At 72.2% G+C, this 95,099-nt stretch carries 89 protein-coding genes, 4 tRNA genes and 1 other RNA gene (1 of these 94 only partly in view); 54 read left to right on the forward strand and 40 right to left on the reverse strand.

What is annotated here, in order from left to right; all coding sequences use genetic code 11:
* The 10 genes from rplU to GJQ66_RS05975 all read left to right on the forward strand — a co-directional run.
* Window positions 1–34: the final stretch of a 50S ribosomal protein L21 gene (rplU, locus tag GJQ66_RS05930; protein ID WP_166317856.1), read on the forward strand. It extends 275 nt beyond the left edge of the window; only the last 34 of its 309 coding nucleotides appear in the window; its start codon lies beyond the left edge, outside the window; the stop codon is at window positions 32–34.
* Between the two features lie 18 nt (window positions 35–52).
* The gene (rpmA, locus tag GJQ66_RS05935) at window positions 53–310 is read left to right on the forward strand and encodes a 50S ribosomal protein L27 (RefSeq protein ID WP_029149810.1); all 258 of its coding nucleotides are present in this window, start codon (window positions 53–55) and stop codon (window positions 308–310) included.
* Between the two features lie 129 nt (window positions 311–439).
* Complete coding sequence (gene obgE / locus GJQ66_RS05940; protein WP_155048432.1) at window positions 440–1,963, forward strand: GTPase ObgE; 1,524 nt, start codon at window positions 440–442, stop codon at window positions 1,961–1,963.
* On the forward strand, window positions 1,960–2,808 hold the full coding sequence (gene proB / locus GJQ66_RS05945; RefSeq protein WP_166317863.1) for a glutamate 5-kinase: 849 nt from the start codon (window positions 1,960–1,962) through the stop codon (window positions 2,806–2,808). The genes obgE and proB overlap by 4 nt, the downstream gene beginning before the upstream one ends.
* On the forward strand, window positions 2,808–4,061 hold the full coding sequence (locus tag GJQ66_RS05950) for a glutamate-5-semialdehyde dehydrogenase (protein WP_155048433.1): 1,254 nt from the start codon (window positions 2,808–2,810) through the stop codon (window positions 4,059–4,061). Before proB ends, GJQ66_RS05950 begins: the two co-directional genes overlap by 1 nt.
* Before the next feature lie 66 nt (window positions 4,062–4,127).
* Entirely contained in the window at window positions 4,128–4,319 is a 192-nt protein-coding gene (locus tag GJQ66_RS05955; protein WP_155048434.1) for a hypothetical protein, read from the forward strand.
* An 8-nt stretch (window positions 4,320–4,327) separates the two neighbouring features.
* Window positions 4,328–4,927, forward strand: coding sequence for a nicotinate-nucleotide adenylyltransferase (gene nadD, locus GJQ66_RS05960; RefSeq protein ID WP_368732720.1), 600 nt, complete (start codon window positions 4,328–4,330; stop codon window positions 4,925–4,927).
* Window positions 4,924–5,913, forward strand: coding sequence for a hypothetical protein (locus GJQ66_RS05965; protein WP_155048435.1), 990 nt, complete (start codon window positions 4,924–4,926; stop codon window positions 5,911–5,913). The genes nadD and GJQ66_RS05965 overlap by 4 nt, the downstream gene beginning before the upstream one ends.
* Window positions 5,914–5,933: 20 nt before the next feature.
* Window positions 5,934–6,296, forward strand: a complete 363-nt coding sequence (gene rsfS / locus GJQ66_RS05970; protein ID WP_155048521.1) for a ribosome silencing factor — start codon at window positions 5,934–5,936, stop codon at window positions 6,294–6,296.
* Window positions 6,297–6,355: 59 nt separating this feature from the next.
* Window positions 6,356–6,431, forward strand: a tRNA-Ala gene (locus tag GJQ66_RS05975).
* An 80-nt stretch (window positions 6,432–6,511) separates the two neighbouring features.
* Here the strand turns inward: GJQ66_RS05975 and GJQ66_RS05980 are convergent.
* Together GJQ66_RS05980 and GJQ66_RS05985 are read right to left on the reverse strand one after the other, a co-directional pair.
* Window positions 6,512–7,003 (reverse strand): hypothetical protein, encoded by a 492-nt coding sequence (locus GJQ66_RS05980; protein ID WP_155048436.1) that lies wholly within the window; start codon window positions 7,001–7,003, stop codon window positions 6,512–6,514.
* 98 nt (window positions 7,004–7,101) lie between these two features.
* Window positions 7,102–8,142 carry an aromatic acid exporter family protein gene (locus GJQ66_RS05985; RefSeq protein WP_155048437.1) on the reverse strand — a complete coding sequence of 347 codons (1,041 nt, stop codon included), beginning with the start codon at window positions 8,140–8,142 and terminating at the stop codon, window positions 7,102–7,104.
* A gap of 68 nt (window positions 8,143–8,210) precedes the next feature.
* On the opposite strand from GJQ66_RS05985, the gene GJQ66_RS05990 reads away from it, so the two are divergent.
* From GJQ66_RS05990 to GJQ66_RS06000, 3 genes are all read left to right on the forward strand, one after another.
* Complete coding sequence (locus GJQ66_RS05990; RefSeq protein WP_230379324.1) at window positions 8,211–9,233, forward strand: nitronate monooxygenase; 1,023 nt, start codon at window positions 8,211–8,213, stop codon at window positions 9,231–9,233.
* A gap of 211 nt (window positions 9,234–9,444) precedes the next feature.
* A complete protein-coding gene (locus GJQ66_RS05995) occupies window positions 9,445–10,809 on the forward strand; it encodes a hemolysin family protein (RefSeq protein ID WP_368732721.1) in 1,365 nt (454 codons plus the stop codon).
* Entirely contained in the window at window positions 10,806–11,816 is a 1,011-nt protein-coding gene (locus tag GJQ66_RS06000; protein WP_155048439.1) for a CNNM domain-containing protein, read from the forward strand. Before GJQ66_RS05995 ends, GJQ66_RS06000 begins: the two co-directional genes overlap by 4 nt.
* A gap of 9 nt (window positions 11,817–11,825) precedes the next feature.
* Here GJQ66_RS06000 and GJQ66_RS15190 read toward each other — a convergent pair whose 3' ends face one another.
* Both GJQ66_RS15190 and GJQ66_RS06005 read right to left on the reverse strand, forming a co-directional pair.
* Complete coding sequence (locus GJQ66_RS15190) at window positions 11,826–11,951, reverse strand: hypothetical protein (RefSeq protein WP_268866069.1); 126 nt, start codon at window positions 11,949–11,951, stop codon at window positions 11,826–11,828.
* Window positions 11,944–12,603 carry a DsbA family protein gene (locus tag GJQ66_RS06005; RefSeq protein ID WP_155048440.1) on the reverse strand — a complete coding sequence of 220 codons (660 nt, stop codon included), beginning with the start codon at window positions 12,601–12,603 and terminating at the stop codon, window positions 11,944–11,946. Before GJQ66_RS06005 ends, GJQ66_RS15190 begins: the two co-directional genes overlap by 8 nt.
* An 80-nt stretch (window positions 12,604–12,683) precedes the next feature.
* On the opposite strand from GJQ66_RS06005, the gene GJQ66_RS06010 reads away from it, so the two are divergent.
* Genes GJQ66_RS06010 through GJQ66_RS06025 form a run of 4 tightly spaced genes read left to right on the forward strand, consistent with a single transcriptional unit; the run spans window position 12,684 to window position 16,499 of the window.
* Window positions 12,684–12,965 (forward strand): SelT/SelW/SelH family protein, encoded by a 282-nt coding sequence (locus GJQ66_RS06010; protein WP_155048441.1) that lies wholly within the window; start codon window positions 12,684–12,686, stop codon window positions 12,963–12,965.
* A gap of 14 nt (window positions 12,966–12,979) precedes the next feature.
* Window positions 12,980–15,289 carry an FdhF/YdeP family oxidoreductase gene (locus GJQ66_RS06015; protein WP_155048442.1) on the forward strand — a complete coding sequence of 770 codons (2,310 nt, stop codon included), beginning with the start codon at window positions 12,980–12,982 and terminating at the stop codon, window positions 15,287–15,289.
* Window position 15,290: 1 nt separating this feature from the next.
* Entirely contained in the window at window positions 15,291–16,148 is an 858-nt protein-coding gene (gene fdhD, locus GJQ66_RS06020; RefSeq protein ID WP_368732722.1) for a formate dehydrogenase accessory sulfurtransferase FdhD, read from the forward strand.
* Between the two features lie 18 nt (window positions 16,149–16,166).
* Window positions 16,167–16,499, forward strand: a complete 333-nt coding sequence (locus tag GJQ66_RS06025; protein WP_368732723.1) for a DUF3817 domain-containing protein — start codon at window positions 16,167–16,169, stop codon at window positions 16,497–16,499.
* A 3-nt stretch (window positions 16,500–16,502) separates the two neighbouring features.
* Here the strand turns inward: GJQ66_RS06025 and GJQ66_RS06030 are convergent, their stop codons facing one another.
* Window positions 16,503–17,726, reverse strand: a complete 1,224-nt coding sequence (locus GJQ66_RS06030; RefSeq protein ID WP_155048443.1) for a multidrug effflux MFS transporter — start codon at window positions 17,724–17,726, stop codon at window positions 16,503–16,505.
* A 58-nt stretch (window positions 17,727–17,784) separates the two neighbouring features.
* Between GJQ66_RS06030 and GJQ66_RS06035 the strand changes: the two genes are divergently transcribed.
* The 5 genes from GJQ66_RS06035 (at window position 17,785) to GJQ66_RS06055 (ending at window position 22,557) form a co-directional block, all read left to right on the forward strand.
* Window positions 17,785–18,261: a MarR family winged helix-turn-helix transcriptional regulator gene (locus tag GJQ66_RS06035; protein WP_368732724.1), complete on the forward strand. Its 477-nt coding sequence runs from the start codon at window positions 17,785–17,787 to the stop codon at window positions 18,259–18,261.
* A gap of 87 nt (window positions 18,262–18,348) precedes the next feature.
* Window positions 18,349–19,269 carry a hypothetical protein gene (locus GJQ66_RS06040; protein WP_155048444.1) on the forward strand — a complete coding sequence of 307 codons (921 nt, stop codon included), beginning with the start codon at window positions 18,349–18,351 and terminating at the stop codon, window positions 19,267–19,269.
* Window positions 19,266–20,447: an acylneuraminate cytidylyltransferase gene (locus GJQ66_RS06045; protein WP_155048445.1), complete on the forward strand. Its 1,182-nt coding sequence runs from the start codon at window positions 19,266–19,268 to the stop codon at window positions 20,445–20,447. Before GJQ66_RS06040 ends, GJQ66_RS06045 begins: the two co-directional genes overlap by 4 nt.
* Window positions 20,444–21,316, forward strand: coding sequence for an N-acetylneuraminate synthase family protein (locus GJQ66_RS06050; RefSeq protein ID WP_155048446.1), 873 nt, complete (start codon window positions 20,444–20,446; stop codon window positions 21,314–21,316). Before GJQ66_RS06045 ends, GJQ66_RS06050 begins: the two co-directional genes overlap by 4 nt.
* Window positions 21,313–22,557, forward strand: coding sequence for a DUF6716 putative glycosyltransferase (locus GJQ66_RS06055; protein WP_155048447.1), 1,245 nt, complete (start codon window positions 21,313–21,315; stop codon window positions 22,555–22,557). The genes GJQ66_RS06050 and GJQ66_RS06055 overlap by 4 nt, the downstream gene beginning before the upstream one ends.
* On the opposite strand, the gene GJQ66_RS06060 is transcribed toward GJQ66_RS06055, so the two are convergent.
* The 10 genes from GJQ66_RS06060 to GJQ66_RS06105 all read right to left on the reverse strand — a co-directional run bounded on the left by GJQ66_RS06060 (window position 22,547) and on the right by GJQ66_RS06105 (window position 34,568).
* Window positions 22,547–23,398 carry a hypothetical protein gene (locus tag GJQ66_RS06060; protein ID WP_155048448.1) on the reverse strand — a complete coding sequence of 284 codons (852 nt, stop codon included), beginning with the start codon at window positions 23,396–23,398 and terminating at the stop codon, window positions 22,547–22,549. The two genes, GJQ66_RS06055 and GJQ66_RS06060, sit on opposite strands and share 11 nt — an antisense overlap.
* 22 nt (window positions 23,399–23,420) lie before the next feature.
* Complete coding sequence (locus GJQ66_RS06065; protein WP_230379369.1) at window positions 23,421–24,053, reverse strand: CoA pyrophosphatase; 633 nt, start codon at window positions 24,051–24,053, stop codon at window positions 23,421–23,423.
* A gap of 53 nt (window positions 24,054–24,106) precedes the next feature.
* Entirely contained in the window at window positions 24,107–26,035 is a 1,929-nt protein-coding gene (gene nagE, locus GJQ66_RS06070; RefSeq protein WP_368732725.1) for an N-acetylglucosamine-specific PTS transporter subunit IIBC, read from the reverse strand.
* A gap of 91 nt (window positions 26,036–26,126) precedes the next feature.
* The gene (locus GJQ66_RS06075) at window positions 26,127–27,767 is read right to left on the reverse strand and encodes an ABC transporter ATP-binding protein (protein ID WP_155048450.1); all 1,641 of its coding nucleotides are present in this window, start codon (window positions 27,765–27,767) and stop codon (window positions 26,127–26,129) included.
* The gene (locus GJQ66_RS06080; protein ID WP_368732726.1) at window positions 27,764–28,708 is read right to left on the reverse strand and encodes an ABC transporter permease; all 945 of its coding nucleotides are present in this window, start codon (window positions 28,706–28,708) and stop codon (window positions 27,764–27,766) included. The genes GJQ66_RS06075 and GJQ66_RS06080 overlap by 4 nt, the downstream gene beginning before the upstream one ends.
* Before the next feature lies 1 nt (window position 28,709).
* Window positions 28,710–29,720, reverse strand: a complete 1,011-nt coding sequence (locus GJQ66_RS06085; protein ID WP_230379371.1) for an ABC transporter permease — start codon at window positions 29,718–29,720, stop codon at window positions 28,710–28,712.
* Between the two features lie 173 nt (window positions 29,721–29,893).
* Complete coding sequence (locus GJQ66_RS06090; protein ID WP_155048451.1) at window positions 29,894–31,513, reverse strand: ABC transporter substrate-binding protein; 1,620 nt, start codon at window positions 31,511–31,513, stop codon at window positions 29,894–29,896.
* 106 nt (window positions 31,514–31,619) lie between these two features.
* Window positions 31,620–32,531 (reverse strand): 3-methyladenine DNA glycosylase, encoded by a 912-nt coding sequence (locus GJQ66_RS06095; protein WP_230379326.1) that lies wholly within the window; start codon window positions 32,529–32,531, stop codon window positions 31,620–31,622.
* Window positions 32,532–32,535: 4 nt separating this feature from the next.
* Complete coding sequence (locus tag GJQ66_RS06100; RefSeq protein WP_368732727.1) at window positions 32,536–33,822, reverse strand: M18 family aminopeptidase; 1,287 nt, start codon at window positions 33,820–33,822, stop codon at window positions 32,536–32,538.
* Window positions 33,823–33,857: 35 nt separating this feature from the next.
* Window positions 33,858–34,568 (reverse strand): SOS response-associated peptidase, encoded by a 711-nt coding sequence (locus GJQ66_RS06105; protein ID WP_155048452.1) that lies wholly within the window; start codon window positions 34,566–34,568, stop codon window positions 33,858–33,860.
* Between the two features lie 133 nt (window positions 34,569–34,701).
* Here GJQ66_RS06105 and GJQ66_RS06110 point away from each other — a divergent pair, with 133 nt between their 5' ends.
* Window positions 34,702–35,193 carry a signal peptidase I gene (locus tag GJQ66_RS06110; protein ID WP_155048453.1) on the forward strand — a complete coding sequence of 164 codons (492 nt, stop codon included), beginning with the start codon at window positions 34,702–34,704 and terminating at the stop codon, window positions 35,191–35,193.
* Window positions 35,194–35,217: 24 nt separating this feature from the next.
* Here the strand turns inward: GJQ66_RS06110 and GJQ66_RS06115 are convergent, their stop codons facing one another.
* From GJQ66_RS06115 to GJQ66_RS06135, 5 genes are all read right to left on the reverse strand, one after another.
* Window positions 35,218–38,637: an error-prone DNA polymerase gene (locus GJQ66_RS06115; RefSeq protein ID WP_155048454.1), complete on the reverse strand. Its 3,420-nt coding sequence runs from the start codon at window positions 38,635–38,637 to the stop codon at window positions 35,218–35,220.
* A 13-nt stretch (window positions 38,638–38,650) separates the two neighbouring features.
* Window positions 38,651–40,201: a DNA polymerase Y family protein gene (locus tag GJQ66_RS06120; RefSeq protein ID WP_368732728.1), complete on the reverse strand. Its 1,551-nt coding sequence runs from the start codon at window positions 40,199–40,201 to the stop codon at window positions 38,651–38,653.
* Window positions 40,198–40,899, reverse strand: coding sequence for a hypothetical protein (locus GJQ66_RS06125; RefSeq protein WP_155048455.1), 702 nt, complete (start codon window positions 40,897–40,899; stop codon window positions 40,198–40,200). Before GJQ66_RS06125 ends, GJQ66_RS06120 begins: the two co-directional genes overlap by 4 nt.
* Before the next feature lie 135 nt (window positions 40,900–41,034).
* The gene (locus GJQ66_RS06130; protein WP_155048456.1) at window positions 41,035–42,069 is read right to left on the reverse strand and encodes an App1 family protein; all 1,035 of its coding nucleotides are present in this window, start codon (window positions 42,067–42,069) and stop codon (window positions 41,035–41,037) included.
* Window positions 42,070–42,075: 6 nt separating this feature from the next.
* The gene (locus GJQ66_RS06135; protein ID WP_155048530.1) at window positions 42,076–42,654 is read right to left on the reverse strand and encodes a DedA family protein; all 579 of its coding nucleotides are present in this window, start codon (window positions 42,652–42,654) and stop codon (window positions 42,076–42,078) included.
* 190 nt (window positions 42,655–42,844) lie between these two features.
* On the opposite strand from GJQ66_RS06135, the gene leuS reads away from it, so the two are divergent.
* From leuS to GJQ66_RS06150, 3 genes are all read left to right on the forward strand, one after another.
* Complete coding sequence (gene leuS / locus GJQ66_RS06140; protein WP_368732729.1) at window positions 42,845–45,412, forward strand: leucine--tRNA ligase; 2,568 nt, start codon at window positions 42,845–42,847, stop codon at window positions 45,410–45,412.
* A gap of 109 nt (window positions 45,413–45,521) precedes the next feature.
* Window positions 45,522–46,130 carry a ComEA family DNA-binding protein gene (locus GJQ66_RS06145; RefSeq protein ID WP_155048457.1) on the forward strand — a complete coding sequence of 203 codons (609 nt, stop codon included), beginning with the start codon at window positions 45,522–45,524 and terminating at the stop codon, window positions 46,128–46,130.
* An 81-nt stretch (window positions 46,131–46,211) separates the two neighbouring features.
* Window positions 46,212–46,760: a ribonuclease H gene (locus GJQ66_RS06150; RefSeq protein WP_155048458.1), complete on the forward strand. Its 549-nt coding sequence runs from the start codon at window positions 46,212–46,214 to the stop codon at window positions 46,758–46,760.
* Between the two features lie 41 nt (window positions 46,761–46,801).
* Here the strand turns inward: GJQ66_RS06150 and GJQ66_RS06155 are convergent, their stop codons facing one another.
* Complete coding sequence (locus GJQ66_RS06155; protein ID WP_155048459.1) at window positions 46,802–47,185, reverse strand: PPOX class F420-dependent oxidoreductase; 384 nt, start codon at window positions 47,183–47,185, stop codon at window positions 46,802–46,804.
* 122 nt (window positions 47,186–47,307) lie between these two features.
* Between GJQ66_RS06155 and GJQ66_RS06160 the strand changes: the two genes are divergently transcribed.
* Both GJQ66_RS06160 and holA read left to right on the forward strand, forming a co-directional pair.
* A complete protein-coding gene (locus GJQ66_RS06160; protein ID WP_196215821.1) occupies window positions 47,308–49,581 on the forward strand; it encodes a ComEC/Rec2 family competence protein in 2,274 nt (757 codons plus the stop codon).
* Between the two features lie 36 nt (window positions 49,582–49,617).
* Complete coding sequence (gene holA, locus GJQ66_RS06165) at window positions 49,618–50,661, forward strand: DNA polymerase III subunit delta (protein WP_155048460.1); 1,044 nt, start codon at window positions 49,618–49,620, stop codon at window positions 50,659–50,661.
* A gap of 70 nt (window positions 50,662–50,731) precedes the next feature.
* On the opposite strand, the gene rpsT is transcribed toward holA, so the two are convergent.
* The 6 genes from rpsT to GJQ66_RS06195 all read right to left on the reverse strand — a co-directional run bounded on the left by rpsT (window position 50,732) and on the right by GJQ66_RS06195 (window position 57,647).
* Window positions 50,732–50,992 carry a 30S ribosomal protein S20 gene (gene rpsT, locus GJQ66_RS06170; protein WP_368732730.1) on the reverse strand — a complete coding sequence of 87 codons (261 nt, stop codon included), beginning with the start codon at window positions 50,990–50,992 and terminating at the stop codon, window positions 50,732–50,734.
* A gap of 113 nt (window positions 50,993–51,105) precedes the next feature.
* Window positions 51,106–51,858, reverse strand: coding sequence for an alpha/beta fold hydrolase (locus GJQ66_RS06175; RefSeq protein ID WP_155048461.1), 753 nt, complete (start codon window positions 51,856–51,858; stop codon window positions 51,106–51,108).
* A 72-nt stretch (window positions 51,859–51,930) separates the two neighbouring features.
* Window positions 51,931–53,637 carry an ABC transporter family substrate-binding protein gene (locus GJQ66_RS06180; protein ID WP_155048462.1) on the reverse strand — a complete coding sequence of 569 codons (1,707 nt, stop codon included), beginning with the start codon at window positions 53,635–53,637 and terminating at the stop codon, window positions 51,931–51,933.
* A gap of 50 nt (window positions 53,638–53,687) precedes the next feature.
* Window positions 53,688–55,739 (reverse strand): ABC transporter ATP-binding protein, encoded by a 2,052-nt coding sequence (locus tag GJQ66_RS06185; RefSeq protein WP_155048463.1) that lies wholly within the window; start codon window positions 55,737–55,739, stop codon window positions 53,688–53,690.
* On the reverse strand, window positions 55,736–56,674 hold the full coding sequence (locus GJQ66_RS06190) for an ABC transporter permease (RefSeq protein WP_230379328.1): 939 nt from the start codon (window positions 56,672–56,674) through the stop codon (window positions 55,736–55,738). The genes GJQ66_RS06185 and GJQ66_RS06190 overlap by 4 nt, the downstream gene beginning before the upstream one ends.
* Window position 56,675: 1 nt before the next feature.
* Window positions 56,676–57,647, reverse strand: a complete 972-nt coding sequence (locus GJQ66_RS06195) for an ABC transporter permease (RefSeq protein WP_230379332.1) — start codon at window positions 57,645–57,647, stop codon at window positions 56,676–56,678.
* Window positions 57,648–58,058: 411 nt separating this feature from the next.
* On the opposite strand from GJQ66_RS06195, the gene lepA reads away from it, so the two are divergent.
* The 12 genes from lepA to leuA all read left to right on the forward strand — a co-directional run bounded on the left by lepA (window position 58,059) and on the right by leuA (window position 70,962).
* Window positions 58,059–59,909 carry a translation elongation factor 4 gene (gene lepA, locus GJQ66_RS06200; RefSeq protein WP_155048465.1) on the forward strand — a complete coding sequence of 617 codons (1,851 nt, stop codon included), beginning with the start codon at window positions 58,059–58,061 and terminating at the stop codon, window positions 59,907–59,909.
* A gap of 38 nt (window positions 59,910–59,947) precedes the next feature.
* Window positions 59,948–60,589, forward strand: a complete 642-nt coding sequence (locus GJQ66_RS06205) for a DUF1990 family protein (RefSeq protein WP_155048466.1) — start codon at window positions 59,948–59,950, stop codon at window positions 60,587–60,589.
* Window positions 60,589–61,812, forward strand: coding sequence for a radical SAM family heme chaperone HemW (gene hemW, locus GJQ66_RS06210; RefSeq protein WP_155048467.1), 1,224 nt, complete (start codon window positions 60,589–60,591; stop codon window positions 61,810–61,812). Before GJQ66_RS06205 ends, hemW begins: the two co-directional genes overlap by 1 nt.
* 46 nt (window positions 61,813–61,858) lie before the next feature.
* Window positions 61,859–62,890: a heat-inducible transcriptional repressor HrcA gene (hrcA, locus tag GJQ66_RS06215; protein ID WP_155048468.1), complete on the forward strand. Its 1,032-nt coding sequence runs from the start codon at window positions 61,859–61,861 to the stop codon at window positions 62,888–62,890.
* Window positions 62,891–62,966: 76 nt separating this feature from the next.
* The gene (dnaJ, locus tag GJQ66_RS06220; protein WP_368732731.1) at window positions 62,967–64,079 is read left to right on the forward strand and encodes a molecular chaperone DnaJ; all 1,113 of its coding nucleotides are present in this window, start codon (window positions 62,967–62,969) and stop codon (window positions 64,077–64,079) included.
* A gap of 5 nt (window positions 64,080–64,084) precedes the next feature.
* Window positions 64,085–64,816 carry a 16S rRNA (uracil(1498)-N(3))-methyltransferase gene (locus GJQ66_RS06225; RefSeq protein ID WP_368732732.1) on the forward strand — a complete coding sequence of 244 codons (732 nt, stop codon included), beginning with the start codon at window positions 64,085–64,087 and terminating at the stop codon, window positions 64,814–64,816.
* Window positions 64,817–64,844: 28 nt separating this feature from the next.
* Window positions 64,845–65,192: an HIT domain-containing protein gene (locus GJQ66_RS06230; protein ID WP_155048470.1), complete on the forward strand. Its 348-nt coding sequence runs from the start codon at window positions 64,845–64,847 to the stop codon at window positions 65,190–65,192.
* A 46-nt stretch (window positions 65,193–65,238) separates the two neighbouring features.
* Window positions 65,239–66,255: a PhoH family protein gene (locus GJQ66_RS14635; protein ID WP_155048535.1), complete on the forward strand. Its 1,017-nt coding sequence runs from the start codon at window positions 65,239–65,241 to the stop codon at window positions 66,253–66,255.
* Complete coding sequence (gene ybeY, locus GJQ66_RS14640) at window positions 66,252–66,719, forward strand: rRNA maturation RNase YbeY (protein WP_368732733.1); 468 nt, start codon at window positions 66,252–66,254, stop codon at window positions 66,717–66,719. Before GJQ66_RS14635 ends, ybeY begins: the two co-directional genes overlap by 4 nt.
* Window positions 66,716–68,131, forward strand: a complete 1,416-nt coding sequence (locus tag GJQ66_RS06245) for a hemolysin family protein (RefSeq protein WP_155048471.1) — start codon at window positions 66,716–66,718, stop codon at window positions 68,129–68,131. Before ybeY ends, GJQ66_RS06245 begins: the two co-directional genes overlap by 4 nt.
* Entirely contained in the window at window positions 68,128–69,027 is a 900-nt protein-coding gene (gene era / locus GJQ66_RS06250; protein ID WP_155048472.1) for a GTPase Era, read from the forward strand. The genes GJQ66_RS06245 and era overlap by 4 nt, the downstream gene beginning before the upstream one ends.
* A gap of 180 nt (window positions 69,028–69,207) precedes the next feature.
* Window positions 69,208–70,962, forward strand: a complete 1,755-nt coding sequence (gene leuA, locus GJQ66_RS06255; protein ID WP_155048473.1) for a 2-isopropylmalate synthase — start codon at window positions 69,208–69,210, stop codon at window positions 70,960–70,962.
* Window positions 70,963–70,992: 30 nt separating this feature from the next.
* Here leuA and GJQ66_RS06260 read toward each other — a convergent pair whose 3' ends face one another.
* Window positions 70,993–71,763, reverse strand: coding sequence for a trimeric intracellular cation channel family protein (locus GJQ66_RS06260; protein ID WP_155048474.1), 771 nt, complete (start codon window positions 71,761–71,763; stop codon window positions 70,993–70,995).
* Window positions 71,764–71,829: 66 nt separating this feature from the next.
* Here GJQ66_RS06260 and recO point away from each other — a divergent pair, with 66 nt between their 5' ends.
* Together recO and GJQ66_RS06270 are read left to right on the forward strand one after the other, a co-directional pair.
* Entirely contained in the window at window positions 71,830–72,561 is a 732-nt protein-coding gene (gene recO, locus GJQ66_RS06265) for a DNA repair protein RecO (protein ID WP_368732734.1), read from the forward strand.
* Complete coding sequence (locus GJQ66_RS06270) at window positions 72,558–73,358, forward strand: isoprenyl transferase (RefSeq protein ID WP_155048475.1); 801 nt, start codon at window positions 72,558–72,560, stop codon at window positions 73,356–73,358. The genes recO and GJQ66_RS06270 overlap by 4 nt, the downstream gene beginning before the upstream one ends.
* Before the next feature lie 7 nt (window positions 73,359–73,365).
* Here GJQ66_RS06270 and GJQ66_RS06275 read toward each other — a convergent pair whose 3' ends face one another.
* Window positions 73,366–73,863 (reverse strand): glutathione peroxidase, encoded by a 498-nt coding sequence (locus GJQ66_RS06275; protein WP_155048476.1) that lies wholly within the window; start codon window positions 73,861–73,863, stop codon window positions 73,366–73,368.
* A 107-nt stretch (window positions 73,864–73,970) separates the two neighbouring features.
* Between GJQ66_RS06275 and dusB the strand changes: the two genes are divergently transcribed.
* The 5 genes from dusB (at window position 73,971) to GJQ66_RS06300 (ending at window position 79,292) form a co-directional block, all read left to right on the forward strand.
* A complete protein-coding gene (gene dusB / locus GJQ66_RS06280; RefSeq protein WP_230379386.1) occupies window positions 73,971–75,104 on the forward strand; it encodes a tRNA dihydrouridine synthase DusB in 1,134 nt (377 codons plus the stop codon).
* Window positions 75,094–76,443 carry a deoxyguanosinetriphosphate triphosphohydrolase gene (locus GJQ66_RS06285; RefSeq protein WP_368732735.1) on the forward strand — a complete coding sequence of 450 codons (1,350 nt, stop codon included), beginning with the start codon at window positions 75,094–75,096 and terminating at the stop codon, window positions 76,441–76,443. Before dusB ends, GJQ66_RS06285 begins: the two co-directional genes overlap by 11 nt.
* Window positions 76,443–78,293 carry a DNA primase gene (gene dnaG / locus GJQ66_RS06290; protein ID WP_155048477.1) on the forward strand — a complete coding sequence of 617 codons (1,851 nt, stop codon included), beginning with the start codon at window positions 76,443–76,445 and terminating at the stop codon, window positions 78,291–78,293. Before GJQ66_RS06285 ends, dnaG begins: the two co-directional genes overlap by 1 nt.
* Before the next feature lie 46 nt (window positions 78,294–78,339).
* Window positions 78,340–79,143, forward strand: a complete 804-nt coding sequence (locus GJQ66_RS06295) for an ATP-binding cassette domain-containing protein (protein WP_155048478.1) — start codon at window positions 78,340–78,342, stop codon at window positions 79,141–79,143.
* 74 nt (window positions 79,144–79,217) lie between these two features.
* A tRNA-Asn gene (locus GJQ66_RS06300) sits at window positions 79,218–79,292 on the forward strand.
* An 85-nt stretch (window positions 79,293–79,377) separates the two neighbouring features.
* Here the strand turns inward: GJQ66_RS06300 and GJQ66_RS06305 are convergent.
* Both GJQ66_RS06305 and def read right to left on the reverse strand, forming a co-directional pair.
* The gene (locus GJQ66_RS06305; protein WP_155048479.1) at window positions 79,378–79,917 is read right to left on the reverse strand and encodes a septum formation family protein; all 540 of its coding nucleotides are present in this window, start codon (window positions 79,915–79,917) and stop codon (window positions 79,378–79,380) included.
* A gap of 109 nt (window positions 79,918–80,026) precedes the next feature.
* Window positions 80,027–80,593, reverse strand: coding sequence for a peptide deformylase (gene def / locus GJQ66_RS06310; RefSeq protein WP_155048480.1), 567 nt, complete (start codon window positions 80,591–80,593; stop codon window positions 80,027–80,029).
* An 86-nt stretch (window positions 80,594–80,679) separates the two neighbouring features.
* Here def and GJQ66_RS06315 point away from each other — a divergent pair, with 86 nt between their 5' ends.
* The 3 genes from GJQ66_RS06315 to GJQ66_RS06325 all read left to right on the forward strand — a co-directional run bounded on the left by GJQ66_RS06315 (window position 80,680) and on the right by GJQ66_RS06325 (window position 82,457).
* Window positions 80,680–81,678, forward strand: coding sequence for a DMT family transporter (locus GJQ66_RS06315; RefSeq protein ID WP_155048538.1), 999 nt, complete (start codon window positions 80,680–80,682; stop codon window positions 81,676–81,678).
* A gap of 15 nt (window positions 81,679–81,693) precedes the next feature.
* A tRNA-Ile gene (locus GJQ66_RS06320) sits at window positions 81,694–81,768 on the forward strand.
* A gap of 191 nt (window positions 81,769–81,959) precedes the next feature.
* Window positions 81,960–82,457 carry a DUF3145 family protein gene (locus GJQ66_RS06325; protein ID WP_155048481.1) on the forward strand — a complete coding sequence of 166 codons (498 nt, stop codon included), beginning with the start codon at window positions 81,960–81,962 and terminating at the stop codon, window positions 82,455–82,457.
* A 73-nt stretch (window positions 82,458–82,530) separates the two neighbouring features.
* Here GJQ66_RS06325 and GJQ66_RS06330 read toward each other — a convergent pair whose 3' ends face one another.
* From GJQ66_RS06330 to aceE, 6 genes are all read right to left on the reverse strand, one after another.
* Complete coding sequence (locus tag GJQ66_RS06330; RefSeq protein ID WP_155048482.1) at window positions 82,531–83,772, reverse strand: beta-ketoacyl synthase; 1,242 nt, start codon at window positions 83,770–83,772, stop codon at window positions 82,531–82,533.
* Window positions 83,773–83,849: 77 nt separating this feature from the next.
* Window positions 83,850–84,098 (reverse strand): acyl carrier protein, encoded by a 249-nt coding sequence (locus GJQ66_RS06335; RefSeq protein WP_155048483.1) that lies wholly within the window; start codon window positions 84,096–84,098, stop codon window positions 83,850–83,852.
* An 81-nt stretch (window positions 84,099–84,179) separates the two neighbouring features.
* Window positions 84,180–85,181, reverse strand: a complete 1,002-nt coding sequence (locus GJQ66_RS06340; RefSeq protein WP_155048484.1) for a beta-ketoacyl-ACP synthase III — start codon at window positions 85,179–85,181, stop codon at window positions 84,180–84,182.
* A gap of 21 nt (window positions 85,182–85,202) precedes the next feature.
* Window positions 85,203–86,126, reverse strand: coding sequence for an ACP S-malonyltransferase (locus tag GJQ66_RS06345; RefSeq protein WP_368732736.1), 924 nt, complete (start codon window positions 86,124–86,126; stop codon window positions 85,203–85,205).
* Window positions 86,127–86,216: 90 nt separating this feature from the next.
* Window positions 86,217–87,446, reverse strand: coding sequence for a CdaR family transcriptional regulator (locus tag GJQ66_RS06350; RefSeq protein ID WP_230379335.1), 1,230 nt, complete (start codon window positions 87,444–87,446; stop codon window positions 86,217–86,219).
* A 64-nt stretch (window positions 87,447–87,510) separates the two neighbouring features.
* Entirely contained in the window at window positions 87,511–90,240 is a 2,730-nt protein-coding gene (gene aceE, locus GJQ66_RS06355) for a pyruvate dehydrogenase (acetyl-transferring), homodimeric type (protein ID WP_368732737.1), read from the reverse strand.
* Between the two features lie 182 nt (window positions 90,241–90,422).
* Here aceE and GJQ66_RS06360 point away from each other — a divergent pair.
* The 4 genes from GJQ66_RS06360 to rnpB all read left to right on the forward strand — a co-directional run bounded on the left by GJQ66_RS06360 (window position 90,423) and on the right by rnpB (window position 93,340).
* Window positions 90,423–90,495 (forward strand) — tRNA-Val (locus GJQ66_RS06360).
* A 1-nt stretch (window position 90,496) separates the two neighbouring features.
* The gene (locus GJQ66_RS15370) at window positions 90,497–91,228 is read left to right on the forward strand and encodes a C4-type zinc ribbon domain-containing protein (RefSeq protein ID WP_155048487.1); all 732 of its coding nucleotides are present in this window, start codon (window positions 90,497–90,499) and stop codon (window positions 91,226–91,228) included.
* Window positions 91,225–92,931 carry a bifunctional 3'-5' exonuclease/DNA polymerase gene (locus tag GJQ66_RS06370; protein ID WP_368732738.1) on the forward strand — a complete coding sequence of 569 codons (1,707 nt, stop codon included), beginning with the start codon at window positions 91,225–91,227 and terminating at the stop codon, window positions 92,929–92,931. The genes GJQ66_RS15370 and GJQ66_RS06370 overlap by 4 nt, the downstream gene beginning before the upstream one ends.
* 41 nt (window positions 92,932–92,972) lie before the next feature.
* Window positions 92,973–93,340, forward strand: an RNA gene (rnpB, locus tag GJQ66_RS06375) — RNase P RNA component class A.
* Between the two features lie 27 nt (window positions 93,341–93,367).
* Here rnpB and ppgK read toward each other — a convergent pair.
* From ppgK to GJQ66_RS06390, 3 genes are all read right to left on the reverse strand, one after another.
* Window positions 93,368–94,123: a polyphosphate--glucose phosphotransferase gene (gene ppgK, locus GJQ66_RS06380; protein WP_155048488.1), complete on the reverse strand. Its 756-nt coding sequence runs from the start codon at window positions 94,121–94,123 to the stop codon at window positions 93,368–93,370.
* Between the two features lie 91 nt (window positions 94,124–94,214).
* Window positions 94,215–94,607, reverse strand: coding sequence for an RNA polymerase-binding protein RbpA (locus GJQ66_RS06385; RefSeq protein ID WP_155048489.1), 393 nt, complete (start codon window positions 94,605–94,607; stop codon window positions 94,215–94,217).
* A gap of 169 nt (window positions 94,608–94,776) precedes the next feature.
* Window positions 94,777–95,099, reverse strand: a 323-nt coding sequence (locus tag GJQ66_RS06390) for a glycerophosphodiester phosphodiesterase family protein (protein ID WP_268866070.1), incomplete at its 5' end; no start/stop codon positions are given.

Here is a 95,099-nt window from a genome sequence, read left to right on the forward strand (position 1 = left end):
GCTCACGCGCGTCAAGGTCACCGGCATCAAGTAATCCGGAGAGGCTTGAGGAATGGCACATAAAAAGGGCGCAAGCTCCACCCGCAACGGTCGTGACTCGAACGCGCAGCGCCTCGGCGTGAAGCGCTTCGGCGGCCAGGACGTCAACGCGGGCGAGATTCTCGTTCGCCAGCGCGGAACGCACTTCCACCCCGGCGCCAACGTCGGTCGCGGTGGCGACGACACGCTGTTCGCCCTCGCGGCGGGCGCGGTCGAGTTCGGCAACAAGGGCGGCCGCAAGGTCGTCAACGTGGTGGCCGCCGCCGAGTAATCGCGCGCATCACACGCAATCTGCATCCGGGAAGGGGGCGGGCTTCTGCTCGCCCCCTTTTCGCGTAGCGGGCGCACGCCCGCACGCGGCATCATGGGGCCACCCGGCCCCGTTTCGAGAAGAGGCACCATGGTCACGTTCGTCGACGAGGTCACCCTGCACCTGCACGCGGGGAGTGGCGGCAACGGCTGCGTCTCCGTGCGTCGCGAGAAGTTCAAGCCCCTCGCGGGCCCCGACGGCGGCAACGGCGGCGACGGCGGCGACATCGTGCTCGTCGCGGACACGCAGACGACGACGCTGCTGAGCTACCACCACTCTCCGCACCGGAAGTCCGCCAACGGCGGCTTCGGGATGGGCGACATGCGCTCCGGCGCGCAGGGCGAGCCGCTCGAGCTGCCCGTCCCCGTGGGGACCGTGGTGAAGGATCCGTCGGGGGAGGTGCTCGCCGACCTCATCGAGCCGGGCATGCGCTTCGTCGCCGCGCCGGGCGGTCAGGGCGGTCTCGGCAACGCCGCGCTGTCCTCGCCCAAGCGCAAGGCTCCGGGCTTCGCGCTCCTCGGCACGCCCGGCTGGGAGGGCGACGTCCACCTCGAGCTCAAGACGCTCGCCGACGTCGCCCTGGTCGGCTTCCCCTCCGCGGGCAAGTCCAGCCTGATTGCGGCGATCTCGGCGGCGCGCCCGAAGATCGCCGACTACCCGTTCACGACCCTGCACCCGAACCTCGGGGTCGTGCAGGCCGGCGACGTGCGCTTCACGGTCGCCGACGTGCCCGGCCTCATCGAGGGCGCCTCCGACGGGCGCGGGCTCGGCCTGGAGTTCCTGCGCCACGTCGAGCGCTGTCAGGCGCTCGTGCACGTCCTGGACTGCGCGACGCTCGAGCCGGGCCGCGACCCGATGTCCGACCTCGAGACGATTCGAGCCGAGCTCGCGAACTACCCCGTGCCGGAGGGGCAGAAGCCGCTCCTCGAGCGCCCGCAGATCGTTGTTCTCAACAAGATCGACGTGCCGGAGGCCGAGGAGCTGGCCGCGTTCGTGCGCGGCGACCTCGAGGCGGCAGGCTACCGCGTCTTCGAGATCTCCACGGTCGCGCACCGCGGCCTGCGCGAGCTGACGTTCGCCCTCGCCGAGGTCGTCGCGGCGGAGCGCCTGGCGGCCCCCGTCGAGGCCGCGCCGGAGCGCGTGATCGTGCGCCCCAAGGGCGCCGAGCGCGAGTTCACCGTCGTGCGCGAGGGCGGCACGTACGGCGACATGTTCCGGATCCGCGGCGAGAAGCCCGAGCGCTGGGTCCAGCAGACCGACTTCCAGAACGACGAGGCCGTCGGCTTCCTCGCCGACCGCCTCGACAAGCTCGGCGTGGAGAACGAGCTCATCCGCGCGGGCGCGCAGCCCGGATCCCCCGTCGTCATCGGCGACGACGACGGGATCGTGTTCGACTGGGATCCCTCCCTGACCTCGGCCGCCGAGCTGACGGCGGCACCGCGAGGGACGGATCCGCGCCTCGACGGGAATCGTCGTCGCACGACGAACGAGCGCCGCGACGCATATAAGGCCAGACAGGACGCGCGTACCATCGAGCGCGCCCTGGAAGAGGAGCGTCGCCTCGCCCGGCACGGCGAGGAAGACGCGTACGAAGGGATGGATGGTAACCAGTGACGGCATACGCACGTCAGGACCTGGCAACCGCCAAGAGGATCGTCGTCAAGGTCGGCTCGTCGTCGATCTCGGGCGATGCCTCGTGGCGCATCGATATGCTCACCGACGCGATCGTCGAGGCGCGATCTCGCGGTCAGGAGATCATCCTCGTCTCGTCCGGCGCGATCGCGACCGCGGTCTCGCTCATGGACCTCGGCGAGGGCAAGCCCTCTGACCTCGCGACCCAGCAGGCCGCGGCGGCCGTCGGCCAGAACGTCCTCCTGTGGCGCTGGCAGTCGAGCCTGGACCGTTACGGGGTGCTCGCCGGTCAGGTCCTCCTGACGCTCAGCGACATGCAGAACAGCACGCCGCGCAGCAACGCCCGGCGCGCGATCGATCGGATGCTCACCCTCGGCGTGCTCCCCATCGTCAACGAGAACGACACGGTCGCGACGCACGAGATCCGCTTCGGCGACAACGACCGCCTCTCGGCGCTCGTGGCCCACCTCATGAAGGCCGACGCGCTCGTGCTCCTCAGCGACATCACCGCGCTGTACACCGCGCCGCCGGACCGCGAGGGATCCCGCCCGATCGACACGATCACCGCGGACGACGACCTGGCCGACTACGAGTTCGGCGGCAAGGTCGTCAACAGCGTCGGCACCGGGGGAGCGGCGACGAAGGCCACGGCCGGCCGGCTTGCCCAGGAGCACGGCGTCGGCGCGCTCGTCACGAGCGCCGACAACATCTCGGACGCGCTGGCCGGGCACCACGTGGGAACGTGGTTCGCCCCCGCGGTCGAGACCCACCCGAAGACGGAGGCGATCTCCGTCATCCTGCAGGACGACGAAGGCGAGGACCACTGATGACGACCGACGCCCCCGAGAGCCGCTTCGCCCTGGCGAAGGGCGCCACGCGCGAGATCGCGCGCCTGACGAGCACGCAGAAGGCCGACGCCCTCGGGGCGATCGCCGACGCCCTGGAGGCGCACGCGGATCGCATCATCGCGGCCAACGCCGAGGACCTCGAGCGGGGCCGCGCGAACGACATCGGCGACTCGCTGCTCGATCGCCTCGCGCTCACGACCGAGCGCGTGTCCGCGCTCGCCGACGCGACGCGCGAGGTCGCGGCGCTGCCGGATCCGGTCGGGCAGGTTGTGCGCGGCGAGCGGATGGCCAACGGCATCGCGCTCGAGCAGGTCCGCGTGCCGTTCGGCGTGGTGGGCGCGATCTACGAGGCTCGCCCGAACGTCACGGTCGACATCGCGGCGCTCGCGTTGCGCTCCGGCAACGCCGTCGTGCTGCGCGGCGGGAGCGCGGCGCTGTCGTCCAACATGGCGCTCGTGGAGATCATGCGTCAGGCGCTGGAATCCGTCGGCGTCACCCCCGAGGCGATTCAGACGGTGGACGAGTTCGGCCGCGAGGGCGCGAACGCGCTCATGCGCGGGCGCGGCTTCATCGACGTCCTCGTCCCGCGCGGGAGCGCGAGCCTGATCGAGACCGTCGTGACGAACTCCACCGTCCCCGTGATCGAGACCGGCGCCGGCAACGTGCACGTCGTGCTCGACGCGAGCGCCCCCGAGGACTGGGCGCGCGACATCTCTGTGAACTCGAAGACGCACCGCGTCAGCGTGTGCAACTCCGCGGAGACCATTCTCGTCGTGCGCGAGGCCGCCGAGCGGCTCATCCCGCAGGTGGCGCGCGCGCTCCAGGACGCGGGCGTGACGATCCACGGCGACGAGACGGTGCGCTCGCTCGCGAACGACGTCGTGCCGGCGACGGAGGAGGACTGGGAGACCGAGTACCTCAGCCTCGACGTCGCGATGAAGGTCGTGGAGAGCCTCGACGAGGCGATCGACCACATCGCGCGCTACAGCACGCATCACACGGAGACGATCGTGACCGCCGACGTGCGCGAGGCCGAGCGCTTCCTCGCCGAGGTGGATTCGGCCGCCGTGTACGTCAACGCCTCGACCCGCTTCACGGACGGCGGCGAGTACGGTTTCGGCGCCGAGGTCGGGATCTCGACCCAGAAGCTGCACGCGCGCGGCCCCATGGGGCTGCCGGAGCTGACGAGCACGAAGTGGATCGGCCGCGGTTCGGGCCAGATCCGACCCTGAGCGGTCGCCCCCGCCGCACGCGATAGGCTGTGAGGCAGAGTTTTTCCCTTCTTGATCGGAGTCAGGATGCAGTTCGCCTCCGCCGCCCTGAGCGTCGTCGCCGAGACCGGCGGTCACGAGAGCGTGGCCCTCGAGACCCTTCCCTACGGCATCGTCGCGCTCGCGGTCTTCGCCGTCGCCGGCATGGTCGTGGCCTCGTACCGCCACGTCGCGAACCGTCACGCGGATCCGGCCGAGCACGCCGACTCGTCGCACTAGGCGCCGGAGTGAGCGACACGTCGCGGCCTCCTCGCATCGGGGTGATGGGCGGCACGTTCGACCCCATTCACCACGGCCACCTGGTGGCCGCGAGCGAGGTCGCGACGTCGTTCGACCTGGACGAGGTGATCTTCGTCCCGACGGGCGAGCCGTGGCACAAGGCCGCGGTGTCTCCGGCGCAGGCGCGGTACGAGATGACCGTCATCGCGACGGCGTCCAACCCGCGCTTCACGGTCAGCCGCGTGGACGTGGACCGCGGGGGAGCGACGTACACGGTCGACACGCTGCGCGAGCTGAGGCGTGAGCGGCCAGACGCCGAGTTCTTTTTCATCACCGGGGCCGACGCCGTGGCGCAGATCCTCAGCTGGCGCGACCACGACGAGCTCTGGGAGCTCGCGCACTTCGTGGCCGTGTCCCGCCCCGGGCACGTCTTGGACACCGGGGATCTGCCGCGCGATCGCGTCAGTCGCCTCGAGATCCCGGCTCTCGCGATATCGTCGACTGACTGCCGCGATCGCGTCTGGCGCGGGTTGCCCGTCTGGTATCTCGTTCCGGACGGCGTCGTCCAGTACATCGCGAAACACCATCTTTATCGGAGTAGGGCATGAGCACATCCGGCGAGCAGGGGCACCGACCGCTGACGCGGCGCGAGCTGCGAGAGCTGCGCGCCCACGGGGGCGAGCAGGCCGTCGCCGCGGCCACGGCCGCCGCGCAGACGGGACCCGCGGTCGTCGCGAGCACCCAGACCGAGGAACAGGCCTCGGAGCGGCGCCCGCTCACGCGCCGGGAGATCCGCCGTCTGCGGACGAACGAGGTTCCCGTCATCCCGACGACGGACACCGGATCCGTCGTCGAGACGCCGGAGAAGGCCGCCGGGCCCGCGGGGACCGAGGACGCGCCCGTTCCCACCGCGGCGGCGGAGATCGTCGAGGAGGCTCCCGCGGCCGAGGCGCCGCAGGCGGACGACCCCGCCGAGGAGCTCGAGGTCGTCACCGAGGTGCCGTCCTCGCCCCGCCCCGACGAGGACCCTGCCGGCGTGACCGGCGAGGAGCCCGGGACCCCGACCGTGGCGTTCGACGCGAGCGCGTACTTCGCCGAGACCGAGGCGCCGGCCGCGCCGGAGGCGCACGAGCCCCCCGCCGACACGACCGTGGGCGACGTCGTCACGGAGGTGCCGAAGCTCGACCCCGCGTTCGGCGAGCACATCGGGCGCGGCCCATCGGCGCCGGCGGCGCGATCCTTCGACGACCTGCTGGACCAGTACGCCACCACGTCCCCGAGCTCGATCATCATGACGAGCTCGCACCGCCTCCCCGAGGGGCTGGGCTCGACGGGTGCGGCCCTCGGCACCACCGACGGCCGCGAGGTCGACGCGGTCCTGATCGACGGCGAGCTGCCCGCGCATTCCTCGCCCACGCCGATCGCGGCGTCCGCCGCGATTTCGACGCAGAAGAGTGCGGGTGACGTGATCCGGCCCCCCGCGCCGGAGAAGGGCCGCGGCCTCGTGTTCGCGCTCGGCATCACGGCCGGCGTCCTCGGCATTGTTGTGGTGGGGAGCCTCGCCACCGCCTACTTCATGGGAGTCTTCAACTAGTGAACGCCTCGTCCTCGGACATGCTGCAGATCGCGGCCGTCGCCGCCGACAAGATGGGCGGCGAGGAGCTTGTCGCCCTCGATGTCTCGCAGCCGATGCCGCTCGCCGACATCTTCTTCATCGTGACGGGCCGCTCGGAGCGCAACGTCGCGGCGATCTCGGACGAGATCGAGCGCGAGCTGCACCAGGCCGGCCACAAGCTGCTGCGCCGCGAAGGGAAGGCCGAGGGGCGCTGGATCCTCTGCGACTTCGGCGACCTCGTCGTGCACGTGTTCCATCGCGAGGAGCGCGAGTTCTACGGCCTGGAGCGCCTGTGGAAGGACTGCCCGACGGTGCCGTTCGAGCTGCCGACACGCCCGTCGGTCGAGGCCGATTTCGCCTGACTCCGGCGGGTGTTGTAAGCTTATTGAGTTGCCCGCGAGGGCGAACAACTCAACAAAATGGGCCCATGGCGCAGCTGGTAGCGCACCTGCATGGCATGCAGGGGGTCGGGGGTTCGAGTCCCCCTGGGTCCACCACGAAGCCCCCGGTTCGCCGGGGGCTTTTTCGTGCGCCTGCGCGGTCGGGCGGGGTCCGGCCGCACCGGACCCCGCCCGCATCAGTGCTCGGTGAGCTCCGTGCCCTCGCGCGGCGTCGCGTGCCCGCCCGAGTAGTCGGGGCGGGCCGGCTGCTCGGGCTGGTCCGAGAGTTCGCCGCCGTTGCGACCGCCGTACGGGCGGCCGTGGTCGGCGTACTCGTCGCGGGCGTAGACGAACGCCCACGCGCCGGCGGTGAAGCGCGCGCCCGTGCGGAGCGTCTCCGTGCGGTCGCCGGGGTGCGTCCCCGCGGCGTCGGGATTCGCGTTCATCTCGCCCTCCCCGTGCAGGGTGAGGACATACTCGTCCCGGTCGTCGTGCGTGATCGTCGCGTGCAGGGCGTCGGTCCCCTCCAGGCGGAGTGTGCTGCCGGCGGCCGACCCGATCGTCGTGTCGTCGTCCGCCAGCGCGTGCTCGAATCGCTCGTCGCCCCGCGAGACGCGCAGGCGCGGGTGGCCCGCACCCCATTCCGAGTGCGTGGAGACCCCGGTGCCGTCGTCGACCTGATCGTTCATCGTGCGATCCCTCCTCGGTGCGGCGCCTCCTCGAATCCGAGGCGCGTAGGTGGGCGCCAGACTATCCGGTGTCCGTGTTCCCGTGGCGCGGTATCCCGCTATGCGTCGCCGGTGAGCTCCTCGTGGATCCGCCGCAGGTCCTCGAGGAGTGCGCCCGCGAGGATCCAGTTCGCGTCCGAGGGGGTCACGACGCGCAAGGGGCGGGTGAGCGCCGGGACGGTCGTCGTTTCGGGGGCCGCGGCGGCGGCCGTCGGGGTACGGCGGAGCGTCAGACGCACGTCGTGGGCGGCGCGCCGGAGCTGTTCGGCGATATCGGCGAACACGGGCTCGGCGCTGATTGCGTCGTCGTAGCGGTCGTAGAAGGCGCGGCTCATACCGATCACCTGGGTCACGACGGGGGAGAGGGTCTCGAGCACCCGCTCGACCTCGTCGAGCTCGCGCCGGTGCCGGCGTCCCCGCGGGTTGAGCGCGAGCGAATCCCGCGCGTCCTCGATGGCCGTCTCGGCCCGGTCGCGCATCGGGCGGAGCAGGCGCGCGGTCAGGAGCAGCTCCTCGCGCCGCGCCGGTTCGACGGGGGAGGCGAGCGCGTCCGCGAGGCGCTCGAGCGTGGCCGCGAGCTCCTCGCCCAGGCCGTCCAGCGCCCGATGCGCGGGCGCGACCGCTACGGGGGGAACGATCGCGAGGTTCACGACGAAGCCAATCGCGGCGCCCACGATGGTCTCCACGACGCGCGCGACCGCGTAGTCCGGCGTCGCAGCTCCGAGGGCGAGCACGAGGAGCGCGCTGATGCCGACCTGGTTTGTCGTTCCCGGCGTCATCCTGAGCGCCCACGCCGCGAGGAGCGCGACGGCGATGGCGAGAATGAGGACCCAGGTGGCGGATCCGAACGCGAGCCCGAGCGCCGAGGCGATGACGACGCCGACGAGCACGCCGGTCGATCGCTCGATCGCCTTCGTCATCGACTGGCTCACGCTCGGCTGGACGACGAGCAGCGCCGCGATCGCCGCGAACACGGGCGGCGGCCCGTCGGGGATGAGGAGCAGCGACAGCCCCCACGCCGCCAGAGTCGCGACGGCCGACTTCGCGACCTGCACGAGCGGCGCCCGGCGCGCGGCGCGGATCGCGGGAAGCACCCTCATGCTGCCCACGGTAGTCCGCGACACAATGGATCCGCGCCTCCCGCGCGCTCTCCACGGAAAGGTGACCCATGACGCCGTTCGATGCCGCGCTCCCTCTCGCCGCCGCACCCATGGCCGGGGGCCCGTCGACCCCGGAGCTCGTGCGGGCGGTGTCCGCCGCCGGCGCGTTCGGGTTTCTTGCCGGGGGTTATCGGTCGGCAGAGCAGCTCGCGGCAGACATCGACGAGGTGCGCGGCGACGCGCCCGCGTTCGGCGTCAATCTCTTCGTTCCCTCGGGCGCGCCGTGCGACGCGGACGAGGTGCGCGCCTACGCGCGCCGGCTCGAGGAGGACGCCCGGCGGGCCGGGGTGGCGCTCGACCCCGATCGCGCGCTCGTGCCCGATGACGACGCGTGGGACGACAAGCTCGCGCTGCTCCGCGCACATCCCGTGCCGGTCGTGTCGCTGACCTTCGGCCTCCCGTCTGCCGCCGACATCGCCTCCCTCCGGAGGGCGGGATCCGTCGTCCTCGCGAGCGTGACCACGCCCGCCGAAGCCCGTCTCGCGGAGGAGGCCGGCGTCGACGGGCTCGTCGTGCAGGGCCCGCGCGCGGGCGGGCACAGCGCCTGCTTCGACCCCCGACGGACGCCGACGGACGCGGCGACGGCCGACATCGTGCGGACCGTGCGCGCGTCGAGTGCCCGTCCCCTCGTCGCGGCCGGGGGGACGGGCGGCGCGCCCGACGTCCGCGCGCTCCGCGCGGCCGGCGCCGACGCCGTCGCGGTCGGGACGCTGTTTCTGACGGCCGACGAGGCGGGCACGTCGTCGACGCACCGGCGGGCGCTTGCGGATCCGCGGTTCGACGAGACCGTTCTCACCCGCGCCTTCACGGGCCGTCCGGCGCGCGCGCTCCGCAACGCGTTCGCCGACCGCCACGGGAACGCCGCTCCCGCCGCCTACCCCGCCGTGCACCACCTCACGCGGGGCCTGCGCCGGGCGGCGGGCGCGAGCGGCGACCCCGAGGCCCTCCACCTGTGGGCCGGGACGGGGTACCGCGCGGCGGTCCGGGCGCCGGCTGCGGACATCGTCGCGTCCCTCGCCGAGGGTGTGTGAGGCCTGGGGGACGCCCCGTCGGGCGCCTGCTACAGTCGATCCACCCGGCGACCCGCGAAGGACGCGGGCCCCGGTACTCAGGAGAGTGAACACCGCTGATGGACTCGTCCGCGAGCCCGGGGTCGTCGCAAGACGGCCCGTCCCATAGTCCGACCTCCTTTCTTTCCGCGCGCTGGCCGCGCGCGCCCCGCGGCCGGGCGGTGATCTGCTCGTGATCGCCGCGATCCTCACCCTCCTCCTCGGAATCGTTCTCAGCGGCATCATCATCGCTGCCAACGGCTACTTCGTCGCGCAGGAGTTCGCGTTCATGTCCGTCGACCGGTCGGCGCTGCGCGCCCAGGCCGAGGCGGGCGACGCGCGGGCGCGCCGCGCCCTCGCCGTCACGAAGCGCACCTCGTTCATGCTCTCGGGGGCGCAGCTCGGCATCACGATCACGGGCCTCCTCGTCGGGTACGTCGCCGAGCCCCTCATCGGCGCCTCGATCGGCACCCTCCTCGGCGGCGCCGGTATCCCCGCGGGGGTGAGTATCGCCGTCGGGACCATCGGCGCGCTCGCGCTCGCGACCGTCGTGCAGATGATCTTCGGCGAGCTCTACCCGAAGAATCTCGCCATCGCGAGCCCCGGGCCGCTCGCCCGGCGCCTCGCGGGATCCACGCTCGCGTACCTGACAGTATTCGGCTGGCTCATCGCGGTCTTCGATCGGGCCGCGAACCTCCTCCTGCGCGCGCTCCGGATCGCGCCCGTGCACGACGTCGACGCGAGCGCGACCCCGCACGACCTGCGGCGCGCGGTCGCGGATTCGCGTGCGAGCGGGCACCTCCCCGAGGACCTCTCCACGCTCATCGACCGCGTGCTCGATTTTCCCGAGCGCGACGTGGAGCACGCGATCGTCCCGCACTCCCGCGTGCGCACGCTCGCGCCCGACACGACGATCGCCGCGGCTCGCGCCGAGATGGCGGGCGGGCACACGCGCTACCCCGTCGTGTCCGCGGAGGACTCGCCGGTCGGCGTCGTGGAACTCATCGACGTCCTCGCGGCGACGGATCCGTCCTCGCCCGTGGCGGGCATTATGCGCGCCCCGGTCGTCGTGCCGGTCGTCATGGCGCTCCCCGACGCCCTTGCCGCCATGCGCGAGGCGCGCTCGGAGCTCGCGTGCGTCGTCGACGAGTTCGGCGGGTTCGCGGGGATCGTGACGGTCGAGGACTTGGCCGAGGAGCTCGTCGGCGAGCTCACCGACGAGCACGACGACTCTCCGCCGGCCGGGATCGCCGCGGACGGATCCGGCTGGATCGTCGATGGCGAGACGCCCCTCGATGAGGTCGAGCGCGCGATCGGCGCCTCGTTCGCACCGGGCGAGGCGGAGACGTTCGCGGGCCTGCTGATCGCCGAAACGGGCGCCCTCCCCGCCGCGCGGGACGTGATCGACATCCCGCTCGAGCCCGACCCGGACGACCTCGTCTCGGCCGCGCACACGCGGCGGGTCCTGCGCGTCGAGGTGCTCGAGCTCCGCCACCACGTGCCAGCCCGGGCCCGGGCCGAGCGTACGACGACAACCGACCCGGAGGGGGAGCGATGAGCGCGTTGGACGGCTGGCTGACCGCGGCCGCGACCGCGGCGCTGATCGCGGCGAGCGCGTTTTTCGTCGTGATCGAGTTCGCGCTCCTGGGCGCGCGTCGGCACCGCCTGGAGGAGGACGCGCCCCGGAGCGCCGCCGCCCGCGCGGCGCTGCGCGGCATGAACGAGCTGACGATCATGCTCGCTGTCGCGCAGCTGGGGATCACGGTGTGTACGTTCGCGCTGGGCGCGGTCACGAAGCCCGCCGTGGACAAGGCCTTGGGGCCGTTGCTCGCCGCAGTCGGCCTGCCGGGCTGGTTCGCCGACTCCGCGGCGTTCGTCCTCTCGCTGCTCCTCGTGACCTTCCTCCACCTCGTCGTCGGGGAGATGGCGCCGAAGTCCTGGGCGATCGCGCATCCGGAGCTCGCCGCGAAGACGATCGGGCTCCCGGCTCGGGCGCTCGCGCGCGTCTTCCACCCGATCCTGTCCTGGATCAACCGGATGGCGAACAGGCTCGTGAGCGCGAGCGGCGTCGAACCCGTCGATAGCGCGGCCGTCGGCGGTCAGGACGCCGCGACGATCCGCCAGCTCGTTGAGCACTCGGCCGCCTCCGGCACCCTCGATGCGAGCCACGAGGCGCGCCTGGCCGCCGTCCTGGACCTTCCGAGCCTCACGCTCGGCGATATGGTTGCGGGGCGCGCGGCGACGGCGGTGGCGCGCGACGCGACGATTCGCGACGTGCAAGAGGCCGCGCTCGCCTCGGGACACCTCCGGATCCTCGTCGCGCGAGACGAGGACACGCCCGGCGTCGTGCACGTGCGCGACACGCTCGACCAGGACGAGAGCGCCCCCGCGGCCGCGCTCGTGCGGGATCCGCTCGAGATGGCCGGGACGACGCTCGCGTCGGACGCGCTCGCGCGGATGCGCCAGAGCGGGGAGCAGCTCGCCGTCGTGACGTCCGGCGGAGGCATGACGGGTGTCGTGACGGTCACGGACCTCGTCGATCGGATCCTCGCGCCCGGCGCGTAGGACCGGCGGTCAGTCCGCCGCGGGTCCCGGATCCGCGGCGGACGGGACGTGACACACCCCGGTCTCCGCGTCGCAGATCATCGCGTCGGGCGCGGCGAACAGAGCCAGGCCCGGTCGCTCCTCCGGCTCAGGCAACGCCGGCCCCCAACGCCTGCGCGATCGCCTGGCCGTACATCTCGGTGGGGACCGCCCCCGGGATCCCGAGGCGTCGGTCGAGCACGGTGAAGGGCACCCCGCGCGCGCCGAGCGCCTGCGCCTCGGCCTGGTCGGCGCGCACCTCGTCGGCGAAGCGATCGGACGCGAGCACGTCGCGCACCTCGGCCTCGGGAACGTCCGCCTCCGCGGCGATCCGCACCGCGGTCTGGGGATCGAAGGCGTCGGGGCTCCCGCCGAACAGCTCGGCCTGCATCGCCTTCATGACGCGCCACCCGGCGCCGAAGGTGTCGGCCAGCTTCACGACGCGCAGCAGGTCGAGGGTGTTCTGCACGGCGTGCTCGACCTCGTACGCGAGGCCTTCCTCGTGGGCGAGCTTCTGGACGTTCTCTTCCATGCCGCGGGCCTCGTCGACCGAGGTGCCGTACTTTTCCGCGAGATACGCGACCGTCGAGCGCGGCTCCGACGGCGCGGTGGGATCCAGCTGGAAGGCGCGCACGCGCACGCGGATGTCGTCTTCGCGGCCCGAGGCCGCGATCGCCTTTTCGAGTCGTTCGTCGCCGATGTAGCACCAGGGGCACAGCACGTCGCTCCACACCTCGATGTCGAGGGGGCGGCCGGAATCGTTGGTCATGGGGCTCCGTCTCGTCGTTCTCGTGGGTCAACACGCGCCGCGGGGATCCTATTCCGCTCGCGGCATGCCACGCTGAGGGCATGGCCGATCCTCGCATCGAAATCACGTTCTGCACCCAGTGCAAGTGGCAGCTGCGCGCGCAGTGGTACGCGGGGGAGCTGCTCCAGTCGTTCCCCGAGGAGATCGGCGAGGTCGCGCTCGTCCCGGCGACGGGCGGCGTGTTCCGCGTCGACATCGGCGAAGCGCGCGTGTGGAACCGCAAGCGGGACGGCGGCTTCCCGGAGATCACCGAGCTGAAGCGGCGCGTGCGCGACATCATCGCCCCCGAGAAGTCGCTCGGCCACGCCGACCGCTCCGGCTGATCTAGCATGGCGCCATGGTGACGCGGCCCCCGACGGAAGACATCGACGAGTCCCGGATCGAGGTCGGGCCGCCGAAGCGGCGCGCGGTCGGGGTGCCGGCCGTTCTGCACGCGCTCCAGATCGCCCGCGACCAGATGGGGTTGGCGCGCAGCGCCCAAACGCTCCTGCGGGTGAACCAGAAGAACGGGTTCGACTGCCCGGGATGCGCCTGGCCCGAGGAGGATCGCCGCCACGCCGCCGAGTTCTGCGAGAACGGGGCGAAGGCGGTCGCCGAGGAGGCGACCCTCCGGCGCGTCGGCGCCGACTTCTTCCGCGAGCACGCCGTCGCCGAGCTCCGCGCGCACGACGACTACTGGCTCGGGCAGCAGGGCCGGCTGACCGAGCCCGTCCTGCTCGAGGAGGGCGCGACGCACTACCGGCCCGTGTCGTGGGACGAGGCGCTCGACGAGGTCGCGGGCGCGCTTCGCGCCCTCCCCGACGCGAACGAGGCCGTCTTCTACACGTCCGGCCGCGCGTCCAACGAGGCGGCCTTCGTCTACCAGCTCCTCGTGCGCGGGTTCGGGACGAACAACCTCCCGGACTGCTCGAACATGTGCCACGAGTCGAGCGGATCCGCCCTCACGGAGACCCTTGGGATCGGCAAGGGAACGGTGTCGATCGACGACATCCACGACGCCGACCTGATCATCGTGGCCGGCCAGAACCCGGGGACGAACCACCCGCGCATGCTCGGCGCCCTCGAGAAGGCCGTGCACCGCGGGGCGAGCGTCATCGCGGTCAACCCCCTGCCGGAGGCGGGGCTCATCCGCTTCGACAACCCGCAGACGCCCCGCGGCGTCCTCCTCGGCGGGACGCCGATCGCCGGGGACCTCGTCCAGATCCGCCTGGGCGGCGACCAGGCGCTGTTCCAGGCCATCGGTAAGCACCTCCTGGAGCGCCACGCGGACACGGGCGACGTCGTCGACGAGGAGTTCGTCGGCCGGCACACCTCCGGGTTCGCCGAGTACGCGCGGGCGATGGCCGCCGTCGAGTGGGACGGGCTCGAGCGCGCCACGGGGCTCACCGAGGACCGCATGCGCGGCATCGCGGAGCGCGTGCGCGGATCCGGGAAGACGATCGTGTGCTGGGCCATGGGGCTGACCCAGCACCGCCACTCCGTGGCGACGCTGCGCGACGTCGTGAACGTGCTCCTGCTGCAGGGCAACATCGGCCGCCCCGGCGCCGGGGTCTGCCCCGTGCGCGGGCACTCGAACGTCCAGGGCGACCGCACCATGGGCATCTACGAGAAGCCCGCCGAGGGCTTCCTCCGCGCCCTCGACGAGGAGTTCGCCTTCACCGCGCCGCGGGCGCACGGGTTCGACACCGTGGGCGCGATCCGCGCGATGCGCGACGGCGACGTCGGCGTCTTCTTCGCTCTCGGCGGCAACTTCGTCAGCGCGACCCCCGACACGGGCGTCGTCGAGCAGGCGATGGCGCGCGTCGGGCTGACGGTGCACGTCTCGACCAAGCTCAACCGCTCGCACGTCGTGACCGGCCGCCGGGCGCTCATCCTGCCGACGCTCGGCCGTACCGATCGGGACGCGCGGCGCGGCGGCGACCAGCGTGTGACCGTCGAAGACTCGATGGGCGCCGTGCACGCCTCGCGCGGGCGTCTGGATCCGCCCGCGGACGACCTGCCGAGCGAGGTTGCGATCCTCGCCCGGCTGGCCGCGCGCCTGTTCCGCGGGCGGGAGAACGCGCCCCGCGCCGACTGGGAGGCGCTGGAGGGCGACTACGGCGAGATCCGCGCCCGCATCGCGCGCGTCGTCCCGGGATTCGACCGCTTCGAGGAGCGCATCGAGAAGGGGCGGACGTTCTTCCTGCCGAACGGCCCGCGCGACGCGCGGCGGTTCGACACCGCCTCGGGGCGCGCGATGTTCACGGCGAACGCGCTGGAGTACCCGCGGATCCCCGCGGGGCGCGTGCTCCTCCAGACCCTCCGATCGCACGATCAGTACAACACGACGATTTACGGCAAGGACGATCGCTACCGCGGCATCCGTGGCGGGCGGCGGGTCGTGCTCGTCCATCCGGACGACATCGAGGCGGCCGGCGTCGTCGATGGCGAGATCGTCGACATGGTCTCGGAGTGGGAGCGGCCCGACGGATCCGTCGAGGAACGCCGCGCGGAGCGCTTCCGCGTCGTGGCGTACGACACGCCCCGCCGGAACGCGGCCGCGTACTATCCCGAGACGAACGTGCTCGTGCCGCTGGACTCGACCGCGGACGTCAGCGGCACGCCGACCTCGAAGGCCGTGGTCGTGCGGCTCGAGACGCGGGGCTGACGTGGGGCGGATCGTCACGCGCCGCCCCGTCACGCGCGTCGTCGTCGGCGAGGGCGCGCGGCGTCGGCCGGACGCGCTCGCCGTCGAGGAGCCGCTCGAGATTCGGGTGGGAGGCGAGGCCTTCGCCGTGACGATGCGCACGCCCGGCCACGACGTCGAGCTCGCGACAGGCTTCCTCCTGTCGGAGGGGATCCTTCGCGGCGCCTCCGACATCGCGGGCGCGATTCACTGCGGCGGGCCGGGGACGGGCGGCGAGGGCAACACCTACAACGTGCTCGACATCACCCTGTCCCCGGACGCGCCCCGGCCCCCGGCGGGCGCCGCTCGCCGGACCTACACGACGAGCTCCTGCGGCGTCTGCGGCACGGCCTCGATCGATGCCGTGCGCACGGCCTCGCCGTTGGACGTCGCGGGGGATCCCTCGCGCGTGCAGGCCGCGGCGATCGCGGCGATGCCCAGAACGATCCGCGCCGCGCAGGCGGCCTTCGACAAGACCGGCGGGATCCACGCCGCGGCGCTGTTCGACGTCGCCACGGGCGACATGATCGCGCTGCGTGAGGATGTCGGGCGGCACAACGCGGTGGACAAGGTGCTCGGGTGGGCCGCGATCAACGGGCGCCTCCCGCTCGGCGGCCACGCGCTCATGGTGTCCGGCCGCGTCGCCTTCGAGATCGTGCAGAAGGCGTTCGTGGCGGGCGTGCCCATCGTCGCCGCGGTGTCGGCGCCCACCTCGCTCGCCGTAGAGCTCGCGGCGGAGGCGGGCATGACCCTGGTCGGTTTCGTGCGCGGTGACACGATGAACGTCTACGCGCGTGCCGACCGCGTGATCGGTGCGGATCCCGGCGGGCCGTCAGGATAAGGCGGGCAGAATGGCGGGGTGAACACGGCTCTCGCTCCCGTCCGCATCGGAACACTCGGTCGCGCGTGGGCGGTGATCGCAACGGTCGAGGCCATCACCTGGGCCGGGCTCTTGATCGGCATGCTCATCAAGTACCCGCTCGCCGGGACGCCGATGGTCGTGACGATCTTCGGGTCGCTGCACGGGGCGGCGTTCATCGCGTACGGGCTCCTCACGCTCGTGGCAGCGGTCCGGCTGCGGTGGGGATGGTGGCCGACGCTCGCGGCGCTCGCGTGCGCGATCCCGCCGTTCGCGACGATCGCGGTGGAGGTGTGGTTCGCGCGCACCGGCCGCCTCCGCCCGCGCGCCTAGGCCTCAGCCCGCTGCGTGCGGCGCCCTCCGCGCGAGGCCGTAGGCGACGAGGGCGATGAGGCCCGCGCCCGTCATCGTGAGCGCGAGGGGGAGCGCGTTGTCTTCGCCGGCGAGCCCCACGATCGGGGACACGGCGGCCGCGAGCCCGAACTGCGCGGCGCCGAGCACGGCCGATGCGGATCCGGCGGCGTGCGGCACGTACCCGAGCGCGAGTGCGGTGGCGTTGCCGAAGACGAACCCGAGGGAGCCGACCGCGACGAACAGGGGCAGGGCGAACCACCCCGCAGGCACGTCGGTAGCGACGAGTGCCAGCAGCACGAGCGATGCCGCGAAGGACGTGGCGATCCCCGCGCCCGCAAGCGCGCGCGGGCCGAAGCGCCCCACGAGGCGCGCGGAGAGGGCGCTGGTGACGACGAGCGCGAGCGCGTTGAGGCCGAACATCAGCCCGTACTGCGTCTCGCTGAGCCCCATCATGTCCTGGTAGACGAACGGCGACGCCGAGATGTACGCCATCATGACAGCGAACGCGAACGCGAACGCCGCCGTGAATCCGACGTAGCCGCGCGAGCGCAGCTCCCGGCTCGCCCCGCCCGGGCGCTCGGCGGCGAGCGCGGCGCGCCGCGCGACGGGATGGGTCTCGCGCACGACGGCGAGCACTGCGACGAGCATGAGCACCGCGAGCGCGAGCACGACGGCGAGGACGCCGCGCCACCCGAGGGGCCCGGTGAGGAACCCGCCCGCAAGCGGCGCCACGACGGGGGCGACGCCCCCGACGATCATCATGAGGCTGAAGGCGCGGGCGGCGGCCTGGCCCGTCGCGAGGTCGGAGATGATCGCGCGACCGAGCACCATTCCCGCGGCGCCCGACACTCCCTGTACGGCGCGCGCCGCGGTGAGGATCGCGGCGTTCGGGGCGAGGACCACGACGACGCTCGAGATGACGAAGAGCGCGGCGCCCGCGACGAGCGGGGCCTTGCGTCCCAGGCGGTCGGAGATCGGTCCGAACACGAGCTGGCCGGCCGCGACGCCGACGAGGAACGCGGTGAGGGTGAGCTGGACCCCGGTCGCGTCGGTGCCGAGCTCCGTGGTCATCTGGGGGAACGCCGGCAGATAGAGGTCGGTCGCGAAGGGAGCGACCGCCGCGAGCAGGGCGAGGACGAGGAGGAGGGGTGTCGTGACGCCGTGGGGGACGCGGCGAGTCGGGGCCGTGTGTGCGGGGGTCGTCATGCGTGTCCTTATGGTTACGAAGTCATCATTAGTTTAGCGGGCTTCGTAGACTGCTCGGGTGAGCTCCTTCCCGACGCCGGAACACGACGACGCGCGCGTCCGCCTCGCGCGCGCCATCCTCGCCATCTCGCGCGAGCTCGAGCTCCGGCACGACGCGGATCCGGACATCGTCACCCTCACGCCGACCGAGCGCATCGTGATGCGGGTCATCGACCAGCACCCGGGCGTGACGCCGAGCGAGATCGCCGACCGTGTCGGGATGCGACGGCCGAACGTCTCGGCCGCCGTCCGCGGCCTGCGGGAGAAGGGCCTGGCCGAGCGGCGCCCCGGCGCCGCGGACCGCCGCGAGACGCCGCTGGTGGCGACAGATCGCGCGCACGCGAACCTCGTGCAGCTCGAGGGGGTCTGGCGCGCGGCGATCGACCACGCCTGGCCGGCGGGCGCCGAACCCGGCGGCGCGGCGGATGCGCTGGAGCGCGCGGCCGAGGCGCTGGCCGAGGCGCGGATCGTTCACGGTCGCGACGCCCGCGCGTAACCCGGGACTCGCACGCCGTTCACGCGCGCCGCGCACGCTGTCCGAACGGATCCGCCGCACCGCGCGGCGGCGAGCTTCGGAGGGCAGATGCCGCGAGACCGCGCGACACCGGTGGCCTGGGTGGAGTCGCCGCTGCAGATGATCGGCGCGGCGGAGTGGGCCCGCGCGCACCGCACCCGGGTCGACGTCGCCGGGCGGCTGACGACGCAGGTCGAGGAAACGGCGGCGGAGCTCACGGCCCGCGGGGCGCCGTTCGCGCGCCAGGCCGGCTTCTACGGGATCCCCTGGGCCATGCTGCGCGGGAGCGACCACTGGCTCGTCGGCGACGGGTTCTCGGGCCAGTTCCGCCTCGCGGCGGCGATCCTCCGGCCCCGATCGCTCACCTTCTTGGACGACGGCCTGCAGGCCGTCTCCTTCGCGGATGCCCTCACGGGCGCCCGCGCATTCTCGCGACCCGGCGCAGCGGAGCAGGGGCTCGCGCGCCGGGTCGCGCCTGTCACGATGGACCTCATCCGCCTCCGCGCGGCCGCGGGGCGCGTGTCGATGTTCACCGCGTTTGAGCTGGGTCAGGAGCGCGCGCACGCGCTGCGCGACCTCGGGGCCCGCATCGAGGAGCACGACTTCGCGTGGGTGCGCGGCACCCGCGCGGCGCGGCCGCTTCCCGCGGGGCGCGTGATCCTGGGCAGCGCGCGCGTGGTCGACGGTCTCATGCCGCGCGAGGAATATCTGGAGTGGATCCGGGCCGAGGCGCGGGCGGGCGGGGCCGTGTACGTGCCGCACCGCCGCGAGCCGCGGGAGTTGGTCGCCGAGGTGGGGAGCATCCCGCGGATCCGCGTCGTCGAGCCGGGCCTCCCCATCGAGCTGGTGCTCGCGGGCGACCCGACCCCGCGCGAGATCGTGACGCTGCCCTCGAGCGCGGCGACCACGCTCCGCCGTGTGCTGAGGGCGTCCGAATGCGTCGTCGTCGAGCGCGGTGCGGACGCCCGCGTCGCCGAGGCGCGCGGATGACCGGCGAGGTCGTCGCGATCATCCCGGCCCGCGGCGGATCCAAGGCCGTGCCGCGCAAGAACCTCGCGCCGGTCGGGGGGATCCCGCTCGTCGCTCGCGCGGTGCGCGCGGCCCGCGAATCCGGCGCGATCGACCGGGTGGTGGTCTCGACGGACGACGCCGAGATTGCGGGCGTCGCGCGCGGGTGGGGAGCCGAGATCGTCTGGCGGCCCGCGGAGCTGGCGGGGGACACCGCGGGATCCGAATCCGCCGTCCTGCACGCTCTCGACGAGCTCGAGGCGTCGGGGCACGAGGCGCGCACCGTCGCGTTCCTGCAGGCGACGAGCCCGTTCATTCCGCCGCGCGCGCTCGCCGACGCCGTCCAGCGGGTGGAGGCAGGCGGCGCGGACAGCGCGTTCTCCGCGCGGGAGTCGTACGCGTTCTTCTGGGCCGATGGGCCCGGCGGCGCGACGGCCGTCGGCCACGATCGCGACGTGCGCCCGCGACGCCAGGACCGGGATCCGCTCTTCATCGAGACGGGCGCCTTCTACGTGTTCGACGCGGCGGGCTTTCGCCGCGCCCGCCACCGCTTCTTCGGCCGCACCGAGATCGTTCCGGTGCCCGAGCGCCTCGCCGTCGAGATCGACACGACCGAGGAACTCCACCTCGCCCGGCTGCTCGCCGACGGCGAGGACGGCGCGATCGACGCCGCGGCGGTCGTGACCGACTTCGACGGCGTGCACACGGACGACACCGCGATTGTCGGTGAGGACGGATCGGAGCGCGTGCGCGTGAGTCGCTCGGATGGCATGGGCGTGGCTCTGCTCCGGCGCGCCGGCGTTCCCGTGCTCATCCTGTCGACCGAGACGAACCCGGTCGTCTCGGCGCGGGCGACAAAGCTCGGCGTCGATGTCATCCAGGCCTCCCGCGACAAGGCCGCGGCGCTCGCGGCGTGGGCGGCCGAGCACGAGGTGCCGCTGTCGCGCATCGCGTACGTCGGAAACGACGTGAACGACCTCGGGGCGCTCGAGTCGGTCGGGTGGCCCATCGCCGTGGCGGGTTCCCACCCGCTCGTCCTCGCCGCCGCGCGCGTCGTGCTCACCCGCTCCGGGGGCGCGGGCGCGGTGCGCGAGGTGGCGGACCGCGTCCTCGCCGCCAGGCGGGACGCCCTCGCACCACAGAAAGGGGATCGCACATGAGCGTCACCATCGGAAACCACCAGGTCGGAGGCGGCGCGCCCGCGTTTGTGATCGCGGAGATCGGCCTCAACCACAACGGCTCGGTGGAGCTCGCCAAGCAGCTCATCGACGTCGCGGCGGACGCCGGCGCCGACGCGGTGAAGTTCCAGAAGCGCACCCCCGAGATCGCGACCCCGGAGCACATGCGCGACGTGCCGCGCGAGACGCCGTGGGGCACGATGAGCTACCTCGAGTACCGCCACCGGGTGGAGTTCGGCCGCGACGAGTATGTCGAGGTCGGCGATCACGCCGTGATGCGCGGGCTCGAGTGGTTCGCGTCGCCGTGGGACGTCCCGAGCGTGGAGTTCTTAGAGGACCTCGGCGTCGTGGCGCACAAGGTCGCCTCGGCGAGCCTGACCGACCTCGAGCTCCTCGGCGCGCTCCGCGACACGGGCAAGCCGGTCATCCTCTCCACGGGGATGTCGACCATGGCCGAGATCGACCGCGCCGTCGAGGCGCTCGGCACCGACGACCTCGTCATCATGCACGCCACGTCGACCTATCCGATGGAGCCGGAGGAGGCGAACCTCCGCATGATTCCCGTGCTGCGCGATCGCTTCCCGGGGGTCCCCGTGGGCTACTCGGGGCACGAGCGCGGGCTGCAGATCTCGCTGGCGGCGGTCGCGGTGGGCGCGGTCGCGGTCGAGCGCCACATCACGCTGGATCGCACCATGTGGGGCTCGGACCACGCCGCGTCGCTCGAGCCGGGCGGCCTCGGCACGCTCGTCCGCGACATCCGCATCATCGAGACGGCCCGCGGCGACGGCGTCAAGCGCGTCTTCCCCGGCGAGGAGGCCCCCAAGGCCAAGCTGCGCCGCGTCGGCGCGTGACGGCGGATCCGCGCCGCCTGCGGATCACGGCGATCGCGGACACCGATTCCTACGTGAAGTGGGCGGCCGCCCTGGTCGCCGACGCGCGGGTCGACGGCTCGCTCGTCGTCCTCGAGACGGAGCTCGTCGTGAGCGACGCGCAGCTCACGGCGGCGCTCGCGGGATCCGGGCTCGCGCACGGGCGCGTGCGCCGCGCGCGCCTCGAGGAGATTGCCGACGCGGGCCGCGACGCGGACGTCGTCCTCGTCGCGGCCCGCGGGCCCGTCGTCCGGGTGGTGGCCCGGGCGGTGCGCGAGGAACTCCCGCGCGCGGCGATCGCGACGGGGCTCCCGGGCATCTCGGTGCCCGCGACGTGGCGCGCGCTCCACTTTCGGCGAGGCTGCGACCTGTTCGTCCTCCACTCCCACCGGGAGGTGCGCGAGTTCGCGGCGCTCGCGCGCGAGCGGGGCATCCCGCAGGACTTTGCCCTCGCGACGCTCCCATTCGCGCGGGGCGCCGGCGGATCCGCCCCGGCCGGCGGGACGGACCTCGTCTTTGCCGCGCAGGCGATCGTGCCCCGGGAGCCGGAGGACCGCCGCCGCGTGGCCCGGATCCTCCTCGACGCCGCGCGCGCGGATCCGGATCGGCGTGTGGTCGTGAAGCTCCGCGGGCGCCCGGGGGAGCACCAGACCCACCGCGAGACCGACGCGTACCCGGACCTTGTCGCCGAGCACGGCGCGGCGCCGGCGAACCTCGTCGTGTCGTACGCGCCGATGTCGGAGGCGCTCCAGGCGGCCGAGGGCCTCGTGACCGTGAGCTCGACCGCCGCGATCGAGGCCGCCGCCGCCGGCGTCCCGGTCATCGCACTCGACGACTTCGGTGTCTCGCCCGAGCTCATCAACGTCGTGTTTCGCGGGTCCGGCCTGCTGGCCGGAGCCGCGGACGTCGTCGCGCGACGGTTCCGGCGGCCCCGGCCCGAGTGGCTGGAGGACAACTACTTCCACGACCCCGCGAGCGACACGTGGGTTGCGCGCGCCGAGGAGATGGCGCGGGCGCGCGCGCAGGGCGTCCTGCCGCATCGCCCGAGCCCCGCAGCGCTCGGGGGGCGCGTGCGGCGCGCCTTCGAGCGGCGCCTCGCGCTGGGGCGCGCCGATACGAGCGCCGCGGGCCGCGCCGCCTACGCGATCGGCGTGCCCCTGCGGGCGCTCTTGCGCGCGGCGCGGTGGGCGGGCAACCGGATCCGCCCGGCCGTCAGGCGATGACTTCGGCGCGCAGGCGGGCGAGGTGGCGGGCGGTGATGTCGTCCTCCGCATCGCCCTCGCGCGTGTGCGGGACCTCGCGGATGACCTCGAAAGAGACGTCCGGGACGTCGCCCGTCGGCCGCACGTCGAGGTGTGTCGCCGTGAACCCGTGCGCGTCGAGATAGCGGGCCATGTCGTAGTCCTGCCCGGAATCGCCGGCCGTGAACCAGCGCCGCGGCGGATCCATGCGGGGCGCGACGAGGTCGAGCGCGCGGCGGGCGCCGAGGGCCTTGCCGCTCGTCGCGTGCTCGACGTCGATCGAGATCACGGTGGGGTAAATGGTCGTCTCGTCCGCCACGCCGTGGTCGTCGAGAATCCGCGAGATCGCGGCGGCGAGCTCGTCGCGGCGGGCGAGGAAGGTCGCGCCGGGAACCTCGACGAAGTGCTCGACGGAGATCATCGTGCGCTTGGTTTCGTCGAAGAAGACGAGGTCCGAGAAGTCCCGGTCCACGAGGGCGCGCACGGCGTCCACGACGGCGGGCGGCGGGCTCATGGCGGGGTCCTCGGCGATCTCGTCGACGGCGGCGGTGCCGCCGCGGTCGGCGAGCGAGAACCAGGTGCCGCCCTTCTCGCCGACGCCCCACACGGGGTCGGCGGGGCCGAGGCCCGCGTCCACGAGCCCGGGGAGGACCCGCTCGGCGAGGAAGTCGACCGATCGGCCCGTATTGAACACAACGGGGCAGCCCGCCTGCGCCAGGGCGACGAGATCGCGGGGGATCGTCGGCAGCCGAACGGTGCGCGTCCGCGTGCTGGCGAGGGGGCCGTCGACGTCGAGGAGGAGTCCGAGAGGGGGTGCGCTCACCCCGCCATCCTGCCGCATCGGGCTACGGAAGGCTGATCCGCCGCGTCGGATCCCACGGCTCCTCCCAGCCGAGGGTCGCGAACAGGCGGTCGAGGACTCCCGCCGTGAAGCCCCATACGAGGCGCGGGGAGCCGTCGACGTCGAGGCGCCACGCGGGCCCGGTGTGGGTCGCGCCGCCGCGCGCCAGCGCCCAGGTGTAGCGATGCGCCGGATCGAGGAGATCCGCGACGGGCGCGCGGAAGACGTTCTCGGACTCGGCGCGGTCGACGGCGTACACGGGGGACGGATCCGCCCACCAGCCGATCACGGGCGTCACGCGGTGGCGCGAGAACGGCAGCGCGAGGTCGGCGAGCGGGCCGAGCACCTCGACCCCCGCCGGGTCGAGGCCCGTCTCCTCCTCGGCCTCGCGCAGCGCGGCGTCGACGGGACCCCGGTCGCCGTCGTCGACCCGGCCGCCCGGGAACGCCACCTGCCCGGGGTGCGAGCGCAGCGTCGCCGCGCGGGTGAGCAGGAGCACGTCGAGGTCGCGTGAGACCGCCGCGTGGCGGGCGGGTCGCTCGGCAGGGTGCGCGTCGAGGACCCCGAAGAGGATGAGGACGGCCGCGGGCCGCGCCGCGCGCGCGTCGAACGCCTCGTCGCCCGGAGGCTCCCACAGGGGCGCCGACGACCGGGCGACGAGGTCGCGCAGCTGGGCATAGGCCGACGCGCTCAGCGGAACTCCACGGTGGCGGCGGCGTCGTTGAGCACGACGACGGGGGTGATCGTCGGGTGGCCCGCGGCGCGGATCCGCTCGAGGTCGATCCGGATCAGGGGCGTTCCCGTGTCCACGATGTCGCCCGTCGCGACGAGGTTCGTGAAGCCGTCGCCGCGCATGGAGACGGTGTCGAGCCCGACGTGGATGAGGAGCTCCGTGCCGTCGTCGAGCACGAGCGCGATCGCGTGTCCCGTGTCGAACACGTGGCCGACCCGACCCGGTGCCGGCGCCACGACGGTGTCGCCCGAGGGCTCGATCGCCAGGCCGGGCCCCATCAGCTCGTCGGAGAACGTCGGATCCGGGACCGCGCCGAGCGGCAGGACCGTGCCGGGGATCGGCTGCGCCAGGGTGACGACCCGCGCTGCCGTCGCGGTCCGAGGCCCGTCGCCGGTGTCACCCGCGTCGCCCGCGACGGGCGTAGCGTGCGCGGGGGCCGTGGCGTCCCCGGCGATGAGGCGCTCCATGGCGTCCTTGACGAACTGGACGTTCAGCCCGTACACGACCTGCACGGAGCGGCCGCCCGTCCGCATCGTGCCGGCGGCGCCTGCGCGCTGGAGCGCGGCCTCGTCGACCCGCGAGGGATCCGCGATCTGCATCCGCAGCCGCGTCGCGCAGTTGTCGAGCTCGAGAATGTTGCCGGCACCGCCCAGGGCGGCGACGAAGCGATCCGCCGTGGCGAGGTAGGCGTCCTCGCCCGAGGGCGCGGCGCGGCCGGCATCGGCGTCGACCGGCTCCTCGTCCTCTCGCCCGATCGTCCTGAGCTGCCAGCGCTGGATGACGAAGGTGAACACGAGGAAGTAGATGACGAACCAGGCGACGCCGAGGACGAGGAGGATCCACGGGTTCTGGGCCATCGGGTTGTTCCACCCGAGGCCGAGGTCGATCGCGCCCGCCGAGAAGCCGAATCCCATCCGGGTCGGCAACAGGGCCGCGAGGAACATCGAGATCCCCGTGAACAGGGCGTGGATGACGTACAGGACAGGGGCGAGGAACATGAAGGAGAACTCGAGCGGTTCCGTGATGCCCACGAGGAACGCCGCGAAGGCGGCGGAGAACAGGATGCCGCCCGCGACCTTCTTCCGGCCGGGGCGCGCCGTGACGTACATGGCGAGCGCGGCGCCCGGCAGGCCGAACATCATGATGGGGAAAAAGCCCGACATGTACTGGCCCGTCACGCCGTACTCGCCCGTCCCGGCGAGGAAGTTCGACAGGTCGTTGATGCCCGCGACGTCGAACCAGAACACCGAGTTCAGGGCGTGGTGCAGGCCGAAGGGGATGAGGAGCCGGTTGAAGAAGCCGTACAGGCCGGCGCCGAACGCGCCGAGCCCGAGGATCCATTCGCCGAACGCGACGAGCCCCGCATAGACGAACGGCCATGCGAAGAACAGCAGGATGGACAGGAGGATCGACAGCCCGGCCGACACGATCGCCACCGAGCGCTTCCCCGAGAAGAAGGCGAGGTAGTCGGGGAGGCGCGTGTCCTTGAACCGGTTGTAGGCGAACGCGCCGATTAGGCCGCAGAGAATCCCGGTGAAAGCGTTCTGGATATTGCCGAACGCCGCGTCGACGGTGTCCTCCGCGACGCCGACGTACCCGGCCACGTTCGCCGGCGCGAGCAGCGTCGTCACGGTGAGCCACGAAACGAGCCCCGCGAGGGCGGACGTGCCGTCGGACTTCACGGCCATGCCGATCGAGACACCGACCGCGAACAGCAGCGCTAGGTTGTTGATCACGGCGCCGCCCGCCGCGAGGAGGAACACCGACACGACGTTCTCACCGAGCGTCTGCGCGATCCAGTTTCCGACCCCCATGAGGATCGCGGCCACGGGCATGACGGCGATCGGCAGCATGAGCGACTTGCCGAGGTTTTGCAGGAACTTCACGCGGGAACTCCCGTCGAGGTGGCGAAGGGGACAGAGGGGAAGATACCCGCGGGGCCCGGCGCTCGCCAGGATCCCGCGCGGATCGCGTTCGTCAGGGGCGACGAGCCGCCCGGCGTTCGGCCTGCAGGACCGGGTCCGGCACGGGCAGCGCGTCGATGAGCCGGCGGGTGTACGGATCCGTCGGCGCGCCCAGGACCTGTGCGGTCGCGCCCTGCTCCACGATGCGTCCGCCGTGAAGCACCGCGACGCGGTGCGCGAGGAGGTCGACGACGGCCAGGTCGTGGGTGATGAACAGGCAGGCAAACCCGAAGCGCTCCTGCAGGTCCTGAAACAGCTCGAGCACCGTGGCCTGTACCGACACGTCGAGGGCGCTGGTGGGCTCGTCCGCGACGACGAGCCGGGGCTCGAGGGTGAGGGCGCGCGCGAGCGAGGCCCGCTGGCGTTGCCCGCCCGAGAGCTCGTGCGGGTATCGGCGGGCGAAGTCCGCGGGCAGGCGAACGGCCTCCAGCAGGTCGACCACGCGCTCCTCGGCCTCCGCTACGGTGCGCGCCTCGCCCTGCACGATGAGCGGCTCCGCGACGCAGGCTCCGACCGTGAGAAGCGGGTTGAAGCTGGACGCGGGATCCTGGAACACGAACCCGAGACCGTGCCGGTGTGGGCGCAGCTGACGCTCGCGCACGCCGTTCATCTCGACGCCGAGGACATCGAGGGAACCGCCCGTCACGGTCGTGAGACCCGCGATCGCCCGACCGATCGTCGACTTGCCGGATCCGGACTCCCCGACGAGCCCGAGCACCTCGCCCGGCCGGATCTCCAGGTCGACGCCGCTGACGGCCCGGAAGCCCGCGGCCCCGAACCTCCCGGGATAGACGATCTCGAGCGCGCGGGCCTGGACGACGGGGGCCTCGTCCTCCCCGCCCCGGAAGGCGCGATCGGCGATCTCGAGACGGGGCACGGCGGCGAGGAGCGCGCGCGTGTACTCGGCCTGCGGCGCCCGGAAGAGCTCCTCGACGGGCGCGGTCTCGACGATCTCGCCGCGATACATCACGCACACCCGGTCGGCGAGGTCCGCGACGACGCCCATGTTGTGGGTGATGAGGACGATTGCCGTGCCGAACTCGTCGCGCACCTGCCGCAGCAGGTCAAGGATCTCGGCCTGCACCGTGACGTCCAGCGCCGTGGTGGGCTCGTCCGCGACGAGGACGCGCGGGCCGAGCGCGAGCGCCTGCGCGATAACGATGCGCTGCTTTTGGCCGCCGGAGAACTGGTGCGGATAGTCGTTTGCGCGGCGTTCCGGATCGGGAATCCCGACCTTGCGCAGCATGTCGACGGCGCGGCGACGTGCGGCGCGCTTCGAGATCTTCTCGTGGGAACGGATCCCCTCCGCGATCTGCCAGCCGACCGGGAACACGGGGTTGAGCGCCGTCATGGGCTCCTGGAAGATCATCGCGGCTTCGGAGCCGCGAAACGCCCGCAGGCGCTCGCCGCGCAGGGCTACCACGTCGGTGCCCGAGACGACGACCGCGCCGGACGCGGTGGCCGTTTCGGGGAGGAGACCGAGCAGCGTGCGCGCCGTGACGGTCTTTCCCGAGCCGGACTCCCCGACGATGGCGAGCACCTCGCGCTCGCGCACGTCGAGGTCGATGCCGCGGACGGCGTGCACGGCGCCGCCGTCCGTGGCGAACGTGACGTCGAGGCCGGTGACCTCGACGGCGAGATGATCCGCGCTCATTTCGGCGCTCCCTTTCGTGCGAGGCGGCGCCGGCGGGTGCGCAGGCGGGGGTCCGCGAGGTCGTTGAGGCTCTCGCCGACGAGCGTGATGCCGAGGACGACGAGAACGATCGCGAGGCCGGGAAAGACGGCCGTCCACCAGCGGCCGGCCGTGACGTCCTCGACCGCGCGGTTCAGGTCGTATCCCCACTCGGCCGCCGCGCTCGGCTCGATGCCGAATCCGAGAAAGCCGAGGCCCGCGATGGTCAGGATGGCCTCCGAGGCGTTGAGCGTGAAGATCAGCGGCAGGCTGCGCGTGGCGTTGCGCAGCACGTGCCGCATCATGATCCGCCACGTCGACGCGCCGACGACGCGTGCCGCCTCGACGTACGCCTCCTGCTTGATGCGCACGGTCTCCGCGCGGACGACCCGGAAATACTGGGGGATGAAGACGACGGTAATGGAGATCGCGGTCGCCATGATGCCCCCGAAGAGGCTCGATTGTCCGCCCGAGATGATGATCGCGCTGACGATGGCGAGCAGCAACGAGGGGAACGCGTACACGGCGTCGCAGACCACGACGAGCACGCGATCGACCCACCCGCCGAGGTAGCCCGACCATGCGCCGAGGAGCACGCCGAGAAACAGGCTCATCACGACCGAGACGACGATCACCACGAGCGCCGTCTGCGCTCCCCACACGACGCGCGAGAACACGTCGTAGCCGGCGATCGTCGTCCCCCAGATGTGTTCGCCGCCGGGCGCCGTGCGCGGGGGGAACGTTCCGGCGTCGTCCGCGAGCTGGGCATATCCGAACGGCGCGATCAGGGGCGCGCAGAGGGCCGTGAGTACGAACGCGCCCGTCAGGACGAGCCCCGCGATGAGCATCCCGCGCTGCAGGCCGACGGCCTGCCGGGCGGTCCGCACGAGCGGGATCCGGTCGAGGATCGTTGCGGAAGCCACGTCAGTACCTCACCCTCGGGTCGATGAACGCCGCGATGATGTCGACGATGAAGTTGGTCAGGGCCACGATCACGGCCAAGAGCGCGACGATGCCCTGCACGGCGACGAAGTCGCGCGCCTTGAGGAACTCGCTGAGCTGGTAGCCGAGGCCCATCCACTCGAAGGTGGTCTCGGTGAGCACGGCGCCGCCGAGGAGCATCGCGATCTGGAGGCCGATGACCGTGATGATCGGGATGAGAGCGGGCCGATACGCGTGCGTCCGCACGAGGCGGAACTCGCTCACCCCGCGCGAGCGCGCGGCGTCGACGTAGGGCGTGGCGAGGGTGCCGATGACGTTCGTGCGGACGAGGCGGAGGAACACTCCCGCGGTGAGGAGGCCGAGCGCGATGCCCGGGAGGATGGCGTGCTGCAGGACGTCGGCGATCAGCGCGGGGTTGCCGGTGCGCAGGGCATCGATTGTGTAGATGCCGGTGGCGCCCTCGACGCGACCGAGCTGCAGCTCGGCGCGCGGGGACGCGCGTCCCGAGCTGGGCAGGATCCCGAGCCAGACGGAAAACACGAGCTTGAGGAGGAGACCCGCGAAGAACACCGGGGTGGCGTAGCAGAGGATCGCGAACACGCGCAGGGCCGCGTCGCCCCACGTGTCGCGCAGCCACGCCGCGAGCATGCCCAGGGGTATCCCGACGGCGAACGCCACGAGGAGCGCGTAGATGGCGAGCTCGAGCGTCGCTCCGCCGTATCGCACGAGCACCTCGGTGACGGGCTGCCCGTCGATCGTGGTGCCGAAATCGCCCGTCGCGATGCCACCGAGATACTCGGCGTACTGCACGATGAGCGGGCGATTGTAGCCGGCGGCCTCGATGCGCTCGGCGAGCTGCGCGGGGGTGAGCTGGCCGCCGAGGGCCGCGGTAATCGGATCCCCCGTCACGCGCATCATGAGGAAGACGGTCGTGACGAGGATGAAGATCGTGGGGAAGATGAGCAGGAAGCGAATCAGCACGTAGCGCCACAGCGTCGTGCCGCCGCGTGCCGTCGTCTTCGTCGGGGGAGCCGTCGGTGTCTCGGCGGCGAGGGCAATGTCTGCCACAGAAGGTCCTTGTGGGGTCGGTGGAGGACGGTGCGGATCGTCGGCGGGCCGCCCGGTCGGCGGCCCGTCGACGATTCGCGTCGCGGTGAGCGGCGGCGTTATCGCGTCAGCGAGGCCATTCGCAGCTTGAACGAGGCATCGAGCACGACCCCCGAGACGTCGCTGGCGGCGACCGCGACCTGCGCGCCCTGCAGGTAGGGCACGGTCGAGAGGTCCTCGGCGACCCGCTGCTGAATCTCACCGATGAGCGCTTCGCGCTCGGCGGCGTCGGGCGTCGAGGCCTGCTGCAGGATGAGGTCGTTGACCTCGGCGTCCTCGTAGTGGTTCACGAGGAAGTTCTCCGTGAGGAAGAACGGCGTGAGGTAGTTGTCCGCGTCCGAGTAGTCCGGGAACCATCCGAGCTGGTACGCGGGGTACACGTCCGCCACGCGGTCGTCCGAGTACTGCACCCACTCGGTGCCGGCCAGGGTCACGTCGAACATGCCGTCGGCCTCGAGCTGCTGCTCGATGAGGGCATACTCGTCTGCGGAGTTCGGGCCGTAGTGATCCGGGCTGTATTGCAGCGACAGCTCGACGGGAGTCTCGACGCCCGCCGCGTCGAGCGCCTGCGCGGCGGCCTCGGCCGACGGACCGCCCGCGCCGTCGCCGTACATCTCCTTCAGCGGCTCGGTCGCGCCGGCGAACCCCTCCGGCACGTAGGAGTACAGCGGCGTGTAGGTGCCGTCGTACACCTGCGAGCTCAGCGCCTCGCGGTCGAGAAGCGACGCGACGGCCTGGCGCACGGCGAGGGCCGCGTCGGCGTCCGCCTCGTCTGTCGCCGCGCCATAGGGCTGGGTGTCGAAGTTGAACACGATGTAGCGGATCTCGCCGCCGGGGCCGTCGTGCACCGTGAGGGCGTCGTTCCCCGACAGGTCCTCGACGTCGCTCGGGGACAGGCTGCGGTAGGCGACGTCGACCGTGCCGTCCTCCACCGCGAGCTTGAGGTTCGAGGACTCGGCGTAGTAATTGAGGAGCACGCTGTCGTTGGCGGCCGGCGCGACGAGGCCCGAGTAGTTCTCGTTCGGCACGAGCTCGACGAGCTCGTTGAAGGTGTAGTCGCTGATGGAGTAGGGGCCGCCGAACGCGTTCGCCGCCACGATGTCGTCGTCGCTCGTGACCGCCTCGGCAGAGAACGACTCCTCGTCCACGATCGCGCCGGGGAAGCTCGTGAGCACGAAGGGGAAGGTCTGATCGTTCTCGCTGATCAGGTGGAACACGACGGTCTGCTCGTCGGGCGCCTCGACCGATTCCAGGTTGAACAGGAGCGAGGAGGGGCCGTTCGGGTCGGCGATCGCGAGCTGTCGGTCGAACGTGAACTTCACGTCGCTCGAGGTGAGGTCGTTGCCGTTCGCCCAGGTGAGGCCCTCGGGCAGGGTGACCGTGTACTCGCTCGGTCCCGTGAACTCCGCCGTCTCCGCGAGGTCGGGAACGACGTCGGTGCTGTTGGGGGCGGTGTTGACGAGGTAGGGGAAGACCTGCGTCTGGAGCGTGAGGGATCCATTGTCGTACGACCCGGCGGGGTCGAGGTGCGTGACGGTGTCGGTCGTGCCGACGATGATGTCGTTTCCGGTACCGGCGGATCCGCTCGGTTCGCCCGCGCAGCTCGCGAGGGTGACGGCGAGCGCCGCGGAAACGGCGACGGCGAGGGCGCGCGTGCGCGCCCGCGAGGGGAGTGTCATGGCGATTCTCATCTCGAAGAAACGTGGTGTGCGACGCGATCGGGCGTCAGGGTTTTCCCGATCTTCACACAGCTTTGTTTCAGGATCGAATCTTTTGCCCGATATCTCACGAACTTTCTTGAGCAGAATGGTCAGGAAGACCGGGCGAGACGGGCACGATGTCGCCGGGTGTGAGCCACGCGGCGAGGATCGCGCGCCGCAGGGCGTTTCCGCGCTCAGCGAACGCGCGCTGCCGACGGACGTACTCGGCCTTCCCCTCCGGCGTTTCGATCGCGACGGCGCGCACCCCGAAGCCCGACAGGTCGTAGGGCGCCGCCTCCATGTCGAGCTGGCGGATGTCGCGCGCGAGCTCGAACGCGTCGAGGAGGAGGTTCCCCGGGACGAGGGGGCCGAGCTTGACCGCCCACTTGTACACGTCCATGCCGGCGTGCAGGCAGCCCGGCTGCTCGAGCTCGGGCTGCGACTCCCGCGTCGGGGCGTGGCGGTTGCGCGGCACGGCCTCGGGGGTGAAGAACCGGAACGCGTCGATGTGGGTGCAGGCGATCTCGTGCGTCTCGACCACACGATCCGTTCCGTCCTGGCCGAGGCGCAGGGGGTGCGGGTGGCGATGCTCGCCCTCGCGATACACCATCGCCCACTCGTGCAGCCCGAAGCAGGCGAACTGCCCGGGGCGCTCCGCCGTGCGGCGCAGCATGATCTCGACGAGCCGGAGCAGCTGGGGCTTCTCGGCGCGGAAGGCCTCCTCATCGGCCCAGACGGATCCGGTTTCCGGATCCGACCGGTACCACCGCCACGCCGCGCGCGGCTCGCCCGTCGCCCCCGCGAGCGCCACGCCCGCGCCGGGGTGCCAGCGCCGGAGGACCGCGGGCTTGTACCCGTAGTACGTAAAGAGGAAGTCGGACACGGGATGCTTCTCGCCGCGCCGGGCGCGGGCGCGGTGGTCGGCCGTGAGCGCGTCGGCGCGCTCCGCGTGGACCTGCGCGGCCTCGCGCCACGTGGCCTCGGAGAGCGTGCGCATCGCGTCAGCGGGCCAGCACGCGCGCCATGGCGCGCGAGAGGTACCAGGGGTCGACGACGGCCGTGAGCTCGCGCGCCGAGTGCATCGATAGGATCGGGACGCCCACGTCGACGGTGCGGATCCCGAGCCGCGTTGCCGCGATCGGTCCGATCGTCGAACCGCACGGGACGCCGTTGTGGGAGACGAACTCCTGGGTCGGGACGCCCGCCTCGCGGCAGGCCGCGGCCCACGCCGCCGCGCCGTGCGCGTCGGTCGCGTAGCGCTGGTTCGCGTTGATCTTGAGGATCGGCCCCCCTCCCGCGACGGGGCGGTTCGCGGGGTCGTGGCGGTCGGCGTAGTTCGGGTGGACCGCGTGGCCCACGTCGCTCGAGACGTGCAGGGAGCGCGCGAACGAGCGGGCGCGGTCCTCCGCGGTGCCGCCGAGGGCCGAGAGGATCCGCGTGAGGACCTCCTCGTGGAAGGGGCCCGCGGCGCCCGAGCGGGAGGCGGATCCGATCTCCTCGTGGTCGAAGGCCGCGAACATGGCGATGTGGCGGGCGGGGCGCGCGTCGGCGATCGCGGTCAGGCCGGCGTGCGTCGAGAGGAGGTTGTCCAGGCGCCCGCTGGCGAAGAGCGCGCGGTCGGCGCCGAAGGTGCGCGGCGGCTGGGTGTCGGCGGCGACGATGTCGAGGCCGGCGACGTCAGCGGCGGCGACCCCGGCCTCGCGGGCGAGGATCGCGACGATGTCGGCGGACTCGGCGTCGCCGAGGCCCCACACGGGCGCCGTGTGCCGCTGCTTGTCGAGGGTCAGGCCGTCGTTCGCCTGGCGGTCGAGGTGGATCGCGAGCTGCGGGATCCGCGCGATCGGGCCCGTGCGCACGATGTGCTCGGCGCCGTCCGCCGCGACGAGGCGCCCCGCCAGCTCGAGCTCGCGGTCGAGCCAGGAGTTCAGCAGCGGGCCGCCGTAGACCTCCCATCCGAGCTGCCACCAGCCGCCCGCGCCCACGGTCGTGGGGCGCGGCTTGAGCTTGAAGCTCGGCGAGTCGGTGTGCGCCCCGACGATGGCGAAGGGCGTCGTGCCGTCCGCGCCCTCCGGCACGACGACGGCGATGACGGATCCGTCGCGAACGACGTACCGGCGGTCGCCGGGGGCGATGCGCCACGCGTCGGCCTCGTCGAGCGCGGCGAATCCCGCGGACTCGAGTCGCCGGGCGGCCTCGCGGGCGGCGTGGTAGGACGAGGGCGAGGCCTGGACGAAGGCGGCGAGGTCGTCGATGTGGGCGCGGGCGTCGGCGGGAATCGAGGAGGTCACCGTCCCATTCTCGCGCGCGCGGATGGGAGCGGGGTCTACGCGACCGCGTCGATGAGGTGCGGGCCGTTGTGGCGTACGTTGCCGACCGCGCGATCCACCTCGTGCCAGGCGAAGGACTCCGCGACGCGCTCGGCGTCGTCGATCGCGGCGTCCAGGACGTCGCGCGGCGCGGTCACGGAGGTGTCGAGCCAGGCGTCCGCGTGGTCGGCATCGAGGAAGACCGGCATCCGGTGGTGCACGGATCCGAGCCGCCCGGCGCTGGATCGGGTGAGGATCGTGAAGCTCAGGAGCCAGCGCGCGGGGTCGGCGTCCGCGGCCTCCGGGTTCTTCCACCACTCGTAGAGCCCGGCGAACAGGAGCGGCCTGTCGTCGGCCGAGTGGATGAACAGGGGCACCTTCCCGTCGTCCGTGACCTTCCACTCGTAGTAGCCAGTCGCCGGCACCACGGCGCGGCGGCGGGCGAGCGCCGGCGCGAACATGCGCTTCGCCTCGAGCTCCTCGGCCCGCGCGTTGAACGCGCGCTGTCCGATCGAGAGGTCCTTCGCCCACCCCGGCACGAGCCCCCAGCGGGCGCTCTCGACGCGGCGCGTGGGCGGATCCGTCTTCGCGGATTCGAGCACGATGGCCGCTCGCGCGGTCGGGGCGATGTTGTAGGACGGCGCGGGGAGATCGTCGGCGATGTGATCAGCGCGCAATTCGCCCACCAGCTCGTTCCCGACCCGCGCCACCACGAAGCGTCCGCACATGCTCCGAGCCTAGGGGTTCCTGGCGATCGGCTGAACCCCGTGCGGCGACGGCGAATATCGCGTGTAATAAGTAAACGAAAGATGTCGGAAATGTGTCGAGCGTGTAACGCGCTCGGCATGAGGAGGAGCGGCAATGGCGCCGACCACCATCGTGACGGCCGTCGCGGGCGCCGCGCTGACGACGGGCGCGTTCACGCGGCGCGCGTGGGTGCGCGCCGCGGCCGTCACCGTCGCGGTGCTCGCAGGGGTCGGTCTCGCGCTGAGCCTCGGGCTCGCCGCCCTGGGGGTCTCCCCGCTCGTGATCATCTCCGGATCCATGGCGCCCGCGTATCCCGTGGGCACCATCGTGTACTCGCAGAACGTGCCGGCGTCGTCCGTCGCGGTCGGCGATGTCGTCACGACCGACCGCTTCAACGGCCCCGGCACCGTGACGCACCGGGTGGTGCGCGTGGAGGCGGCGGGCGATCGCATCGTCCTCACGCTGAAGGGCGACGCCAACCAGGGGGCCGATCGGGAGCCGTACGAGGTGACCGAGGTGGGGATCGTGCGGGCGGCCGTCCCGTTCGCCGGCCTGCCGCAGCTCTGGATCCAGAATCTCCTCGGGATCGACCCGCTGACGGCGTGAGGCGGGCGCGGGGCGCCGATTCGCTCACTGGAAGTCCCGTGACCGGTGCCCCACGCCGATGCGCAGGTCCTCGAAGCCGTCGGCGACGATGTTCGTCACGCCCTCCGGAGACCTCTCGAGGATGCCGCGCGCGATCAGCGCAGGGCTGTCGCGCACGAGGTGCCGGAAGCGCGTCCACACCCCGACCGAGCAGATGACGTTCACGAGGCCGTGCTCGTCCTCGAGATTGAGGAACGTGATCCCTGACGCCGTGGCGGGGCGCTGGCGGTGCGTCACGAGGCCCGCGACCTCGACGCGCCGGCCGGGTTCGTGCGTGCGCAGCCCCGCCGAGGTCAGGACGCCGCGCGCATCGAGCGGGGCGCGGAAATGGGTCATGGGGTGATCGTCCGTCGACAGCCCCGTGGCCCACAGGTCGCCGGCGAGGCGCTCGTAGCTGGTCGGATCCGCGAACAGCGGCGGCTGCACCGCCAGGACCGTTCCTTCGAGATGCTCGGGGCGGTCCTGCGCGGCCGCCCCCGCGAGCCAGAGCGCCTCCCGCATGCTGTGGCCGAGCGGCGCGAACGCCCCGGCGGTCGCGAGCGCCTCGAGGTGATGCTCCGCCAGGCCGGTGCGGCGGACGAGATCGTGGAGAGAGACGAACGGGCCGCCCCGGTCGCGCTCTTCGACGACGGCGCGGGCGGTGCGCTCGCCGATCCCCGTGACGCCCGCGAGCCCGAGGCGCACCGCAAAGCGCCCGTCGCGGCGGTGCCGGGCGGAGCGGTCGGGGGCGCTCGGATCGAACCCGGGGGGCTCCTCGCCCTCGGGTGGGAAGTGATCCTCCAGGCAAGAGTCCTCTCCCGTCGCCTCCCGGCGCGCGGGGTCGAGCGGCTCGAGCGTCTCGGTGACCCCCGAGCGCAGGATGTCCGGGCGGCGCACCTCGACGCCGTGCCGCCGCGCGTCGGCCGTGAGCGTCGCGGGGGAGTAGAACCCCATCGGCTGTGCGCGCAGCAGGCCCGCAAGAAAGGCCGCCGGGTAGTGCAGCTTGATCCAGGACGAGGCGTACACGAGCAGGCCGAAGGACAGCGAGTGCGACTCTGCGAACCCGAAGTTGGCGAACGCCTGGATTTGGCCGTAGAGGCGGTCGGCCTCTTCGCCGACGATGCCGTTGCGCGCCATGCCCGCGAAGAGCTTCTCGCGGAGCTTTTCGATCCGCTCCTGTCCGCGCTTGGAGCCCATCGCCCGGCGCAGCAGGTCCGCGTCTTCGCCCGTGCAGTCGCCGACCGCCATGGCCATCTGCATGAGCTGCTCCTGAAACACCGGCACGCCCTTCGTGCGCTCGAGGACGGGCTCGAGCTTCGGGTGCGTGTAGGTGACGGGGTCGAGCCCCATCTTGCGGCGGACGAACGGGTGCACGGCGCCGCCCTGGATGGGGCCGGGGCGGATGAGCGCGATCTGCACGACGAGGTCGTAGAACCGCCTCGGCTGGAGGCGTGGCAAGAGGCCCATCTGCGCGCGCGACTCCACCTGGAACACCCCGATCGAGTCGGCCCGGCACAGCATGTCGTAGACGCCCGGCTCCTCGCGGGGGAGGTCGCGCAGGCCGAAGCTCTCGCCCGTCGCGTCGCGGATGAGGTCGAAGCAGTGCTGCAGCGCGGCAAGGATGCCGAGGCCCAGGAGATCGAACTTCACGAGGCCCATCCAGGCGGCGTCGTCCTTATCCCACTGGATGACGGTGCGCCCCGGCATGCGCGCGTGCTCGATCGGTACCACCTCGCCCACGGGCCGGTCGGTGAGCACCATGCCGCCCGAATGGATCCCCAGGTGCCGCGGCGCGGTCATCAGCTCGGAGGCGTAGGCGATCACCTGGTCGGGGATGTCGTGCGTGGGGCCCGACTCCAGGCTCGCTCCCCAGCGCTCGACCTGCCGGGACCACGCGTCCTGCTGCCCGGGGGAGTAGCCGAGGGCCCGCGCGACGTCGCGGACGGCGTTCTTCGGCCGGTACTGGATGACGTTGGCCACCTGGGCGGCGCGCTCGCGCCCGTAGCGCTCGTAAACCCACTGGATGATCTCCTCGCGCCGGTCGCTGTCGAAGTCGACGTCGATGTCGGGCTCCTCGTCGCGCATGGCGGAGAGGAAACGCTCGAACGGGAGGCGGTACGCGATCGCGTCGACCGCGGTGATGTCGAGCAAATAGCACACGGCGCTGTTGGCGGCGGATCCGCGCCCCTGGCAGAGGATGCCGCGGCGGCGCGCCTCGCGGACGATGTCGTACACGATGAGGAAATAGCCCGGGAAGTCCTTCTGCTCGATGACGTCGAGCTCGTGCGCGATGCGGCGCCTGTCCTCCTCGCCGAGGCGGGGGTAGCGCCGCGGCACGGCCGCCCAGACGATCTCGCGGAGGTAGGACATGGGCGTATGGCCCTCGGGGACGTCCTGGCGGGGGAGCGCGGGCCGCGCCTGGCGCAGCGGGAACGCGAGCTCGTCGGCGAGATCCGCGGCGCGCTCGACGGCGCCCGGCCAGCGTGCGAACAGGCGCGCCATCTCGTCCCCCGAGCGCAAATGGGCCGCGGCGTGCGCGGGCATCCATGCGTCGAGGTCGTCCATGCTGCGCGTCGCCCGGATCGCGGCGACCGCCTGCGCCAGCGGCGCGCGCTCGGGCGCGGCATAGTGCACGTTGCCCGTCGCCACGACGGGCAGGCCCGCGGCGTCCGCCAGGCCCGCGAGCGCGTCGCAGCGCCGGTCGTCCAGGGGATCGCCCCGGCGGGTGAGCTCCACGAAGACGTTGCCGCGCCCGAAGCGCGCGACGAGCTCCGCGAGGGCCTGCTCTGCTGCGCTCTGCGGTGCGTCCGGGGTCCCGAGGTCGAGGGCCCGCCCGACGGCGCCCTTGCGGCATCCCGTGAGGATCGCCCAGTGCCCCGCCGCCTCCTCGGCGAGCTCGTCGAGGTCGTAGAGCGGCCGCCCCTTCTCGCGCCCCCGGAGCTGCGCGCGCGTGATGGCGCGGGACAGGCGGTGATACCCCTCCTCGCCGCGCGCGAGCACGAGCAGGTGTTCCCCGACGGGATCCGCAGATCCCTTCTGCGGTGCGGGCAGCCCGAACGAGAGCTCGGCGCCGAAAACCGTGCGAACGGAGGTGTGCTCCGCGGCCTCCGCGAACCGCGCCGCCCCGTAGAAGCCGTCGTGGTCGGTCAGGGCCAGGGCGTCGAGCCCGAGCCGCTCGGCCTCCTCGACGAGCGCCTCGGGCGAGGAGGCGCCATCGAGGAACGAGAAGGACGAGTGCGCGTGCAGCTCGGCGTAGCGCGTCGCGCTCGATCCGCGCGGGACCCCGGGCGGCGCGTAGGCGCCCCGCTTGCGGCTCCACGCGGGGCTGTCCCCACCGTCGGCGCCGGCGGGGCGCTCCTCGGGGCGACGCCCGCTCAGGGTTCGTTCGAGCTCGCTCCAGGAGATCGGGGGGTTGCGGAAGCCCATCAGTCGTCCCTCCTCACGCGTACCGGCCCTCGAGCCACCACGCGCCGTCCTCCAGCACGGCGAGCCACGCGGATCCGTCCTCCAAGGCCAGCTGGAAGCGGTGCGCGCTCCGGGCGCGGGCAGGGTCCCAGGTGCGCTCGACGAGGGGCCAGGGGCCGGACCACGAGGTGATCGCGCGGCGATCGAGGGTCGCGGGGTCGGCCGTGACGAAGCCGCGCCCGTCGACGCCGACCGGCTCGCCCGAGGCGGCGCGCACCTGCGCGGGCCGGGCCTCGCGAAAGACCTCGGCCGGCAAAGGCGCGGGGAGGGAGCCCGGCCACGGCAGGTCGCGGCGGGCGGGCGGCCCGGATCCGTCCCCCCAGGGCACGCGGACCTCGCGCTCGGCGAGGAAGCGCCCGCCGCCGGGAGACGGCGTGAGCACGGCGCGATGGCCGAGCGCGCTCTGCACGCGCGTCATCGCGTGGTGGGCCCGTTCGTCGGGGCCCTGTCCCAGGAGGGCCGGCTGGTGGGCACCCGCGTCGTCGACCGCCTCCGGCTCGATCCGGACGTGCACGACGCCCCCCGTCAGCGCGGCCGCGCCGGGGGAAGGCTGGAGCTGCCACCGGACCCGGTCGGTCACGCTGGCGGCGTCGAAGCTCGTGGGGTGCTGCCAGACGCGCTCGCTGCGCTCGGCCGCGTCGCTGACGATGAGGATGCGCACCGCGGTGCACACGAGGCCCGCGCCCGCGAGGCCATCGCAGAACGCATCCGCGGTCTGGCGGACGGCGAACGCCACCTGCTCCGCGAGCTCCAGGGGGGCGTCGAGATCGAGCTCGCGGGCCAGCTCGGGCGGCGGGACCCGCGGGGTCACGGTGCGCGAATCGGACCCCGCGGCGAGCGCGTGCAGGCGCGCCCCGCGGGAACCCAGGCGGTCGTCCACCCGCCCCGGCGCGAGCCGCGCGAACTCGCCCAGGGTGCGGACCCCGAGGCGCGCGAGCAGGAGCGCAAGGTCCGGGTCTCCCAGCGCCCCGACCGACAGCGGCGCGAGGAACGCGGCGGCCTCGCCGGGGGCGACGATTCGGATCCGCTCCTCGCCCGCCGCGCGCGCCGCCTGCTCGGCCGTGAACAGCCCGTCGGCGACGCCCGCCCGAGCGTCGGCGAAACCCGCCTGCGCGAGCGCCGCGAGGAGGGCGCTGGCCGCGGGGCGCTCGCCGCGGTAGAAGCGCGCGGGGCCCCGCGCGCGGAGGGCCGCGACGCCGGGGCGCAGCGGCTCGGCTCCCGGGGCGAGCTCCTCGAGGCGGACGAGGGCGTCGTGGAAGGCGCGGGAATCGCGCGCCTCGTCGGCCGTCGCGAGCCGGAGGCGCGCGCACGCCGCCTGCGCGTCCCGCTTTTTCATTCCGCGCCGGACGCCCTCCGCGCGGGCGGAGGGCGAGCAGGCCACGACCGCGCCGTCGTGCATCACGGCGATCGGCTCCTCCGGCGCGATCCGCTCGCTCGTGGCGAGCTCGCGCGCCTGCGTGCGCAGCAGCGCGGTGATCGGCCAGTCGGGAAGCCAGACGACGATGACGCGCTCGGGCGCGGTCACGAGGCGACCGCCCGGAGGTGGCCGCGCGCGGTGGCCGGGGGCGCGAGGCGCTCGACGCCGCCGGTCGGGCCGGGCAGGAGCACGCGCGCGGTGCGGGGGCGGGGCGCGCGCCGCGCGGACGCCGTGAGCGTGACGGCGCGGGACGCGAGGAGCCCGTGACCGCGCTCGAGCCCGCGCCACTCGGGGGAAGACAAGGCGAGGGTGGTGTCGGCGCCGTGCCAGTCGCCGACGACGAGGAGGACGCTGCCGCGGTCGCGCAGCCGCGCCGCGGCCCGGGCCGTCTCCGCGGGCGTCGCGGCCCGCGGGGCCCGGACGGTGACGAGGGGGAACACCTCGGCGGCGGACGAGACCGCCTGCAGCCAGCGCTCGCCCGGATCCGGGATGAGCGCGAGGCGCGCGGGGACGACGCCGTAGCCCTCGGCGGCCTCCGCCGAGAGGTCGGGCATCCCGATCACGGCGGCCCAGGACCCCTCGCGGGAGGCGGCGCCGAGGAGGGCGAGGACGAGCGCGGCGGAGTCGGGCAGCACGTACGCCGCGCCCGGCCGCAGGCCGCCCTCCGGGAAGAGGGGCGCCAGGGCGTCGGCCACGGGGAGCGCGTCGACCCGGGCCGTGCGCCGCTGCATCTGGCTGATCTGCGTGCGCAGGCGCACGAGATCCGCTGTGTGATCCGCCCGGGCGGCGGTCTCTGCGACGGCCATCTTCACCCCACCATTCTAGAAACTATGTTCGAATGCGACAAGCGCTTATCGAACACTATTTCGAGCCACTGACATTCGTCTGCGTGGCGGTGGGGCCGGAGATCTCTGCGCCTCCGGGCAGGGCGAAAAGGGGCGCTACGGCAGGAGGCCGACGCGCTCCAGGCGCTTGGCGAGGCCCGCTCCGTCGGGGGACGACACCCAGGGGACGCCCGCCGCCGAGTGGTCGTTCACCGAGGTCCGCCCGCCCGCGAGGACGGCCTCCGCCGCCGTCAGGCGGCGGATTGCGACGCCGGCCACCGAAGCCGGGTGCTCGGCCGTGAACTGCGTGTAGATCTCGTCGTCGTGCTGGCCGTCGTCGCCGATGAGTAGCCATTCGATGCTGGGGAACTCCTCGGCCAGGCGGCGCAGGTTGTCCTCCTTGTGCGCGCGCCCGCTCCGGAACCAGCGGTCGTGGGTGGGGCCCCAGTCGGTCAGCAGCATGGATCCGCGGGGGAACAGGTTGCGGTGCAGGAACCGGTTGAGCGTCGGGGCGACGTTCCATGCCCCCGTCGAGAGGTAGACCATGGGCGCGCCGGGGTGCGCGCGCATGAGGCGCTCGAGGAGGACCGCCATGCCCGGCACCGGCTGGCGCGCGTGCTCGTTCAGCACGAACGAGTTCCAGGCCGCGAGGAGGGGGCGCGGGAGCGCCGTGACCATGACGGTGTCGTCGACGTCGCAGACGATGCCGAAGCGGACGTCGGGGTCGACGACGAACACGCGTGCGCGCGTGGGCTCGCCGCCCTCGACCGTCATCTCGACCTCCTGCCACCCGGGCGCGAGGTCGGCCGGGAGCACGGTGTCGATGACGCCGCCGCGGTCGGCGACGACCTCGTGCACCTGGTCGCCGACGCGCACGGACACGGTCGAATACGCCACGGGGATCCCCACGAAGGCGCGCCACCCGCGCACGCCGTCGTCGCGTTTGCGGGTGAGGGCGGGGAGGATCAGCACGCGCCCGACGACGCGGATCCATCCGTCGCCGCCGTACCCCGGGAAGGGGAGGATCTGGGGGGAGCGCCCGGCGCGGCGCGCCCTGCGCTCGCGCCACGCGTGGAAACGGCGCTCGAATCGGGCGACCCAGTGGATCTTCTCGGGGGCGTCGCCCAGGGGGCGCGCGGCGCGGGAGGTCATCGCGGGTCAGTCTTTCATGTGTCGGTGCTCGAACCAGTGCAGGATCTGCTTGCCGCCGAGGACGGCGACGAGGCCGAGCGCGATGATCCCGAAGAACACGTAGCCCGCCCAGTGCGCGCTGTCCGCGAGGTCGCGATACGTCTCGGCCGCCCCCGCCGCGATCGAGATGTAGATCGTCGTCCACAGCGCGCACGCCGGGAGGGTCCAGGCGATGAAGCGGCGGTACGGGTAGCCGGACATGCCGACGGTCAGGGGAACGAGCGAGTGCATGACCGGGAGGAAGCGGGACAGGAAGATCGCGATCCCGCCGCGCCGGCGCAGGTACACCTCGGCGCGCACCCAGTTGCGCTCCCCGATCCAGGATCCGAGGCGCGAGGCGCGCACGTGCGGACCCGCCCACCGCCCGATCGCGTATCCGAGGCTCTCGCCCGCGAGCGCGCCCGCGACGACGACGGATCCGAGGAGCAGGGCCTCGGGCACGGAGGTGACGGCCGTCGCGCTCACGATGACGATCGTGTCGCCCGGGACGATGAGCCCCACGAGCACGCTCGTCTCCAGCATGATCGCGACCCCCGCGATCAGCATCCGCAGCCAGGGCTCGACGCCCTCGACGAACGCGAGGATCGACGTCAGGACATCGTTGAGCACGGCGCCATCCTATGCGGGCCGGACCTGCGGCTATTCGTCCGCGGCGAGGCGGTAACCTGGAATCTCCCGATTCTTCCGCGTGCGCGAGGTGTGCGCGGCCCCGCAGAACCGATTGGCTCCTCTCGACGTGTCACAGTCCAACGCTCCCGAAGTCACCGCGGCCTCCGACGCCGTGAACGTCCACGCCATCCAGGCCAAGTGGCAGGCGTACTGGGAGAACGACGAGACGTTCCTCGCGGGCGAGGGGGGCGACAACCGCCCCCGCAAGTACGTGCTGCCGATGTTCCCGTACCCGTCGGGCGACCTGCACATGGGCCACGCCGAGAACTACCTCTATAGCGACATCATCGCCCGCTTCTGGCGCCACCGCGGCTACAACGTCCTGCACCCCGTCGGGTGGGATTCGTTCGGCCTGCCCGCGGAGAACGCGGCGATCCAGCGCGGCGCGGATCCGCGGGAATGGACCTACGACAACATCGCGCAGCAGCGCGCGAGCCTGAAGAAGTACGGCGTCTCGTTCGACTGGTCGCGCGTGCTGCACACGTCGGATCCCGAGTACTACGGCTGGAACCAGTGGCTGTTCCAGCAGCTGCACGACCGCGGGCTGGCGTACCGCAAGGAGAGCCCGGTTAACTGGTGCCCCAACGACCAGACGGTGCTCGCGAACGAGCAGGTCGTCGACGGCGCGTGCGAGCGCTGCGGCGCCGAGGTCGTCAAGAAGAAGCTGACGCAGTGGTACTTCAAGATCACCGACTACGCGGACCGCCTCCTGGACGACCTCAACCAGCTCGAGGGCGCGTGGCCGAGCAAGGTGCTGCAGATGCAGCGCAACTGGATCGGCCGCTCCGTGGGCGCCGACATCGACTTCGAGATCGAGGGCCGCGCCGAGAAGGTCACGGTCTTCTCGACCCGACCCGACACGCTCTACGGCGCCACCTTCATGGTCGTCGCGCCCGACAGCGACCTCGCCGCCGAGCTCGCGGGTGGATCCTCGCCCGAGGTGCGCATGGCCTACCAGGCCTACCGCGACGAGGTGGCGAAGCAGACCGACATCGAGCGGCAGTCCACGGATCGCCCCAAGACGGGCGTGTTCCTCGACCGCTACGCGCTCAACCCCGTCAACGGGGAGCGCCTGCCGATCTGGGCCGCCGACTACGTCCTGGCCGACTACGGCCACGGCGCCGTCATGGCCGTCCCCGCGCACGACCAGCGCGACCTCGACTTCGCGCGCACCTACGATCTGCCGGTGCGCGTCGTCGTCGACACGAGCGCCCCGATCACGGGCGCGATCCCCGTGATCGAGCAGGACGACAACGGCAACCTCATCGACCCGGATCCGCTGCCGAGCCCCGTCGAGACGGGCGAGGCGCTCGTCGGCGAGGGCCGCCTGATGAACTCGGGCGAGCTGAACGGGCTGTCGAAGCGCAACGCGATCGCGCGCGTCATCGAGATCCTCGAGAAGCGGGGCACGGGACGCGCGGCGAAGCAGTTCCGCCTGCGCGACTGGCTCATCTCCCGACAGCGCTTCTGGGGCACGCCGATTCCCATGGTGCACACCGAGGACGGGCGCATCGAGAAGGTGCCCGCCGACCAGCTGCCGGTGCGCCTGCCCGAGGCGAAAGATCTTGACCTCAAGCCCAAGGGGTCCTCCCCGCTCGGCGCCGCCACCGACTGGGTGACGACGACGGATCCCGTCACGGGCGAGCCCGCGCGGCGCGACCCCGACACGATGGACACGTTCGTCGACAGCTCCTGGTACTTCCTGCGTTTCCTGTCGCCGGGCGATGCGACGCAGGCGTTCGACCCGAAGGCGGCGCTGCGCTGGGCGCCCGTCGATACGTACGTCGGCGGCGTGGAGCACGCGATCCTGCACCTGCTCTACGCGCGCTTTATCACCAAGGTCCTCTTCGACCTCGGGTACGTCGACTTCACCGAGCCGTTCTCGAGCCTGATCAACCAGGGCATGGTGATTCTCGACGGCTCGAAGATGTCGAAGTCCAAGGGCAACCTCGTCCTCTTCAGCGACGAGCTGAACGCTCACGGCGCCGACGCCCTGCGCGTCGCCCTCGCCTTCGCGGGGCCCGTGGAGGACGACAAGGACTGGAAGGACGTCCAGACCGCGGGCGCGACGAAGTTCCTCGCCCGCGCCCTGCGCGCGGCCGACGACGTCGACAGCGAGACCGGCGTGAAGTGGGCCGACGGCGACGCAGCCCTGCGTCGCATCACCCACCGGCTGCTCGCGGACGCGCCGGGCCTCGTCGAGCAGACGAAGTTCAACGTCGTCGTCGCGCGCCTCATGGAGCTCGTGAACGCCGTGCGCAAGACGATCGATTCGGGCGCCGGATCCGCGGATCCCGCCGTCCGCGAGGCCGTCGAGGTGACCGCGATGGTGCTCGACCTGTTCGCGCCGCACACAGCGGAGGAGATGTGGGAGCGCCTCGGCTACGCGCCGTCCGTCAGCCAGGTGGCCTGGCGGGAGGCCGACCCGACGCTGCTGGTCGAGGACGACGTCACGGCGGTCGTGCAGGTCAACGGCAAGGTGCGCGCGCAGCTGCAGGTGCCAGCGAAGATCGACCCCGCCGCGCTCGAACGGCTCGCCCGCGAGGACGAGCGCGTCGTGCGCGCCGTCGGCGACAAGCAGATCGTGAAGGCGATCGTGCGCGCGCCGAAGATCGTCAGCCTCGTCGTGAAGTAGGACGACGGCCGGGGCGCCACCGCGTCCCCAGGGCGGATTTCGCCGCACCTGTTCGCCGGCGGCGGGAGGGGAATCCCTCCCGCCGCCGGCGCCGTCTAGCGTCGTCCGCATGGCGGAACTCGAGGGCTTCGAGCGGGCGCGGCCGCGCGCCCGCCTGGGCGTGGGTGCGGCGATCGTCGTCGCGCTCGGCGCGCTGGCCGTCACCGTGGGCGTCGGCGTCTGGCGCGGTCTGGGGGATCCGGCCCCCGTATCGACCGAGGCCACTGTCGCGATCTCGACGCCGCCGGCCCCGACCCCGGCCGAGATCTACGTGCACGTGTCGGGCGCGGTGCGCGAGCCCGGGTTGTATCTGCTCTCCGAGGGCGCGCGCGTCGTCGACGCGGTGGGCGCGGCGGGCGGCTTCGCGAAGGACGCCGAGCCCGGGGCCATCAACCTCGCACGCGGCGTCGCCGACGGCGAGCAGCTCGTCGTGCCGGTCGCGGGGGAGGCGCCGCCCGCGGCCGCCGCGCCCGGCGGCCCGGCGGGCGGCCTCGTCGACCTCAACACGGCAGACGCCGCGGCGCTCGAGGAGCTGCCCGGCATCGGGCCCGCGCTCGCGGCACGGATCCTCGCGTGGCGCGAGGAGAACGGATCCTTCGCCGCGGTCGACGACCTCATGGCGGTCTCCGGGATCGGGCCGGCGGTGCTGGAGGGGATCCGCGACCTCGCGACGGTGTGACGCGCGGCCGCGTCGCGCGCCCGCCCAGGCGGGTGCGGCAGGATGGGAGGTCTGCCCCCGCCGACCGAGGAGAGGACCCACATGACGGAGTACATCGTCGCGACCGACGGCGCGTGCAAGGGAAACCCCGGGCCGTGCGGCTGGGCATGGGTCGGCGAGGACGGCCGGTGGGCCGCCGGCGCGATCCCGCAGGGCACGAACAATATTGGAGAGCTGACGGCCGTGCTGCGCGCCGTGACGGACCACGCCGACGTGGCGCACCTGCGGATCCAGGCCGACAGCACCTACGCGATCGACACGTACACGAAGTGGATGGACGGCCACAAGCGCCGCGGCTGGAAGACCTCGGCGAAGAAGCCGGTCAAGAATCAGGACATCCTGGAGGCGATGATCGAGGCGCGCGACGCGCGTCGCGCCGCGGGGCTACCCGACGTCGTGTTCGAGCACATGCGGGGGCACGCGGGGCACCGCCTGAACGGGTGGGCGGACGAGCGCGCCGTGCGCGCGTCGCGGCACGCGGCGCAGGGCCTCGCACGGGAATGGACGACGGACGCGGGCCAGGAGCGCCTCGACGTCTCGGCCGACGCGCCCGCCTCGGGCGAGGACAAACCGACGCGCGGGCGCCGCTGACGCGGCGGGGCGGCGCGCCGGGTGCCGGCGCGCCGCGAGGGTCAGTCCACGAGCCCGCGGCCGCCGAGGAGGCGGGTCGGCTCGATCCGGATCACGACCCGGGTCGGGTTCTCCCGCGGCGTGCGGTAGCGCCCGGCGTAGAGCGCGACCGCGCGGGCGACCTCGTCGGGGTCATCGGAGACGCTGGCGCGCCCCGGGAACGTGAGCCAGCGGGCGCCGTCCACCTGGCTCACGGTCGCCATGCCGGCGCGGAGGACGTTCTTCACCTTCTGGGATCCGCCGGAGGTGATGATCCGCACGATCCCGTCGTGGAACGTGAACCCCACGGGCACGACGTGGATCCCGCCCCACGGCGCGAGGGTCGACAGCGTGGCGAGGTGACGCTCGCGGACGAACGAGACCCCGGCCTCGGTGAGGATGCGCATCCCGCACACGATACCGGCGGGCGGCCGGGGACCTCGTCCACAGGGCACGGAACACGCGGATTGTGCTTTGCCGCCGGCCGCCGCGGTGCGGGCCGGGCGGACGCGTCCCTACCGTGGCGGGCATGACGACCGACCCGCCCGGTGCCGAGCACCCTCGGCGCGACCTGCGGATGCTGGCCGTGGCCGGGGCCGCGTGGGCGGCGGCGCTCGTGTGCGTTGTCGCGCCGGGCGGCGCGGCGTGGATCGCCGGGGCGTGTGCGGTCGCCGCGGGGGCGGCGGTCGTCCTCGCCCGGACGCGGTCGTCGCCGGTCTGGGCGCTCGCGGTGGTCGCGTGCGCGGTGGGGGCGTGCGTCGCGGGGCACGTCGCGGTGGCCGAGCCGGGGCGTCGCGCGCAGGCCGCGGATCTTGAGGGCAGCGTGAACGGCCTTGTCGTGACGGTAACGAGCAAGGTGGAGCCCTCCGCGGGCGGCGTGCGCTTCACGGCCGACGGCCCCGCGCCGGTGTCCGTGATGTGGCCGGGCGGCGCGGCGCAGGGCGGGCTCGACCTGGGCGCGCGCGTCGCGCTCACGGGCGAGGCGTGGCGGGCGGATCCGGGCGAGGCGGCCGTCGCGGTCGTGCGCGCGAGCGCGGTCGAGGTGCGGGCGCCACCCGGCGGGATCCTCGCCGCCGCGAGCGCGTTGCGCCACGGGTTCGTCGCGGACGTCGCGCGCGGCCTGCCCGAACCCGGGGCCGGGCTCTTGCCCGGGCTGTCCGTGGGAGACACCAGCGGCGTGAGCGCCGAGCTCGACGCCGACATGATCGCCTCGTCGCTCAGCCACCTCACGGCCGTCTCGGGGGCCAACTGCGCCCTCGTCGTGGGCATCGCGTACGCGGCGTGCGCGCTGTGCGGGGCGCGCCGCGGCGTCCGGGTCGCGGCCGGCGCCGTCGCTCTCGCGGGCTTTGTCGTGCTGGTGACGCCCGAGGCCAGCGTGATCCGCGCGGCCGCGATGGCCGGGGTCGCGATGATCGCGCTCCTGACGGGGCGGCAGGGTGCCGGGGTCGCCGTCCTCGGCGTCGCGGTGACGATCCTGCTGTTGTCGGATCCCTGGCTCGCCGCGAGCTTCGGGTTCGCGCTCTCGGCGGCGGCGACGGCCGCGCTCCTCCTGCTCGCCGGGCCCCTGGCCGATGGGCTCGCGCGCGTCATGCCGCGCCCGCTCGCGCTCGCGATCGCTGTGCCGCTGGCCGCCCAGCTCGCGTGCGGCCCCATCATCGTCCTGTTCGCTCCCGAGGTTGCGCTGTACGGCGTCGTGGCGAACATGATCGCCGGGCCCGCCGCGCCCGCCGCGACCGTGCTCGGCCTGGCGGCGTGCCTCGCGCAGCCGATCCCCGTCCTCGCCGACGGGCTCGCCGCCCTCGCCTGGATTCCGTCGGCCTGGGTCGCGCAGACCGCGCACACCTTCGCGGCGCTCCCGGCCGCCCGCCTGACGTGGCAGGCCGGGTTCTGGGGCGCCCTCGCCCTGGCGGTCCTCGGCGCGGCCGCCGCGGCCGCGCTCGTCCGCACCGGGCGCACGCGGTGGGCGCGCGCGTCCCGCGGGGCGGGCCGGCTGCTGCTCGTCGCGATCCTCGGCACCGGCGCGGGCGCGATCGCGGTGCAGACGGTCGTCGAGCCCCTGACGACCCCGCGCGACTGGTCGATCGCGCTGTGCGACGTGGGCCAGGGCGACGCGATCCTGCTCCGCGACGCCGGCGCCGTCGCGCTCGTCGACACGGGGCCGGATCCGCGCGCCCTCTCCGCGTGTCTCGACCGCCTCGGCGTCGACCGCGTCGACATCGCCTTCATCACGCACTTCGACTCGGACCACGTGGGCGGGGCCGCGGCGCTCGCGGGGCGCGTCGAGCGGATCCTGCACGGCCCGGCCGAGACGCCGGCCGAGGCCGCGCGCCTTTCCGGCCTCGGCGCCCGGAGCGTGGAAGAGGGATCCGCCGGGCTCGCGGGCCGCGTCGGCGGCGCGGACTGGCGGATCCTCTGGCCGCGCGACGGAACGCGCGCCTTCCCACCCGGCAACGACACGAGCCTCGCGCTCGACATCGGCGGCGGATCCGTGCCGCGCACCCTGCTGCTCGGGGATCTGTCCGAACAGGCACAGCGCCTCCTCGCCGCCGGCGGCGAGGTCGGCGACGTGGAGGTCGTGAAGGTCTCCCACCACGGCAGCCGGGACCAGCTGCCCGCGCTCTACGCCGCCGCGCGCGCCGAACTCGCCCTCGTCGGCGTCGGCGAGAACGACTATGGGCACCCGCACCCCGACACGCTCGCGCTCCTGCGCACTTCCGGGGCGGCCATCGCCCGCACCGACACGGACGGCCTCGTGCTCGCGGGCGGACCGGGCGCGCTGTGGGTGTGGCGCGACGGGGGCTGACGGTGGGGTGTCACCGGTCCCGGCTACCCTGGGAGCATGGCAGCAGCGCGTCGCGGGTCCGGTTCGGCGACCAAGAAGACGGCGATCCCGCAGCTCTCGTGGCGCCAGCCGCAGCCGGCGCCGGTCGTGCTCGTCTCGGGGCCCGAAGAAGTGTGCGCCGAGCGCGCGACCGCGTCGATCCGCGCCCAGCTGAAGGAGGCCGACCCGTCGCTCGAGGTCACCGACCTCCGCGCGGACGACTACGCCGCGGGGACGCTGCTCGCGGTCACCTCGCCGTCGCTGTTCGGCGAGCCGCGGCTCGTGCGCGTGACGGGCGTCGAGAAGTGCTCGGACGCCTTTCTCGCGGAGGCGCTCGCGTACGTCGCCGCTCCCCAGGACGGCGCGACCCTCGTCCTCCGGCACACGGGGTCGAGCGTGCGCGGCAAGAAGCTGCTCGACGCGATCCGGCAGGGCCAGGGCGGCGGAGCGGAGATCGCCTGCCCCGCGATCAAGTACGACCGCGACCGCGAGGCGTTCGCGGCGGGCGAGTTCCAGCACGCGGGGCGTCGCATTGCCCCGCGGGCGCTCCACGCGCTGACGCAGGCGTTCTCGGGAGACCTCACCGAGCTCGCGGCCGCGTGCCAGCAACTCATCCAGGACGTCGCGGGCGACATCACCGAGCAGGTCGTGGATCGCTACTACGGCGGCCGCGTCGAGTCGAGCGCGTTCGAGGTCGCCGACGCCGCGATCGCGGGCCATCACGGCCAAGCGCTCATCACGCTGCGGCACGCCCTCGACGCGGGCGCCGACCCCGTGCCGCTCGTGGCGGCCTTCGCGATGAAGCTGCGCACGATGGCGCGCGTGGCGGGTCAGCGCGGTTCGTCTCGGCAGATCGCACAGGAGCTGAAGATGACCGACTGGCAGGTCGATCGCGCGCGCCGCGACCTGCAGTCCGGCTGGAGCGAGCGCTCGCTCGGCCTCGCGATCCAGGCCGTCGCGCGCGCGGACGGCGAGGTGAAGGGCGCGTCGCGGGATCCGGTCTTCGCGCTCGAGCGCATGCTCACGGTGGTCGCGACCCGGGCCCCCTTCGGCGGCCTCTAGGACCCCCGCCGCACGCGACAGCGGCCCACCCCCGCGAGGGGATGGGCCGCTGTCGCGCGCGGAGCGTCGCTCAGAGAGCGGCGATCTTGCTGGCGAGACCCGACTTGCGGTTCGCCGCCTGGTTCTTGTGGATGACGCCCTTGCTGACGGCCTTGTCGAGCTTCTTGGCCGCCTTCGCGTAGGCCGCCTCGGCGGCCGACTTGTCGCCGCCCGCGATCGCCTTGCGCGTCGCGCGGACGAGCGTCTTCAGCTCGCTCTTGACGATGCGGTTGCGCTCGCGCGCCTTCTCGTTGGTCTTGTTGCGCTTGATCTGCGACTTGATGTTTGCCACGTGGAGTGAAGCTTTCGTTCAGGTGTGCGTTGGATGTCGCCGCAGAACAGTAGAGGGGCTGTCTCGCGGCAGGTGTGTGGGTGTGGGTCCCACACGCAAGCCAAGAGCCAAGTCTAGCAGGTGCGTTTTCGATCGCCGCGCGCGGCGACAGTCGCGAGCACCAGGTCGACGAGCGCGTTGGTGACGGCGGGGCGCATCGCCGTGACGAGGTGGGTCGAGCGCGGGACGACGACGAGCTCCGCGCGCGGGACGAGGCGCGTGAATGTGCGCTCGTTCAGCCGCAGCTGGTCCCACTCGCCCGTGAAGAACCAGACGGGGAACTGGCGCCGCTCGATGCGCACCAGGGCCCGGGCCAGGTCGAGCGACTGAAGGCTCTCGAGCGCCTCGTCCTCCGCCTGGAGCGCGTAGCCGCCCGCCCCGAAATCGCCGCGGGTGCCCGGGGGCAACTGCGCCGCGAGCGCACGATCGATGACCCAGCGACCCTGGTGCGGGAGCCCGCGCATCCCGCGGAGCACGAGCCGGTACGCCGCGAGCCCCGCGCCGCGCGGAAAGGCCGTGCAGGAGGCCGCGACGAACGCCGCGACCGGGGGCGCCGCGCCCGCGCGCCCGACGTAGGCGGTCGACAACAGCCCGCCCATGGAGTGCCCGACGAGGACGACGGGCCCGCGCTCGGCGGCGGCGCGCACCGCGCGATCGATCGTCGCGACGGCCTCCTCGAGCGACCAGGGCTCCGCCATGCGGGAGCCGTGCCCGGGCAGATCGATCGCGTGGGGCGCGACGCCGCGGGCCTGCAGGTGCGCGACCTGCGCGCGCCACATCGTCGCCGACGTGCGGATCCCGTGCACGAAGACGACCTGCGGATCCATGCCCCCCAGCATACGAAGGCGGGCCGGCCCCCGAAGGAACCGGCCCGCCGTGCGTCTCGAGACGCGCGAGAGTTACTCGGCCATCCAGCCGACGTTCTCGACCGGGGTGAGACCGAAGAGGTCGAGACCCGTGTAGGTCTCGGGCGTGAGGTTCGCCAGGCCCTCGGTCACGGTCCAGATCTCGGGGCCCGAGTACAGGGGCAGGATGCCCCACGTCTCGGCCATGATCTCGGCCTCGAGCGCCATGCCCGCCTCGGTCTGCTCCTCCTGCGTGGGCAGCGACTGCACCTCGTTCTCGATGCGCTCATCGATCTCGGCCGTGCCCGTCGACGACAGGTTCAGGCCCGAGTCCGAGCAGTACAGCTGGCACATGTAGGCCACGCCGTACGGGTCGCTCGACGAGAAGCCGAGCATGACGAGGTCCCAGTCCTTTTCGGTGAGTACCGTCGAGAAGTCCGACGCGGGGCGGGCGTCGATCTCCATGTTGAAGCCGATCGCGGCGAGCTGCTGCTGCACGACGCGCGCGCGGGCCTCGGTGATCGGGTCGTCGCCGAACGTTGGCAGGCGACCGCCGAGCTCAACGCCGTCCTTCGAGCGGAAGCCGTCCTCGCCCATCTCCCAGCCGGCCTCGTCGAGGATCGCGTTGGCCTCCTCGACGTTGAACTCCCAGCCCGCGTTCGACAGCGCGTCCTCGTAGCCCTCCTGGAAGGTGTAGAGGTTCAGCGAGCCGACGGGCTCCTCCGTGTACCCGAGGCCGTCCCACATGACCTCGGTGATCTGCTCGCGGTCGATCGCCATGAAGATCGCCTGGCGGACCTCGAGGTCCGACAGCTCCTCGCGCTCCGAGTTGAGCTCGAGGAGGTTCGTGGCGGCGCGGCCGGCACGGTAGGTGACGACGCCGTCCATGTCGGCGACCTGCTCGAGGCGGTCGGCCGTCGAGGTGCGCGCGGCGTCGATCTCGCCGTTGCGGAAGGCGTTGATCTCGGCCGTGTCGTCGAGCTGACGGAAGGTGAACTCGTCGAGCATCGGCTCGTCGCCCCACCAGTTGTCGTTCGGGACGAACGTGACCGTGCCGCCGTTGAGGTCGAAGTCGCCGATCATGTAGGGGCCCGCGCCCCAGTCCGCGTTCGGCTCCTCGAGGTAGCCCTCGTTGAACTCCTCGGCCGTGTCGACGTCAGGGTGCATGATCTGCCAGAAGAGGCCGTCGACCCAGGGGTACTCGTCCTCGAAGGTGACGATCGCGGTCTTCTCCGTGTCGCCCATCTCGACGGACTCGATCTTCGAGTAGCCGTCGGTCGAGTTCGGCTGGTAGGCCTCGTCCTCACCCGAGGAGGCCATCCACAGGTTGCGGATCGACTCCCAGCCCATGGGCGTACCGTCGTTCCACACGGCGTCGTCCGTGAACGTGAAGGTCAAGACGCGCTTGCCGTCGACCACCTCGTTCTCCCACACGTCGAGGTAGGCGTCGTTCTTGTACGCCTCGCCCTCGGGCGTCATGAGGATGATCTGCGGGTTGTACCAGGCCCAGAGCGTCGCCGTGTCGACGGATCCGTCGGACTGGTTCGGGTTCATCTGCGGCGTGATCTCGGTGATCGGCCACACAACGGAACCGCCCTGCTGCAAGGCGTCGCGATCCTGCGGGTTGTAGTCCGCGCCCGAGATGTTCTCCGCGGGAGTGTCCGACGTGTCGTCCGACGCGTCGCCCGCGCAGCTGGTGAGGACGAGCGAGAAGCCGGCCGCGATCGCGGCGACCCCCAGCCACTTCTTCGTGTTCTTCATGGTGCTCCTTTCGCGCATGACGCGCTATGGATAGGGATGGTGAGGACGAGTTACCGGAAGTGGCACGCGTTGGTGTGCAGACCCTCGCGCCCCGTGAGCTGTGGGATCTCGCCCTCGCAGCGAGCCTTGTCCTCGGCACCCAGGGTCGGGTACAGGGGGCAGCGGCTCACGAATGAACAGCCCGTGATGCGATCGGTCGGGCTGGGCAGATCCCCCGTGAGAACGATGCGCTCGCGCGTCCGCTCCACCTGGGGATCCGGGATCGGGATGGCCGACAGCAGCGCCTGCGTGTACGGGTGCTGCGGGTCGTCGAACACCGCGTCGACGTCACCGAGCTCGACGAACGAGCCCAGGTACATCACCGCGACGCGGTCGGCCAGGTGACGCACGACCGACAGGTCGTGCGCGACGAAGAGGTAGGACAGACCGAGGCGCGCCTTGAGGTCGTCCAACAGGTTGATGACGCCCGCCTGGATGGAGACGTCGAGCGCCGAGACGGGTTCGTCCAGGACGAGCAGCTTCGGCTCGGTCGCGAGCGCGCGGGCGATGCCGATGCGCTGGCGCTGCCCGCCCGAGAACGCCTGCGGGAACCGGTCGCTGTGCGCCGGGTTGAGCCCCACGAGCCCCATGAGCTCGTCGACGCGGGCGTGGGTCGTCTCGCGATCCGCGCCGATCGTCTGCAGCGGCTCCGCGATGATGTCGAAGACCGTCATGCGCGGATCGAGCGCGCCCATCGGATCCTGGAACACGATCTGGATGTCGCGCCGCATCTCGCGCTCCTGGCGCGCCGACCGGATGTCCGCCACGCTCGTGCCGTTGATGACGATGTCGCCGTGCTCCTGGCGGGCGAACTCCATGATCTCGAGCAGGGTGGTGGTCTTGCCAGACCCCGACTCGCCGACGATGGCGAGCGTCTCGCCCTGGCGGATGTCGAAGGAGACGTCCGTCACGGCGTGCACGTCGCCCACGCGCCGCTTGACGAGCGCGCCCTTCATGAGGGGAAACGTCTTGGCCAGGTGCGTGACCTCGAGCGTCGTCGGGCGCTCCTCGCGGGGGATCGCGGCGATCGCCGACTCGCGCGGGGCGGGGGCGGGGAACACGGGCGCGCCGTCCAGCGTGCCGTTCGCGATCTCGTCGGCCCGGATGCAGGCCGCGCGGTGGGAGGTCGTCCCGGCGACGACCGCGAGCTCGGGCTCGCCGTCGCGGCAGGCCGCGGTCGCGATGGGGCAGCGGTCGGCGAACGGGCACGCGTCCGGCAGGTCGATCAGCATCGGCGGGTTCCCCGTGATGGGAACCAGCGGCTGCTTCTCCTTCTTGTCCACGCGCGGGATCGCGCCGAGCAGGCCGATCGAGTAGGGCATGCGCGTGTCGGCGAATAGGTCGTCGACGGGCGCGTGCTCGACGGGGCGGCCCGCGTACATCACGAGCACGTCGTCCGCGACGCTTGCGACGACGCCCATGTCGTGGGTGATCATGATCACGGCGGCGCCGGTCTCGCGCTGCCCCTTCTTGATCACCTCGAGGATCTGCGCCTGGATCGTGACGTCGAGCGCCGTCGTCGGCTCGTCCGCGATGATGAGCTTCGGGCGGTTCGCGATCGCGATCGCGATCACGACGCGCTGGCGCATGCCGCCCGAGAACTCGTGGGGGAACGCCTTCATTCGCGCCTCGGGGTTCGGGATCCCGACGGTGCGCAGCAGCTCGATCCCGCGCGCCCAGGCCTCCGACTTCGCGACGCGCTCGTGGGCCTGGATCGCCTCGACGAGCTGGTCGCCGACCGTGAACACCGGCGTGAGCGAGGTGAGCGGATCCTGGAAGATCATGGACAGGCCGTTGCCGCGGATCCGCGACATCTGCTTGTCCGTCTTGCCGAGCAGCTCCTCGCCGTCGAAGACGATGGATCCGGAGACCTTCGCGTTGTCGTCGAGCAGCCCCATGATCGCGAGCGACGTGACGGACTTGCCCGACCCGGACTCGCCCACGATGCCGATGGTCTCGCCGGGGGAAAGGTCGAAGCTGACGCCGCGAACGGCGTCGACGCGGCCGGCCTCGCTCGCGAATCGGACGGTGAGATCTCGGACGGAGAGGATGGGGTCGGTCATGCGCGGCCTCCTGCCGCCGAGGTCGGGTCGAGGGCGTCGCGCAGGCCGTCGGCGATGAATGCCATGGAGACGGTGAGCAGCGTGAGGGCCGCGGCGGGGAAGTAGAACATCCAGGGGCTCGAGGTGATCACGGCGGATCCGATCCCGATGAGGGATCCGAGCGAGACGTCCGGCGTCTTCACGCCGAATCCGAGGAAGGACAGGCTCGTCTCCGACTGCACGGCGCTGACGACGCCGAGCGTGAAGTTGATGATGAGCAGCGAGCCGATGTTCGGCAGCATGTGCCGCAGCACGATGCGGTGCCCGGGAACGCCCATGTACCTCGCGGCCTGGATGAACTCGCGCTCGCGGATGGAGAGCGAGAGGGTCCACACGGTGCGGGCCAGGAGCATCCAGCCGACGAGCACGAGCATCGCCGAGAGGATGACCCAGTTGCCGCCCTGGTCGTTCGAGATCATCGCGACGATGAGGAACGCCGGGATCGCGAGCATGAAGTGGATGACGGTGAGCACAACGCGCTCCCACGCGCCGCCGAAGTACGCGGCGGACGCGCCGAGGACCGCCGAGATGACGGTGGTTCCGGTCGCGACGCTGAGGGCGATGAGGAGCGAGCGGCGCAGGCCCTCGACCGTCATGGCGTAGAGGTCGTTGCCCGACTGGCTCGTGCCGAACCAGTGCTCGGCGCTCGGCGGGTCGCCGAGGGAAAGGAAGTCCAGCTCGACGTGGTCCCACTGCTGGAAGAGCGGGCCGACGATCGCGAAGAGCACGAGGAGCGCGAAGATCGCGAGCCCGGCGACTGCGGGGGCGTTGCGGAAGTACCGCCGCGAGTAGAGGCGCCACTTCGACATGGGGCGCGAGCGCACGGCCTCCTTCTCGTCCACGGCGGCCTCGCCGTGCTCGAGCGGGTCCCGCAGGTCGTTCTCAAGAGAGGTCATGTCAGCTCACCCGCACTCGGGGGTCGAGGGCCACGACGGCGATATCCGCGAGGATCGCGCCGACGGCGGTCAGGAAGGCTCCGAACGCGGCGATCGCGACCGTGCCATGGATGTCGTTGCGCGCCAGCGTCTCGGAGAAGTATTGCCCGAGCCCGTTCCAGTCGAAGATCGACTCCGACAGGATCGCGCCGAGGAAGACGTTCGGGATCGTGAAGGCGATCTGGGTCGCGACGGGGATCAGGGAGGTGCGCAGCGCGTGGCGTCGCACGGCCGTCTGCTTCGTCAGGCCCTTGGCGCGCGCCGTGCGCACGTAGTCCGCCTTGATGTTGTCGAGCAGGAGCGCGCGCTGCAGGAAGTGCGTCGTGGCGTATCCGACGAGCGCCATCGCCACGGTGGGCAGGATCAGGCGATGGAGCGTGTCGAGCGTCGCCTCCCACCAGGTGTCGATGCCCACCCCCGTGGGCCCCGTCACGTAGAGGACCGTCGTGCCGAAGAGGTCGTTGAGGGCCACGGCGATGATCACGAAGGCGAGCGCCGCGACGATCGGGGGGATGTTCATCGTCACGATGGAGGTGAACTGGCCGATCCGGTCGGCGGTCTGGTACTGCCGGTTGGCGGTGTACACGCCCAGCGCGATGCCGGCCACGGTCGAGATCACCGTCGCGCCGATGACGAACTCCGCCGAGATCCACATGCGGTAGGCCATCTGGGCGTTCACGTCCTGGCCGACGGGGCTGACGCCCCAGTCCCAGTGCAGGACGATGTTCGTGAGCCAGCCCCACCACCGCTCGATCAGCGGGACGGTCTCGCTGAGCCCGCGCGGCTCGAGCAGAGCCGTCGCTTCGTCGTACGTGACAGGGGGGCGGCGACCGACGTAGTTGCTGCGGGGATCCAGGAATCCCCACGACAGGAAGTAGATGAGGTTGGTCGCCACGACGATGATGAGCAACCACGAGACGAAGCGGCGCGTCAAATATCGGAACAAGATCTCGGTGGCTTTCTCGGAGGAGCACGGGTTGAGAGGTGACTCTAACCCGGGACGCGCCCGACACGACAGCGGGCGCCGTGTCGTCGGAAAGCGTTATCGATCTGTGTCTGGGCGAGAGTTTCGCTCGCGGTAAGACGTGCATCCTGTGCAAAGTGCATCGGAGCGCCCTTGCCGCCGACCGCCATCATGCAGGGGAATCCTGGGCGTTCCGTGCAAGTGGTGAGCAGATTGTGAACGGTCCGCCCGCCCTCGTGCGTGTGCTCGCGCCCGCGCGGGCGCGCAGAACAGCGGATTCGCGCGATGTTTCGATCGTGTGAAATCTTCGCCGGGCCGCGCATGAGGTATGCGCCGGCGCGCGTCGTGTCGGCGGCGTGCGCCACGTAGACTGTGCGGGATATGTCGCCCCGTGCCTCCTCGCCGCTCGAGCCCGCAGCCACGCCGCCCGAGCGCCTCCGCAACTTCTGCATCATTGCCCACATCGACCACGGCAAGTCCACCCTGGCCGATCGCATGCTGCAGCTCACCGGCGTGGTTTCCGACCGCGACATGCGCGCGCAGTACCTCGACCGCATGGACATCGAGCGCGAGCGCGGCATCACGGTCAAGAGCCAGGCCGTGCGCATCCCGTGGCAGGTGGGCGGCGAGACGTACGCGCTGAACATGATCGACACCCCCGGGCACGTGGACTTCTCGTACGAGGTCTCGCGATCGCTCGCGGCGTGCGAGGGCGCGATCCTCCTCGTTGACGCGGCGCAGGGCATCGAGGCGCAGACCCTTGCGAACCTCTACCTCGCGCTCGAGAACGACCTCACGGTCATCCCCGTGCTCAACAAGATCGACCTCCCGGCGGCCGACCCCGAGCGCTTCGCGAAGGAGCTCGCGGACCTCATCGGCGGCTCGCCCGACGACGTGCTGCGCGTTTCGGGTAAGACGGGGCAGGGCGTGGATGAGCTGCTCGACCGCCTCGTCGGCGAGATCCCCGCACCCGTGGGGGATCCGGACGCCGCCGCGCGGGCCATGATCTTCGACTCCGTGTACGACGCCTACCGCGGCGTCGTCACCTACGTCCGCATGATGGACGGCTCGCTCGCGCCGCGCCAGCGGATCCAGATGATGTCGACGGGCGCGCACCACGAGCTTCTCGAGATCGGGGTGTCGAGCCCCGAGCCGACGCCGTCGAAGGGTCTCGGCGTCGGCGAGGTCGGCTACCTCATCACGGGCGTGAAGGACGTGCGTCAGTCGAAGGTCGGCGACACCGTGACCGACTCGCGCAAGCCGGCGAGCGAGGCGCTGCCCGGCTACGTCGACCCGAAGCCGATGGTGTACTCGGGCCTGTACCCGCTCGACGCGAGCGACTACCCGGACCTCCGCGAGGCGCTGGACAAGCTGAAGCTCTCGGACGCGGCGCTCGCGTACGAGCCGGAGACCTCGGTCGCCCTCGGGTTCGGGTTCCGCTGCGGGTTCCTCGGCCTCCTCCACCTCGAGATCATCACGGAGCGGCTGAGCCGCGAGTTCGGCCTCGACCTCATCACGACCGCGCCCAGCGTGATCTACGAGGTGCAGGCCGAGACCGGCGAGACGATCACCGTGACGAACCCGAGCGAGTACCCCGACGGCAAGATCGCCGCCGTCACCGAGCCGATCGTGACGGCGTCGGTGCTCACCCCGAAGGACTACGTCGGCACGGTGATGGACCTGTGCCAGAGCCGGCGCGGGTCCCTGCAGGGAATGGACTACCTCTCCGAGGAGCGCGTCGAGCTGAAGTACGTTATGCCGCTCGGCGAGATCGTGTTCGACTTCTTCGATCAGCTGAAGAGCCGTACGCAGGGGTACGCGAGCTTCGACTACGAGCCGGCCGGGTCGCAGGAGGCCGACCTCGTGAAGGTCGACATCCTCCTCCAGGGGGACCGCGTCGACGCCTTCAGCGCGATCGTGCACCGGGACGCCGCGTACTCCTACGGCACGACGATGACCGAGCGCCTGCGCAAGCTCATTCCGCGGCAGCAGTTCGAGGTGCCGATCCAGGCGGCCATCGGCGCGCGCGTGATCGCCCGCGAGAACATCCGCGCGATCCGCAAGGACGTGCTCGCCAAGTGCTACGGCGGCGACATCAGCCGCAAGCGCAAGCTCCTCGAGAAACAGAAAGAGGGCAAGAAGCGCATGAAGATGGTCGGGCGCGTCGAGGTCCCCCAGAACGCGTTCATCGCGGCGCTGTCGGGCGACGTGGAATCCAAGGGCAAGAGCTAACGGCGCTCGCGGGCGACGCGAGCAGTGAGGTGAACAGCATGCGCAGGGCGACCTTCCGTGATCAGACGGTCGACTACGCGGCGGTCGGCGCCTCCCAGGCGGCCGACCTGCTGCAGTATCCGCCGGAGAACAGCATCCCCGCCGTGCAGCGTTGGCGGATCGGCAGCGGCGAGGAGCGGTTCCGCTCCGCGTCCGACACGCTGCTGAGCTGGACCGTGCTCACGGGCGCGGGCCTCGAGGTGACGGATGTGCGCCCGTCCGCCGGGCCGAGCTACACGGGCGTGAGCTTCGACGGCGAGGGGCACCCCGTGGCGCCGGCGCGCCACGACGAGGACCAGCGCTTCACGCCCGACGGCATCGCGTACGTCAGCGCGGGGGCGACGGCGCACGTGCACGGTCGCGCGCGGGGAAAAAAGGCCAACGGGGACTACCGCGTCATCTTCGTCGCGGAGGAGCCGCGCCGCACGGCGTACGCCCTCGGCACGGTCGACGCGACGATCGTCAGCGGCGAGGTGCTCTTCTCCGTCGACTGGCGCGACGACGACGAGGTGTGGTTTGAGGTGCGGGCCTTCGACATCCCCGTGGCCTGGTCCTATCGCGCGTGGCGCGGCCGCGTGCGGCGCCGGCGGCGCCTGCTGAACACGGCCTATCTCCGCGCGATCTCGCCGCTGTTCGCCTGATGGGGGCTGCGCTTCCCCTGGGGGATCCGGCGCCCGCGGACGGGCGGATCCCCGACGCGCACCGCCCGGATCCGGAGACGGATTTTGGCGTCTATCTGCACGTGCCGTTCTGCCGCGTGCGCTGCGGGTACTGCGACTTCAACACCTACACGGCGCCGGAGCTGCGTGGCGCGCGCCAGGACGAGTACGCGGACACGCTGCTGCGCGAGGTCGCGCTCGCCCGCGAGGTCCTCGCCGAGGCCGGGCCGCTCCGGCCCGCCCGCACGGTCTTCTTCGGGGGCGGAACCCCGACGCTCCTGCCCGCCGGAGATCTCGCACGGATGCTCGACGGCGTGCGCGACGCGTTCGGGGTCGCGGACGACGCCGAGGTCACGGTCGAGGCCAACCCCGACACGGTGACGGACGCCGTCGCGGCGGAGCTCGCCCGGGCGGGGGTCACGCGGATGTCGATCGGCATGCAGTCCTCCGAGCCGCACGTCCTCGCGGCGCTCGACCGGACGCACGACCGCGAGAACGTCGGCGTGGCGGTGCGGGCGGCGCGCGAGGCGGGCCTCGACGTGAGCCTCGACCTCATCTACGGGGCGCCGGGGGAGAGCCTCGCCGACTGGCGTGCGTCGCTCGAGACGGCGATCTCGCACGCGCCGGATCACATCTCCGCGTACGCCCTCATCCTCGAGGAGGGCACGAAGCTCGCCCGCCAGATCGCCCGGGGCGAGGTGCCCGCGCCCGACGACGACCTCCAGGCCGACATGTACGAGCTCGCGGACGAGCTGCTCCAGGGCGCGGGGTACGGGTGGTACGAGGTATCCAACTGGGCGACGGGCGCGGCGCATCGCTCGCGCCACAACCTCTCCTACTGGCGCGGCGCCGACTGGTGGGGCTTCGGCCCGGGGGCACACAGCCACGTCTCCGGCCTGCGGTGGTGGAACGTCAAGCATCCCGCCGCGTACGCGCAGCGGCTGGCGGGCGGATCGTCGCCGGCCGCGGGCCGCGAGACCCCCGACGCCGACCAGCGCGCGCTGGAGCGCGTGCTCCTCGAGACGCGGATCCGCGAGGGCATGCCGGTCGCCGCCCTCGCACCGGGCCCGCGGCGGCGGGTCGCGTCGCTCGTCGCGGATGGGCTGGTGGACGGCGTCGCCGCGATCGGCGGGCGCGTCGTGCTCACGCGGCGCGGTCGGCTCCTCGCCGACGCCGTCGTGCGCGCACTCACCGACGACGACTAGAATTGGCACTCGACGCGAACGAGTGCCAGTGGGAGGAGGACGCGCCATGGTCACGGACAGGGGCTTGCAGGTGCTTCGGGCGATCGTCCAGGACTTCGTGGACACCCGCGAGCCGGTCGGCAGCCGCTCGATCGTCGAGCGCCACGCGTTCGGCGTGTCCGCCGCGACGATCCGCAACGACATGGCCCTCCTCGAGGAGGAGGAGCTGATCGCCCAGCCCCACACCTCCTCGGGGCGCGTCCCGACCGACAAGGGATACCGCGCGTTCGTCGACCACCTGTCGGACGTGCGCCCGCTGTCGCCGGCGCAGCGCACGGCGATCTCCACCTTCCTGGCGGACCCGCACGACCTCGACGACCTCCTCGCGCGGACGGTTCGGCTGCTGACCCAGCTCACGGGCCAGGTCGCGCTCGTGCAGTACCCGTCCTTCGCGCGCGCGACCGTCACACACGTCCAGCTCGTCCTCCTCGACGCGCGCCGCGTGCTCGTCATCATGGTGACCGACACGGGCCGCGTCTCGCAGCGCATCGCGATCCTGCCTGCCCCGGCCGACGAGGCGGCGCTCGAGGCCGTGTCCGCGCGGCTGAAGCCTCTCCTGATCGGCCTGCCCGTCGGGGACGCGGCCGACCGCATCCGCGCGGCGCGCGCCGCGGCGCCCGCCGGCCCGGCGGATCGGACCCTCGCGGCGATCGGCGCCGCCGTGGAGGACGAGCTCGACGAGTTCCGGCAGAACCGGCTCGTCATGGCCGGCAGCGCCACGCTCGCGCGGCGCGAGGACGACTTTCGCGGTAGCATCCACCCGCTCCTGGAGGCGATCGAGGAGCAGGTGACGCTCCTGCGCCTCATGAGCGAGATGGCGGCCGACGACAACGGGCTCGCCACGAGTATCGGGCGCGAGAACGCCGCGTTCGGGCTGGGCGAGGCGTCCATCGTCGCGAGCGAGTACGAGGCGGCGGTCGGATCCGCCCGCATCGGGCTCATGGGTCCGACGCGAATGGACTACTCGCGCAACCTCTCGGCCGCGCGCGCCGTGGCGCGCTACCTCACCCGCATGTTGGAAGAAGACGACCGCCGCTGACGACGGCGGGTTCACCCGTCCGGCCCCGGGCCGGAGAATCACGATAGGCACGCGGGCATCCCGCGGAAAGGCGACTGTGGCAGACCACTACGACGTGCTGGGCGTCTCGCGCGAGGCGAGCAGCGACGAGATCAAGAAGGCGTACCGCAAGCTGGCGCGCCAGTTGCACCCCGACGTAAACCCCAGCCCCGAGGCGGCCGAACAGTTCAAGAGCGTGACGCACGCCTACGAGGTCCTGAGCGACCCCGAGCAGCGCCGGCGCTACGACTCCGGCGGCGACGAGGCGGGATTCGGCGGTGCCGGCTTCGGCGGCTTCGGCGACGTCTTCGAGGCGTTCTTCGGCGGCGGCGCGTCCGGCGGGCGCTCCGGGCGCCCCCGCTCACGGCGCGAGCGCGGCCAGGACGCGCTCGTACGGGTGGACCTGGAGCTCGGCGACGTTGTCTTCGGCACCCACCGTGACGTCGAGATCGACACGGCCGTCGTCTGCGAGACGTGCCAGGGATCCTGCTGCCAGCCGGGCACCCAGCCGGAGCGCTGCGACGTGTGCGGCGGATCCGGGCACGTCCAGCGCCAGGTGCGGAGCCTGCTCGGCAACGTCGTCACGCAGCAGCCGTGCGGCGCGTGCCAGGGGTACGGCACGACGATCCCGCACCCGTGCCCCGCCTGCCAGGGGCAGGGGCGCGTCCGCTCCCGTCGCACCGTGGCGCTCGACATCCCGGCTGGCGTCGAGACGGGCCTGCGCCTGCAGCTGCCCGGATCGGGCGAGGTCGGCCCCGCCGGCGGCCCGAACGGCGACCTCTACGTCGAGGTACACGTCGAACCGCACGTCGTCTATAGCCGCGAGGGCGACGACCTGCTCGCGACGCTCGAGGTGTCCATGACGGACGCCATCCTCGGCACGACGACCGCGATCGACGGGCTCGACGGGGCCGTCGACCTCGAGATCCGGGCGGGCGTGCAGTCGGGCGATGTCCTCCGCATTGACGGACGCGGCGTGACCGGGCTGCGCACGAAGAAGCGCGGCGACCTGCGCGTCGCGGTGCAGGTCGTCACGCCCACGCGCGTCGACGGCAAGACCCGCCAGCTGGTCGAGGAGCTCGCGAAGCGTACGAAGGCGCCGGATCCGCGCCTCGCCGAGCACCAGCAGGGCCTGTTCTCGAAGCTGCGCGACAAGTTCCGCGGGGCCTGATCGCCGTGGCGCTGCACTTCGTGGTTCCCGGCGCCGCGGGCGCGGCACAGGGCGGAACGCTCGCCCTCGAGGGCGCGGAGGCGCACCACGCGGCGTCCGTCCGCCGCGTGCGGCCGGGGGAGCGGGTCACGGCCACCGACGGACGCGGCGCCTGGGTCGAGGCCGAGGTGCGCACGGCCGCGCGCGAGCGCGTGGAGCTGAACGTCCTCTCGCGGACGGACGTCGCGCGCGATTCGCCCCGTATCGCGCTGGCGCAGGCCCTCGCGAAGGGCGACCGCGACGAGCTTGCCGTGCAGGCCGCGACCGAGCTCGGCGTCGACGAGATCGTGCCCTGGCAGGCCGCCCGGTCCGTCTCGCGCTGGCAGGGCCCGAAGGCCGAGAAGGGGCGCGCGCGCTGGGAGACGATCGTGCGCGAGGCCGCGAAGCAGGCGCACCGCGCGTGGATCCCCGAGGTCGCGCCCGTGGCGACCACGGCAGCCCTCGCTGCCCGGGCGGCATCCGCGCGGATCCTCGTCCTGGATCCGTGGGCGGACGATCGGCTCGCGGAGGCGGATCTCGACGCCGCCCGGGACCTCCTCCTCGTCGTCGGCCCCGAGGGGGGCATCGCGCCCGAGGAACTCGAGGCGCTGGGCGCGGCCGGGGCGGAGCGCGTGCGTCTCGGGACGGGCGTGCTGCGGACGTCGACGGCAGGACCCGCGGCGATCGCGGTGCTCTCCGTGCGCGGCGGCCGGTGGTGACGGGCGCCGGGAAACGTAGACTGGGCCCATGAGCGAGCCGAGCGTCTTCACGCGCATCCTGACCGGCGAGATCCCCGGCGACATCGTCGCCGAGACCGACCGCGTCTTCGCCCTGACGGACATTCACCCGCAGGCGCCGCTGCACGTCCTCGTGATCCCCAAGACCGAGGAATTCCGCGACGTCACGGAGCTGGCTGCGGGGGATCCGACGCTCCTCGCGGAGATGGTCGGCCTCGCGCGCGAGGTCGCCACGCGCCACGCCGACGGCGAGTTCCGCCTGCTGTTCAACACGGGGCCCGGCGCGGGGCAGACCGTGTTCCACGTTCACGCACACGTCCTCGCGGGCGATCTGGGAGAGAAGAGCCTCGTTGGCTGACGATTCCGACCACACGACCTGGACCATCCACGCCGACGGCGTCGCCATGGTGCGACTGCTCGGCCCGCAGGATCGCCTCCTGCGGATGGTCGAGCGCCAGCACCCGGACGTCGACGTCCTCGTGCGCGGCAACGAGATCACGCTGACGGGGCCGGAGGACCGCGTGAGCGCGGCGCGCGGCCTCGTCGAGGAGCTCCTGGAGATGACGCGGAACGGGCACGACCTCGCCCCCGACGACGTCGCGACGTCGTCGCGCGCCCTCGCCGCGGGCGGGGAGAAGCCGAGCGACATCTTCGGCGAGCCGATCGTCGCGTCCCGCGGAAAGGTGATCCGCCCGAAGACCGTGGGCCAGCGCGACTACGTCGACGCGATCGACCTCAACACGATCGTGTTCGGGATCGGGCCCGCCGGAACGGGAAAGACCTACCTCGCGATGGCGAAGGCCGTCCAGGCGCTCCAGCGGCGCGAGGTGAGCCGCATCATCCTCACGCGCCCCGCGGTCGAGGCGGGGGAGCGGCTCGGATTCCTCCCCGGATCGCTGACCGACAAGATCGACCCGTACCTGCGGCCGCTGTACGACGCGCTCAACGAGATGATGGATCCCGAGCTCGTTCCGAAGCTGATGGCTGCCGGCACGATCGAGGTCGCGCCGCTCGCGTACATGCGCGGCCGCACGCTCAACGACTCCTTTGTCGTGCTCGACGAGGCGCAGAACACCACCCCCGAGCAGATGAAGATGTTCCTCACGCGCCTCGGGTTCGGCACGAAGATGGTCGTCACGGGCGACGCGACGCAGGTCGACCTGCCCGTCGGGACGAGCGGCCTGCGGGTGGTGCGACGGATCCTCGGCGAGGTCGAGGACATCCACTTCGCCGAGCTCACGAGCAGCGACGTCGTGCGCCACGCGCTCGTCGGGCGGATCGTGGATGCCTACGGCGCGTACGACGAGCGGCGACAGGCCCGCCGCGCCGAGCTGGACGAGGCGCGGGAGTTTGCGAACCGCGCCGACAAGAGGCGCGGCATGCCGCCGCGCGATCGTCTCCCGAAGCGAGGACGCGCGTGATCGACATCAACAACGAGTCCGGCGTCGAGCTCGACGAGCAGGTGGTGCTGCGCCTCGTGCAGCACAACCTCGCCGCGCTCCACGTCAGCCCCGACGCCGAGCTCGCGATCGTCTTCGTCGACGAGCCCGCGATGGAGCAGCTGCACGTGCAGTGGATGGACCTTCCCGGCCCGACCGACGTCATGAGCTTCCCGATGGACGAGCTGCGGCCCGGATCCGCGGACCTCCCGACCCCGCCGGGCCTCCTGGGCGACATCGTCGTGTGCCCGCAGGTGGCGATCACGCAGGCCGAGACCGCGGGCCACGGCCTGATGGACGAGGTATGCCTGCTCACGACCCACGGCCTCCTCCACCTCCTGGGCTACGACCACGCGCTTCCCGAAGAGGAGCGGGCGATGTTCGGCCTGCAGCGGGAGCTGCTCGCGTCCTTCGCGACGGCCGAGCGCCGGCGACGACGCGCATGATCGAGATCCTTCTGCTCGTCGGGGCGCTCCTGCTCCTGGTTCTGGCCGGATTCATGGCGGCGCTCGACTCCGCGCTGTCCGTCACCTCGACGGCGGACCTCGTCGACCTCGCGTCCGAGGGGCGCAGCGCCCGGTCGCTGGCGCACCTCGCGCGCGATCGCGACCCGCACGACAACGCCGTCACCTTCGTGCGCGTGCTGAGCGAGGTCGGGGCGGTCGTCATGCTGGCCGCGTCGTTCTCCTTGATGTTCGAGAGCGCGCTGTGGGGGACGATCGTGACGGTCGTCGTCTCGGCCGCAATCATCTACCTCGTCGTCGCGTCCGCGCCGACGACGGTGGGCCGACGCTACGCCCGCCCTCTCCTCACGGCGGGGGCGCCGACGATCCACGCGGCGCGCGTCGTGCTGGGGCCGATCGCGCGCCCGCTCGCCGGCGTCAGCGCGCGCCTGATTCCGGGCGCCCGGCGTCGCGGATTCGAGTCCGAGGAGCAGTTCCTCTCGATCGTCGACGAGGCGGCGTCGAACGCGCTCATCGAGGACGACGATCGCGAGCTGATTCACTCCGTGTTTGACTTCACCGACCAGATCGTGCGCGCCCTCATGGTGCCCCGCACCGAGATGGTCACGGTCGAGGGAACCGCCTCGGCGTCCGAGGCCATCGACGCGTTCCTGTCGAGCGGGCTTTCGCGCCTGCCCGTCATCGACGGAGACGTCGACAACGTCGTCGGGGTGCTGTACCTCAAGGATCTCGTGCAGCACGCGTTCCGCGACACGCCGGGCTGGCGCCGCTCGGCCGTGCGCGCGTTCGCGCGCCCCGCGGCATTCGTCCCCGAGCAGATGCGCGCCGAGACGCTCCTCCAGCAGATGAAGGCCGACAAGGTGCACGTGTGCCTCGTCGTCGACGAGTACGGCGGGATCGCGGGGCTCGTGACGCTGGAGGACCTCCTCGAGGAGCTCGTCGGCGAGATCGCCGACGAGTATGACCCCCGCTCGAACGAGATCGTCGAGCTTGCCGACGGCAGCTACCGCGTGAGCGCGGGGCTCGGCCAGGGCGAGGTGGGCGACCTGTTCGGCGTCGAGATCGACGAGGAGGACGTCGACTCGATCGGCGGCCTGATGGCGAAGGCGCTCGGGCGCATGCCGCAGCCGGGCGAGCAGGTCGAGGTCGAGGGCCTCGTGCTCACGGGCGGGACGTCGCGCGGCCGCGGGCGCGGAATCGCGACGGTGTTCGTCGAGCGAAGCGCGGCGCTCCTCGCGGTCGACGAGGTCTTGGGGCGCACCCCGCGCACGGGCGAGGTGCCCGCGGTCGAGGGATCCGAGCGCGCGCCCCGAACCGGCAGCGTGCGCGTCTCCCCGCCCCGCCAGGCGAACGACGCCCCGGAGTCCCCGGGGAAGAAGGGCAGGAACCGATGACCGAGCCGAACCGGAGCGGATTCGTCACATTCGTCGGGCGCCCGAACGTGGGCAAATCGACGCTCATGAACGCGCTCGTGGGCGAGAAGGTCGCCATCACGAGCGACAAGCCGCAGACCACGCGGCGCGCGATCCGCGGGATCCTGAATAGGCCGGGCGGCCAGCTCATCGTCGTCGACACCCCCGGCGTGCACCGCCCGCGCACGCTCCTCGGCCAGCGGCTCAACGACCTCGTCGAGAGCGTGCTCGGCGACGTCGACGTCATCGCGTTCTGCGCGCCGGCGGACGAGAAGGTTGGGCCGGGCGACCGCCGCATCGCGGCGTCCCTCGACGGCTACTCCCGCGCGAAGAAGGTCGCCCTCGTGACGAAGACCGACAAGGCGTCCCGCGACGAGGTCATGGAGCGTCTCATGGAGGTCGACGCGCTGCGCGAGGACTGGGCGGCCGTGATCCCCCTCTCCAGCGTGACGGGCGACCAGCTCGACGTGCTGGCGGACGAGCTGTTGCCGCTCATGCCCGAGGGGCCCGCCCTCTACCCCGACGGCGTCGTGACCGACGAGGCGATCGAGGACCGCGTCGCCGAGGCGATCCGCGAGGCGGCGCTCGACGGCGTCCGCGACGAGCTGCCCCACTCGATCGCCGTCGTCGTGCAGGACATCGCCGTGCGCGAGGACAACCCCGAACTGACGGACGTGTGGGCCGACATCGTCGTGGAGCGCGACAGCCAGAAGGCGATCATCATCGGGCGCAAGGGCCAGCGGTTGCGCGACGTCGGCACGACGGCGCGCGCCGAGATCGAGCCGCTCGTCGGGACCCGCGTGTTCCTGTCGCTGCACGTGCGCGTCGCGAAGGAGTGGCAGCGCGATCCGAAGCACCTGGGGCGCCTCGGGTTCTGAGCACATCGCTCACCCGGGAGGGGAGCGCGGCCCGCGCGACGGCGCAGAGTGCGTGCTATCGTGACCGTGTGCGCCGATTCGGTCTCCTTCTCCTTATCTGCCGCGACGAGTCCTCGTAAGCCTGGGCCTTCTCGTCGCGGAGCCTCGCGTGGGCCCACCACGAACCGAAGGTACGAGAAGATGAAGAACAACCAGAAGCCCAGCGGCATGCCGACCCACAAGTACGTGCCGTTCCACGAGCAGATCGCCGTCGACCTACCGGACCGCACGTGGCCGACGAAGCGCATCGAGAAGGCGCCGCGTTGGTGCGCCGTCGACCTGCGCGACGGCAACCAGGCGCTCATCGATCCCATGACGCCCGAGCGCAAGCGGATCATGTTCGACCTCCTCGTGAAGATGGGGTACAAGGAGATCGAGGTCGGATTCCCCTCGGCGAGTCAGACCGATTTCGACTTCGTGCGCCACCTGATCGAGGACGACGCGATCCCCGAGGACGTCACGATCCAGGTGCTCACGCAGGCCCGCGAGCACCTCATCGAGCGCACGTACGAGTCGCTGCGCGGCGCCAAGCAGGCGATCGTGCACCTCTACAACTCGACGAGCGTGCTGCAGCGCGAGGTCGTGTTCCGCACCGACCGGCAGGGCATCATCGACATCGCGCTCGAGGGCGCGCGCCTGTGCAAGAAGTACGAGGCGACGATCCCCGAGACGACCGTCTACTACGAGTACTCGCCGGAGTCGTACACGGGCACCGAGCTCGAGTTCGCCGCGGACATTTGCAACCGGGTCATGGAGGTGCTCGTCCCGACCCCCGAGCGCAAGCTGATCCTGAACCTGCCGGCGACGGTGGAGATGGCGACGCCGAACGTCTACGCCGACTCGATCGAGTGGATGGGCCGTCACCTGAACAACCGCGAGAACGTCATCATCTCGCTGCATCCGCACAACGACCGCGGCACGGGCATCGCGGCCGCGGAGCTCGGCTACATGGCGGGCGCGGACCGCATCGAGGGCTGCCTGTTCGGCAACGGCGAGCGCACGGGCAACGTCGACCTCGTCGCGCTGGGCATCAACATGTTCACGCAGGGCATCGACCCCGAGATCGACTTCAGCGACATCGACCAGATCAAGCGCACGGCCGAGTACTGCAACCAGCTGCCCGTGCCCGAGCGCAGCCCGTGGGCGGGGGACCTCGTCTTCACGGCGTTCAGCGGATCGCACCAGGACGCGATCAAGAAGGGCTTCGAGGCCATGTCGCGCACGGCCGCTGAGCGCGGCGTCGACACCGACCAGCTGCCCTGGGCGGTGCCGTACCTGCCCATCGACCCGCAGGACCTCGGCCGCTCGTATGAGGCGGTCATCCGGGTGAACTCGCAGTCGGGCAAGGGCGGCGTGGCCTACCTCCTGAAGGCGGACCACAAGCTCGACCTGCCCCGCAAGCTGCAGATCGAGTTCTCGAACGTCGTCCAGGCGAAGACCGACAGCGAGGGCGGCGAGGTCACGAGCGACCAGATCTGGACGATCTTCCAGGACGAGTATCTGCCCTCGGGCGCGCGCGAGACGTCCTGGGGGCGCTACGAGCTCATCGGGACGAGCTCGCGCGGCTCGGCCGATGGCGAGCGCACGCTCGAGGTCACCATGCGCGATGGCGACGGCGAGTTCGGCGCCACGGCGTCGGCGAACGGTCCCGTCGCGGCCTTCCTCGAGATCCTGCGCGAGCAGGGGATCGACGTGACCCTGTACGACTACTCGGAGCACACGCTGAGCGCCTCCGGCGACGCCGAGGCCGCGGCCTACGTCGAGCTGCAGGTGGGCGACGTGCGCCTCTGGGGCGTCGGGATCGACGGCGACATCTCGACGGCCTCGCTCAAGGCGATCATCTCGGGCGTGAACCGGGCGATCCGGATCCGCGAGAGCGCGCTGGTCGGCGCGTGAGGCGTCCCTGAGGCGGTCCGCCCGCCCGCCTCAGGACGCCTTCGGGTCGTCGTCCGCGGGGGACGGCGGCTCGGGCAGGATGATCGCGCCGGTCTCGTCGAGGCCGCGGAGATCGTCGATCGTGCGGACGTCCTGCGCCTCGATGACCGGGATCGAGGCGGTCTCGAGCGCCACCCGGCGCCGCTGGATCGCGCGCTGCTCGGGCAGGCTGATGTCGAAGACGATCGCGAGGATCCGCCCCGCCGCCGTGAGCCCGATACCCAGCACGACGCACCAGACGATGTCGAGGCCGGCGAGGTGGGCGACGGTCAGGCCCGTGCAGCCGACGATCGCGGCGGTCGCGTAGAACGACCCCACGTGCATGATGGCGACGGGAAGCCCCAGCAGCACGTCGCGCGCGACGCCGCCGCCGACCGCCGCGCACACGCCGATGAACACCGCGGGCAGGGGCGGGACGCCGTATCCCAGCGCCTTCGCGGTGCCGAAGGCGCCGAACATGCCGATCACAAAGGCGTCGAGCACGACGATTATCGTCTCGATGCGCTGAAAGACGCCGGCGAGCCACATCCCTATGAGCGCGCCGCCTGTCGCCGTGACGAGGTGCCACGTCGTCTGCAGAGTGGCGGGCGCCACGCCCAGCAGGAGGTCGCGGATGAAGCCGCCACCGAGCCCGATCATGACGCCGATGATGGCGACGCCCAGCCAGTCCAGGCGCTTCTCGCCGCGGAAGGCGGCGGCGAACATGGCCCCCTGGATCCCGCCGAGACCCACGCCGACGAGGTCGGCCCACAGGGGGAGCATCCACAACGGTTCCTCGGTCACCCCTCCATCGTGCCAGGGCGTTCGCCGGCGGGCGATAATGGACGAGTGCCCACCTACCGTGACGACGCCGTCGTGCTCCGCACGCAGAAGCTGGGGGAGGCGGACCGGATCCTCACGCTGCTGACGCGCCAGCACGGCAAGGTGCGCGCGGTCGCGAAGGGCGTGCGGCGGACGTCGAGCAAGTTCGGCGCCCGCCTCGAGCCCTTCATGGTCGTCGACGCGCAGCTGTACCTCGGGCGCTCCCTCGACATCGTTCAGCAGGTCGATCAGCTCGGGGCGTACGGCGCGAAGATCGCGGCGGACTACGACCGCTATACCGCCGCGAGCGCGATGGCCGAGGCGGCCGAGCGCCTCGTGGGCGAGCAGGACGCGCAACCGGAGCAGTTCTTCCTCCTCGTCGGCGCGCTGCGGTCGCTCGCGCGCGCCGAGCACGAGGCGGGCGCGACCCGCGACTCGTACCTCCTGCGCGCGCTCGGACTCGCCGGGTGGACGATCCAACTCGACGCGTGCGCCCGGTGCGGCGAGCCAGGACCGCACGAGCGCATCGCCGCGCCCGCGGGCGGCGTGCTCTGCGGTGCCTGCGCGCCGGCGGGCACCGCGCGCGTCGACCGCGAGGTGCGCGAGCACCTCGCGGCACTCCTCGCGGGGGAGTGGGCCGTCGTCGACGCGGCCCCGGAGGCCGTCGCGCTCCGGGCCGGCGGGCTCGTGGCCGCCTACGCGCAGCACCACCTCGAGCGGGCGATCCGCTCGTTCGATCGGAGAGGAGCGGCCCGATGACGCCGAAGCCTTACACCCACCCCGACGCCGTCCCGTACCGCCCTCTGGATTGGACCGGGCTCACGCCGCCCCGTTTCGCGGGCCCCGTTCCCGGACACGTCGCGATCGTGATGGACGGCAACGGCCGCTGGGCGAACGAGCAGGGGCGGCCGCGCACGGACGGCCACCGCGTCGGCGTCGACGCGATGCTCGACGTCATCGCCGGGGCCGTGCAGGCCGGCGTGGGTCACCTCTCGGTCTACGCGTTCTCCACGGAGAACTGGAAGCGGTCCCCCGCGGAGGTGCGCTTCCTCATGGGGTTCAACCGGGAGGTGCTGCACCGCCACCGCGATCAGCTCAACGAGTGGGGCGTGCGCGTGCGGTGGGCGGGCAGGCGCCCGAAGCTGTGGGGATCCGTGATCAAGGACCTCGAGGCCGCCGAGCGCCTGACGCGCGAGAACACGACGATGACCCTGACGATGTGCATCAACTACGGCGGGCGCTGGGAGGTCGTCGACGCGATGCGGCGGCTGGCGAGCGAGGTCGAGGCGGGGCACCTCAAGCCGTCCGCGATCTCGGAGCGCCACATCAGCCGAAGCCTCTACGTCCCCGACATGCCGGACGTCGACCTCTTCATCCGCTCGGGCGGCGAGCAGCGCACGAGCAACTTCATGCTGTGGGAGTCGGCGTACGCCGAGATGGTGTTCGACGAGACCCTGTGGCCCGACTTCACGCGCGAGAACCTGTGGCGTGCGATCGCGTCGTACCACGCCCGTGATCGTCGGTACGGCGGGGCGACGGACGCGCCGAAGGCGTGAGCCCGGGTCAGCGGGGCAGGTGTTCCTCGATGAGCGCCGTGATGGCGGGGTCGTCCGGCGTGACGTTCGGGCGGAAGCGGCGGACGGATCCGTCGGGCAGTACGACGAACTTCTCGAAGTTCCACGCGACGGGACCCGCCAGGCCCAGGCCGTCCTTGTTCTTCTTCAGCGCCTTGTAGAGCGGGGCCGCGTGGGATCCGTTGACCCGGATCTTGTCGTTGATGGGGAAGCTCACGCCCCAGGTCGTCGCGCAGTAGTCGAGGATCTCGTCCATGCCGCCCGGCTCCTGTCCCATGAACTGGTTGCAGGGGAACCCGACCACGGTCAGGCCGCGCTCGCCGTACGTGCGCTGAAGCTCCTCCAGCGCGCCGTACTGGGGCGTCAGGCCGCACTTGGAGGCCACGTTCACGACGAGGGCGACGCCGTCGCCGTAGGAGGCGAGGGTGCGCGCGCCTCCGCTGGCATCGGTGAACGGAATGTCGCGGAGGGCGGGGGCGTCGGTCATGCGGCCAGGCTACTCCGCCCGGGCGCGGCGAGCGCCCATCCGAGGGATGAAACAATGGGACCGTGACGATCGCCCCCGTAAGCACCCCGCCCGCACCCGCGCGCGCGATGCCGCCCCTGCGCATCGGCCCGCTCGAGGTCGACGTCCCCGTCGTCCTTGCGCCCATGGCGGGCGTGACGAACATGGCGTTCCGGCGGCTGTGCCGCGAGTACGGGGCCGGTCTCTACGTCACGGAGATGATCACGACGCGGGCGCTCGTTGAGCGCAACGAGGTCACGATGCGCCTCATCCAGCACCACGAGTCGGAGACCCCCCGGTCGATCCAGCTCTACGGCGTGGATCCGCACTACACGGCCGAGGCCGCGCGCATCATCGCCGCCGAGGACCACGCCGACCACATCGACCTCAACTTCGGGTGCCCCGTGCCCAAGGTCACGCGTAAGGGGGGCGGATCCGCGCTGCCCTGGAAGCGCGACCTGTTCCGCGACATCGTGCGCGGCGCGGTGGAGGCGGCCGGCGATGTTCCCGTGACGGTGAAGATGCGCAAGGGCATCGACGACGACCACCTCACCTTCCTCGAGGCGGGGCGCATCGCCGAGGACGTCGGCGCGGCGGCCGTGTCGCTCCACGCGCGCACCCTTCAGCAGTCCTACTCGGGCGTCGCCGACTGGTCGGCGATCGCCGAGCTCAAGAGCACCATCACGTCGATCCCCGTGCTCGGCAACGGCGACATCTGGAGCGCGGAGGACGCCGTGCGCATGGTCGACGAGACCGGCTGCGACGGGGTTGTGGTCGGCCGCGGCTGCCTGGGGCGTCCGTGGCTGTTCGGCGAGCTGGCCCGCGCCTTCGGCGGGGAGGCGCCCGTCGTCGACGCGTCCCTCGCGTTCGTCGCGCGCGCGTTCCTCCGGCACGCCGAGCTGCTCGCCGAGTTCTACGAGGACGAGTCGCGCGGCTGCCGCGACATCCGCAAGCACGCGGCGTGGTACTTCAAGGGCTACCCGGTCGGGGGCGAGCTGCGCGGGCGGTTCACGCAGGTCGACACGCTGGCCGACATCGAGGCGCTCATCGGCGAGCTCGACCTCACGGCGCCCTACCCCGGCGCGCCTGTCGAGGGGCCGCGCGGCCGCGCGGGGCACGCGCGCCGCCCCGTGCTCCCCGACGGCTGGCTCGCGTCGCGGACCCTGGACGACGACGCCGCGGCCGAGCTGCAGGACGCGGAGCTGGACACCAGTGGCGGCTGAGCCGGGCCAGGGGGCGCTGCCCGGGGGCTACACGGATCATGACGCCGAGCGATTCGTCGTGGAGCACCACCGGTCGAGGCGCGGGCACTTCGCCCGCGACCGCGCGCGCGTGCTGCACTCGGCTGGCCTGAGGCGCCTCGCGGCCAAGACGCAGGTTCTCAGCCCCGCGAGCGACGCCGACTTCGCGCGCAACCGACTGACCCACTCGCTCGAGGTCGCGCAGGTCGGACGGGAGCTGGCGACGGCGCTCGGGCTCAACGAGGACGTCGTCGACACGGCGTGCCTCAGCCACGACCTCGGCCACCCGCCCTTCGGGCACAACGGGGAGCGCGCGCTCAACGACTGGGCCGCCGACATCGGCGGATTCGAGGGGAACGCGCAGTCGCTCCGGATCCTCTCACGACTCGAGGCGAAGGTGCTCGACGGGGACCGCTCGGTCGGCCTGAACCTCACGCGCGCGACGCTGGACGCGACGTGCAAGTACCCCTGGACGGTCGCGGATCCCGTGGCCGACCCCGGCGGGCGGCTGAAGTTCGGGGTCTATCCGGAGGACGAGGAGATCTACGCCTGGATGCGCGCCGGCGCGCCCGACCGGGTGCGGTGCATCGAGGCGGAGGTCATGGACCTCTCGGACGACATCGGCTACTCCGTGCACGACTTCGAGGACGCCGTCGTCAACGGCTATGTCGACGTCGCGGCGCTCGCGGATCCCGTGGAGCACCACCCGCTCGTGGGGCGGATCCAGGCGTGGGTCGGCTACGACTACGGTCGGGACGAGCTCGCCGAGGCGCTGTATCGCCTGACGCGTCAGCCGATGTGGCTGACGTCGTTTGGCGGCACCCGCCGCGACCTCGCACGGTTGAAGAACCTCACGAGCGACCTCATCGGCCGGTTCGCGAGCGAGGCGGTCGCGGCCACGCGCGCCGCCCACCCCGCCGCGTCGCTGACGCGCTACGGCGCGAGCGTCGTCGTGCCGCGCGAGGTCGAGCTCGAGATCGCCGTGCTGAAGGGGATCATGGGCGCCTCGATCGTCTCGAGCGACGCGCGTCGCGGCGTGTACGAGGAGCAGCGGCGGGTCCTCACGCGGATCGCGGACGCGCTGTGGGCCGCCGACACGCTGTGGTCCTCGGGAGCGGACCAGCTGGATCCCGCCTTCACGGCGGACTTCCTCGCGGCGACGAGCGACGCCGAGCGCAAGCGCGTGATCGTCGACCAGGTTGCGAGCCTGACCGACCAAACGGCGGTCGCGTGGCACGCGCGGCTCGTCGGCGAGATCGACCCGGCCTCCGTGGGCATCTGGATGCGCGCGGCGCAGCCCGCCGACGCGGGGGCGTACTGATGCCCCGGATCCGTCAGGCGGACGTCGAGGAGGTCAAGGCGCGCACGAACATCGCCGACATCATCGGCGAGCGCGTGGCGCTGAAGTCCGCGGGCGTGGGGTCGCTCAAGGGGCTGTGTCCGTTCCACGACGAGCGCAGCCCGAGCTTCAACGTGCGCCCGAGCCAGGGGTTCTATCACTGCTTCGGGTGCGGGGTCTCGGGCGACGTGTACACGTTCCTGCGCGAGATGGATCACCTGACCTTCGCGGAGGCCGTCGAGCGCGTCGCGCAGCGCGTCGGGTTCACGCTGCACTACGAGGAGGGCGGCGGGCCGGCCCCCGAGACGAGTGGCCGGGCGCGGCTCTACGCCGCGCACACCCAGGCCGTCGAGTTCTTCCGCGCCCAGCTGGGGTCCCCCGAGGCCGAGGCCGCGCGCGCGTTCCTCGGCCAGCGCGGCTTCGACCCCGGCGCGGCGTCGCACTTCGGCGTCGGATACGCGCCGAAGGGCTGGGACGCGCTGCTGAAGGCGCTCACGGGGCAGGGATTTACGCGCGAGGAGCTGATCACGGCGGGCCTCGTCTCCACGAACCAGCGCGGCGGCGTATACGACCGCTTCCGCGGCCGCGTGATGTGGCCGATCCGCGACGTCACCGGCCAGACGATCGGCTTCGGCGCGCGCAAGCTCTACGACGACGACCAGGGGCCGAAGTACCTCAACACCCCCGAGACCCCGATCTACAAGAAGAACCAGGTGCTCTACGGGCTGGACCTGGCCAAGCGCGACATCGCCCGCGGCGACCCGAAGCGCGTCGTCGTCGTGGAGGGGTACACCGACGTCATGGCCTGCCACCTGGCGGGCGTGACGACCGCCGTGGCCACGTGTGGGACCGCGTTCGGCAGCGAGCACATCCGGACGCTCCGCAGGATCATGGGAGACGACTCCGCCACGGGCGAGGTGATCTTCACCTTCGATGGCGACGAGGCCGGGCAGAAGGCCGCGCTCCGGGCCTTTTCCGAGGCGGACCGGTTCGCGGCCCAGACCTTTGTCGCGGTCGCCCCCGACGGGCTGGATCCGTGCGACCTGCGGCTGCAGCGCGGCGACGCCGCGGTCGGCGCGCTCCTCGACCACAAGACGCCGATGTTCGAGTTCGTCATCGACCGCAAGATCTCGGGCTTTCCCCTCTCGAGCGTGGAGGGCCGCGTCGGCGCCCTCCGTCAGGCGGCCCCCGTGGTCGCCGAGATCCGCGATCGGCTGCTTCGCCCTGGCTACGAGCGCGTGCTCGCGCGCCGGCTCGGTATGGATCCGACCGACGTGCACCGCGAGGTGGAGCAGGCGGCGCGGGGCGGATCCGCGCGCGAACGCCAGGCGCCCCCGGTCGCCGCGCTCGCCACGGCCTCGCCCGCCGTCACGCTCCAGACGCTGCCGCGCACGACCGACGCGGTCGTCGAGCGGGACGCTCTCACGGGGATCCTGCAGTACGGGCACCGCATCGACCCGACCCTTTTGCAGCGCGCGCTGGGCGTGGCGTTCCGCGTGCCGGCGCTCGACGCCGTGCGCGCCGCGATCTTCTCCGTCGACCGCACCCAGCCCGGCTGGGGCCAGGCCGCGATCGACGCACTCCCGCAGGCGCTGACGCAGCTGGGCGGCGAGGTGCTGATGCGCGATTTCCCCGCGCGCGACGAGGAGCACGCCGCGGTGTCGGCGAACGCGCTGTGCCGGCGCCTCATCGTCCGCGCGCTCGACGCGGAGAAACAGGAGCTCCTGGGCGCGCTGCAGCGTGCGGAGCCGCAGTCCGACGAGGGACGCGCGGTCGGGATGCGCCTCCGCGACCTCGAGACGGAGCGGCGCCGGCTCGTCGACGAGCAGTAGGCGCGCCGCGCGCGACAGGCGCGGGTCCGCGGGCAGGATGGGGACCATGGCGTTGCCCGATCTCACCGACCTTGCGCTCGACCTCGACGACGTGAGCGTGACGCGCGGGCGCGGCGGCCAGGCCGTGCGGGCCGTCGACGGCGTTTCGTGGCGCGTCCCCTACGGCGGCGCGCTCGTCGTGTCGGGCGCGACCGGGGCCGGCAAGTCCGCGCTGGCCGCCGCGATCGCGGGCCGCGAGACGCGCGTGACGCGCATCGTCGGGGGCGCGGCCCGGGTGTGTGGGGTGAACGCGCGGCGACCCGGGCGATCGCGCAGCGTGTGGACGTATCGCGTCGGTTACCTCGCGCAGGACGGCGGCCCCGCGCTCGATCGCGACCTCACGGTCGGCGAGTCGATCGTCGAGCCGATCGTGGAGCGGGACGCGCACGTGGACCGGCGCAGGCTCGAGCAGCGCGTCTCCCGCCTGCTCGACGAGGTGCGCCTGCCGCTCGGCGCGGCGGCGCGGTACCCGCACGAGCTGAGCGCCGGCATGCGTCAGCGCGTGGCCCTGGCGCGCGCGCTCGTGCTGGATCCGCGCCTGCTCGTCGCGGACGAGCCCCTCGCGGGCATCGACGTCGAGGTGCGACACGTCGTGCGCGACGCGATCCGCGCCCGGCGCGCGCAGTGGGGCATGGCCGTCCTCGCCGTCTCGAACGACGACGCGTTCGCAGAGGAGCTCTCCGCAGATCGCATCGTGCTGGACGGCGGGCACGTGACGGCGGTGCAGCGCACCGGCGCCGAGCCGCTCGCCACCCCCGGCGCGGCGTCGGCCGCCGCGTTCCTCTCCGGCGACGCGCGACGCGCCCGGTGAGCGGGCCCGTTTCGCGTTTGAGGCGCATCGTTTGCTAAGCTGTTCGAGTTGCGCACGCAGCGCGTCGCACGTTTTCCTCGGTAGCTCAATGGCAGAGCAATCGGCTGTTAACCGATAGGTTGTTGGTTCGAGTCCAACCCGGGGAGCCAGCAAAACCCCCGAAGCTCGCGGAGCCTCGGGGGTTTTCTCGTGCCCGTTCGGGGCGGATCCGCGCGCCGCGGATCCGCCGCGGACTCAGGCGCCGAAGCCCTCGAGCGTGCCCTCAGTCTGCGTGATGGAGGCGCCGTCCTCGGACTGAAAGATCAGGCACTGGATCTTGTCGTCGCCTTCGGCCCAGGACATCTCGGTGGGGGAGTAGTACGTGAAGTACAGGGTCTCGGAGTCCTCGTACGCGATGCCGGCGAAGTCCTCGAACGCGTTGTAGCACCGCTCGTCGGCGTCGGCCTGGATCTCCTCGACGCCGGGCCACGCCGAGCCGAGGTCGAGCGCGTACTCGTGGTAGAACTCGTAATCGTGCGGCTCGTCGCAGGGCACGACCTCGACGCTCTGGACCTCGTCGGATTCCTCGCCGGGGCCGAGCAGGCAGTCGCCGACCTGGATGTCGAAGACGGACTCGGTGCCGGACTCGGTCACCTCCGACGTGTCCTCGTCCCGCTGGGCGCCGCCCGTGAGGTCGCTGATGGCGCCGCACCCGGTGAGCGCAGAGGTGACGACGAGGCCCGCGCCGGCCAGGGCGAGCGCGTGACGGGGGCGGAGGTGTGCGGAGCTGATCATGGTCTCGTCCTGTCTGTGCGGTGCATGCGAAAGGGCGGCCGGCTGTGGGCCGGTCGTGCGTGTCCCCGCGGGCCAGGATAGCCGCTCGGCTCGCGCGGCACGACGGATCCTACGGCGTGACGTCGTCGGATCCGGGGGTCCAGCTCGCCCCCGGGCGGCCCCATCCCCGCTTCTTCGCGATCTTCTGCGCGGTTTTCCAGTCGCGGTCCGAGACGCGGTCGATGTAGATCACGCCGTCCAGGTGGTCGAATTCGTGCTGCATGATGCGGGCGCGCCAGCCGGAGACCTCGAGGCGCACGGGGGCGCCGGCGAGGTCCGTGCCGGTGACGACGACGCGGTCGGATCGCCGCAGCGGGAAGCTCTCGCCGGGGAAGGAGAGGCAGCCCTCGGACTCCTCGTCCTCGTCCGGCGCGCCCGGCTCCGTCGGCACCATCCACAGCTCGGGGTTGATGACCTCGCCGCGCCACGGGGCGCCGTCGTCGTCCTCGTAGGTGTACGTATAGATCCGCAGCGCCACCCCGACCTGCGGGGCCGCGAGACCGACGCCCGGGGCCGCGTCCATCGTCTCGTACATGTCGGCGACGAGGGTCCGGATCTCGTCCGTGACCTCCTCGACGGGGTCGGCGGGGGCGTGGAGGACGGGGTCGCCCCAGATGCGAATGGGCAAGATGGCCATGCGGTCAGCGTATCCCGCCGCCCCGCGGGAACCCTCGGGACACCTCCATGGCGGGGCGGGCCGCGCCCAGTAGGCTCGTACCCGTGATGACGCAGATCGCGAGCGCGGGCGTATCGACCGACGAGATCGTGGGGCTGTTCGATAACCCCGCGCTGCTTTTGGGGATCCCGCTCGCGATCGCGGGGGCGGTCTTCATGTCGCTCGGGGCGCAGTTCCAGAGCCAGGGCGTGCGCAAGGTCGAGCGACTGTCCGGATCTTCGGGGCGGAGCGGCCTGGCCGGCGGTCACGTTCTCTCCCTCGTCCGCCGGCCCTCCTGGCTCATCGGGACCGCGCTGCTCGGCGCCGCGATCCTGTGCCAGCTCTCGGCGCTCGCCGTCGCGCCGCTCATCGTCGTGCAGCCCCTGGGCGCGATCTCCCTCGTCATCACGACGCTGCTGAACGCCCAGGCCACGGGCCACACGCCGACGCGCGCCTCGCTGACCTCGATCGGGCTGTGCATCGGCGGCATCTTCGTTTTCGTGCTCTTCGCCGCGCTGTACGCCGTCGAGACGCCGCTCGAGGAGCGCCAGCTCTTCGTCCTGCTGGCGATCCTGCTCGTCGTCCTCATCGTCGTGGGCGCCGCGTGGCTCGTCTTCCGTCAGCGCGCGGGCGCGCTCTTCTACATCAGCGCGGCCGGGGTGCTCTACGGTTTCGTCGCGACGCTCGCGAAGGTCGTCATCAAGCGCTTCCAGGCCGCGGACATCGACTTCGCGACGATTGCGTGCCTGATCGCGCTCGTCGCCGCCGCGGCGGCGGGGGCGTACTTCGTGCAGACCGCGTACTCGGCGGGCCCGCCCGACCTCGTCATCGCGGGCCTCACGGTGATCGACCCGATCGTCGCCGTCATCATCGGCGCGAGCCTGTTGGGCGAGGCGGCGAACACGCCCGTGTGGACGCTGATCGTGTGGGTCGTCGCGGGCGGCGTCGCCGCTGTCGGCGTCGTCATGCTCGCCCGCAGCCACCCGCAGGTCATCAGCGAGAGCCAGGAGCTCCCGATCACGCGCGGTAGCGGCCCGGATCCCGAGACGCCGCCCGAGTCCCGGTAGGCTCGAACCTGTTCCGGGGCGGTAGCCAAGATGGTCAAGGCAGCGAGCTCATAACTCGACGATCCGTGGGTTCAAGTCCCACCCGCCCCACGGTGTGACCTGTCGCGCCCCCGTGCGCGGATGCCCGTGTCGAGGGCGGATCCGTGCGGGCGGGTCGATCGCGTGTTGTGTATCTCGCGCGGGTGGGTCACAATACGAAGACATCCGAATACGCAAGTCATCGCCTGATCGAGAACCGGCAGGTGCGGAGGGGAAGCCGCACCTGAAGAAACGGAGAGATCATGGCGACACCGGTTGCGCGCGGAGTGGTCTTTATCCACTCGGCACCTAAGGCGTTGTGCCCCCACCTCGAGTGGGCGGTCGGGCGCTCTATCGGGCGCGCCGTGAACTTCGCGTGGCAGGATCAGCCGGCCCTCTCGGGCGCGCGCCGCGCCGAGTTCGCGTGGGACGGCTACGCCGGCACGGGCGCGGCGATCGCGACAGCGATCCGCGGCTGGGAGCACCTCCGCTTCGAGGTGACCGAGGAGCCGACGCCCGGGACCACGGGCGGTCGCTGGATGCACACCCCGGACCTCGGGGTGCATTTCTCGCAGATGGACGCGGGCGGCAGCGTCGTCGTCCCGGAGGAGCGGATCCGCGCGGCCCTCGAGCTCCGCGACGCCCTCGACGTGCGCCGCGAGCTCGACGTGGCGCTCGGCACGGCGTGGGACGACGAGCTGGAGATCTTCCGCACGGCGGGCGATGACGCCCCTGTGGTCTGGCTGCACAAGGTCGGCTGAGACCGGCGCGGCCCACACAGCTCAGCGCCCTCCGGGAGAGAACTCCCGGAGGGCGCTGTACGTGCGCGCGACGTCAGCCGTCGTAGGTCGCGAACGCGGCGACGGCGTTGTGGCCGCCGAAGCCGAACGAGTTGCTGATCGCCAGCTGCGGCCCGTCGGCGAGCTCCTGCGGCTCCGACGCGGCGCGGACCGGGATGGCCGGGTCCTGGTTGGCGAGGTTGATCGTCGGCGGTGCGACGCGCTCCTGGATCGCACGGACCGTGAAGACCGACTCGATCGCGCCCGTCCCGCCGAGGAGGTGGCCCGTCGAGGCCTTCGTCGCCGACACGGGGATCTGCGTCGCGCGGTCGCCGAAGACGTTCCGCATCGCAGCGAACTCGGCCGGGTCGCCCACCGGGGTGGACGTCGCGTGGGCGTTGATGTGCGTGACGTCGTCGGGCGTCTTGCCCGCCTGCGCGAGCGCATTCAGCATCGCGCGGGTTGCTCCCGCGCCCGAGGGGTCGTTCGCCGTGATGTGGTGCGAGTCGGCGGTGACGCCGGTGCCCGCGAGGACGGCATGGATTCGCGCGCCGCGCGCGAGCGCGTGCTCCTCGGTCTCGAGCACGAGCACGGCCGCGCCCTCGCCCATCACGAACCCGTCGCGGTCGCTGTCGAAGGGGCGCGAGGCGGTCTCCGGCGAGTCGTTGCGGCGCGACAGGGCCTGCATGGAGGCGAACGACGCGATCGTGATCGGGTGGATCGCCGACTCGGCGCCGCCCGCGATGATGATGTCGGCGTCGCCCGCCTGCAGGTGCTCGTACGCGCTCGCGAGCGACTCGACGCTCGACGCGCACGCGGAGGCGACGGTGCGCGCGAACGCCTTCGCGCCGAAGTGAAGGGAGAGGAAGCCGGCCGCCGAGTTCGGCATGAGCATCGGAACCGTCATCGGCATGACCCGACGCGGCCCCTTCTCGCGCAGAGTGTCCCAGGCGTTCAGCAGCGTCCAGACGCCGCCGATGCCGGTCGCGAAGTCGACGCCGAGGCGCTCGGGGACCACCTCGGGCGCGCCCGCGTCCTCCCAGGCCTCCTTCGCGGCGACGAGCGCGAACTGCGTCGAGATGTCGAGGCGCTTCGCCGTGGGGCGATCGAGGATCTCTTCCGGCCGCACGAGCGCCTCGGCGGCGAAGGTGACGGGGAGGTTGTACTCCTCGACCCACTCGTGCTCGAGGGCGCGCGCGCCCGAGGCGCCGCCCAGGAGGTTCTTCCAGTTATCGGCGACCGTTCCGCCGATTGCGGACGTGGCGCCCATGCCCGTCACGACGATGCGCTTGGTCATTGGTGGTTTCCTTGCTCCGAATGTTCAGGTGGGACGACGGTGCCGCGCCGCGCGCGGCGACGCGGCACCGTCACGCATCACTCCGAGTGGGAGGTGATGAAGTCGACGGCGTCCTTCACCGTCTTGAGGTTCTTGACCTCGTCGTCGGGGATGGTCACGCCGAACTTCTCCTCGGCGTTGACGACGATCGTCATCATCGAGATCGAGTCGATGTCGAGGTCGTCCGTGAAGGACTTCTCGAGCGCGACCTCGCCGGCGTCGATTCCGGTCTCGTCGGTGATGAGCTCGGCCAGGCCCGCGAGGACCTCGTCGGTGTTCAGTGCCATGGGGATGTCTCCTTGTCGTGGCGATGGGGGATTCGGATTCAACGGAAACCGCCTCACAGTCTATGGGCGGCGCCGCCGATGTCAGGGGAGGACGACGACCTGCGCGGCGTACACGAGGCCCGCGCCGAAGCCGATCTGCAGCGAGAGGCCCCCCGACAGCTCGGGGTTCTCCTCGAGAAGGCGGTGCGTGGCGAGCGGGATCGACGCGGCCGACGTGTTGCCGGTCGTCTCGATGTCGCGGCCGATCTTGACCGTGTCGGGCAGGCCGAGCTGCTTCGCGAACTCATCGATGATCCGGCCGTTCGCCTGGTGCGGGACGAAGGCGGCGAGGTCCTCCGGCGCGACGCCCGCGTCGTCGAGGGCCTTCTTGGCGACCTTCACCATGTCCCACACGGCCCAGCGGAAGACACTCGGACCCTCCTGGCGCAGGGTCGGCCACGGGGCGGTGCCGTTGCGGAACTCCACGAGCGTGTGGTTCATCCCCACGAGGTCGCCGCGCGACCCGTCGGATCCCCACTGCGAGACGGACACGCCGGGGGTCTCGCTCGGGCCGAGCACGGCGGCGCCGGCGCCGTCGCCCAGGAGAAACGAGATCGAGCGGTCGGTCGGGTCGACGATGTCGCTGAGCTTCTCGGCCCCGATGACCACGGCGTAGGTCGCGGCGCCCGTGCGGATGAGGGCGTCCGCCTGTGCGATGCCGTAGCAGTAGCCCGCGCACGCGGCGTTCTGGTCGTAGGCGGCGGCCGGCGTCGCGCCGATCGCGTCGGCCACGAGCGCGGCCATGGAGGGCGTCTGCTGGACGTTGCTGATGGTGCCGCAGATGACGAGGTCGATCTGCGCGGGGTCGATGCCCGACTTCTCGACGGCCTCCTTCGCCGCGGCGATCGCGAGGTCCGTCGCGCTCGTCGTGGCGTTCGCCCGGGCGCGCGTCGCGATCCCGGTGCGCTGGCGGATCCACTCGTCGCTCGAGTTGATGGGGCCGACGATGTCGTCGTTCGGCACGGCGTTCTCGCCGCGCGCGGCGCCCATCGCGAGGATTCGCGAGTAGGCGTGGACGGGGGCGGCGTGGAGGGCAGCGGTCATGTCTTCTTCCTGCGGCCGGGGTTAGTGGTCGGTGGCGGCGAGAAGGTCGCGGGCCGCGGCCAGGTCGTCGGGGGTCTTGAGTGCGACGGTGGGCGTCCCGCGCATGCCGCGCTTTGCGAGCCCGACGAGCGCGCCGGCGGGGGCGAACTCCACGAGGCCGGCCGCGCCGGCGTCGGCGAACCCTGCCATGCAGAGGTCCCAGCGGACGGGGTTCTGCACCTGATGCACGATGAGCTCCAGGGCGCGCGCGCCCGACGCCACGACCGTGCCGTCGCTGTTGGTCCACAGGCGGGTCGCGGGATCGCGCGGCTCGCTCAGCGCCGACACGGCGTCGGCGAGCGCGCCGGCGGCGGGCGCCATAAACGCGGTGTGGAACGCGCCGGCCACCTGGAGGGGGATTACCCGTGCGCCGCGGGGGGCCGATTCCGCCAGCGCCGCGAGGCCGGGCAGCTCGCCCGCCGCGACGATCTGGCCCGCGCCGTTGTAGTTGGCGGGGGACAGGCCGGCGTCCGCGATCGCCTGGAGGACCGCGTCTTCGGTGCCGCCCACGACGGCGCTCATGCCCGTCTCGACCTTGGCCGCCGCGTCAGCCATGGCGCGGCCGCGCGCGCCGACGAGGCGCATCGCGTCGAGGTCATCGATGACGTCGGCGGCCGCCAGCGCGGCGAGCTCGCCCACTGAGTGGCCCGCGACGCCGCCGAACGCGGCGCGCTCGGCGTCCGTGAGATGGCGCCAGGCGATGAGGCTCGCGGCGACGATCAGGGGCTGGGCGACGCGCGTGACGCGGATCCGATCCGCATCCCACTCCGTGCCGGCCGCGACCAGGTCCACGCCGGCCGCGTCCGCGTAGGACGCGAGGCGCTCGCGGACGCCGTCGATGTCGAGCCAGGGGAGGAGGAAGCCGGGGGTCTGCGAGCCCTGTCCGGGGAATGCGGCGACAATCACCCGATCCATTCTTCCCCCGCGCGGCGCGCGGACCCTGGCGCCACTCTCACAAGAATCGCGGCGCCCGTTGTCCATGGCCTCCAAGGGCGATCAGGGGCGTTCGGCGCGCCGGGCGCCCTGCCTGCGGCGCGACACCTCGGAGGATCCGATTGAGCCGAGGATCAGGGCCGTCTGCAGGATGAGCGCCTCGCGCGGGCCCGTCGCGTCCCAGCCGATCACGTCGCTCACGCGCTTCAGGCGGTACCGGACCGTGTTCGGGTGGACGAAGAGGTCGCGCGCCGTGGCCTCGAGCGAGCGGCCGTTGTCGAGATAGCTCCACAGTGTCGTGACGAGGTCCGTCGAGTGGCCCTCGAGCGGGCGGTAGATCCGCTCGACGAGCGTCTTCTTCGCGACCACGTCCCCCGCGAGCGCCCGCTCGGGGAGGAGATCGTCGGCCTCCACGGGCCGCGGGGCGCTGCGCCACGACGCGGCGACCGCGAACCCCGCGAGGGCCGCGCGGGCGCTCCGGCTCGCATCGACGAGCGCGGGCATCGTGGGGCCTAGGACGAGGTGGCCCTGGCCGAAGAAGGGCTCCAGCTCAGACGCGATCTCCCGGAAGCTGAGCTGATCCTCCTCGGGGCCGGGCTCCGCGCCCGGGGTCACGGTGCGGCCGAGCACGAGGACGAGGCGCGACCCCTGCACGCCGATGAGCACGTCGACGCCCATCTTGCGCGCCTTGCGCCGAACCTGGTCGACGTCGAACGCCGGGGGAGTCGTGCCGACGAGGACGCTCACCTCCCCGTGGCCGTGCCACCCGAGCGCCGCGATCCGGCTCGGGAGCTCGTCGTCGGTCTCGCCCGTGAGGATTGTGTCGACCACGAGAGCCTCGAGGCGCGCGTCCCAGAGCCCGCGCGACTCGGCGGCGCGCGCGTACACGTCGGCCGCCGTGAAGGCGACCTCGCGGGAGTACAGCAGGATTGCCTCGCGCAGGTGGTCGCCGCGGCCCGCGACCTTCTCCTCCGTCACGTCCACCGTGATCCGCACGAGCTGCAGCGTCTGCTGGAGGCTCACGCTGCGCAGGAGCTCGCGCGGCGCCGCGGCGAAGATGTCCGCCGCGATCGTCGGGGTCTCGTGCGGGTTCTGGTACCACTCGATGAACGAGGTGATGCCGGCCTGCGCGACGAGACCGACCGCCGACCTCCGGGCCGGAGGCATGTCGGAGTACCACGGCAGGGACTCCTCCAGCCGCCGCAGCGTGGCGGTCGAGATGTCCCCCGAGATACGCCGGAGCCAGGCGAGTGTCGCCTTCTTGTCCATCGTGGCGCGCGTGCTGTCCGTCATGTCACTCCCTCGTGCGACAGGCGGGCGGACCCCGAAAGGCCCGCCCGCCTGCGTATCGCGTGGGTCAGGCGTCGCCGCCCGCGTTGCCCGACGCGCCCGCCGTCACGTCGTGAAGGCGGTACTTCTCGATCGCGTCCGCGACGATCCGGCGCTCGACCTTGCCCTGGTCGGCGAGCATTTGCAGCGCCTTGACGACCATCGACGGGCCGTCGATCTTGAAGTGCCGGCGGGCGGCCGCGCGGGTGTCGCTGAAGCCGAAGCCGTCCGCTCCCAGCGTGCCGTAGGGGCCGGGGACCCAGTTGCGGATCTGGTCCTGCACGGCGTGCATGTAGTCGCTCGTTGCGACGAAGGGCTGGCCCTCGGCGTGACGGAGCTTCTCGGTCACGTACGCGGTGCGCGGCTCGTCGGCCGGGTGGAGGAAGTTGTGCTCGTCGGCCGCGAGGCCGTCCTTGCGCAGCTCGTTCCAGCTCGTCACGGACCACACGTCGGCGACGACGCCCCAGTCCTTCGCGAGCAGCTCCTGCGCCTCGATCGCCCACGGCACGCCGACGCCCGACGCGAGCAGCTGCACGCGGTGTCCGTCGCCGGACCCCTCGGAGACGCGGTGGAGGCCCTTGACGATGCCCTCGACGTCCACGCCCTCCGGCTCGGCGGGCTGGCGCATCGGCTCGTTGTACACCGTGAGGTAGTACATGACCTCGGGGTCGGGGTGCGATCCGCCGTACATCCGCTCGATGCCCGACTGCACGATGTGCGAGACCTCGTACCCGAAGGCGGGGTCGTAGATGATCGTCGCGGGGTTCGTCGAGGCCAGCAGCGGCGAGTGACCGTCCATGTGCTGGGTGCCCTCGCCCGTGAGCGTGGTGCGGCCCGCCGTGGCGCCGATGATGAAGCCCTTGGCCATCTGGTCGCCCGCCGCCCAGAAGGCGTCGCCCGTGCGCTGATAGCCGAACATCGAGTAGAAGATGTAGACGGGAATCAGCGTCTCGCCGTGCGTCGCGTACGACGTCGACGTGGCCGTGAACGCCGCCGCGGCGCCCGCCTCGTTGATGCCGACGTGCATGATCTGACCCTCGGGGCTCTCCTTGTAGGCGAGCAGCAGGTCGCGGTCGACCGAGAGGTAGTTCTGGCCGTTCGGGTTGTAGATCTTCGCCGAGGGGAAGTACGAGTCCATGCCGAACGTGCGCGCCTCGTCGGGGATGATCGGCACGATGCGGTTGCCGAAGCCCTTGACGCGCATCAGGTCCTTGAGCAGCCGGACGAACGCCATCGTCGTGGCGATCTCCTGGTTGCCGGATCCCTTCTTCGGCAGTGCGTAGTCCTTCTCCTTCGGCAGCTCGAGCGGCACGTTGGTCGTGCGGCGCTCGGGCAGGAAGCCGCCGAGGGAGCGGCGGCGCTCGAGCATGTACTCGATCGTCTCGTCGCCCGCGCCGGGGTGGTAGTACGGCGGACGGTAGGGGTCGTCCTCGAGCTGCTTGTCCGTGACCGGAATCTGCATGGTGTCGCGGAAGAGCTTGAGGTCTTCCAGCGTCATCTTCTTCATCTGGTGGGTCGCGTTACGGCCCTCGAAGTGCGGCCCGAGGCCGTACCCCTTGATTGTGTGCGCGAGGATCACGGTGGGCTGGCCCTTGTGCTCCATCGCCGCCTTGTAGGCGGAGTACACCTTGCGGTAGTCGTGGCCGCCGCGCTGCAGCGCCCAGATCTCCTCGTCGGAGTAGTCCTTGACGAGCTCCAGCGCGCGCGGGTCGCGACCGAAGAAGTTCTCGCGGACGAAGCCGCCGTCCTCGGTCTTGTACGTCTGGAAGTCGCCGTCGGGCGTCGTGTTCATGAGGTTGAGCAGCGCGCCCTCGGTGTCGCGGGCGAGCAGGTCGTCCCAGCCGCGGCCCCAGATGAGCTTGATGACGTTCCAGCCCGCGCCGCGGAAGTAGCTCTCAAGCTCCTGGATGATCTTGCCGTTGCCGCGCACCGGGCCGTCGAGGCGCTGGAGGTTGCAGTTGATCACGAAGGTGAGGTTGTCGAGGCCTTCGTTCGCGGCGACCTGCAGCTGGCCGCGCGACTCGACCTCGTCCATCTCGCCGTCGCCCAGGTACGCCCAGACGTGCGAGTCGCCGACGGACTTGATGCCGCGTGCCTCGAGGTACTTGTTCGCCATCGCCTGGTAGATCGCGTTGATCGGCCCGAGACCCATCGACACCGTCGGGAACTGCCAGAACTCGGGCAGCATGCGCGGGTGCGGGTAGGACGGCAGGCCGACCGGCGCCGCCGACTTCTCCTGGCGGAAGCCGTCGAGCTGCTGCTCGGACAGGCGACCCTCCAGGAACGCGCGCGCGTACATGCCGGGGGACGCATGCCCCTGGTAGAAGATCTGGTCGCCGCCGGAGGGGTGGTCCTGGCCGCGGAAGAAGTGGTTGTGCCCGACCTCGTAGAGCGACGCTGCTGAGGCGTAGGTCGAGATGTGGCCGCCGACGCCGATGCCGGGGCGCTGAGCGCGGTGCACCGTGATGGCCGCGTTCCAGCGGATCCAGTGGCGGTAGCGCCGCTCAAGCTCTTCGTCGCCGGGGAAGGACGGCTCGTCCTCCGCGGAGATCGTGTTGACGTAGTCCGTCGTCGGCACCATCGGGACGCCGAGCCGGCGCTCCTTGGACCGCGTAAGGAGGCTCAGCATGACCTCGCGCCCGCGCTGCGAGCCCTTGGCATCAACGAGCTGATCGAGCGACTCGCGCCACTCGGCCGTCTCCTCGGGGTCGCTGTCGACGCTGCCCTGCGAGTACGGATCCTGATCGTGAACTGCCACCAGGTGACCTTTCGTCGTGCGGGCAGATCGTGCCCAGATTGTGGATCGTGGCGCGCGACGGGCCCGGCTGTGACCGGACAGGCGTGCGCGTATTGCCCCACACTACCGACTCTTGCGGCGCGCGGTGCACGGCGCGTGCTCTGGGCCACGGAGCGCGGACGCGTAGACTCTTTTCACGTCACGGGTCTTTAGCTCAGCTGGTAGAGCACCTGGTTTACACCCAGGGGGTCGTCGGTTCGATCCCGGCAGGACCCACGTGAATTCCGCGCCCGCAGACCAGCGACTGCTCCTCGATATCGCCGACCTCGATGCCCGCCGCGCCCGCGCCGTGGCGGCGCGACGCGCGCCGGAACACCAGGCCCGCGTCGCGGAGCTCCTCGCCCGCCGCAACGAGCAGGGCCGCGAGCTCGTGGCCCGCTCGAACGCGCGCGACGAGCTGCGCACCGAGCTCGCGCGCATCCAGAGCGACGTCGAGGTCGCGACCAAGCGCATGGCGCGCGACCGCGACCGCCTGACGCAGACCGCCATCGCCCGCGACGCGATCGCGCTCGAGAACGAGATCGCGTCGCTCGAGGCGCGCGTGGACCGCCTCGAGACGGCCGAGCTCGAGACGATGGAGCGCGCACAGGCCGCCGAGGCGGCCGTGGCCGAGCAGCAGGCGCTGCTCGATCAGACGACGGCCGAGGGGCAGGCCGCGAGCGCCGCCGGCAAGCAGGCCGTGCAGGCGGCGACGGACGAGATCGCCGCGATCGAGCGCGATCGGGCGGCGGTCGCGGGTCGCGTGCCGAACGACCTGCTCGCGATGTACGACCGGCTCGCGGCGCGGGGAACGGGCGCCGCGCTCTTCCAGCACGGCACGTGCGGCGCCTGCCGCATGACGCTCTCTCCGCGCGACCTCGCAGCGCTCAAGGCGACCGCGGACGACGTCGTCGCGCTGTGCCCCGAGTGCGGCGCGATCCTCGTGCGAACGGCCGAGTCCGGCCTGTGACAGCCGCCCCCGGCTCTCCGCGGCCGGGGAAGCGCGACGTCGTCGCGCTGGGGCGAGAGGGCCAGGGCTGGGCCGCGATCGTTCTCGCGGGATCCGCCCCGGGCGCGCGCTGGGAGCTCACCGCGGACGCCTGGGCCGCGTGGGTGGCGGAGGCCGACCGCGGCGGCGGGCCGCGGTGGGTGTGCGCCGACGCGAAGGCGACGGCGGCGCTGCTGCTCGCGGCGGGCGTGCGCCTCGCGCGCTGTCACGACCTGCGGTTGGCCCACGACATCCTTGCGCGGGCCGTGCCGGGCGGGCCGGTCTCGGGGCCGGCGCCGCGCCCGCGCGCCGACACGCCCGGAACGCTTTTCGAGCTCGACGCCGAGGGTCCGGACCCCGGCGACGCCGTCGAGGTGGCGCGCGCGTGGGAGCGCCAGGAACGGGCGCTCGCGGGCGCGGCGAACGCGGACCGGCTGCGGCTGCTCATCGCCGCGGAGTCGGCCGGGGCGCTCGTCGCGGCGGATATGGAGGCCGCGGGCCTGCCCTGGGACCGCGCGCAGCACGAGCGGATCCTCGACGCGGAGCTCGGCGCCACCGACGCGTCGGGGATGCCCGCGCGCATGGCACAGCTCGCGCGGGACGTGCGCCGCGCGCTCGGGCGCGAGGCGCTGTCGCTCGACTCACCGGGGCAGGTGCTCACGGCGCTCCAGGCGGCGGGCGTGTCCGTTCGGTCCACGTCTCGCGGGGAGCTGGCCGAGCACGACCATCCCGTCATCCGGCCGCTTCTGGCCTACAAAAGGCTTGCGCGCCTGCACACGGCGAACGGGCGCGGGTGGCTCGCGGCGTGGGCCCCCGCGGGGCGCTTCCGTCCCGAGTACGTGCCGGCCGGCGTCGTCACGGGGCGCTGGGCGTCCTCGGGCGGCGGAGCGCTCCAGATCCCGCGGCTGCTGCGCCCCGCCGTGCGCGCGGACCCGGGGTGGCGCATCGTCGCGGCGGACGTGGCGCAGCTCGAACCGCGCGTGCTCGCGGCCATGGCGCGCGACGAGGCGATGGCGAGCGCGGCGCGGGGCGCGGACCTGTACGCCGGCCTCGTCGCCCGCGGCGTCGCCGCCACGCGCGCCGAGGCGAAGGTCGCGATGCTCGGCGCCCTCTACGGGGCGACCTCCGGCGACGCGGGCCGCCTCGTGCCGCGCCTCCGGAGGACGTTCGGCCGCGCGATGCACGTCGTCGACGCGGCGGCGCGGGCGGGGGAGCGGGGCGAGCAGGTGTCGACCTGGCTCGGGCGAACGAGCCCGGAGCCGGGGGCGGCGTGGCGTGCGCTGCAGGACGAGGCGGCGGCCGAGGGAGCGCCGGAGGCCGTGCGCGAGGCGGCTCGCCGCGCCGCGCGCGAGCAGGGGCGGTTCACCCGGAACTTTGTCGTGCAGGGTACGGCCGCCGAGTGGGCGCTGGCGTGGCTCGCGGACCTCCGGATCCGGCTCTCCCAAATCCCGCCGGTGGATCCGGACCGCGCCGCGGCCGGGTCGGGGCCGGTGTTCTCCCGCGTGCCGCACATCGCGTTCTTCCTCCACGACGAGGTCATCGTGCACGCCCCCGCCGAGCGCGCCGACGCCGCGGCGCAGGCCGTCCGAGACGCCGCCGAGTCGGCGGGGCGCCTGTTGTTCGGCGCGTTCCCGCTCGACTTCCCCCTGGGCCTCGCCGTCCGTGACGACGCCGCGAAGACGTGACGATCGGGCGTGGGCGCCCCGGGTAGACTGGTGGGTGCGAATGGGTCGGCCGGACGGCCGCGTCGCGCGCGGAAACGCTGTCGCGCCGAGGAACGTCCGGGCTCCGCAGGGCAGGGTGGTGGGTAACACCCACCCGGAGAGATCCGCGAGACAGTGCAACAGAAAGTAGACCGCCGGCCCCCGGGCCGGTAAGGGTGAAACGGTGGTGTAAGAGACCACCAGGGGCCGCGGCGACGCGGCCCGCTGGGTAAACCTCGCCCGGAGCAAGACCAACAGGGGATGTTGACGCGGCCCGCCGAGTCCCCGGGTAGGTTGCTAGAGCGGCGCGGCAACGCGTCGCCGAGAGAGATGGCCGTCGACGGAGGCAGTGCCTCCCGAACAGAACCCGGCGTACAGGCCGGCCCATTCGCATGAACCGGCCCGACGGCCCGCGGGATCAGCCGAGCGCGAGACTCGCGGCGCCGATGATTCCCGCGTTGTTCTGGTGCTCCGCAACGACGATCGGCGCGCGCGTCGTGATCCCCGGCAGGAACTTCTCCGGGTTCTTCGAGACCCCGCCGCCGACGATGATCAGGTCGGGGGAGAAGAGAAACTCGACGTGGGCGTAGAACTTCTGCAGGCGCGACGTCCACTTCGCCCAGGAGAGGTCCTCGCGCTCGCGCGCGGTGGGCGCCGCCCACTTCTCGATGCTGTCGCCCTTCCAGATGAGGTGACCGAGCTCCGAGTTCGGGACGAGCTTGCCGTCGAAGAGGAACGCGGATCCGATCCCCGTCCCGAGCGTCGTCATGATCGTCAGCCCCGGCTGCGCCTTCGCGGCGCCGAAGCGCAGCTCCGCGAGACCGGCGGCGTCGGCGTCGTTGACGAAGTGGATGTCGCGCCCCAGTGCCTGGCTGAACATCGTGTCGGCCTCCAGGCCGATCCACTCGTCCGAGACGTTCGCGGCGGATAGCGTGACGCCCGCCTTGACGATGGCGGGGAAGCAGACGCCGATGGGGAGGCCCTCGGCGTCGGCGCCGAGCAGGTCGACGAGCTCCGTGGCGGTGCGGAGCACGTCGGGAGGGGTCGCCCCCTTCGGCGTGGGGATGCGGACGCGGTCGCTGACGAGCGCGCCCGTCTCGAGGTCGACGATTCCGGCCTTCATGCCGGTGCCGCCGATGTCGATGCCGATCGCACGCTGAGGGGGGTTGGTCATGTCGCTCAGCCTAGAGCGATACGAGCCGCGCGCGAAAACGGCGGCGGCCGGACATTCCGAGAGTGGAATGCCCGGCCGCCGCGGGGAGGGGTTACGCCGTCTTGCGGGTGACCTTCTCCTTGGTCGGGTCCTGGCCCTCGCCGCGGCGCTCGCGGATGAAGGCAAGGCGCTCGGCCAGGAGCTCCTCGAGCTCCGGAATCGAGCGGCGCTCCAGGAGCATGTCCCAGTGCGTGCGTGGGGTCTTGTCGCCCGAGTGATCCACCTCGGCTGCGCCCTTGGGGGTCTGCAGCACGGCCTCGGCGCCGCACGTGCGGCACTCCCAGGAGACGGGTGCCTCGGCGTCGGCCGCGAACATCAGTTGGGTCTCACGGCCGCAGGTCCCGCACACATAGGTGTACTCCTTGCGCTCCATGAAGACGACGCCCTCTTCGCTCTGAAGGCTCTGGGCGCCAAGCCGGATGCCGCGGAGGCTGCGATCTGCCATGTTCGTGTCCTCTCGTCGGGTACCAGGTCTAACGCCCGGCCCTGTGCGCTTCATCCGAAACGTTCGATGAACTCCGGGTTTCTCAGCGGATCCCCAGTCGCCCCGTCGCGCCCGGAACTCCCGCGGGTCCGCCCGTCACGGCGAAAGTTAGCGCGGCGGCTCCGCGGGGTCAACGCCCCTGCGCGAATCCCGTCTCCCGGGCTACTTCGAGAGCGACGTCGGCGCGGTCGGTGACGAGCCCGTCGACGCCCATTCGGAGGAGCCGGCGCATGTCGTCCGGCTCGTTCACGGTCCACACGTGCACCTCCGCGCCGTGGCGGTGCGCGAGGTCGATCAGCCGGGGCGTCACGACCCGGACGCGCCCCGCGCGCTCGGGGACCTGCAGCGCGTCGATGCCCGCGAGCGCGCCGCGCGCCCCGCGGCCGCCAACCCCGGGAAGAGCGCCCCACACCGCGCGCGCGACGACCCCGCGTCCGCCGGAGGTGGCGGGGC

It is taken from the genome of Microbacterium sp. ZXX196 (assembly GCF_009709595.1).
Lineage (GTDB): Bacteria > Actinomycetota > Actinomycetes > Actinomycetales > Microbacteriaceae > Microbacterium > Microbacterium excoecariae.

Coding starts and splice junctions, on each gene's coding strand:
- rpmA (WP_029149810.1), top strand. CDS start 53: ATGGCACATAAAAAGGGCGCAAGCTCCACCCGCAACGGTCGTGACTCG.
- obgE (WP_155048432.1), top strand. CDS start 440: ATGGTCACGTTCGTCGACGAGGTCACCCTGCACCTGCACGCGGGGAGT.
- GJQ66_RS05950 (WP_155048433.1), top strand. CDS start 2,808: ATGACGACCGACGCCCCCGAGAGCCGCTTCGCCCTGGCGAAGGGCGCC.
- GJQ66_RS05955 (WP_155048434.1), top strand. CDS start 4,128: ATGCAGTTCGCCTCCGCCGCCCTGAGCGTCGTCGCCGAGACCGGCGGT.
- GJQ66_RS05965 (WP_155048435.1), top strand. CDS start 4,924: ATGAGCACATCCGGCGAGCAGGGGCACCGACCGCTGACGCGGCGCGAG.
- rsfS (WP_155048521.1), top strand. CDS start 5,934: ATGCTGCAGATCGCGGCCGTCGCCGCCGACAAGATGGGCGGCGAGGAG.
- GJQ66_RS05980 (WP_155048436.1), bottom strand. CDS start 7,003: ATGAACGATCAGGTCGACGACGGCACCGGGGTCTCCACGCACTCGGAA.
- GJQ66_RS05985 (WP_155048437.1), bottom strand. CDS start 8,142: ATGAGGGTGCTTCCCGCGATCCGCGCCGCGCGCCGGGCGCCGCTCGTG.
- GJQ66_RS05990 (WP_230379324.1), top strand. CDS start 8,211: ATGACGCCGTTCGATGCCGCGCTCCCTCTCGCCGCCGCACCCATGGCC.
- GJQ66_RS06000 (WP_155048439.1), top strand. CDS start 10,806: ATGAGCGCGTTGGACGGCTGGCTGACCGCGGCCGCGACCGCGGCGCTG.
- GJQ66_RS06005 (WP_155048440.1), bottom strand. CDS start 12,603: ATGACCAACGATTCCGGCCGCCCCCTCGACATCGAGGTGTGGAGCGAC.
- GJQ66_RS06010 (WP_155048441.1), top strand. CDS start 12,684: ATGGCCGATCCTCGCATCGAAATCACGTTCTGCACCCAGTGCAAGTGG.
- GJQ66_RS06015 (WP_155048442.1), top strand. CDS start 12,980: ATGGTGACGCGGCCCCCGACGGAAGACATCGACGAGTCCCGGATCGAG.
- GJQ66_RS06030 (WP_155048443.1), bottom strand. CDS start 17,726: ATGACGACCCCCGCACACACGGCCCCGACTCGCCGCGTCCCCCACGGC.
- GJQ66_RS06040 (WP_155048444.1), top strand. CDS start 18,349: ATGCCGCGAGACCGCGCGACACCGGTGGCCTGGGTGGAGTCGCCGCTG.
- GJQ66_RS06045 (WP_155048445.1), top strand. CDS start 19,266: ATGACCGGCGAGGTCGTCGCGATCATCCCGGCCCGCGGCGGATCCAAG.
- GJQ66_RS06050 (WP_155048446.1), top strand. CDS start 20,444: ATGAGCGTCACCATCGGAAACCACCAGGTCGGAGGCGGCGCGCCCGCG.
- GJQ66_RS06075 (WP_155048450.1), bottom strand. CDS start 27,767: ATGAGCGCGGATCATCTCGCCGTCGAGGTCACCGGCCTCGACGTCACG.
- GJQ66_RS06090 (WP_155048451.1), bottom strand. CDS start 31,513: ATGACACTCCCCTCGCGGGCGCGCACGCGCGCCCTCGCCGTCGCCGTT.
- GJQ66_RS06095 (WP_230379326.1), bottom strand. CDS start 32,531: ATGCGCACGCTCTCCGAGGCCACGTGGCGCGAGGCCGCGCAGGTCCAC.
- GJQ66_RS06105 (WP_155048452.1), bottom strand. CDS start 34,568: ATGTGCGGACGCTTCGTGGTGGCGCGGGTCGGGAACGAGCTGGTGGGC.
- GJQ66_RS06110 (WP_155048453.1), top strand. CDS start 34,702: ATGGCGCCGACCACCATCGTGACGGCCGTCGCGGGCGCCGCGCTGACG.
- GJQ66_RS06115 (WP_155048454.1), bottom strand. CDS start 38,637: ATGGGCTTCCGCAACCCCCCGATCTCCTGGAGCGAGCTCGAACGAACC.
- GJQ66_RS06125 (WP_155048455.1), bottom strand. CDS start 40,899: ATGGCCGTCGCAGAGACCGCCGCCCGGGCGGATCACACAGCGGATCTC.
- GJQ66_RS06130 (WP_155048456.1), bottom strand. CDS start 42,069: ATGACCTCCCGCGCCGCGCGCCCCCTGGGCGACGCCCCCGAGAAGATC.
- GJQ66_RS06135 (WP_155048530.1), bottom strand. CDS start 42,654: ATGCTGATCGCGGGGGTCGCGATCATGCTGGAGACGAGCGTGCTCGTG.
- GJQ66_RS06145 (WP_155048457.1), top strand. CDS start 45,522: ATGGCGGAACTCGAGGGCTTCGAGCGGGCGCGGCCGCGCGCCCGCCTG.
- GJQ66_RS06150 (WP_155048458.1), top strand. CDS start 46,212: ATGACGGAGTACATCGTCGCGACCGACGGCGCGTGCAAGGGAAACCCC.
- GJQ66_RS06155 (WP_155048459.1), bottom strand. CDS start 47,185: ATGCGCATCCTCACCGAGGCCGGGGTCTCGTTCGTCCGCGAGCGTCAC.
- GJQ66_RS06160 (WP_196215821.1), top strand. CDS start 47,308: ATGACGACCGACCCGCCCGGTGCCGAGCACCCTCGGCGCGACCTGCGG.
- holA (WP_155048460.1), top strand. CDS start 49,618: ATGGCAGCAGCGCGTCGCGGGTCCGGTTCGGCGACCAAGAAGACGGCG.
- GJQ66_RS06175 (WP_155048461.1), bottom strand. CDS start 51,858: ATGGATCCGCAGGTCGTCTTCGTGCACGGGATCCGCACGTCGGCGACG.
- GJQ66_RS06180 (WP_155048462.1), bottom strand. CDS start 53,637: ATGAAGAACACGAAGAAGTGGCTGGGGGTCGCCGCGATCGCGGCCGGC.
- GJQ66_RS06185 (WP_155048463.1), bottom strand. CDS start 55,739: ATGACCGACCCCATCCTCTCCGTCCGAGATCTCACCGTCCGATTCGCG.
- GJQ66_RS06190 (WP_230379328.1), bottom strand. CDS start 56,674: ATGACCTCTCTTGAGAACGACCTGCGGGACCCGCTCGAGCACGGCGAG.
- lepA (WP_155048465.1), top strand. CDS start 58,059: ATGTCGCCCCGTGCCTCCTCGCCGCTCGAGCCCGCAGCCACGCCGCCC.
- GJQ66_RS06205 (WP_155048466.1), top strand. CDS start 59,948: ATGCGCAGGGCGACCTTCCGTGATCAGACGGTCGACTACGCGGCGGTC.
- hemW (WP_155048467.1), top strand. CDS start 60,589: ATGGGGGCTGCGCTTCCCCTGGGGGATCCGGCGCCCGCGGACGGGCGG.
- hrcA (WP_155048468.1), top strand. CDS start 61,859: ATGGTCACGGACAGGGGCTTGCAGGTGCTTCGGGCGATCGTCCAGGAC.
- GJQ66_RS06230 (WP_155048470.1), top strand. CDS start 64,845: ATGAGCGAGCCGAGCGTCTTCACGCGCATCCTGACCGGCGAGATCCCC.
- GJQ66_RS14635 (WP_155048535.1), top strand. CDS start 65,239: ATGGTGCGACTGCTCGGCCCGCAGGATCGCCTCCTGCGGATGGTCGAG.
- GJQ66_RS06245 (WP_155048471.1), top strand. CDS start 66,716: ATGATCGAGATCCTTCTGCTCGTCGGGGCGCTCCTGCTCCTGGTTCTG.
- era (WP_155048472.1), top strand. CDS start 68,128: ATGACCGAGCCGAACCGGAGCGGATTCGTCACATTCGTCGGGCGCCCG.
- leuA (WP_155048473.1), top strand. CDS start 69,208: ATGAAGAACAACCAGAAGCCCAGCGGCATGCCGACCCACAAGTACGTG.
- GJQ66_RS06260 (WP_155048474.1), bottom strand. CDS start 71,763: ATGCTCCCCCTGTGGGCCGACCTCGTCGGCGTGGGTCTCGGCGGGATC.
- GJQ66_RS06270 (WP_155048475.1), top strand. CDS start 72,558: ATGACGCCGAAGCCTTACACCCACCCCGACGCCGTCCCGTACCGCCCT.
- GJQ66_RS06275 (WP_155048476.1), bottom strand. CDS start 73,863: ATGACCGACGCCCCCGCCCTCCGCGACATTCCGTTCACCGATGCCAGC.
- dusB (WP_230379386.1), top strand. CDS start 73,971: ATGCCGCCCCTGCGCATCGGCCCGCTCGAGGTCGACGTCCCCGTCGTC.
- dnaG (WP_155048477.1), top strand. CDS start 76,443: ATGCCCCGGATCCGTCAGGCGGACGTCGAGGAGGTCAAGGCGCGCACG.
- GJQ66_RS06295 (WP_155048478.1), top strand. CDS start 78,340: ATGGCGTTGCCCGATCTCACCGACCTTGCGCTCGACCTCGACGACGTG.
- GJQ66_RS06305 (WP_155048479.1), bottom strand. CDS start 79,917: ATGATCAGCTCCGCACACCTCCGCCCCCGTCACGCGCTCGCCCTGGCC.
- def (WP_155048480.1), bottom strand. CDS start 80,593: ATGGCCATCTTGCCCATTCGCATCTGGGGCGACCCCGTCCTCCACGCC.
- GJQ66_RS06315 (WP_155048538.1), top strand. CDS start 80,680: ATGACGCAGATCGCGAGCGCGGGCGTATCGACCGACGAGATCGTGGGG.
- GJQ66_RS06325 (WP_155048481.1), top strand. CDS start 81,960: ATGGCGACACCGGTTGCGCGCGGAGTGGTCTTTATCCACTCGGCACCT.
- GJQ66_RS06330 (WP_155048482.1), bottom strand. CDS start 83,772: ATGACCAAGCGCATCGTCGTGACGGGCATGGGCGCCACGTCCGCAATC.
- GJQ66_RS06335 (WP_155048483.1), bottom strand. CDS start 84,098: ATGGCACTGAACACCGACGAGGTCCTCGCGGGCCTGGCCGAGCTCATC.
- GJQ66_RS06340 (WP_155048484.1), bottom strand. CDS start 85,181: ATGACCGCTGCCCTCCACGCCGCCCCCGTCCACGCCTACTCGCGAATC.
- GJQ66_RS06350 (WP_230379335.1), bottom strand. CDS start 87,446: ATGACGGACAGCACGCGCGCCACGATGGACAAGAAGGCGACACTCGCC.
- ppgK (WP_155048488.1), bottom strand. CDS start 94,123: ATGACCAACCCCCCTCAGCGTGCGATCGGCATCGACATCGGCGGCACC.
- GJQ66_RS06385 (WP_155048489.1), bottom strand. CDS start 94,607: ATGGCAGATCGCAGCCTCCGCGGCATCCGGCTTGGCGCCCAGAGCCTT.